Source organism: Aeromonas sp. s11 (assembly GCF_040907945.1).
In the GTDB taxonomy this organism is placed as follows: domain Bacteria; phylum Pseudomonadota; class Gammaproteobacteria; order Enterobacterales; family Aeromonadaceae; genus Aeromonas; species Aeromonas veronii.
In genome coordinates, this window is the sequence record NZ_JBFOCU010000062.1 from 114171 (window position 1) to 225932 (window position 111762).

The 111762-nt window shown below is 56.9% G+C and carries 118 protein-coding genes and 1 pseudogene (2 of these 119 running past the window's edge); 85 read left to right on the plus strand and 34 right to left on the minus strand.

Annotation, left to right across the window (positions count from 1 at the left end; all coding sequences use genetic code 11):
• Both AB5Y84_RS19035 and AB5Y84_RS19040 read left to right on the plus strand, forming a co-directional pair.
• Positions 1-726, plus strand: the 3' portion of a protein-coding gene (locus AB5Y84_RS19035) for a transcriptional regulator (protein WP_368177567.1). Its footprint begins 66 nt before the window's first position; only the last 726 of its 792 coding nucleotides appear in the window; its start codon lies beyond the left edge, outside the window; its stop codon occupies positions 724-726.
• Between the two features lie 10 nt (positions 727-736).
• Positions 737-1255: a hypothetical protein gene (locus tag AB5Y84_RS19040; protein WP_201903920.1), complete on the plus strand. Its 519-nt coding sequence runs from the start codon at positions 737-739 to the stop codon at positions 1253-1255.
• Here the strand turns inward: AB5Y84_RS19040 and AB5Y84_RS19045 are convergent.
• A complete protein-coding gene (locus AB5Y84_RS19045; RefSeq protein WP_257725186.1) occupies positions 1245-1664 on the minus strand; it encodes a GNAT family N-acetyltransferase in 420 nt (139 codons plus the stop codon). The two genes, AB5Y84_RS19040 and AB5Y84_RS19045, sit on opposite strands and share 11 nt — an antisense overlap.
• Positions 1665-1824: 160 nt before the next feature.
• On the opposite strand from AB5Y84_RS19045, the gene AB5Y84_RS19050 reads away from it, so the two are divergent.
• Positions 1825-2325: an SRPBCC domain-containing protein gene (locus AB5Y84_RS19050; protein WP_005334766.1), complete on the plus strand. Its 501-nt coding sequence runs from the start codon at positions 1825-1827 to the stop codon at positions 2323-2325.
• A 205-nt stretch (positions 2326-2530) separates the two neighbouring features.
• Here the strand turns inward: AB5Y84_RS19050 and glk are convergent, their stop codons facing one another.
• Positions 2531-3499, minus strand: a complete 969-nt coding sequence (gene glk / locus AB5Y84_RS19055) for a glucokinase (protein ID WP_257725185.1) — start codon at positions 3497-3499, stop codon at positions 2531-2533.
• A gap of 350 nt (positions 3500-3849) precedes the next feature.
• Between glk and AB5Y84_RS19060 the strand changes: the two genes are divergently transcribed.
• The 3 genes from AB5Y84_RS19060 to AB5Y84_RS19070 all read left to right on the plus strand — a co-directional run bounded on the left by AB5Y84_RS19060 (position 3850) and on the right by AB5Y84_RS19070 (position 7305).
• Positions 3850-4704, plus strand: a complete 855-nt coding sequence (locus AB5Y84_RS19060) for a MurR/RpiR family transcriptional regulator (RefSeq protein ID WP_005334759.1) — start codon at positions 3850-3852, stop codon at positions 4702-4704.
• A 163-nt stretch (positions 4705-4867) separates the two neighbouring features.
• Complete coding sequence (gene pyk / locus AB5Y84_RS19065) at positions 4868-6307, plus strand: pyruvate kinase (protein ID WP_005362071.1); 1440 nt, start codon at positions 4868-4870, stop codon at positions 6305-6307.
• A 212-nt stretch (positions 6308-6519) separates the two neighbouring features.
• Complete coding sequence (locus AB5Y84_RS19070) at positions 6520-7305, plus strand: hypothetical protein (protein WP_021229875.1); 786 nt, start codon at positions 6520-6522, stop codon at positions 7303-7305.
• A gap of 91 nt (positions 7306-7396) precedes the next feature.
• Here the strand turns inward: AB5Y84_RS19070 and AB5Y84_RS19075 are convergent, their stop codons facing one another.
• Both AB5Y84_RS19075 and AB5Y84_RS19080 read right to left on the minus strand, forming a co-directional pair.
• On the minus strand, positions 7397-9148 hold the full coding sequence (locus tag AB5Y84_RS19075) for an amidohydrolase (RefSeq protein ID WP_368177568.1): 1752 nt from the start codon (positions 9146-9148) through the stop codon (positions 7397-7399).
• Between the two features lie 66 nt (positions 9149-9214).
• Positions 9215-10126, minus strand: coding sequence for a GyrI-like domain-containing protein (locus AB5Y84_RS19080; protein WP_368177569.1), 912 nt, complete (start codon positions 10124-10126; stop codon positions 9215-9217).
• A gap of 154 nt (positions 10127-10280) precedes the next feature.
• On the opposite strand from AB5Y84_RS19080, the gene fliE reads away from it, so the two are divergent.
• The 39 genes from fliE (at position 10281) to AB5Y84_RS19275 (ending at position 46103) form a co-directional block, all read left to right on the plus strand.
• Complete coding sequence (gene fliE / locus AB5Y84_RS19085; protein WP_005362062.1) at positions 10281-10598, plus strand: flagellar hook-basal body complex protein FliE; 318 nt, start codon at positions 10281-10283, stop codon at positions 10596-10598.
• Between the two features lie 62 nt (positions 10599-10660).
• Entirely contained in the window at positions 10661-12370 is a 1710-nt protein-coding gene (gene fliF / locus AB5Y84_RS19090) for a flagellar basal-body MS-ring/collar protein FliF (protein ID WP_368177570.1), read from the plus strand.
• Positions 12363-13424 (plus strand): flagellar motor switch protein FliG, encoded by a 1062-nt coding sequence (fliG, locus tag AB5Y84_RS19095; RefSeq protein WP_005334749.1) that lies wholly within the window; start codon positions 12363-12365, stop codon positions 13422-13424. The genes fliF and fliG overlap by 8 nt, the downstream gene beginning before the upstream one ends.
• Positions 13425-13492: 68 nt before the next feature.
• Positions 13493-14317, plus strand: coding sequence for a flagellar assembly protein FliH (fliH, locus tag AB5Y84_RS19100; RefSeq protein WP_047439663.1), 825 nt, complete (start codon positions 13493-13495; stop codon positions 14315-14317).
• 52 nt (positions 14318-14369) lie between these two features.
• Complete coding sequence (fliI, locus tag AB5Y84_RS19105) at positions 14370-15701, plus strand: flagellar protein export ATPase FliI (RefSeq protein WP_005334747.1); 1332 nt, start codon at positions 14370-14372, stop codon at positions 15699-15701.
• Between the two features lie 27 nt (positions 15702-15728).
• Positions 15729-16169 (plus strand): flagellar export protein FliJ, encoded by a 441-nt coding sequence (gene fliJ / locus AB5Y84_RS19110; protein ID WP_005334746.1) that lies wholly within the window; start codon positions 15729-15731, stop codon positions 16167-16169.
• Between the two features lie 67 nt (positions 16170-16236).
• Complete coding sequence (locus tag AB5Y84_RS19115; RefSeq protein WP_368177571.1) at positions 16237-18165, plus strand: flagellar hook-length control protein FliK; 1929 nt, start codon at positions 16237-16239, stop codon at positions 18163-18165.
• Positions 18166-18222: 57 nt separating this feature from the next.
• Positions 18223-18738 carry a flagellar basal body-associated protein FliL gene (gene fliL / locus AB5Y84_RS19120; RefSeq protein ID WP_005334744.1) on the plus strand — a complete coding sequence of 172 codons (516 nt, stop codon included), beginning with the start codon at positions 18223-18225 and terminating at the stop codon, positions 18736-18738.
• Between the two features lie 7 nt (positions 18739-18745).
• Positions 18746-19816, plus strand: coding sequence for a flagellar motor switch protein FliM (gene fliM, locus AB5Y84_RS19125; RefSeq protein WP_005334736.1), 1071 nt, complete (start codon positions 18746-18748; stop codon positions 19814-19816).
• 49 nt (positions 19817-19865) lie between these two features.
• Positions 19866-20258, plus strand: a complete 393-nt coding sequence (gene fliN, locus AB5Y84_RS19130) for a flagellar motor switch protein FliN (RefSeq protein ID WP_005298791.1) — start codon at positions 19866-19868, stop codon at positions 20256-20258.
• Positions 20255-20635, plus strand: coding sequence for a flagellar biosynthetic protein FliO (gene fliO / locus AB5Y84_RS19135; protein WP_005362049.1), 381 nt, complete (start codon positions 20255-20257; stop codon positions 20633-20635). The genes fliN and fliO overlap by 4 nt, the downstream gene beginning before the upstream one ends.
• A complete protein-coding gene (gene fliP / locus AB5Y84_RS19140; protein ID WP_005334729.1) occupies positions 20622-21395 on the plus strand; it encodes a flagellar type III secretion system pore protein FliP in 774 nt (257 codons plus the stop codon). Before fliO ends, fliP begins: the two co-directional genes overlap by 14 nt.
• Positions 21396-21420: 25 nt before the next feature.
• The gene (gene fliQ, locus AB5Y84_RS19145; protein WP_042082491.1) at positions 21421-21690 is read left to right on the plus strand and encodes a flagellar biosynthesis protein FliQ; all 270 of its coding nucleotides are present in this window, start codon (positions 21421-21423) and stop codon (positions 21688-21690) included.
• Positions 21687-22484 carry a flagellar biosynthetic protein FliR gene (fliR, locus tag AB5Y84_RS19150; RefSeq protein ID WP_257725181.1) on the plus strand — a complete coding sequence of 266 codons (798 nt, stop codon included), beginning with the start codon at positions 21687-21689 and terminating at the stop codon, positions 22482-22484. Before fliQ ends, fliR begins: the two co-directional genes overlap by 4 nt.
• The gene (flhB, locus tag AB5Y84_RS19155; RefSeq protein WP_019444721.1) at positions 22477-23607 is read left to right on the plus strand and encodes a flagellar biosynthesis protein FlhB; all 1131 of its coding nucleotides are present in this window, start codon (positions 22477-22479) and stop codon (positions 23605-23607) included. Before fliR ends, flhB begins: the two co-directional genes overlap by 8 nt.
• A gap of 107 nt (positions 23608-23714) precedes the next feature.
• Positions 23715-25817, plus strand: coding sequence for a flagellar biosynthesis protein FlhA (gene flhA, locus AB5Y84_RS19160; protein ID WP_202002075.1), 2103 nt, complete (start codon positions 23715-23717; stop codon positions 25815-25817).
• A 16-nt stretch (positions 25818-25833) separates the two neighbouring features.
• On the plus strand, positions 25834-27258 hold the full coding sequence (gene flhF / locus AB5Y84_RS19165; protein WP_257725180.1) for a flagellar biosynthesis protein FlhF: 1425 nt from the start codon (positions 25834-25836) through the stop codon (positions 27256-27258).
• 1 nt (position 27259) lies between these two features.
• Positions 27260-28135 (plus strand): MinD/ParA family protein, encoded by an 876-nt coding sequence (locus tag AB5Y84_RS19170; RefSeq protein WP_013723550.1) that lies wholly within the window; start codon positions 27260-27262, stop codon positions 28133-28135.
• On the plus strand, positions 28128-28847 hold the full coding sequence (locus tag AB5Y84_RS19175) for an RNA polymerase sigma factor FliA (RefSeq protein WP_019444723.1): 720 nt from the start codon (positions 28128-28130) through the stop codon (positions 28845-28847). Before AB5Y84_RS19170 ends, AB5Y84_RS19175 begins: the two co-directional genes overlap by 8 nt.
• A gap of 111 nt (positions 28848-28958) precedes the next feature.
• Positions 28959-29342 (plus strand): chemotaxis response regulator CheY, encoded by a 384-nt coding sequence (cheY, locus tag AB5Y84_RS19180; RefSeq protein ID WP_013723552.1) that lies wholly within the window; start codon positions 28959-28961, stop codon positions 29340-29342.
• A 12-nt stretch (positions 29343-29354) separates the two neighbouring features.
• Positions 29355-30095 (plus strand): protein phosphatase CheZ, encoded by a 741-nt coding sequence (locus AB5Y84_RS19185; protein ID WP_005353668.1) that lies wholly within the window; start codon positions 29355-29357, stop codon positions 30093-30095.
• 11 nt (positions 30096-30106) lie between these two features.
• Positions 30107-32317: a chemotaxis protein CheA gene (locus AB5Y84_RS19190; protein ID WP_368177572.1), complete on the plus strand. Its 2211-nt coding sequence runs from the start codon at positions 30107-30109 to the stop codon at positions 32315-32317.
• Positions 32318-32349: 32 nt separating this feature from the next.
• Positions 32350-33465 (plus strand): chemotaxis response regulator protein-glutamate methylesterase, encoded by a 1116-nt coding sequence (locus AB5Y84_RS19195; protein ID WP_019444725.1) that lies wholly within the window; start codon positions 32350-32352, stop codon positions 33463-33465.
• A 2-nt stretch (positions 33466-33467) separates the two neighbouring features.
• Positions 33468-34205 (plus strand): flagellar motor protein, encoded by a 738-nt coding sequence (locus AB5Y84_RS19200; protein ID WP_005334700.1) that lies wholly within the window; start codon positions 33468-33470, stop codon positions 34203-34205.
• 2 nt (positions 34206-34207) lie between these two features.
• Positions 34208-35128, plus strand: a complete 921-nt coding sequence (locus AB5Y84_RS19205) for a flagellar motor protein MotB (RefSeq protein ID WP_257725178.1) — start codon at positions 34208-34210, stop codon at positions 35126-35128.
• Positions 35129-35132: 4 nt separating this feature from the next.
• A complete protein-coding gene (locus AB5Y84_RS19210) occupies positions 35133-35927 on the plus strand; it encodes a ParA family protein (RefSeq protein WP_005353663.1) in 795 nt (264 codons plus the stop codon).
• Complete coding sequence (locus AB5Y84_RS19215; protein ID WP_236396794.1) at positions 35924-36796, plus strand: chemotaxis protein CheW; 873 nt, start codon at positions 35924-35926, stop codon at positions 36794-36796. The genes AB5Y84_RS19210 and AB5Y84_RS19215 overlap by 4 nt, the downstream gene beginning before the upstream one ends.
• Before the next feature lie 69 nt (positions 36797-36865).
• The gene (locus tag AB5Y84_RS19220) at positions 36866-37354 is read left to right on the plus strand and encodes a chemotaxis protein CheW (protein WP_005298836.1); all 489 of its coding nucleotides are present in this window, start codon (positions 36866-36868) and stop codon (positions 37352-37354) included.
• 28 nt (positions 37355-37382) lie between these two features.
• Complete coding sequence (locus AB5Y84_RS19225) at positions 37383-37760, plus strand: DUF2802 domain-containing protein (protein WP_043821339.1); 378 nt, start codon at positions 37383-37385, stop codon at positions 37758-37760.
• Positions 37761-37958: 198 nt separating this feature from the next.
• Positions 37959-38603 (plus strand): cytochrome c biogenesis heme-transporting ATPase CcmA, encoded by a 645-nt coding sequence (gene ccmA, locus AB5Y84_RS19230; protein ID WP_005353659.1) that lies wholly within the window; start codon positions 37959-37961, stop codon positions 38601-38603.
• 4 nt (positions 38604-38607) lie between these two features.
• Positions 38608-39276, plus strand: a complete 669-nt coding sequence (gene ccmB / locus AB5Y84_RS19235; protein ID WP_005353658.1) for a heme exporter protein CcmB — start codon at positions 38608-38610, stop codon at positions 39274-39276.
• A 170-nt stretch (positions 39277-39446) separates the two neighbouring features.
• Entirely contained in the window at positions 39447-40187 is a 741-nt protein-coding gene (locus AB5Y84_RS19240; protein ID WP_368177573.1) for a heme ABC transporter permease, read from the plus strand.
• 2 nt (positions 40188-40189) lie between these two features.
• Complete coding sequence (gene ccmD, locus AB5Y84_RS19245; protein WP_257725177.1) at positions 40190-40396, plus strand: heme exporter protein CcmD; 207 nt, start codon at positions 40190-40192, stop codon at positions 40394-40396.
• Positions 40393-40884, plus strand: a complete 492-nt coding sequence (ccmE, locus tag AB5Y84_RS19250) for a cytochrome c maturation protein CcmE (protein ID WP_040065319.1) — start codon at positions 40393-40395, stop codon at positions 40882-40884. Before ccmD ends, ccmE begins: the two co-directional genes overlap by 4 nt.
• 82 nt (positions 40885-40966) lie before the next feature.
• A complete protein-coding gene (locus AB5Y84_RS19255; protein WP_257725176.1) occupies positions 40967-42922 on the plus strand; it encodes a heme lyase CcmF/NrfE family subunit in 1956 nt (651 codons plus the stop codon).
• Positions 42919-43449: a DsbE family thiol:disulfide interchange protein gene (locus tag AB5Y84_RS19260; RefSeq protein ID WP_005353655.1), complete on the plus strand. Its 531-nt coding sequence runs from the start codon at positions 42919-42921 to the stop codon at positions 43447-43449. The genes AB5Y84_RS19255 and AB5Y84_RS19260 overlap by 4 nt, the downstream gene beginning before the upstream one ends.
• Positions 43450-43460: 11 nt before the next feature.
• On the plus strand, positions 43461-43940 hold the full coding sequence (locus tag AB5Y84_RS19265; protein WP_017788562.1) for a cytochrome c-type biogenesis protein: 480 nt from the start codon (positions 43461-43463) through the stop codon (positions 43938-43940).
• Positions 43937-45205, plus strand: a complete 1269-nt coding sequence (gene ccmI / locus AB5Y84_RS19270) for a c-type cytochrome biogenesis protein CcmI (protein ID WP_368177574.1) — start codon at positions 43937-43939, stop codon at positions 45203-45205. Before AB5Y84_RS19265 ends, ccmI begins: the two co-directional genes overlap by 4 nt.
• Before the next feature lie 85 nt (positions 45206-45290).
• A complete protein-coding gene (locus AB5Y84_RS19275; protein WP_257725174.1) occupies positions 45291-46103 on the plus strand; it encodes a VacJ family lipoprotein in 813 nt (270 codons plus the stop codon).
• A gap of 112 nt (positions 46104-46215) precedes the next feature.
• On the opposite strand, the gene sodB is transcribed toward AB5Y84_RS19275, so the two are convergent.
• On the minus strand, positions 46216-46800 hold the full coding sequence (gene sodB, locus AB5Y84_RS19280; RefSeq protein WP_005334664.1) for a superoxide dismutase [Fe]: 585 nt from the start codon (positions 46798-46800) through the stop codon (positions 46216-46218).
• 288 nt (positions 46801-47088) lie between these two features.
• Here sodB and AB5Y84_RS19285 point away from each other — a divergent pair, with 288 nt between their 5' ends.
• The 6 genes from AB5Y84_RS19285 (at position 47089) to AB5Y84_RS19310 (ending at position 54348) form a co-directional block, all read left to right on the plus strand.
• On the plus strand, positions 47089-47433 hold the full coding sequence (locus AB5Y84_RS19285; protein WP_005353650.1) for a Grx4 family monothiol glutaredoxin: 345 nt from the start codon (positions 47089-47091) through the stop codon (positions 47431-47433).
• Positions 47434-47792: 359 nt separating this feature from the next.
• Positions 47793-48797 carry a bifunctional threonine ammonia-lyase/L-serine ammonia-lyase TdcB gene (gene tdcB, locus AB5Y84_RS19290; RefSeq protein ID WP_005334660.1) on the plus strand — a complete coding sequence of 335 codons (1005 nt, stop codon included), beginning with the start codon at positions 47793-47795 and terminating at the stop codon, positions 48795-48797.
• Between the two features lie 11 nt (positions 48798-48808).
• A complete protein-coding gene (tdcC, locus tag AB5Y84_RS19295) occupies positions 48809-50140 on the plus strand; it encodes a threonine/serine transporter TdcC (RefSeq protein ID WP_257725173.1) in 1332 nt (443 codons plus the stop codon).
• A gap of 201 nt (positions 50141-50341) precedes the next feature.
• A complete protein-coding gene (gene tdcD, locus AB5Y84_RS19300; RefSeq protein WP_368177575.1) occupies positions 50342-51550 on the plus strand; it encodes a propionate kinase in 1209 nt (402 codons plus the stop codon).
• A 44-nt stretch (positions 51551-51594) separates the two neighbouring features.
• On the plus strand, positions 51595-53889 hold the full coding sequence (gene pflB, locus AB5Y84_RS19305; RefSeq protein WP_368177576.1) for a formate C-acetyltransferase: 2295 nt from the start codon (positions 51595-51597) through the stop codon (positions 53887-53889).
• A 69-nt stretch (positions 53890-53958) separates the two neighbouring features.
• Complete coding sequence (locus AB5Y84_RS19310) at positions 53959-54348, plus strand: RidA family protein (protein WP_257725171.1); 390 nt, start codon at positions 53959-53961, stop codon at positions 54346-54348.
• A gap of 107 nt (positions 54349-54455) precedes the next feature.
• Here AB5Y84_RS19310 and AB5Y84_RS19315 read toward each other — a convergent pair whose 3' ends face one another.
• On the minus strand, positions 54456-55667 hold the full coding sequence (locus AB5Y84_RS19315; RefSeq protein ID WP_257725170.1) for an RsmB/NOP family class I SAM-dependent RNA methyltransferase: 1212 nt from the start codon (positions 55665-55667) through the stop codon (positions 54456-54458).
• A gap of 215 nt (positions 55668-55882) precedes the next feature.
• Here AB5Y84_RS19315 and AB5Y84_RS19320 point away from each other — a divergent pair, with 215 nt between their 5' ends.
• The 9 genes from AB5Y84_RS19320 to AB5Y84_RS19360 all read left to right on the plus strand — a co-directional run bounded on the left by AB5Y84_RS19320 (position 55883) and on the right by AB5Y84_RS19360 (position 66897).
• On the plus strand, positions 55883-57901 hold the full coding sequence (locus AB5Y84_RS19320) for a reprolysin-like metallopeptidase (RefSeq protein ID WP_257725169.1): 2019 nt from the start codon (positions 55883-55885) through the stop codon (positions 57899-57901).
• Positions 57898-58227, plus strand: a complete 330-nt coding sequence (locus AB5Y84_RS19325) for a hypothetical protein (RefSeq protein WP_005334647.1) — start codon at positions 57898-57900, stop codon at positions 58225-58227. Before AB5Y84_RS19320 ends, AB5Y84_RS19325 begins: the two co-directional genes overlap by 4 nt.
• Positions 58228-58475: 248 nt before the next feature.
• Positions 58476-60437 carry a reprolysin-like metallopeptidase gene (locus tag AB5Y84_RS19330; RefSeq protein WP_368177577.1) on the plus strand — a complete coding sequence of 654 codons (1962 nt, stop codon included), beginning with the start codon at positions 58476-58478 and terminating at the stop codon, positions 60435-60437.
• A complete protein-coding gene (locus AB5Y84_RS19335; RefSeq protein WP_080768659.1) occupies positions 60416-60754 on the plus strand; it encodes a hypothetical protein in 339 nt (112 codons plus the stop codon). The genes AB5Y84_RS19330 and AB5Y84_RS19335 overlap by 22 nt, the downstream gene beginning before the upstream one ends.
• Positions 60755-61058: 304 nt before the next feature.
• Positions 61059-63245 (plus strand): reprolysin-like metallopeptidase, encoded by a 2187-nt coding sequence (locus AB5Y84_RS19340; protein WP_257725167.1) that lies wholly within the window; start codon positions 61059-61061, stop codon positions 63243-63245.
• A 176-nt stretch (positions 63246-63421) separates the two neighbouring features.
• The gene (gene pdxH, locus AB5Y84_RS19345; protein WP_019444749.1) at positions 63422-64060 is read left to right on the plus strand and encodes a pyridoxamine 5'-phosphate oxidase; all 639 of its coding nucleotides are present in this window, start codon (positions 63422-63424) and stop codon (positions 64058-64060) included.
• A gap of 36 nt (positions 64061-64096) precedes the next feature.
• Positions 64097-64711: a glutathione S-transferase family protein gene (locus AB5Y84_RS19350; RefSeq protein WP_257725166.1), complete on the plus strand. Its 615-nt coding sequence runs from the start codon at positions 64097-64099 to the stop codon at positions 64709-64711.
• The gene (locus AB5Y84_RS19355; RefSeq protein WP_257725165.1) at positions 64711-66351 is read left to right on the plus strand and encodes a GNAT family N-acetyltransferase; all 1641 of its coding nucleotides are present in this window, start codon (positions 64711-64713) and stop codon (positions 66349-66351) included. Before AB5Y84_RS19350 ends, AB5Y84_RS19355 begins: the two co-directional genes overlap by 1 nt.
• 6 nt (positions 66352-66357) lie before the next feature.
• The gene (locus tag AB5Y84_RS19360; protein WP_005334630.1) at positions 66358-66897 is read left to right on the plus strand and encodes a GNAT family N-acetyltransferase; all 540 of its coding nucleotides are present in this window, start codon (positions 66358-66360) and stop codon (positions 66895-66897) included.
• 96 nt (positions 66898-66993) lie between these two features.
• Here the strand turns inward: AB5Y84_RS19360 and AB5Y84_RS19365 are convergent, their stop codons facing one another.
• The 11 genes from AB5Y84_RS19365 to AB5Y84_RS19415 all read right to left on the minus strand — a co-directional run bounded on the left by AB5Y84_RS19365 (position 66994) and on the right by AB5Y84_RS19415 (position 78967).
• Complete coding sequence (locus AB5Y84_RS19365) at positions 66994-67407, minus strand: hypothetical protein (protein ID WP_257725164.1); 414 nt, start codon at positions 67405-67407, stop codon at positions 66994-66996.
• A 183-nt stretch (positions 67408-67590) separates the two neighbouring features.
• Positions 67591-68721 carry a cupin domain-containing protein gene (locus AB5Y84_RS19370; protein ID WP_257725163.1) on the minus strand — a complete coding sequence of 377 codons (1131 nt, stop codon included), beginning with the start codon at positions 68719-68721 and terminating at the stop codon, positions 67591-67593.
• Positions 68722-68860: 139 nt separating this feature from the next.
• Positions 68861-70231, minus strand: coding sequence for an adenylosuccinate lyase (gene purB / locus AB5Y84_RS19375; protein ID WP_118853530.1), 1371 nt, complete (start codon positions 70229-70231; stop codon positions 68861-68863).
• Positions 70232-70361: 130 nt separating this feature from the next.
• Positions 70362-70976 carry a high frequency lysogenization protein HflD gene (gene hflD, locus AB5Y84_RS19380; protein ID WP_005334622.1) on the minus strand — a complete coding sequence of 205 codons (615 nt, stop codon included), beginning with the start codon at positions 70974-70976 and terminating at the stop codon, positions 70362-70364.
• A gap of 23 nt (positions 70977-70999) precedes the next feature.
• Entirely contained in the window at positions 71000-72106 is a 1107-nt protein-coding gene (mnmA, locus tag AB5Y84_RS19385; RefSeq protein WP_368177578.1) for a tRNA 2-thiouridine(34) synthase MnmA, read from the minus strand.
• A 157-nt stretch (positions 72107-72263) separates the two neighbouring features.
• Positions 72264-72755 carry an NUDIX hydrolase gene (locus AB5Y84_RS19390; protein ID WP_042082454.1) on the minus strand — a complete coding sequence of 164 codons (492 nt, stop codon included), beginning with the start codon at positions 72753-72755 and terminating at the stop codon, positions 72264-72266.
• Positions 72755-73678, minus strand: a complete 924-nt coding sequence (rluE, locus tag AB5Y84_RS19395) for a 23S rRNA pseudouridine(2457) synthase RluE (RefSeq protein ID WP_368177579.1) — start codon at positions 73676-73678, stop codon at positions 72755-72757. Before rluE ends, AB5Y84_RS19390 begins: the two co-directional genes overlap by 1 nt.
• A gap of 104 nt (positions 73679-73782) precedes the next feature.
• Positions 73783-74550, minus strand: coding sequence for a PTS sugar transporter subunit IIA (locus AB5Y84_RS19400; RefSeq protein WP_368173623.1), 768 nt, complete (start codon positions 74548-74550; stop codon positions 73783-73785).
• Positions 74550-74855 (minus strand): PTS fructose transporter subunit IIB, encoded by a 306-nt coding sequence (locus AB5Y84_RS19405; protein ID WP_005334611.1) that lies wholly within the window; start codon positions 74853-74855, stop codon positions 74550-74552. Before AB5Y84_RS19405 ends, AB5Y84_RS19400 begins: the two co-directional genes overlap by 1 nt.
• 219 nt (positions 74856-75074) lie before the next feature.
• Positions 75075-76481: a hexose-6-phosphate:phosphate antiporter gene (uhpT, locus tag AB5Y84_RS19410; RefSeq protein WP_005334609.1), complete on the minus strand. Its 1407-nt coding sequence runs from the start codon at positions 76479-76481 to the stop codon at positions 75075-75077.
• 578 nt (positions 76482-77059) lie between these two features.
• Positions 77060-78967 carry a fructose-specific PTS transporter subunit EIIC gene (locus AB5Y84_RS19415; RefSeq protein ID WP_236367435.1) on the minus strand — a complete coding sequence of 636 codons (1908 nt, stop codon included), beginning with the start codon at positions 78965-78967 and terminating at the stop codon, positions 77060-77062.
• Positions 78968-79726: 759 nt separating this feature from the next.
• On the opposite strand from AB5Y84_RS19415, the gene AB5Y84_RS19420 reads away from it, so the two are divergent.
• The 5 genes from AB5Y84_RS19420 to AB5Y84_RS19440 are packed head-to-tail and all read left to right on the plus strand — an operon-like array spanning position 79727 to position 82581.
• Positions 79727-80230, plus strand: a complete 504-nt coding sequence (locus tag AB5Y84_RS19420; RefSeq protein WP_368177580.1) for a NifB/NifX family molybdenum-iron cluster-binding protein — start codon at positions 79727-79729, stop codon at positions 80228-80230.
• Positions 80231-80265: 35 nt separating this feature from the next.
• Positions 80266-81252 carry an SLAC1 anion channel family protein gene (locus tag AB5Y84_RS19425; RefSeq protein ID WP_368177581.1) on the plus strand — a complete coding sequence of 329 codons (987 nt, stop codon included), beginning with the start codon at positions 80266-80268 and terminating at the stop codon, positions 81250-81252.
• 4 nt (positions 81253-81256) lie between these two features.
• Positions 81257-81598: a carboxymuconolactone decarboxylase family protein gene (locus AB5Y84_RS19430; protein WP_005353600.1), complete on the plus strand. Its 342-nt coding sequence runs from the start codon at positions 81257-81259 to the stop codon at positions 81596-81598.
• A 49-nt stretch (positions 81599-81647) separates the two neighbouring features.
• The gene (locus tag AB5Y84_RS19435; RefSeq protein WP_258721808.1) at positions 81648-82085 is read left to right on the plus strand and encodes a PaaI family thioesterase; all 438 of its coding nucleotides are present in this window, start codon (positions 81648-81650) and stop codon (positions 82083-82085) included.
• A gap of 4 nt (positions 82086-82089) precedes the next feature.
• Complete coding sequence (locus AB5Y84_RS19440; RefSeq protein ID WP_005334596.1) at positions 82090-82581, plus strand: Dps family protein; 492 nt, start codon at positions 82090-82092, stop codon at positions 82579-82581.
• Positions 82582-82621: 40 nt separating this feature from the next.
• Here AB5Y84_RS19440 and AB5Y84_RS19445 read toward each other — a convergent pair whose 3' ends face one another.
• The 17 genes and pseudogenes from AB5Y84_RS19445 to ascN form a co-directional block, all read right to left on the minus strand.
• A complete protein-coding gene (locus AB5Y84_RS19445; protein WP_236379837.1) occupies positions 82622-82888 on the minus strand; it encodes a hypothetical protein in 267 nt (88 codons plus the stop codon).
• 11 nt (positions 82889-82899) lie between these two features.
• Positions 82900-83415 carry an AAA family ATPase gene (locus tag AB5Y84_RS19450; RefSeq protein WP_368177582.1) on the minus strand — a complete coding sequence of 172 codons (516 nt, stop codon included), beginning with the start codon at positions 83413-83415 and terminating at the stop codon, positions 82900-82902.
• A 124-nt stretch (positions 83416-83539) separates the two neighbouring features.
• Positions 83540-84190 carry a hypothetical protein gene (locus tag AB5Y84_RS19455; protein ID WP_257725153.1) on the minus strand — a complete coding sequence of 217 codons (651 nt, stop codon included), beginning with the start codon at positions 84188-84190 and terminating at the stop codon, positions 83540-83542.
• Positions 84163-85767: a restriction endonuclease gene (locus AB5Y84_RS19460; RefSeq protein WP_257725152.1), complete on the minus strand. Its 1605-nt coding sequence runs from the start codon at positions 85765-85767 to the stop codon at positions 84163-84165. The genes AB5Y84_RS19455 and AB5Y84_RS19460 overlap by 28 nt, the downstream gene beginning before the upstream one ends.
• Positions 85768-86251: 484 nt before the next feature.
• Positions 86252-86515, minus strand: coding sequence for a hypothetical protein (locus AB5Y84_RS19465; RefSeq protein ID WP_199427286.1), 264 nt, complete (start codon positions 86513-86515; stop codon positions 86252-86254).
• Positions 86516-86681: 166 nt separating this feature from the next.
• Complete coding sequence (locus AB5Y84_RS19470; RefSeq protein WP_100653308.1) at positions 86682-87593, minus strand: BRCT domain-containing protein; 912 nt, start codon at positions 87591-87593, stop codon at positions 86682-86684.
• A 236-nt stretch (positions 87594-87829) separates the two neighbouring features.
• Positions 87830-87982 (minus strand): annotated as a pseudogene (locus tag AB5Y84_RS19475) (substrate-binding domain-containing protein); the annotation flags it as partial.
• An 89-nt stretch (positions 87983-88071) separates the two neighbouring features.
• Positions 88072-88494 carry a hypothetical protein gene (locus AB5Y84_RS19480; protein WP_368177583.1) on the minus strand — a complete coding sequence of 141 codons (423 nt, stop codon included), beginning with the start codon at positions 88492-88494 and terminating at the stop codon, positions 88072-88074.
• A complete protein-coding gene (locus tag AB5Y84_RS19485; RefSeq protein ID WP_088869530.1) occupies positions 88494-89444 on the minus strand; it encodes a hypothetical protein in 951 nt (316 codons plus the stop codon). Before AB5Y84_RS19485 ends, AB5Y84_RS19480 begins: the two co-directional genes overlap by 1 nt.
• A 137-nt stretch (positions 89445-89581) precedes the next feature.
• Complete coding sequence (ascU, locus tag AB5Y84_RS19490) at positions 89582-90640, minus strand: SctU family type III secretion system export apparatus subunit AscU (RefSeq protein WP_368177584.1); 1059 nt, start codon at positions 90638-90640, stop codon at positions 89582-89584.
• A complete protein-coding gene (gene ascT, locus AB5Y84_RS19495; protein ID WP_100645403.1) occupies positions 90637-91425 on the minus strand; it encodes a SctT family type III secretion system export apparatus subunit AscT in 789 nt (262 codons plus the stop codon). The genes ascU and ascT overlap by 4 nt, the downstream gene beginning before the upstream one ends.
• Positions 91422-91688, minus strand: coding sequence for a SctS family type III secretion system export apparatus subunit AscS (gene ascS, locus AB5Y84_RS19500; RefSeq protein ID WP_005334586.1), 267 nt, complete (start codon positions 91686-91688; stop codon positions 91422-91424). The genes ascT and ascS overlap by 4 nt, the downstream gene beginning before the upstream one ends.
• Position 91689: 1 nt before the next feature.
• Positions 91690-92343 (minus strand): SctR family type III secretion system export apparatus subunit AscR, encoded by a 654-nt coding sequence (ascR, locus tag AB5Y84_RS19505; RefSeq protein WP_368177585.1) that lies wholly within the window; start codon positions 92341-92343, stop codon positions 91690-91692.
• Positions 92340-93266, minus strand: a complete 927-nt coding sequence (gene ascQ, locus AB5Y84_RS19510; protein WP_368177586.1) for a SctQ family type III secretion system cytoplasmic ring protein AscQ — start codon at positions 93264-93266, stop codon at positions 92340-92342. The genes ascR and ascQ overlap by 4 nt, the downstream gene beginning before the upstream one ends.
• Positions 93263-93904, minus strand: a complete 642-nt coding sequence (locus AB5Y84_RS19515; RefSeq protein ID WP_368177587.1) for a type III secretion system needle length determinant — start codon at positions 93902-93904, stop codon at positions 93263-93265. The genes ascQ and AB5Y84_RS19515 overlap by 4 nt, the downstream gene beginning before the upstream one ends.
• 558 nt (positions 93905-94462) lie before the next feature.
• Positions 94463-94924, minus strand: a complete 462-nt coding sequence (ascO, locus tag AB5Y84_RS19520) for a type III secretion system central stalk protein AscO (RefSeq protein WP_058055778.1) — start codon at positions 94922-94924, stop codon at positions 94463-94465.
• On the minus strand, positions 94921-96243 hold the full coding sequence (gene ascN, locus AB5Y84_RS19525; RefSeq protein WP_368177640.1) for a SctN family type III secretion system ATPase AscN: 1323 nt from the start codon (positions 96241-96243) through the stop codon (positions 94921-94923). The genes ascO and ascN overlap by 4 nt, the downstream gene beginning before the upstream one ends.
• A 190-nt stretch (positions 96244-96433) precedes the next feature.
• Here ascN and aopN point away from each other — a divergent pair, with 190 nt between their 5' ends.
• From aopN to ascD, 20 genes are all read left to right on the plus strand, one after another.
• Positions 96434-97312 (plus strand): SctW family type III secretion system gatekeeper subunit AopN, encoded by an 879-nt coding sequence (gene aopN, locus AB5Y84_RS19530; protein WP_368177588.1) that lies wholly within the window; start codon positions 96434-96436, stop codon positions 97310-97312.
• The gene (gene acr1, locus AB5Y84_RS19535) at positions 97293-97574 is read left to right on the plus strand and encodes a type III secretion system gatekeeper subunit Acr1 (RefSeq protein ID WP_167570972.1); all 282 of its coding nucleotides are present in this window, start codon (positions 97293-97295) and stop codon (positions 97572-97574) included. Before aopN ends, acr1 begins: the two co-directional genes overlap by 20 nt.
• Positions 97571-97942, plus strand: a complete 372-nt coding sequence (acr2, locus tag AB5Y84_RS19540; RefSeq protein WP_021229940.1) for a SycN family type III secretion system chaperone Acr2 — start codon at positions 97571-97573, stop codon at positions 97940-97942. Before acr1 ends, acr2 begins: the two co-directional genes overlap by 4 nt.
• Positions 97939-98304 carry a type III secretion system protein AscX gene (ascX, locus tag AB5Y84_RS19545; RefSeq protein ID WP_368177589.1) on the plus strand — a complete coding sequence of 122 codons (366 nt, stop codon included), beginning with the start codon at positions 97939-97941 and terminating at the stop codon, positions 98302-98304. Before acr2 ends, ascX begins: the two co-directional genes overlap by 4 nt.
• Positions 98301-98651: a type III secretion system chaperone AscY gene (gene ascY / locus AB5Y84_RS19550; protein ID WP_020379598.1), complete on the plus strand. Its 351-nt coding sequence runs from the start codon at positions 98301-98303 to the stop codon at positions 98649-98651. The genes ascX and ascY overlap by 4 nt, the downstream gene beginning before the upstream one ends.
• Entirely contained in the window at positions 98584-100749 is a 2166-nt protein-coding gene (gene ascV, locus AB5Y84_RS19555; RefSeq protein WP_269719424.1) for a SctV family type III secretion system export apparatus subunit AscV, read from the plus strand. The genes ascY and ascV overlap by 68 nt, the downstream gene beginning before the upstream one ends.
• On the plus strand, positions 100746-101201 hold the full coding sequence (locus AB5Y84_RS19560) for an LcrR family type III secretion system chaperone (RefSeq protein ID WP_069528259.1): 456 nt from the start codon (positions 100746-100748) through the stop codon (positions 101199-101201). Before ascV ends, AB5Y84_RS19560 begins: the two co-directional genes overlap by 4 nt.
• A 39-nt stretch (positions 101202-101240) precedes the next feature.
• Entirely contained in the window at positions 101241-101525 is a 285-nt protein-coding gene (gene acrG, locus AB5Y84_RS19565; RefSeq protein WP_005334559.1) for an LcrG family type III secretion system chaperone AcrG, read from the plus strand.
• Positions 101526-101534: 9 nt separating this feature from the next.
• The gene (locus AB5Y84_RS19570) at positions 101535-102659 is read left to right on the plus strand and encodes a virulence-associated V antigen (RefSeq protein ID WP_368177590.1); all 1125 of its coding nucleotides are present in this window, start codon (positions 101535-101537) and stop codon (positions 102657-102659) included.
• Between the two features lie 9 nt (positions 102660-102668).
• A complete protein-coding gene (gene acrH / locus AB5Y84_RS19575; protein ID WP_017411833.1) occupies positions 102669-103172 on the plus strand; it encodes a SycD/LcrH family type III secretion system chaperone AcrH in 504 nt (167 codons plus the stop codon).
• Complete coding sequence (aopB, locus tag AB5Y84_RS19580; protein WP_227096090.1) at positions 103153-104325, plus strand: type III secretion system translocon subunit AopB; 1173 nt, start codon at positions 103153-103155, stop codon at positions 104323-104325. The genes acrH and aopB overlap by 20 nt, the downstream gene beginning before the upstream one ends.
• A gap of 12 nt (positions 104326-104337) precedes the next feature.
• A complete protein-coding gene (aopD, locus tag AB5Y84_RS19585; RefSeq protein ID WP_338711311.1) occupies positions 104338-105234 on the plus strand; it encodes a type III secretion system translocon subunit AopD in 897 nt (298 codons plus the stop codon).
• A gap of 134 nt (positions 105235-105368) precedes the next feature.
• Positions 105369-105812 carry a type III secretion system chaperone gene (locus AB5Y84_RS19590; RefSeq protein ID WP_021229946.1) on the plus strand — a complete coding sequence of 148 codons (444 nt, stop codon included), beginning with the start codon at positions 105369-105371 and terminating at the stop codon, positions 105810-105812.
• Between the two features lie 2 nt (positions 105813-105814).
• Positions 105815-106048: a T3SS regulon translocated regulator ExsE family protein gene (locus tag AB5Y84_RS19595; protein ID WP_064335845.1), complete on the plus strand. Its 234-nt coding sequence runs from the start codon at positions 105815-105817 to the stop codon at positions 106046-106048.
• Positions 106045-106446, plus strand: coding sequence for a YscW family type III secretion system pilotin (locus tag AB5Y84_RS19600; RefSeq protein ID WP_111900818.1), 402 nt, complete (start codon positions 106045-106047; stop codon positions 106444-106446). The genes AB5Y84_RS19595 and AB5Y84_RS19600 overlap by 4 nt, the downstream gene beginning before the upstream one ends.
• Positions 106447-106790: 344 nt before the next feature.
• Positions 106791-107606 carry an AraC family transcriptional regulator gene (locus tag AB5Y84_RS19605; protein ID WP_019446814.1) on the plus strand — a complete coding sequence of 272 codons (816 nt, stop codon included), beginning with the start codon at positions 106791-106793 and terminating at the stop codon, positions 107604-107606.
• Between the two features lie 119 nt (positions 107607-107725).
• Entirely contained in the window at positions 107726-108541 is an 816-nt protein-coding gene (exsD, locus tag AB5Y84_RS19610; RefSeq protein ID WP_005334544.1) for a type III secretion system negative regulator ExsD, read from the plus strand.
• Positions 108542-108556: 15 nt separating this feature from the next.
• Entirely contained in the window at positions 108557-108982 is a 426-nt protein-coding gene (gene ascB / locus AB5Y84_RS19615) for a YscB family type III secretion system chaperone AscB (RefSeq protein ID WP_017411838.1), read from the plus strand.
• Positions 108955-110808 carry a SctC family type III secretion system outer membrane ring subunit AscC gene (gene ascC / locus AB5Y84_RS19620; protein WP_368177591.1) on the plus strand — a complete coding sequence of 618 codons (1854 nt, stop codon included), beginning with the start codon at positions 108955-108957 and terminating at the stop codon, positions 110806-110808. Before ascB ends, ascC begins: the two co-directional genes overlap by 28 nt.
• Positions 110805-111762 carry the 5' portion of a SctD family type III secretion system inner membrane ring subunit AscD gene (gene ascD / locus AB5Y84_RS19625; RefSeq protein ID WP_040065230.1) on the plus strand. The gene runs 347 nt beyond the window's last position, so only the first 958 of its 1305 coding nucleotides appear in the window; it begins with the start codon at positions 110805-110807; its stop codon lies off the right edge, out of view. Before ascC ends, ascD begins: the two co-directional genes overlap by 4 nt.

A 111762-nucleotide genomic window follows, 5' to 3' on the forward strand; every position in this document is an offset into this window, starting at 1 on the left:
AAAAGGCGAGAGCTGATCTTCTGTGCCGACAAGGACAACTTGCAAAGCGCCCGGGTGGTGCGCTTGTCATCCGCAGAGAGCCTCATTTTCAGCTATCTGCTCGATCACCATGACGAGGTGTGCGACAAGGATTTGTTGCTCGATATCGGCTGGTTGGGTCGCCCCATCAGCCCCAACTCACTGAACGTGGCCATCGCCAATATTCGTCGCCACTTCACTTCATCCCCCCAGACGCTGGATATCAGAAGTACCCCGAAAAAAGGGTACTCCCTGCATCTGAACTGCAAGATGAAGAGCTATTACGGCAAGGCATTGCCAACAGAGAGTGAGCCCTTGCCCGAGCCGATGAGCGAGCCCATGCCTGCAGCGGCTGCGCAGCCACCATCGCCATCACCAAGCTCCGACCACGAGGTCATCATAGAGTCTGCTGCTCCCCGTTCTTTTGGTGAGCGCGCCAAACTTGCCTTTCTCAGCGGTATCGGGCGGCCAATGCTGGCAAGGGGCCTGATATACGTCAATCTGCTACTGGTTGTGCTGGTGGCGTTTGTCGCCAGCTATCTCCATTTCGAGTGGCTCCATGTGCACTGCACCGACTCGCCGACCGGCGTTGTTTGCCAGATGGAGGCACGGAGCGATGTGCCACCAGTCAAACCAGCATCGCTGGTGCTGGTCTCCGGCCACCAGGTTCGCGTGCTCTCCTATAAAGAGCTCGAAAAAACGCTGTAAGGGATCTCTGATGAAACGAACACTGAAAAATACCTTGCTGCTGTTGCCACTGTTTGTCGTGCTGTTGTTTGTGGTCGGGATGTTTATCAACAGTCTGGGCTGCCATTACGACCTGAAAATGTCGGCCAATGGAGTCAACTATCACGGGGTGTGCCGCTGGGGCAAAATCACCGTAATCGAAGAGGAGGAGGCGACCAGGGAGAAGTGGCGGGTGACCGGTTTTCAACTGACCTTCTTCAACCAGCTTGTTTACCTCATCGACAGTCGTACCCAACTGCATGAGTCGGGTAACGATGACTCCTATCTCAATGAGTACAACCTGATCCAGTCGCAATATGCGCTGGTCAACTATGCCTGGGTGCCGCTGACCGAAAACAAGGTGGCAATTTTCCAGCGCGATCCGGTGCATGAGGTCGTGATTGCCCAGCGAGATGGCTGGTTCGATCTCTATCGCTGGTTCTTCCCCCCGGCACCGCTGGTGCCTGTTCAGCCGCAAAGCGCAGGTGCCGGGCGTCCCGCTAGTTTCTAAATAACTTGCACCAGGGGCCGGTGACCTCGCAGTGGCCTGTCTCATCACTGTTTTGCCAGTCCAGCCGATGGTAGAAGGCTACTGCCGCCGTGTTGCGGGTCGCAACCTTGAGCGAGCCGTGCGGTGAATCAGCAAGGCCCCGCTCCAGCAGGGCGCGCCCTATCCCCTGACCGTGCCAGTCGCTTGACACATAGAGGTGATGGACGAAGTGGTCGGGCTGCCAGATGGCGATAAAGCCGCAGATATTGCCCCCCTGCTCGGCGACCCACACCTGTTCACCTTTGGTCTGCACCTCGAAATCCTCGAGTTGGAAACGGGCGGGATCAACCCAGTGAAAGGTGTTGCGGCGGCTCTTTAAAAACAGCCGGGCCAGTTGGGGAATGTCGTGTTCTTCCATGAGCCGGATCATGATGCCCTCCCGGATCAAGCCAATGTTCATTGAGGCAGCTGCACAGCGGCAGGTTAATCGATGCAAATGACAAGGGTGTGATTAAGCACTGTCCATTGTATTTGCCATGGGGCTATACTGCCGGAGTCCCTTGTATGGATGGCTTGAGGATCGCTGATTTATGGACAATAAACTGATTGAAGGCAACATTTTTGTTCCGGCGCACATAGACGATGTCTGGCACGCCTGGACTACCGAAAGCGGTCTGCGCAGTTTTCTGGCTCCCGAATGTTTGATGGTGGCCGAACCGAATGGTCCTTTCGAGATCTACTTCAGGCCTGATGCCCCATTGGGTGAACGTGGCAGTGAAGGGTGCCGGGTCATGGCCGTCATGCCCTATGACCTGCTCAGTTTCAGCTGGAATTTCCCGCCCAGCCTACCCCATATCCGCCAGCAAAAGACCCAGGTTTGCCTGCGCTTTGTGCCGGAAGGGCAGGGCACTCGCCTCTACTTCCTCCAGAGCGGTTGGGCCAATGATCCGGATTGGGATCAGGGTTATGCCTATTTTCGGGAAGAGTGGCTGGAGACCAGCCTGCCACGGTTGCAGTACCGTTTTACCCACGGTCCCATCGACTGGAACAATCCGCCAGACAAGGCGCAGTTGAAGGCGCTGGCCCAGTAATCCCGGATATCAGACGTAAAAAAAACCGGCCAAAAGGCCGGTTGAAACAGTTCAGGCTTGTCAGGTGACAAACGTATCCAGCGGATGAGAGTCGCTTTCCACTCCTTGTGAAGCACAACACTCTTGGTTACGTGCGGCTACTTTATGCCATTCACACTGAATCGAGGCTGAACCATGGATGATCCCGCCTCGTTCCCCTCTTCAATCAGATAGTGATCCCCATCGACTGGCGCAAGTAAGCGCCCGCACCGAGCAGCCCCGGCCCTTCATGGGTGATCAGAAACACCGGGATCTCCTTGAGGTAGGACTTGAAGCGCCCCTTGTCTTCAAAGGCGACCCGGAAACCGGAACCGGTAAAGAACTCCTGGAAGCGCGGCACTATGCCACCTGCGATATAGACGCCGCCAAAGGTACCCATATTGAGGGCCAGATTGCCGGCAAAGCGGCCCATCAGCACGCAGAACAGGCTCAAGGTGCGACGGCAATCGAGGCACTCCCCGGCCAGTGCGCGCTCGGTAATGTCTTTGGGGGCAAACGGCTCTGGCTCACGGCCATCGGATTTCACCAGCCCGCGATAGAGATTGACCAGACCCGGGCCGGAGAGGAAACGCTCTGCCGAGACATGGCCCAATTCGCCTCGCATTACTTGCAGTACCGCATCTTCCTCTTCGGTGTTGGCAGCAAAATCCACATGACCACCTTCACCCGGCAGGCTCAGCCACTGCTCACCCGCCTTGACCAGATGGGCGACCCCAAGGCCGGTGCCCGCACCATAGATGGCGATGGACTTGCCCGCTACCGGCGCGGCGCCGCCCAGCTGGATGCGATCCGATTCAGCCAATACCGGCACCGCCATCGAGACGGCGGTAAAGTCGTTGATCACTTGCAGGCGTGCCAGCCCGAGATTGCTCTGCATCTCGCTGATGGAGAACTCCCAGCTGTGGTTGGTCATAGCGACCCAGTCACCGTTGATGGGGCAGGCGATGGCGATGCAGGCTTCAGCCACCTGAACCTTGTGTTCCTCCAGATAGAGGCGTACCACGGCTTCAAGGCTGGGATGGGCCAGACCTGAGTAGGTCTTTGCCTGAGAGATAGTACCGGTGGCCAGCTCACACAGGGCCAGACGCGCATTGGTGCCGCCGACATCGCCGACCAGAGCATGGGTATGCTGCATAACAACTCCTTCGTTACAGGATGGGGACGACTCTGGTGTCCCTAGATTATTGTTGGATTATGACGGCCCATTCTATCCGAGCTCGTGCTCACTCACCCGCCGGATCGATACAAACGTGCGCCTGCTCACAGTGTTGTTGCTTTGCAACATTTGTAAGCGCTTTCATGGCAAGGTGACGTTTTGTAACGAAAAGTACGAAATAATTAGAGATGAGTCATACTTTGTATGGCAGGCGTTAGTTGCGATAACCGCTTGTCTTGTATAGTCCTTAGCTTGAATGGAAACTTGCTTAGCCGTAGATTGAGTGCAAAGACACTGAAGCTAAATTACAAAAACGCCTGGTGGTGATGATGAATACCCTTGATAAAATTACGAACAACTTGGAAAGTTTCAGTAAATCAGAACGCAAGGTTGCCGAGGTGATCCTGGCGTCTCCCCAGACCGCCATCCACTCCAGCATCGCCGCTCTGGCCAAGATGGCCGACGTCAGTGAACCGACCGTCAACCGCTTTTGCCGCCGTCTCGATACCAAGGGCTTTCCTGATTTCAAACTCCATCTGGCCCAGAGCCTGGCCAATGGCACCCCTTACGTAAATCGTCATGTAGAAGCGGAAGATGGGCCGGATACCTATACCGCCAAGATCTTCGAATCCACCATGGCCTGTCTGGATGCCGCCAAAAACAGCCTGGATATCTCTGCCATCAACCGCTGCGTCGATATCCTGACCCAGTCCAAGAAGATCAGCTTCTTCGGCCTTGGCGCCTCCTCCGCCGTTGCCCGCGATGCCCAGAACAAATTCTTTCGCTTCAACATTCCGGTAGTGAGCTTTGACGATATCGTCATGATGCGCATGAGCTGCATCAACAGCAGCGAAGGGGATGTTGTGGTGCTGATCTCCCACACCGGTCGCACCAAGGCGCTGGTCGAAATCGCCGCGCTGGCTCGCGAGAACGACGCCACCGTGATCGGCATGACCGCCAAGGACTCCCCTCTGGCCCGCGAGTGCAATCTGGTGCTATCCATGGATGTGCCGGAAGATACCGATGTCTATATGCCGATGGCATCCCGCATCGCCCAGCTGGCGCTGGTGGATGTGCTGGCGACCGGTTTTACCCTGCGCCGGGGGATGAAATTTCGCGAAAATCTGAAGAAAGTAAAAGAGGGATTGCGCGAATCCCGCTTCGAAACCCCGCACTCTTCCTGAACCGTTGGGGGCTCCGGCCCCCGACTGTCTATGCCACCCGCCTTGGTGTAGTATTGTAATTTAATAACAAAAACCACCCAGATGGTTTGCAAACGGGTGCATCGAGCCATGGGCTTGATGGGGCAGAATCTCAAGTCATATCAACTTCATATTGGAGTCTTTCATGCCTAGACGTACAAAGATTGTAACCACACTCGGTCCGGCTACCGACCGCGAAGGGATCCTCGAAGGGATCATCCGCGCCGGGGCCGACATGGTGCGGATGAACTTCTCTCACGGCACTGCTGAAGACCATATCCTGCGCGCCAATCAGGTGCGTGACATTGCTGCCAAGCTCGGTCGTCACGTCGCCATCATGGGTGATCTGCAAGGCCCGAAAATTCGTGTTTCCACTTTCAAGGATGGCAAAATCTATCTGGCCATCGGTGACAAGTTCATTCTCGACGCGGCACTCGGCAAGGGTGAAGGTTGCCAGGAGCAGGTTGGCATCGATTACAAGAGCCTGCCAGACGATGTGGTTCAGGGCGACATCCTGCTGCTGGACGATGGCCGTGTGCAGCTGAAGGTCGAGCAGGTTGAAGGCACTCGCATTCACACCACGGTGACCGTGGCCGGGCCGCTCTCCAATAACAAGGGCATCAACAAGAAAGGGGGCGGTCTCTCCGCTCCGGCCCTGACCGAGAAAGACAAAGAAGACATCAAGACTGCTGCCCGTATGAACGTGGACTATCTGGCGGTCTCCTTCCCCCGTTGTGGCGATGATCTGCGCTACGCCCGCGAGCTGGCCCGCGAAGCCGGTTCCAATGCCAAGATCGTGGCCAAGGTTGAGCGCGCCGAAACCGTCGCCACCGATGAGGCGATGGAAGACATCATCCTCGGTTCCGATGCCGTGATGGTCGCCCGTGGCGATCTGGGAGTCGAGATCGGTGACCCCGAGCTGGTTGGCGTACAGAAGAAGCTGATCCGCCATTCCCGTCGTCTCAACCGTGTGGTGATCACCGCGACCCAGATGATGGAATCGATGATCAATGCGCCGCTGCCGACTCGTGCAGAGGTCATGGACGTGGCCAACGCCGTGCTGGATGGTACCGATGCGGTGATGCTCTCCGCCGAGACTGCCGCCGGTCAGTTTCCCATCGAGACAGTGACCTCCATGGCGAGCGTCTGTGTCGGTGCCGAGAAGCATCCGAGCCTGAACGTCTCCAACCACCGCATGAGCTACACCTTCACTTCCGTTGAAGAAGCTGTAGCCATGTCCACCATGTATGCAGCCAACCACCTGGAAGGGGTGAAGGCGATCGTGGCACTGACCGAGTCCGGCACCACTCCGCTGCTGATGTCCCGTATCAGCTCCGGTCTGCCGATCTTTGCCATGTCTCCCCACAACAAGACCCTGGCCTGGACCAATCTCTACCGTGGCGTCACCCCGGTGATGTTTGACGGTGACGAGACCAAACCGGTCTACGAAGTGTGCCGCGATGCGCTGGCCGTGCTCAAGGAGAAGGGGCTGCTGCAGAGCGGCGACATGGTGCTGCTGACTCACGGTGACAAGATGGAAACCGTGGGTAGTACCAACACCTGCAAGGTGATGATGGTCGAATAAGCCCGTCCGGTTTTACTGTGCTTAACAAGGCTGCTCCTCTTTGATGAGCAGCCTTTTTGTTAACCGCTGTCGGGCTGTGGCGGTATAAACAGGACTCAATGATTGCTTAACCGGATTCCCTTCCGATAATGCGGGAGTGATTTTCAGCGGGTAGCCTGTTGTAGTTGATCGCCCCAGGTAACCCAGACACTCGACAATACGGGAGTGAAAAAATGAACAAGCGTAACTGGTTGCTGGCCTTGTCACTGAGTCTGGCCTTCTCACCCTGTTATGCCGACTGGGCCAAGCTCAAGGCCGCAGCGTCCGATCTCGGAGCGGCAGTGAGCGAGACCAGCAAGGAGGTGTGGCAGGATGTCAGCGATTTCTCCAAGAAGAGCTGGGCTTCCATCTCTGCATGGGGTGAAGAGGCGTTCAATACCGCCGGGGTCTGGACCGACAAGAGCATCGCGACCGGCAAGGAGTGGCTGAAGGCAGCCGACAAGGAGCTCAACGAGATGCTCAACCCCAAGACGGCGAAAGAGGCGAGGATCGCGATCAATACCATGGCCGACACTGCGCTGATCCGGTTGTTCAACGAGCAGCCATCAGCCAAGTTGTTGTTTGACAAGGCTTATGGTTATGCGGTGTTCGATTCGCGCAAGTTCTCCCTGATGCTGCATACCAATCAGGGGGCCGGGGTGGCAGTCAATCGCAAAACCGGCAAGCACACCTATATGAAGATGTTTGGTGCGGGTCTGGCGGCAGGGATTGGTGGCAAGTTCTATCAGCAGGTGATCCTGTTTGAAGACAAGGCCAGATTCGATGCCTTCGTGACCCAGGGGTGGGAGGCCACTTCCGAAGTGGGCGTGGTGGCCGGCAAGGAGAGCGCCGAGCTTACCGCCAAATACAATGGCGGCATGGCCATCTACCAGATTGGTGAGAAGGGCCTGCTGCTCGATGCCAATATCTCCGGCTCCAAGTACTGGATTGACAAGGACCTGACTGAAACGAGCCGCTAATCACGCTGTTATCGGTTGCTCACTGCACACCATGCGTTTGTCGTGATCTTGCCAACAGGCCCGCAATGCGGGCCTGTTTGTTCTCTCGGTGTCAGTGGGCTGAATAGACCTGCTTGCCCTTGAACATGGTCCAGAGCACCTTGGTCTCCTTGAGCTCTTCGCTTGCTACCTGTTCCAGATTGCGATCCAGCAAGATCAGGTCAGCACTCTTGCCCGCGCTGATGGAGCCAATCTCTTTCTCCCGTCCAATTACCTTGGCGGCGCTGAGGGTATAGGCTTGCAAGATGGCCTGACGGCTGATCTGCTCGCTGGCGGGGGGCAGCAAGCCAAGCTCCCCTTGACGAGTGATCGCGGTATACATGGCGAGGAAAGGGTTGGGGCTGGAGACCGGCCAGTCACTGGCACCGGCGATAATGGCGCCGCTTTGCAGCAAGCTGCCTGCCGGATAGAGGCGGGCCAGCAGTGCCGGGGGCACTTTTCCTTCAAGCAGCAGGGTGGTCGCCACGTTTTTACCGGCCCACAAGAGTTGCATCGATGCGGCCACATTGAGCGGTTTGAAACGGGCAATGCTGGCCGGGCTCACCACCTCCAGATGGGTGATGCTGTGCAGCAGGCGGTGATCCCGATTGTGGGCCCGGGCATAGGCGATGGCATCAAGGGATTCACGGACGGCCCGATCGCCGATGGCATGAAAGTGAGCGATAAGTTGATGGGCATCCGCGCTGCGGATCAGCTCGTTGAAACGCTGCTTGTCCAGATCGTCCTTGCCGCTGTAACCGGGACGGTTGAGGTAGGGCTCGCTCAACTTGGCGGTCTGGGATGGATACTCGATGACACCATCTTGCAGGATCTTTATCCCCACCAGTTTCACGTCCGGGGCATCTTGAAACTGCTGTCGCAGCGCCAATATATCATCAATGATGGCGGGTGATGCATGTATCCCCACCAGTGCCAGTGCGGATACATGTCCGGTCAGCTTGCCTTCCCGGGAGAGCATGCTGTACGCCGGCAGCAGGCCGGTATCGCGGCGATCCGGCTCGGCGTTGAAGATGGGCGCAAGGGGGCGAATGTTGCTGATAGGGTCCATCCAGGCGGTAATGCCCACCTGATTGAGTTGTTTGGCGGCGGTCATGATGGCACTGGCAATCGTCTCGTCGCTGACGGGGGGCAGCGCCTTGAGAATGGCATCCCAGCCGCCTTCCGAGGCAAAGCCATTGAGCTTGCCGGATGGGGTGAGGCCAAAATTGCCTTTCAGCGAAGCATAACGACCGTCAAGGGTGTCGGCATCAATGCCAGCCTTGCGCAGCATGGCCTGATTGGCCCAACCGGTGTGGGCATCCGAACCGGCAAGCACTACCGGGATCTGCCGGTATTGCGGGCCATTGAACACCTGATCGAGCAGGGGAAGCTGATGCCAGTAGTCGAGGGATACATTGCTGTATAGCTCTACATCGCCCAGTGTCAGGCGGGGATCATCCTTGCTGCGGGTCAGAAATTGCTGCACCTGCTCAACCTCACTCATGGCGTCAGGAAAGTTAACCGTCATCCCCTGAAAACCGGCAAATGCCGCATGAACATGGCTGTCGATGAGCCCCGGCATCAGGTACTTTCCTTTCAGATCAAGACGCTTGGCATGGTTGCCGAGGCGGGCGCTGACCTCCTGATAGCTGCCGACTGCCACTATCTTTTTACCTTCAATGCCGACCGCTTCCGGGTGAGGGTTCGCCGGATCACCACTGTAGATGGTGCCGCCAAAGATCAGCGTCTGGCTCTGTGACTGGGCATTGGCGGCAGCGGGAAGCGTCACCAGCAGGCTGGCGAGAAACAGCGTTTTGATATTCATGGGCATGACTCCGTCGCTTCGGTGCCCGAAGGCACCGAAGTGGGTAAATGGAAATGAGGTATCGGCTTATCGGTTGATCAGCGGGATACAGATATCAAACACGTAATGATCCCGGTCGGGGTCCGTGCCTGCGTGGTATTGCTCGTAACACGGGCGATCGTCGCAGTTCAGCCCTTGGCCCACTACCCAGCGAAACGCCGTCTCCCAGCAAGCGACCAGTTGATCGCCGCGAGCGATAAACTGACAAACCGCATAGGGTCCCGCGGCGATGGTCTGGGTGGTTAACTGGCGCCCAGCGGGGATCTCTGGCCCCAGCTCGATGCAGACGTCAGTACGGCAACGGGTCTCATCGGTGATATCGGGGATATCCCAATAGAGACTCAGGGTACCCGCCGGTGTCATCGCCTCGTCTGAGGCGAACAGCGCGAGCAAATCCCGATGAGCTTGCTCGCAGGTCTCTTTGCCATAGGGGCCCAGGCGGCGCATGTACGCCACACGCCGGGTGGGCATCTGCCTGACGCTTGCCCCCTGCAACAGACCCGGGTGTTCGGTGACCGGGTGCATGACCAGGCCATCATAGGTGTCAAAGGGAAGGGGATCGTTTCCAATCTTGCTTTTCCAGTTTCCCCCCTGCTGCTGGCGGTATTCCGAGGGGCTCATGGCGAAGTGCAGGCGAAAGGCCTTGGCGAAATTCTGCGAGCTGGAGAACCCGGCGGCCAGTGCGAGGGTGGTGATATCGCTCTGGGGGGAGGCGAGCAAGCGACGGGCAGCACGTTCCATACGCAGGCGCCGGGTAAATCCGGCAATGGTTTCGCCGACCATCGTCTTGAAAATACGGTGGAAGTGGAAGGTGGAGATGGCCGCCGCCGCTGCGACCTCATCCAGGCTCGGATTGTCATCCAGATGGTGGCTGATGTAGTCCATCGCCTTGAACACGGGTTTGCGATAATCCAGAGCGGACTCCTTGCCAGCCAGCAAAAGTGGGCGTCAGAGTCGGATTTAATCAGAGCCACCTGCCGTTGTCGAACCCGTCCGGCCTGGTCTGGCCACTCATCCGCATCGCGCTTTTAACGCATTGGCACTCTAATTGCTTGTTGCATGCCAGCGTCAATGATTTGTCTGGGGATGGAAAATGGAAATTAGTGCAAGCAGCCTGATGCAAGAGATGCAGGCGCTCAAGATCGAAGCAGGCGCAACGCCGCTGGCACAACCCGGTCGTCAGGTAACCTCCGACTTTGGTCAGCTGCTGCAACAGGCGCTTGGCAACGTCAACGAGCTGCAAGGGGCCGCCAATGACCTGCGTACCCGTTTCGACATGGGCGACAAGTCGGTGGATCTGGCTGAAGTGATGATCGCGGGCCAAAAATCGTCCATCGCCTTTGAAGCCACGGTACAGGTGCGCAACAAGATGGTCGATGCCTACAAGACCATCATGAACATGCCGGTATAAGCGACGCCAATAAACCATGACGACTGAACATCATGAACATGTCAGCAATAAGGACATAAATCGTGGCTACTGACCAAAACGGCGATCTGCTGATAAACGATGAGGGCACTGCCGCCCTCGATGAAAATGAGCAGAAGAGTTCGGCGCTGGGCTTCCTGTCCAACACCGATGTGCTGCGGCAAATCACCCTGATCCTGGGGCTTGCCATCTGTCTGGCCATTGCGGTGTTTATCCTGCTGTGGGGCAAGGAGCCGGATATGCGCCCTCTTGGCACCTATACCACTCAGGAGCTGGTCAAGACCCTCGACTTCCTCGATCAGCAGAAGATCCCCTATGAGGTCGATGGCAAGAGCGTGCTGGTCAGTGCCGAGAACTTTGCCAGTATCCGGTTGGCACTGACCCGGGCCGGCCTCACCAATGCGGCCGATGTAGCCAATGGTGGAGAGGATATTCTGCTCAAGGACTCCAGTTTCGGTGTCAGCCAGCGGATGGAGGCCGAGCGCCTCAAGTTGAGTCGCGAGCGCCAGTTGGCGAGCGCCATTGAACAGTTCCAGAATGTGGCCAAGGCCCAGGTGCTGCTGGCCATCCCCAAAGATAACGTCTTTGCCCGCAACGAACGCAAACCCAGTGCCACCGTGGTGCTCAACCTGAAAGGGGCGGCGCTGGGGCAGGGGGAGGTGGACTCCATCGTCGATATGGTTGCCTCTGCGGTACACGGCCTTGAGCCGACCCGCGTCACCGTCACCGACCAGAATGGCCGCCTGCTCAACTCCGGCTCGCAAGACCCGATCTCGGCCCAGACTCGCAAAGAGTTTGCCATGCAGCAGAAGCAGGAGCTGGAGTACAAACAAAAAATTGACGCCATCCTGATCCCGGTGCTGGGGGCCGACAACTATACGGCGGAAGTGGATCTCTCCCTCGACTTCTCCCAGCAGGAGCAGACCCGCAAGACTTACAACCCTGACTTGCCTGCAGTGCGCTCCGAAATGACCATGGAAGAGAACAGCGCCAGCGGCAGCAACGGTGGTGTGCCCGGCGCCCTCTCCAACCAGCCCCCTGCCGCCTCCAATATTCCCGAGGAGGCGACCGGTGGTGATGGTGCCGGCGCTGCCGCTTCGGGCCGTTCCCGCAAAGAGGCAACCCGCAACTTCGAACTGGATACCACCGTCAGCCATACCCGTCGCCAGATGGGTGGCATTCGCCGCATGACCGTTTCGGTTGCCGTGGATTACAAAGCGGTACCCGGTGCCGACGGGGCCGTGACCCGTGAGGCGCGCACCCAGGCAGAACTCGATACATTGCGCCGTTTGCTGAGCGGTGGCCTTGGCTTTGATGTGACCCGTGGTGATACCCTTGAGGTGGTCGCGATTCCGTTCAATCGCCCAGAGCTGGATACCGTGGCCGAAGTGCCGCTCTACGATCAGCCCTGGTTCTGGCGTGCGGTGCGGATTGCCGCCTCGGTACTGGTGATCATCGTCTTGATCGTCACCGTGGTTCGCCCCATGCTCAAGCGACTGCTCTACCCGGATGCCAAACCGGAAGGGGAAGTGGATTTCGACAACCACACCGTACTGGGTGGCGACGACGAGTTGAGTCTGCTGTCAGCACAAGTCGAGAACGATCAGGTATTTGGTGTCCGTGATGGCCAGCTGAAACTGCCGGATCTGCACCGTGACGAAGACTTGCTCAAGGCGGTACGTGCGCTGGTGGCGAACGAGCCTGATCTGGCCGCTCAGGTCATTAAAGAATGGGTAACGAACAAAGATGCCTGAAGAAAAGAAGAGTCAAGTCACCGGCAATGACATTACCGACAGTCAGCGCCAGATCCTCGACCAGATGTCGGGGATGGAGATGGCTGCGGTGTTGATGCTCAGCCTCAATGAGGAGGATGCCGCCCAGATCTTCCGTCATCTCGAGCCCAAGCAGGTGCAGCGGCTCGGTATGTCGATGGCCTCCATGTCTGACTTCAGTCACGATCGGGTGGCGGCGGTGCACCGTCAATTCATCGACGATATCCAGAAGTACACCAACATCGGTATCGGCAGCGAAGACTTCGTGCGCAAGGCGTTGGTGGCGGCCCTTGGCGAGGACAAGGCGAGCAACCTGGTGGACCAGATCATTCTCGGTTCCGGCGCCCGCGGCCTCGATTCGCTCAAGTGGATGGATGCCCGTCAGGTGGCCAGCATCATCCAGAACGAACACCCGCAGATCCAGACTATCGTGCTCTCCTATCTGGAGCCGGAGCAGTCCGCCGAGATCCTGAGCCAGTTCCCGGAGCAGGTGCGCCTCGATCTGGTGATGCGTATCGCCAACCTCGAAGAGGTACAACCGGCGGCACTGCAAGAGCTGAACGACATCATGGAGAAACAGTTCGCCGGTGCGGCCGGTGCCCAGGCAGCCAAGATGGGCGGCCTGAAGGCTGCCGCCAACATCATGAACTATCTGGATACCAATATCGAAGGCCAGTTGATGGACTCCATCCGCGAGTCGGACGAAGAGATGAGCCAGCAGATCCAGGATTTGATGTTCGTGTTCGAAAACCTCATCGATGTGGACGATCGCGGCATCCAGACCATGCTGCGGGAAGTGCCTGGGGATCTGCTGCAACGTGCCCTCAAGGGCTCCGACGATCAGATGCGCGAGAAGATCTTCAAGAACATGTCCAAACGGGCGGCCGAAATGCTGGCGGACGATCTGGAGGCCATGGGGCCGATCCGGGTCTCCGAAGTGGAAGCGGCCCAGAAAGAGATCCTCTCCATCGCCCGTCGTCTGGCGGATGCTGGCGAAATCATGCTGGGTGCCGGTGGCGGCGAGGAGTTCCTCTAAGCCATGGCCCATAAACCGAATTGCGATGCCAAACCCGCATCAGGCAGTGGTGAGGAGCCGCGCAAAGCATGAACAACAAACTGCGTGGTTATGTGCGCCCCGAGGGCGATGATGCCCGGGTTGAGACCTGGGGCTGGCCCGAGATGGAGGTCGAGGTAGAGGCGGGAGCGCCTACCAATGCCCTCGGCTTGGCCCCTGACTGGTATCAGCAGGAAGAGGAGGTGGTGGAGCCGGAGCCCGAACAGGAGCCGACCCCCAGCATCACCGCCGAAGAGCTTGAAGCGATCCGTCAGGCCGCCTGGGAAGAGGGAATGGCTGAGGGGCGCGAGTCCGGTTATGCCAAGGGAATGGAAGAGGGCAAGCTGGAAGGATTGCAACAGGGCCACTCTGCCGGTCTCGAACAGGGGCGCGAGGAGGGGCTGGCTATGGGCCGCGAGCTGGTGGAGCAGGAGATCGCCCACTGGCAGGGGCTCGCCGCCCGCCTTGCCAATCCGCTTAACGAGCTGGATCAGGCGGTGGAGCAGCAACTGGTCTCGCTGGTGATGCAACTGGCCCGCGCGCTTATTCGTCACGAAGCCGAGACCTCCCCCCGCATTCTGCTGGAGGCGCTTAAAGAGGGGCTGGCCTTGCTGCCTGCCGCCGAACAGGGGGTGACTCTGATGTTGCATCCCGACGATATCGCGCGAATCGAACAGGCATTTGGCGCCGAAGAGTGCGCCAAGCGCCACTGGCGATTGCAGAGCGATCCCACCCTCTCCCCCGGTGATCTGCAACTGGCTACCGAGCTCTCCAGCATCGATCTGACCCTCTCCGGGCGCATCGATCAGTTGCTGCGCAATTTCTTGCGGGACAATGCGTCCCAGAAACCGGCTTCGCCGGACTCACGCCCATAACCGATGCCGGACGTTGCCGTCCGGCTGCACTTTTTAGCTCTCAGGAGGCCAGATGAGCGGCTCGCTACTGAACCGGTTGCAAGGGTACAAGGTACGCGACAGCGCCCCCAAACCGCCTGTCGCCGGCAAATTGACCCGGGTGGTGGGGCTGACCCTCGAAGCCATCGGCTGCCGTGCCGCCATCGGTGCCCTCTGCCGCATCGATACCCTTGATGGGACGCTGGAGGCTGAAGTGGTCGGTTTTTCTGGCGATCGTCTCTATCTGATGCCGAGCGAGCAGCTCAAGGGGGTGATCCCCGGTGCCCGGGTGGTGCCCATCACCGAAGAGCACGGCATTCCGGTCGGCATGAACCTGCTAGGTCGAGTCATCGACGGCATCGGCCAGCCACTCGATGGGCTCGGCCCCATTCTCTCCTCCCAGACCGTGCAGTTTGCCCAGCACCGTATCAACCCGCTCTCTCGCCGCCCGATCCATCAGCCGATGGACGTGGGGGTACGCGCCATCAATGCCGTGCTGACGGTGGGGCAGGGCCAGCGGATGGGGCTGTTTGCCGGTTCCGGTGTCGGTAAATCGGTGCTGCTGGGCATGATGACTCGCGGCTCGGTGGCGGATGTGGTGGTGGTCGGCCTCATCGGTGAACGGGGCCGGGAAGTGAAAGAGTTTATCGAAGACATTCTGGGAGAGGAGGGGCGTGCCCGCTCCGTGGTGGTGGCGGCTCCTGCCGACGCCTCGCCGCTGATGCGGCTCAAGGGGTGTGAAACGGCGCTGGCCATTGCAGAATATTTTCGCGATCAGGGGCTCAACGTGTTGCTCTTGATGGACTCTCTTACCCGTTATGCCCAGGCCCAGCGTGAGATCGCGCTGGCGGTGGGCGAGCCGCCGGCGACCAAGGGCTATCCACCGTCGGTATTTGCCAAATTACCGGCGCTGGTGGAGCGGGCGGGCAACGGCAGTGACGGCCAGGGCTCCATCACCGCCTTCTTCACCGTCCTGACCGAGGGGGATGACCTGCAAGATCCCATTGCCGATGCGGCGCGGGCGATCCTCGATGGCCACATAGTTCTGTCGCGTGAGCTGGCCGATGCGGGCCACTATCCGGCTATCGATATCGAGAAGTCCATCAGCCGGGTCATGCCCATGGTCACTTCGCCGGAACATATGGATCTGGCGCGCACCCTCAAGCAGTTCTACTCCCTCTATCAGCAGAACCGGGATCTCATCACCATCGGTGCCTACAGTCAGGGTTCCGATCCGCGCATTGATCGCGCCATCATTCAAAAACCCTATCTGGATCAGTTCTTGCAGCAGGGGATGCGCGAGGTCATTCACTACGATGATGGCCTGCAAGCCTTGCAGATGGTGGCGATGCCATTGATGCGCTGATGATGGTCGGTAACAGAGAGGTCGACGATGAGTAAAGGGTTGGTATTGTTGGCCGACCGGCTGGTGGAGGCGGAGCAGCAGTGTGCGCTGGCGCTGGTGAAGGCACAGCAGGATCTCAAGCTGTTCATGGATCAGCAAAATGCCCTCAACCAGTACCGCCAGATCTATCACCAGCAGTGGACCGATCGCGGCCTGCAGGGGATTTCGCCTCAACAAAATACCCAGTATCACGCCTTTATCAACAAGCTCGAACAGGCAGCGACCCAGCAGTACGAAGGGGTGTTGCAGGTGCGTCAGGCGCTGGAACAGCGCCGTGAAGAGTGGCTAGCGGCCCAGCAGAGGCGCAAGGCGGTAGAGCTGTTACTGGAGAAGCAAGCGAGCCGCGAGCAGCAGAAAGCCCAGCGTCAGGAGCAGAAGATGCTGGATGAGTACGCCATGTTGCGACGCTTTCATCAATCTGGCCTGTAACTTGCTTTGATATGGACATTGTCGGCGGCCATCTCTTTGGGGGCCACCAGAATTCAGGGATCCCATCATGATGCAGACACTGTTGACACAAACGCCTTCGGCTCCGGCCAACGGGTTGGACAAAGCGCCTCTGAGCGGTTCCGTCGAGAGCAAAAGTATCGATGGGGGAACCGACAGCGACAGCAAGGGGGATTTCGCCACCCTGATTGCCAAGGCCCGGAACAGCGAGCAGGGCACCCCCGAAGCCACTCAGGGCGGTAACCATGTCCGATCAGCCAAATCTTTGGCGACCGAGAGCGCCTCTCCCAAAGAGGAGACCGGCAAGGAGCAGGATCCTGACGCCGACAACAAGGTGGAGGAGGTCCCTGCCACCGACTTTCTGCTGCGCCTGCAAGACTCCCTCAAGCTCGATACCTCGCTAGTGACTCCCCAGCTGGCGGTGGCGGCCCAACAGACCGCCACTGCGGTAGACGGCAATCCTTTGCCGCAAGAGGGTGAGCTGGAGGGGATTGCGCTTGATGAAAGCGAGCAGACCACAGCCGCAGCCAGGATTGCCCAACAGCTTGCTGGTCAGACCGGGGCGCAGTCGCCGCTGGCGACGACCGCCAACTCGACTTCAGAAACCACCGTATCCTCCTCAGCGGCGCGAGTGGTGGCGAAGGGCGATGCCTCTGCTGCCGCTCTCTCCTCTGAAGGTGAAGATGCAGCCACTACTGCGGATGGGCAGGCCGGGGAGAAAGCCTCTGCCAAGGGCGAAACCCTCGGGGCTGATGGCAAGCACACCAAGCCCCTCACGGGGGCCGAGCGAATGGCCCAGCTGGCCAAGGCGCTGCCGGTCGATGAGTCGGCAAGCACTGCCAAATCCGCTGAGTCTCTCGCTGCAAAAGAGGCTGGCGACAGCAAATCCGATCTCGCCGCCAGCAATGCTTTGACTAACAAGGGGCAGGCGACGCAAGCCGTGACTCAGGGGGCTGCGCTCAAGGCCTTCAGCGAGGGGCTCAAGCAGCCTGAGGCGGGCGCTGCAACCACTTCAGCAACTGCGGATGGAAGTGGGGTAGCTGGCAAGGGGGCAGAAAAGGGGGCCGCCGAGGGTAGCCAGCAGCAAGCCACCGCCGCTAATCAAGGTTCGGCGCCCGTGAGGACGGCGCAGAGTGCCGCAGAAAGTGCCGCAGCCCAGAGCAGCGTAACGACAAATGCGACGGCTCAGAGCGATAGTGCTGCCGCCCCCGTGATGGTGGCGCCGCAGCAGGTGTTGGCACAGGCTGAATCTCAGGGGCCGCAAGCGCCGCTGTCGACTATTTCAGCCGGCATCAAGCAGATGGAAGTGACCGGCACCGACGAGGTGCGTAAAGCGGTTGCGCTTGAGGTAAAACCGAAGGCCGATGAGGCGGAGAAGAGCCTGGTTGCGACGACATCTAGCAGTGAGAGCAGCCCGAGCCAGACCGTTCAGCATGGCCAGAACAGCCAGACTCAGCCACAGGTAGCCGATAGCCGGGCACCTGCCGCTGAGACGACGCTGCGCCGTGAGCCGCAGAATTTACCCCATTTGAAACTGGCCAGTCAGGAAGCGCCTGCCGAATTGCACCAGAAGGTCAATGTAATGCTGGCCGAAAAACTGCAACAGGCGGAAATTCAGCTCGACCCCCTCGGCCTTGGCAAGATGAAGATCCAGATCCAGATGGGAGCCGACAGCCAGGCCAACGTCCATTTTGTGGTACAACATGGACAGACCCGCGAGATGCTGGAGCAGGCGATGCCCCGGCTGCGTGACATGCTGGCAGGGCAGGGGATCCAGCTTGGTCAGACGCAGGTGCAGCAGCAGTCGCAACAACAGCAGCAACAGGGCCAGCCCACTTTTAACGGGCAGGGTCAGCAGGGGCAGAGTAGTGGTCAGCCGCGGTCCGGTAACGGGCTGGTTGAAGGGGAACTCACCACTTCCAACCCCAGTTTGCTGGTGGAATCGACAAACGGTTCCGGAATTGATTTCTATGCTTGATGCAATCCCGAGTAAGTTTATGATATCGAACAAGTTTGAGACTAGGGTGGACAAGGGATGGCTGACGATAACGAGTTGACGCTAAAAGACCCGGCTGCGGGCAAGAAAAAGAAGCTGATCATTATCATTGCCCTGGCGGTAATTTTGCTGGGCGGTGGTGGTGCTGGCGCCTTCCTGATGCTCTCCGGCTCCGATAAACCGCCTGCTGAAGCGGCGGAAGGTGCCGAGGCCGCACCCAAGGAGGAAGCGCCTAAACCTTCCCTCTATGTCGGTATGCCGCGCCCCTTTGTCTTCAACGTCGCAGGTGCCCAGCGAGATCGACTGGTGCAGATCAAGATCCAGCTGATGGTGCGCGGTACCGCCGACGAGACGCTGGCCAAACAGAATATCCCCCTGATTGAAGGCACCTTGCTACGGGTATTCAGCGCAGCCAGTGCCGAACAGCTGATGACCTTTGAAGGCAAGGAGAAGCTGCGCAAGGATTCACTGGAAGAGTGCCGTCGGGTGCTCAAGGACCTGGTCTCTTCCCCCGTTATCGAACAAGTGCTGTTTACCGGCTTTGTAATGCAGTAGGTGAAGCGTGAGCGATCTGTTAAGTCAGGACGAAATTGATGCCCTCTTGCACGGTGTCGATGATGTCGAAGAGGAAGAGATAGGCGGCGCTGGAGACCCCGGCGTAGCCCAGTTTGACTTCTCCTCCCAGGACCGCATCGTCCGTGGTCGCATGCCGACGCTGGAGCTGGTGAATGAGCGTTTCGCCCGCCATATGCGGATCAGTCTGTTCAACATGATGCGTCGTACCGCCGAGGTCTCCATCAACGGCGTGCAGATGCTCAAGTTTGGCGAGTATGTTCATACCCTGTTTGTGCCGACCAGTCTCAACATGGTGCGCTTCCGCCCGCTCAAGGGGACGGCGCTCATCACCATGGAGGCCCGACTGGTCTTCATTCTGGTGGAGAACTTCTTCGGTGGCGATGGTCGTTATCACGCCAAGATTGAAGGGCGCGAGTTCACGCCGACCGAACGGCGCATTATCCAGATGCTGCTCAAACTGGTGTTTGAGGATTACAAGGATGCCTGGGCGCCGGTGATGGACGTGGGGTTCGAGTATCTCGACTCCGAAGTGAACCCTGCGATGGCCAACATCGTCAGCCCGACCGAGGTGATCGTGGTCAGCTCGTTCCACATCGAGCTCGATGGTGGCGGCGGCGACTTCCACGTGGCGATGCCCTACTCCATGCTGGAGCCGATCCGCGAGCTGCTGGATGCCGGTGTGCAGAGTGACAAGGGGGATACCGACGTACGTTGGAGCAAGGCGCTGCGTGACGAGATCATGGACGTCAAGGTGGAGCTGCGAGCCAAGCTGCTGGAGACAGAACTCACCCTGCGTGAACTGATGGAGCTGCGACCCGGCGATATCATTCCGGTCGATATGCCGGAAAATCTGCTGGTTTTTGTCGAGGACTTGCCCACTTTCCACGCCAAGATGGGCCGCACCAAGGATAATGTGGCGCTCAAGATCACCGACAAGCTCAAACGTCCGGAAGGGGTCAAGACGGAGATGCATCTGGTGACCCGGGGCGGGGTACGAATTGATGGCGAGGCCGAGCTGGAAGAGCTCGAGCGCAGTATCGAAGATCAACAGCGATAATTGACGGTTTATTACGGTAAACGGTCACGAAGTAGCATAAGGAAACAAGATGAGCGGAACTGAGGAAGAGGATCTGATGGCTGATGCCTGGGCTGCGGCTCTGGAGGAGCAGGTGACGGCGGAAGCCAAGCCAGCCCCGCTGGAAGAGTTGAAAGATGATGCCCCCATCAGTGCCGAGGAGCGTCGCAAGCTCGACACCATTCTCGATATTCCGGTCACTATCGCCATGGAGGTGGGCCGCAGCCAGATCAGCATCCGCAACCTGTTGCAGCTGAACCAGGGCTCGGTGGTGGAGCTGGATCGTGTTGCAGGCGAGCCGCTGGATGTATTGGTCAACGGTACCCTGATCGCTCACGGCGAGGTGGTGGTGGTGAACGACAAGTTTGGTATTCGCCTGACCGACGTCATCAGCCAGATTGAACGGATCAAGAAGCTCAAATGATGCGCCTCCTGTTGTTATTGCTGCCTGTTCCGGCCTTTGCCGAGACAGCGGCATCTGCCAACGTGCCTAGTCTGAGCTCCTGGTTGCTCTCCAGTCTGATGGTGATTGGTCTCATTCTGGTGCTGGGCTTTCTGCTCAAGAAGAGCAAGCTGGCAACCGCCATGGGGGGCGGCCAGATGCGGGTCATCGCCTCGTTGCCGGTGGGTTACAAAGAGAAGCTGCTGGTGGTCAAGGTGGGCGAACAGCAACTGCTGGTCGGCGTAACACCGCAGCAGGTCAACTTTCTCTACCGGCTGGAGGAGCCGCTGGATGAAAACCAGCCGCAGGCGTTTTCCCAGCAGCTTGGCAAATTGATGGGCAAGCATGAAAAAAGCTAACGGCTTATGGCTGAAAACGGGGCTGCTGGTCAGCCTGCTGATACCACTGTTTTGCTCCTGGCCTGCACTGGCACAGGACGCCATGTCGGCGGTGACCGTCAAGACCATGGGGGATGGCTCTCAGGAGTACAGCCTGACCCTGCAAGTGCTGGCGCTGATGACCGCGCTCTCCTTCTTGCCGGCCATGGTGATCATGATGACCTCGTTTACCCGCATCATTGTGGTGTTGGGTATCTTGCGCCAGGCGATCGGTCTGCAACAGAGTCCTTCCAACCAGGTGTTGATCGGCATAGCCCTGTTCATGTCCTTCTTCATCATGTCACCGGTGCTGGATCGCATCAATGATGAGGCGTTGCAGCCCTATCTGGCCGAGACCATTCAGGCAAAGGAGGCGCTGGAGCGGGCCGAGTTGCCCATCCACCAGTTCATGCTGGCCCAGACCCGGATCAAGGATCTCAATACCTTTATGGAGATCGCCAACGTGCAGGTGGAGAAACCTGCCGATGTGCCGCTACGGGTGCTGATCCCGGCGTTTGTCACCAGCGAGCTGAAAACCGCTTTCCAGATTGGTTTTATGCTGTTCCTGCCGTTCCTGGTCATCGATCTGGTGGTCGCCAGTATCCTGATGGCGATGGGGATGATGATGCTCTCGCCGATGATTGTCTCGCTGCCTTTCAAGCTGATGCTGTTCGTGATGGTGGATGGCTGGAACCTCATTCTGGGGTCACTGGCCAACAGTTTCGGACTGGGTGCCGGTTAGCCGGTCGAGCGCAAGGAGCCCGAACATGAGTCCTGAAACCTTTGTCGACGTCTTTCGCGAGGCGCTCTGGCTGGTGACCATCATGGTGTGTGCCGTGATCCTGCCCAGCCTCGCTATCGGGCTGGTGGTAGCCATTTTTCAGGCGGCCACCTCCATCAACGAACAGACCCTGAGCTTTCTGCCCCGTCTTATCGTGACCCTGCTAGCCTTGGGAATTGGTGCTCACTGGGGAATGCAGAGTCTGATGGACTTCTTCATACTGATGGTCAATCAAATCCCCGAGGTGGTGGGATGACCTACACAACCGCTCTGATCATGGAGTGGTTGTCTTCGATCCTCTGGCCGCTGGCGCGGGTGAGCAGCCTGCTGATGGTGATGGCGGTGTTCGGCAGCCGCCTCGCTCCTGCGCGGGTACGGATGGGGCTGGCGCTTGCTATCACCTTTCTGATTGCCCCGCTGCTTCCGAAAATGCCCCCTATCGAGCTCTTCTCTGCCGGCAGTTTTCTGGTATTGGGCCAGCAACTGCTGATCGGTATTGCCCTCGGCCTGATGACCCAGTTTCTGATGGAGAGCTTCGTGATGGCCGGTCAGGTCATCGCCATGCAGACCAGTCTGGGTTTTGCCACCCTGGTGGACCCGATGAATGGCCAGTCGGCCCCCGTGGTCGGTCAGTTTTATCTGATGCTGGCGACCCTGGTGTTTCTGGCGCTGGATGGTCATCTGGTGATGCTGCGGCTGGTCATTCTTAGTTTCGAGACACTGCCTGTCTCCGAGCATGGCCTCTCGGTTTCATCCATGAAAACCCTGAGTGCGTTTCTGGGTGTGATGTATCAGGCTGCTTTGGTGATGTCGCTCTCAGCCATCGTCGCCCTGCTGCTGATCAACTTCGCCTTTGGTGTCATGACCCGGGCTGCGCCGCAGCTCAACATTTTCAGTATCGGTTTTGCGGTCAGCATGATGTCGGGTCTGCTCATTCTCTGGCTCACTATCGGCGGGTTCCTCGGTCACTTCGACATCATGTGGGAGCAGGTGCAGGAGGTCAGCTGCGAGCTGATCAACACCCAGTGTTTCGGGGGCGCTCATGGCTGATACCGACCAGGAACGTACCGAACAACCCACGGGCAAACGACTGCAACAGGCCCGTGAAAAAGGGCAGATTGCACGTTCAAAAGAGCTGGGGACCGCCAGCGTTCTGCTCTCGGCGGTCTTTGGCCTGTTGATGCTCAAGGGCTCGCTGGCGACTGCCATGGTCAAGGTTGTCACCATGGGCTTTACCCTGGACAGGGAGCAGGCCTTCGATCCCAATGCCATGATCGCCATGGTGCCGGCGCTGCTGGGGGAACTGGTGCTTCCGCTGGGACTCTTGTTTGCGCTGGTGGCGATTGCCGCTTTTATTGGCAACACCCTGATGGGGGGGATGAACTTCTCCACCGAAGCCATGATGCCCAAGATGAGCAAGTTGAGTCCGCTCAGTGGCCTCAAGCGGATGTTCGGGGTGCAGTCGCTGATCGAGCTGGTCAAGTCCATCGCCAAGGTGGTGTTCATCACCCTGTTTGCCTGGTGGATGTTATCCAGCCAGTTCAATCACCTGCTCAACCTCTCCATGGAGGGATTTCCCGGCGGTATTATCGATGCGTTGGAGCTGTTTCTCTGGATGTTGATCATCCTCTGCTGCGCCCTGCTTCCCATCGTTGCCATCGACGTGCCGTTCCAGCAGTGGAACCACATGCGTCAGCTCAAGATGACCAAGCAGGAGGTCAAGGACGAGTTCAAGGACAGCGAAGGCAAGCCCGAGGTAAAGGGCAAGATCCGCCAGTTGCAGATGCAGATGGCGATGCGCCGGATGATGGGGGATGTACCCAAGGCCGACGTGGTGATCACCAACCCGACCCACTACTCGGTAGCGCTCAAGTATGATGCGGGCAAACCCGGTGCCGCGCCCAAGGTCGTGGCCAAGGGCACTGATGAAATTGCAATGAAGATCAGGGAGATCGCCAGAGAGTACGAGATCCCCATCATGCCGTCACCGGCTTTGACCCGGGCTATTTACCACTCAACCGAGCTGGGCCACGAGATCCCGGAAGGGCTGTTTGCGGCGGTTGCCCAGGTGCTCGCCTATGTCTTCCAGCTCAAGAAATTCCGTCGTGGTCAGGGGCGCCGTCCCCAACCGCTGGCTAAAGATCTGCCCATTCCGACCGAATATCGAAAATGACAAAGTTCTGACGTAGTCAAAATAAATCCATTGCATTTCAATGTCTTGTATTGTTGGCTTGATGTTTGCTTTAATCTGGCACCAGCAGGTTGAAATTGAGAAGCGCGATGGAATTCAAGGCAGTATTGGGCCAGTTCAAAGAGTACCGGGGAGTATTGGGCAAAGGCCTTGGCACCCCTCTGCTGGTATTGGCCGCGCTCGGCATGGTGGTGTTGCCCATCCCGCCGCTGATGCTGGATGTGCTCTTCTCCTTCAACATTGCGCTCTCCATCGTGGTGCTGCTGGTATCCGTCTATACCCGCCGCCCCCTCGAATTTGCTGCCTTCCCGACCGTACTGCTGCTCGCTACCTTGCTGCGGTTGGCGTTGAACGTCGCCTCGACCCGGGTGGTGTTGCTGGAAGGTCATAATGGCAGTGCGGCGGCCGGTCATGTGATCGAGGCGTTCGGTAACGTGGTGATCGGCGGCAACTATGCGGTCGGCATCATCGTTTTCACCATCCTGATGATCATCAACTTTGTGGTCATTACCAAGGGTGCCGGGCGGATCGCGGAAGTGAGTGCCCGTTTTACCCTTGATGCGATGCCGGGCAAACAGATGGCCATCGATGCCGATTTGAACGCCGGTCTCATCAATCAGGAAGAGGCGAAGAAGCGTCGCCAGGATGTGACCCAGGAAGCTGACTTCTACGGCTCCATGGATGGTGCCTCCAAGTTTGTCAAAGGGGATGCCATTGCGGGCATCATGATCCTCTTTATCAACATCATCGGCGGCTTCATCATCGGGATGATGCAGCACCAGCTGACCTTCAGCGAATCGGCCGAGATCTATACCCTGTTGGCCATCGGTGACGGTCTGGTGGCGCAGATCCCCTCCCTGCTGCTCTCCATCGCCGCCGCTATCATAGTGACCCGTCAGAATACCGATCAAGACATGGGAACCGCGGTGCTGGGTCAGCTGTTTGACAATCCCAAGGCGCTGATCATCTCTGCCGGGATTCTGCTGATGATGGGACTGGTGCCGGGGATGCCGCATTTCGCCTTCCTGAGTCTGGGGGCTCTCTCGGCCGCTGGAGCCTGGTGGTTGCTGCGCCGCGAGAAACTGGCGGCCGCCAAAGCGGCCAAGGGCGAGCTGCTGCCTGCCACTGCCGAACAACCCCATGAGCAGAAAGAGCTGAGCTGGGACGATGTGATGCCGGTGGACATCATCGGGCTGGAAGTGGGTTATCAGCTGATCCCGCTGGTGGATCGCAATCAGGGTGGCGAACTGCTCAACCGGATCAAAGGGGTGCGCAAGAAGCTCTCGCAAGAGCTGGGCTTTCTGGTCCCGGCCGTCCACATTCGAGACAACCTGGATCTGGCGCCAAACCAATACCGCATCACCTTGATGGGGGTCAGTACCGGCGAGGCCAATGTCTACCATGATAAGGAGATGGCCATCAATCCGGGGCAGGTGTTCGGCCAGATCCAGGGGATAGCGACCCGGGATCCCGCCTTCGGACTGGAAGCGGTCTGGGTTGCCAAGGAGATGGTCTCTCAGGCACAGACGCTGGGGTATACGGTGGTGGATACCGCGACCGTGGTGGCTACCCATCTGAGCCAGATCCTGACCAACCATGCGGCTCTGCTGCTGGGCCATGACGAGGTACAACAACTGCTCGACATGATTGGTAAACATCAGAGCAAGCTGGTCGAAGGGTTGGTGCCGGAAGTGATCAGCATGGGTAACCTTGTGAAGGTATTGCAGAATTTGCTCAATGAAGGCGTGCCAATCCGCGATATGCGCACTATCCTGCAGACCCTGGTTGAATACGCGCCGCGCAGTCCGGATCCGGAAGTGCTCACGGCCGCTTGCCGGATTGCCCTGCGTCGCCTGATTGTGCAAGAGATTGCAGGCCCCGATCCCGAGCTGCCGGTGATTACCTTGGCGCCGGAATTGGAACGTATATTGCATCAATCCCTGCAGGCTGGTGGCGGTGATGGTGCCGGTATTGAACCGGGTCTGGCTGAGCGGATGCAGCGTTCGCTGGTGGAAGCCACTCAACGACAAGAATTGGAAGGCCAACCGGCCGTGCTTCTGACATCGGGGATCTTGCGCAATACCCTGGCGAAATTTGTCAAGAATGCCATTCCTGGATTGCGCGTTCTGTCTTATCAGGAAGTGCCCGACGACAAGCAGATCCGCATCGTCAGTGCGGTAGGGCAGAACTAGTTAGCGGAGACGACGGGTGAAGATTAAGCGGTTTTTTGCCAAGGATATGCGAACGGCTCTGGCCGAGGTCAAGGAGACTCTCGGGCCTGACGCCGTCATCATGTCCAACAAGAAGGTCACCGGAGGGGTAGAGATAGTCGCCGCAGTCGATTATCAATCCCAGGTCCCGGGGCCCAAAGATGCGCCGGTTCGCCGTCAGCTGAACGATGAGAGCGTCAATATTTCGTCTGCTGCACGGCAGATGATCCGCCCCGAGCCGTCGCTGGCGAAGGAGCAGAACGAACATTATGCCGATACCCTGGCCGCCTTGCTGGCGCGCCAGCAGAAGCTCAAGCCGGGCAATGGGGCGCCAATGGGCAATACCCAATCGGCCGGGCTGGCCGCTGCCAATGCAGCGCCCAGAACATTGGCCGAGCAGGGGCAGTGGGGCGCCACTCCGGAACCTGTCAAGCCCAAGGCCCGGGTTGCGTCCGGCCAGCGTGCTCCTCAACCTGCCCAGCGGGATCAGGAGATGGAGGGGATGCGCAAGGAAATGGCCAGCATCCGCAAATTGCTGGAGCACCAGATCTCCGGGCTGATGTGGCAAGAGGTGGAACGCCGCGAACCGATGCGGGCCCTGCTGATCAAGGAGCTCAAGAAACTCGGCTTTGATGATGCGTTTGCCGATCAACTGGCGGGACTGATCCCCGAAGATATGTCCATCCATCAGGCGATGGCCCAGTTGGCCGAGGTGCTGACGGCCCAGCTCAAGATCAGCGAGGACGAGATCATGCGTCAGGGCGGCGCGGTGGCGCTGCTTGGTCCGACCGGGGTGGGAAAAACCACCACCATCGCCAAGCTGGCTGCCCGTTTCGCCATGAAGTATGGCGCTGAGCAGGTGGCGCTGATCACCACCGACAACTACCGGATTGGTGCCCATGAACAGCTGCAGACCTATGGCCGCATCATGGGTTGCCCGGTGCGGCAGGTGCGTGATGCAGAAGAGCTGGCCAATGCCCTTTATCAGTTCCGCCATCGTCGGTTGGTACTTATCGATACGGCCGGGGTTGGCCAGCGGGATATCCGGCTGACCGAGCAGCTCGATACCCTGGTCAAGAATGCCAAGGTGCGGATCCGCAGTTATCTGGTGATGTCGGCAACTTCCCAGCGTCGGGTGATGCAGGAGGCGGTTGACCATTTCCGGCGTATTCCATTAAGCGGCTGCATACTTACCAAATTGGATGAAAGTCTGAATCTGGGCGAAGTGATTAACGTGTGTATCCAGAATTCATTGCCCATCAGCTATATCACTGACGGACAAAGGGTTCCGGAAGATATTCAGGTTGCCAATGCGGCGCAGCTCGTCGGGGCTGCCATGGGCTCGCTGGAGCGAGAAACAGAGGAGCCCTATTTCTGGGGCGCAGGCTTTGGCGAGGCCGAAGATTCGGAGTTTTATGAGTAACATGTATATGGATCAGGCGAGTGGTCTGCGCAAAATGCGTCAAAACAATCGAGTAAAAGTAATCGCCGTTTCCGGTGGTAAAGGTGGCGTGGGCAAGACCAACGTGACCCTGAACGTGGCCGGAGCCATGGCCGCCCAAGGCAAGCGGGTGATGGTGCTGGATGCCGACCTGGGTCTGGCCAACGTCGACGTCATGCTGGGGCTGCGGGTTCATCGCAACCTCTCTCATGTCCTGGCCGGTGAATGCACCATCGACGATATCATCGTCGAAGGTCCCTACGGCATGATGATCGTGCCTGCGACCTCAGGCACCCAGTCCATGGTCGAGCTTTCTCCGGTGCAGCATGCCGAGCTTATCCGTGCCTTCAGCGAGATGAAGACCCAGGTCGACATCCTGCTGGTGGATACGGCCGCGGGGATCTCCGACATGGTGCTGAGCTTCACCCGTGCCGCTCAGGACATCATGGTGGTGGTCTGTGATGAGCCGACCTCCATCACCGATGCCTACGCCCTCATCAAGATCCTCTCCAAGGATCACGGCGTGTTTCGTTTCAAGGTGGTGGCCAATATGGTGCGCAGTCTGCGCGAAGGGCAGGAGCTCTTTGCCAAACTGACCCGGGTCACGGATCGTTTCCTCGACACCTCGCTGGAACTGGTTGCCTGTGTACCTTATGACACCAATCTGCGTGCCGCCGTGCGCAAGCAGAAGCTGATTGTCGAGGCGTTTCCCAAGTCGCCGGCCGCACTGGCGTTCCGGGCCCTTGCCAACAAGGCTGCGAGCTGGCCGGTTCCTAACCAGCCGGGCGGCCATCTGGAGTTTTTCCTGGAAAATTTGTTGCAGAAACCGGCCACAACACAGGAAGGTTCCCGTGAATAAAGCCCAAGCGTACTTGCGTCATCAGGATTCCTATGTGCTGGTGGAGCGTCATGCTCCCCTGGTCAAGCGAATTGCCCAGCATTTGTTGGCTCGCCTGCCCAGCAGTGTCTTGCTGGATGACCTGATCCAGGCAGGTATGATTGGGCTGCTTGAAGCCTCCCGCAACTTTGACGGTAGCAAGGGGGCCAGCTTCGAGACATATGCCGGGATCCGCATCCGAGGCGCCATGCTGGATGAGATCCGGCGTGGTGACTGGGTACCCCGCTCTGTGCATCGCAACAGTCGGGCTATTGCAGAGGCGATCGAGAATGTCGAGCAGACTCACGGGCGTGACGCGCGAGATACCGAGGTTGCTGCCGAGATGGGGGTCTCCATCGCTGATTACCATGCGATGCTGCAAGACGTCTCCTGCGGCAAAATTATCGGCATCGAAGATCTGGGGGTCAGCGAGGATGTGATCGGTAACCCCGATGATGCTCCTTCAGGCTCGGGATTCGATGAATTGGCTGCCGAGCGATTTCAGATTCAATTATCTGAGCAAATTGGTCGTCTACCAGAGAGAGAAGCTTTGGTTCTCTCTCTTTACTACGATGAAGAGCTGAATTTGCGTGAAATTGGCGAGGTTTTGAATGTCAGCGAGTCGCGTGTGAGCCAGATCCACAGTCAGGCAATGCACAGATTGCGTGCTCGTTTGAGAGATTGGCATCTATAAGTGTTTGTACTGGCTACACTGAGATGAAACTCTAAGGCATAATCCGCACGACACAACCCGTTTTTAGCATCATGTAAGTGAGCCACTCTGGTGGCTATTTAGGAGGGAATTTTGGACAAGAACATGAAAATCCTCATTGTTGACGATTTTTCAACGATGCGCCGGATTATCAAGAACTTGCTGCGCGACTTGGGATTCAACAATACCCATGAGGCGGATGACGGCAATACAGCGCTGCCGATGCTGAAAAATGGTGATTTTCAGTTTGTAGTTACCGACTGGAACATGCCTGGCATGCAAGGTATTGACCTGCTTAAAGCCATCCGTGTCGATGAGAAGCTCAAGCATCTGCCGGTACTGATGGTAACCGCTGAAGCCAAACGTGAGCAGATCATTGAAGCCGCCCAAGCTGGCGTCAACGGTTACATCGTCAAGCCCTTCACCGCAGCAACGCTCAAAGAAAAACTCGACAAAATTTTCGAACGAATTGGCTAAGGAGCTGCAGGGATGATGGCCAAAACGAGAGCAATGATTTCGCTCGACCAGGCAAGGATGCTTGTTGCTCATCTGGAGCAAGGCGAATTTGAGCTGGCCGATGAACTGCTTGCCGAAGTATGTGCCCCCAACGCAGCAGATCTGTTTGAAAAAGTAGGTCAGCTGACCCGACAACTGCATGATTCACTTCAAGAATTTCGCCTTGATCCCCGTATTCCAGATTTGGCTACTCATGATATTCCCGATGCTCGGGAGCGCTTGAGCTACGTTATCGATATGACCGACAAAGCGGCCAATCGCACAATGGATGCGGTGGAAGCCAGTTTGCCGATAGCGGATCGCCTGAATGACAATATCCAGCTGGTGATGCCGAACTGGAATGCCCTGATGTCTCGTGACATGAGCGTGGGGCAGTTCAAATCCTTATGTCACCAACTTGATGATTTTATTAAGGCTTCAGAGTCTGATGCCGATAAATTACGGCAACTGCTGACAGAAATCCTGATGGCACAAGATTTTCAGGATTTGACAGGTCAGATGATCCGCAAGGTCATCAAGCTTGTTCAGGAAGTTGAAACAAAATTAATAGAAATGCTGACCATGTTTGGTGAGGCTTCTGCTGAGCATTCAACTCGTAGTATTCCTGTCAACGGGATTGAAGCAGAGGGCCCTATCATGAACCCCGAGGCTCGTGCCGATGTGGTCAATGGTCAGGATGATGTGGACGATCTGCTGTCTAGCTTGGGATTCTAATGGAGTGACGCATGGCCTTCGAAGTTGATGAAGACATACTGCAAGACTTTCTGGTCGAAGCATCCGAAATATTGGAACAGTTGTCTGAACAACTGGTCGACTTGGAAAAGCGGCCCGATGACAAGAACCTGTTGAATGCCATCTTTCGCGGTTTCCATACCGTGAAAGGGGGGGCAGGTTTTCTGTCGCTCGGTGAACTGGTTGATGTATGCCACGGTGCGGAAAACGTGTTCGATATCTTGCGTAATGGCAAGCGAACCGTTACTGCGGAGCTGATGGATGTGATCCTGCAAGCGCTGGATGCCATCAATGTCATGTTCGCCCAGGTTCAAAATCGCGAAGCACCCAGCCCTGCGTCAGATGATTTGCTTCATGACCTCCATGAGTTGTGCAAGCCAGAAGGGGAAGAACAACTGCGCACTGCGACCAGTGCGGCTACGGCTGTAGAATCTGAACCTGCAGCACCGGTAGTTGTTGAAGAAGTTGATCCAGAAGTTGTTGAACCCGCAGCCATCAGCAGCGAGCCTGCTCCTGTCAATGGCGGCGGATCGATTGATGAAATTTCTGCAGACGAATTTGAACGTCTGCTGGACGAGCTCCACGGCGTGGGTGGGGCTCCGACCAAGACGGCTGCAGCAGCCCCGATAGCAGGTGGCTCTGGCGATATCACCGATGATGAGTTTGAGGCCTTGCTGGACCAGCTTCATGGTCAGGGACAGCACATGGGGGCGCCAGAGGTGAATCCTCTGAAGTCCGTGCAAAAAGAGGTGGACGAGCTTATCGATGATGATGAGTTTGAACGCCTGCTTGATGAATTGCATGGTCGTGGTCAAGGGCCTCAGAGTACTATGGCACCTGCCGCACCTGCCGCACCTGCCGCACCTGCCGCACCTGCCGCACCTGCCGCACCTGCTGCGGTGACTCCGCCCAAACCGGCCACTCCTGTAGCCAAACCTGCACCGGCTGCTCCCGCAAAACCTGCCGAAGCAGCCAAAGCACCAGCGCCTGCCGCCAAGGCGGCGCCTGCGCCAGTAGAAAACAGTGCCGTGCAAAGCGATACGACGGTGCGGGTGGATACCAAGACTCTCGATGTCATCATGAACATGGTAGGCGAGTTGGTACTGGTTCGTAATCGGCTGGTGAGCCTGGGTATTGCCAGCAATGATGAAGAGATGTCAAAGGCGGTTGCCAATCTGGATGTGGTAACGGCTGACCTGCAAGGTGCGGTGATGAAAACCCGCATGCAGCCAATCAAGAAGGTATTTGGTCGTTTCCCGCGCGTGGTACGTGATCTGGCCAGAACCCTCAAGAAAGAGATTGAGCTGGTGATGGTGGGGGAAGAGACAGATCTGGATAAAAACCTGGTGGAGGCGCTCGCCGATCCTCTGGTTCACCTCGTTCGCAATTCCTGCGATCATGGGGTCGAAATGCCGGATGTGAGGGAGAAAGCGGGCAAGCCGCGGCAAGGGACGATCACCCTTAGCGCCTCCCAGCAAGGTGACCATATTCTGCTTTGCATCGAGGATGATGGGGCAGGGATGGATCCTGAGAAACTCAAGTCCATCGCAATCAGTCGCGGTGTTCTGGATGCAGATACTGCCGCTCGCATGAGCGACAACGATGCCTATAACCTGATCTTTGCTCCGGGCTTTTCAACCAAGGCCGAGATCTCTGATATCTCTGGCCGTGGTGTCGGAATGGATGTGGTTAAAACCAGCATTGTCAGCCTCAATGGATCGGTGCACATCGATTCCACCTGGGGGAAAGGTACCCGTCTCGAAATCAAGGTTCCGTTGACGCTGGCCATTCTGCCAACTCTGATGGTGGAAGTGGGTGAGCAGACCTTCGCACTTCCCCTTGGTTGTGTGAACGAGATTTTCCATCTGGATCTGAAAAAGGCCAACATGGTTGATGGCCAGCTCACCATCATTGTGCGCGAGAAGGCGATACCGCTCTTCTATCTGCACAAGTGGTTGATTCGTGGCGCCAACAAGCGTTCACGTCAGGATACCGGACATGTGGTGATCGTGCAGATTGGCACTCAGCAAATCGGGTTTGTGGTAGACAGCTTGATTGGTCAGGAAGAGGTGGTGATCAAGCCACTCGATAACCTGCTGCAAGGTACGCCTGGCATGGCCGGGGCGACGATTACCAGTGATGGCGGAATTGCTCTTATTTTGGATGTGCCGAGTCTGCTCAAAGCATATGCGCGTAGACATTAATAGCTCAGGCCCAAGGAGTTAGAAAAACAACAATGGCAGTCAAGGTATTAGTTGTCGACGATTCGAGCTTCTTTCGCCGTCGGGTGAGCGAGATCATCAATCAGGATCCCATGCTGACGGTGATTGATACGGCCCAGAATGGACGTGAGGCGGTGGACAAGGCTATGTCGCTGCGCCCTGATGTGATCACCATGGACATAGAGATGCCCGTGATGGATGGCATCAGTGCGGTGCGGGAGATCATGGCCAAGTGCCCAACCCCCATTCTGATGTTCTCCTCCCTGACCCATGAAGGGGCCAAGGCTACGCTTGATGCGCTGGACGCCGGTGCACTCGACTTCTTGCCCAAGAAGTTTGAGGACATTGCCAGAGACAAAGATGAAGCGGTCAGACTGTTGCAACAACGGGTGAAGGAGATCTCCCGCAAGCGCTTCCTGATGACATCCACTGCTCGTCCCAAAGCACCTGAACCGGTTGCTCGTGCTCCTCTGGGCAGCATAGCGCCCAGAACTCCTGATCGTCAGCCTGACCTGCAACGCACTGTGCCAAGTGCTTCATTCAAGCGCAGTGGCAAGAGTTATCAGTTGGTGGCGATCGGTACTTCTACCGGCGGACCTGTTGCTTTGCAAAATGTGCTGACCAAGTTGCCGGGGGATTTTCCCCATCCCATCCTGCTTATCCAGCATATGCCAGCCACTTTTACTGCCGCGTTTGCTGCTCGTCTCAACGGGTTATGTCAGATTGGCGTCAAGGAAGCGGAAGATGGCGATGTGCTTAAACCAGGGCATGCCTATCTTGCTCCAGGTGGCAAACAGATGCTGCTGGAAGGTCGTGGTGCAGGGGCCCGCATTCGCATCGTGGATGGCAACGACAAGGTAAATTACAAGCCTTGTGTGGACATCACCTTTGCCTCTGCGGCCAAAACCTATGCCGACAAGGTATTGGCGATTGTGCTGACCGGTATGGGGGCTGATGGCCGTGATGGCGCCAGACTGCTGAAAGAACAGGGATCAACCATCTGGGCTCAGGATGAGGCTTCCTGCGTGGTATATGGGATGCCCCAAGCAGTAGCCAAAGCGGGAATTGCCAGCGAATCACTCCCTCTGGACAAGGTGGCCCAGCGTATTCTGGTTGAGTTGGGGCGCTAATCATGGGCTTGCTCGGTCTGCTCCTGGCATTGGGGGCTATTGCCATTGCCCAACTGTGGCATGGCGGCTCCCTGTTGACGCTGGTGGACGGCCCCGCTTTTTTGATCGTACTGGGTGGTACCGTTGGTGCCGTCACGTTGCAGACCCCAGCCAAGTACATCTTGCTGGCGTTGCGCCAGCTGTTATGGATTTTTACCCCTCCCCACCAAGATCTTGCGACGCAGGCCGAACGGTTGCAGTCATGGGCAGTCTTTGCGCGCCAGCAAGGGCTGCTTGCCCTTGAAAATCAGGCCGAGCAGGAGGAAGACAACTTTACCCGCCAAGGGCTTGGTATGATTGTCGATGGGGTCTCCACAGAGGATATCCGTATGCTGCTGGAAGCGGACATCGATATCGAGCAGGAGCGCAATGAACATGCCGCCAGGGTATTTGAAGCCATGGGGGGGTACAGTCCGACCATCGGGATCATCGGTGCCGTGCTGGGCCTGATCCAGGCCATGTTTCATCTCGAAGACCCGTCAGCGCTGGGGGCGGGTATCGCAGTGGCATTTGTGGCAACCATCTATGGAGTGGGGTTTGCCAACCTCATCTACCTGCCTATCGCCAACCGGCTACGCGCATTTCACTATCACTATGCACTCTTTCAGGAGATGACCCTGGAAGGGCTGCTGGCTATCGCCCATGGTGAAAACGGCTTGCAGGTTGAACGCCGGCTCAGGGCCTATTTGAAAGGAGAGTAGCCATGCGCAAGCGCTATCGGTTGCACTTGCAGGGTCGCGAGCATCTTGACCGCTGGCTGGTCTCCTATGCCGATTATATGACGCTGATTTTTGCTTTGTTTGTGGTGCTTTACTCTGTTGCGCTGGTGAACAAGGACAAGTATCGCGCGGTGATTGATGGTATGAGCCAGGCGTTCAGTGTCATGCAGTCTGGCGGCAATGGCTTGCTTGAAGGGCAGGGTAATTCCCTGCTGGATAACCCGGTATCTGCCTCTCCATCGTTGCTGGAAAGCCCAGCATCCCCCTCTCCTTCACTTGCTCCTATTTCTGGTGTGCCAGTGCTGCAAGATGGCGCGACACTTGCAAAACTCGATAAGCAGTTGCAACAGAGCATGGGCTCGCTGGTGGATGCCGGTATCGTCAAACTGACGCAAGATGAGAACTGGCTGACGGTTGAACTCAGTTCCGGGTTGTTGTTTGGCAGCGGTAGTGCCTTTTTGGGACCAAACGCTGCACCGGTCATTAATACTCTTTCAAGTATTCTCAAACCGGTCGATAACTATGTAAGGGTTCGGGGTTATACCGATAACCAACAGATAAATAATGAAATTTATCGTTCTAACTGGGCGCTTTCTGCTGCTCGGGCCGAAGCGGTACTCAATGGTTTGATTGCAGATGGGATCGCCCCCCAGCGTCTGGCGTTCGAGGCATATGGCGAGTTTTCCCCCTTTGCTGACAACGGCAGCGAGCAGGGCAGACTGCAGAATCGCAAGGTTGTGGTCGCTATCTCCAAGTTTGCCTGGGTGCCGCCAGCACCTGTGGTTGCAACGCCTACGGTAGTTGCTGAACCGGTTCCTGCTGTACAACAGGCGGTGGATGCAGGAGAGATAAAGGTGATCACCTTGCCCGGTGGTGGCATACGCATAACAACAAGGCAGGATTGATACAGTGATTGTTTGGACGGTTGCCAACCAGAAAGGTGGTGTGGGTAAAACCACCACAGTGGTCTCGCTTGCGGGGATCCTGGCCCAGCGTGGCCAGCGGGTGCTGTTGATTGATACCGACCCCCATGCTTCGCTGACTGCATATCTTGATTTTGATTCAGATCGCCTGGATGGAACCCTCTATGAGTTGTTTCAAGCTGTCAAACCGACAGCCGAGCTTGTCAATAAACTGACGCTCAAGACCAAGTTTGAAAATATCAACTTACTGCCAGCATCTATTACCTTGGCGACCCTTGATCGGGTGATGGGCAATCGTGAGGGGATGGGACTGGTACTGAAGCGGGCACTGCTGCGCATTCAGGAGCAATATGATTATGTGCTGATCGATTGTCCCCCAGTACTAGGGGTGATGATGGTCAACGCGCTGGCTGCCTGCGATCGCATTCTGGTGCCTGTCCAGACCGAATTTCTGGCCCTCAAGGGGTTGGAGCGGATGATGAAAACATTCGAGATCATGCAGCGTTCCAAGCGTGACAAGTTCCGTTATACCGTGATCCCGACCATGTTCGACAAGCGCACCCGTGCCTCTCTGATGACCTTGAAGTCGATTAAGGATCAATATGGAGATTCAGTGTGGAATGCGGTGATCCCTATTGATACCAAGTTTCGGGATGCCAGCTTGCTGCATATCCCCCCGTCTATCTATTCTCCCGGGAGTCGTGGAACCTATGCATATGAAACGCTGCTCAACCATCTTGATGCCCTTGAGCGGCAACGGGTTCATGAGGTGACGGCATGAGAGATACCATTCAAGTTCGGGCGATGGATGACTATTTCCACTCCCTGCTGCTCGATGAGCCACTGATGCTGGATGAGGTGGAAGAGGCTCAATCCGCCCCTGTTTTACAGTTGCAACGTCAGCTCCAAAGTGTCCCCGAGGTAGTCGCCGCACCTTACCTCGAAAGCGATCCACGGCTTGCCCAACTTGGTGAGCTATTAGCTCAGGTGGGACAAGTCCAGTTCGAAAATGATGCCTTCACCCAGGAAGCGACTCTCACCGCACCGCTGGAGATTGTGGCAGAGGAATCACTGCTGCCGGTAGAGCCTGAATGGCCTGCGGAGGTGCTGCTTCCCGAGATTGCGGAGCCCCATACTACTATCCTGACCGAGACGGCGCTGGAGGTTGCTCCGGTAGAGGCCAGTGAATCTGTTGCCTGGGAAAATATCGATACCGGCAAAGAGTTTCAGGCCCTTTTCTTTGAAGTCGCGGGTGTGACGTTTGCGGTGCCGTTGACCGAGCTGGGTGGTATTCATCAGTTGGGCGAGATCACCTCCCTGTTTGGCCAGCCTGGCTGGTACAAGGGGATCATGACCTCCCGCGAGCAGAAGATGAATGTGGTCGATACTGCCCAGTGGGTCATGCCGGGTCAGCATCTCGAGATGGATGATTACAAGTATCTGATTATGCTTGGTGAATCGCCGTGGGGATTAGCCTGCCATCATCTCAAAGGGACTGAATTGTTACACCGTGACCAGGTGAAATGGCGCCATCAGGAGGGCAAGCGCCCCTGGTTGGCTGGCATGGTCAAAGAAAAAATGTGTGCCCTGTTACACGTCCGCGAACTGCTCCTGTTGCTGGAGCGTGGGGTTAACATAGAAGGTCGCTGATAACTTCTGCAATCGAGCTGTTTTATTGCTAGTTTTAGCAGTAGACGTTTTCATAAAAGGAATAAAAACATGACAGAAAAGCGCAATATTGCACAGAATCTGGCCGAAGATGAAGTGCTGCAATGGGTAACCTTCCAACTGGAAAACGAAACCTACGGCATCAATGTGATGCAGGTTCAGGAGGTGTTGCGCTACACCGAAATTGCACCGGTGCCGGGTGCGCCTGAGTACGTACTGGGGATCATCAACCTGCGTGGCAATGTGGTGACTGTCATCGATACCCGTTCCCGTTTCGGTCTGCCTTCCGGTGATGTGAGTGAAAACTCCCGGATTGTGATCATTGAGGCCGAGAAGCAGGTGATCGGCATCATGGTCGACAGCGTGGCAGAAGTGGTTTATCTGCGTTCTTCCGAAATCGATGCGGCACCTGCGGTCGGCACTGAAGAGAGCGCCAAGTTTATTCAGGGGGTGAGCAACCGCGATGGGCAACTGCTGATCCTAGTTGACTTGAACAAGCTGCTCTCCGATGAAGAGTGGGAAGATATCGGTTCCCTCTGATAAGTAAGGTGATGTTTTGATAATCGAGATGGTTGCCTTGGGGGTGTCCCTGATTGCCTTGGCGTTTGCCTCTTATATCTGGTTCAAGAGCAAGCGCAGCAAGCAGGAGTCCGAGGACAGTGTGGCAACCCTGCAAGGTCAGTTGGAAAGCTTGCGCAAGCAGATGATGGAACTCCATACCGGCGCCATTGGCATGGGGCAGCGTCTGCAGTCGGTGGAAGGGGCGATGCAGCAGGTCAATGAGCGCCAGCAAGAACTGACCATGCAGGATCCCGAACGCAGGCTTTACAGCCGAGCGGCCAAGATGGTCGAACTGGGCGCCGATCTTGATGAAGTCATGAGTGAGTGCGAGTTGCCAAAGGCAGAGGCCGAGCTCTTGATATCGTTGCGAAAAGGTCGCTCTTGATGATTCAGGAAGGCAATTGCCTTCCTGAATTTTATGGCGTGCAGCCGCTTGTCCCCCAGCTGCGTTGAGCAGGCGGTTTCTACCATATTTTCTTTGTGATCCCGGTCGCCAGTCAGTTCAATTGTTGCATCTTTGAAAAGACGTATTCCAATACTGTGTTAAGATGCAGACCGCTTCATTTTCTCTGAAAAAATCCCCATGCTGCTTCAAGTTAACAATCTGAGCTGCGTGCGCGAAGATCGCACTCTGTTTGAACACCTCTCTTTCTCTGTTGCGCCCGGCGATCTGGTGCAAATTGAAGGGCCCAACGGGGTCGGCAAGACAAGCCTGTTGCGGTTGTTGACCGGGCTGTCGCAGCCGTTTGCCGGTGAGGTGTGCTGGAATGGGGAGAATATTCGTCACTGTCGTGATGAGTATCATGCCAATCTGCTCTATCTCGGCCATCAGCCCGGTGTCAAAGCGGCGCTGACCCCTTTTGAAAACCTGAAGTTCTACCAGCAGTTACATCACCCGCAGCAAACAGAGACTGACTTGTGGCAGATATTGGCCCGGGTAGGGCTGGCCGGGTTTGAAGAGAACCCGACCGGGCAACTCTCTGCCGGCCAGCAACGCCGGGTGGCTCTGGCCAGACTCTGGCTGTCACAGAAACCGGCACTCTGGATCCTCGATGAACCCTTTACCGCCATCGACAAGCAAGGGGTAAAGGTGCTCGAACAGCTCTTTCTGGCCCACGCCGAGCGGGGCGGCATGGTGATCCTCACCACCCATCAGGATCTGACCCTGATGCAGGGACGGCTGAAGACTATCTCGTTGACCCCCTTCGCATCGACATTGCAGGAGTAACGCCATGTTGCGCGCTGTTATGCACCTTATTCACCGTGAACTGCTGATGGCTCTGCGCCAGCGTTCCGATATTCTCAATCCGCTCTGGTTTTTCCTCATCGTCATCACCCTGTTTCCGTTAGGGATTGGCCCGGAGCCCAAACTGCTGGCCCGTATTGCCCCGGGGATTATCTGGGTGGCGGCGCTATTGGCGGCCATGCTGTCGCTGGAGCGACTGTTTCGCGACGACTTTGCCGATGGCGCGCTGGAGCAGATGATGCTGATGCCGCACCCGCTGGGCTTGCTGGCGCTGGCGAAAGTGGTTGCTCACTGGCTGCTGACCGGCTTGCCGCTGCTGCTTATCTCTCCCTTGCTGGCGATTTTGCTGTCGCTGGATATGAACACCTATCTAGCCGTCGTCGCGACGCTGGCACTGGGCACTCCTGTATTGAGCCTGCTCGGCGCGGTCGGGGTCGCGTTGACGGTGGGATTGCGCAAAGGCGGGGTGCTGCTTAGTCTGCTGATCCTGCCGCTCTATATTCCGGTACTGATTTTTGCCACCTCAGCCATCGATGCCGCGGGGATGAGCTTGCCCTATGGCGGGCAGCTTGCCATTCTGGCCGCCATGCTGGTGGGGGCTTTGACACTGACGCCGCTGGCTGTGTCGGCGGCGTTGCGGGTCAGTCTCAACTGATGGCTGTGAGTTGAACCGAATTTGGCTCCGAATGGGGTCTTTCTGCAAAAAATAATGTTGCGATGGATCAAGGAGAGTGCCGCTTATTGCTTTCGGGGTATTTGATGCTGCCCCGTGGTCGGTATGGTAGGCCTCGCCAAACGATTAATAACAAAAAGGTTTTGTGAGCTATGTGGAAATGGTTGCACCCTTATGCCAAACCGGAGCGTGCCTATCAGCTGGCAGGCACGCTGTTGCCCTGGTTTGCGATGATTAGTCTGCTCTCGTTTGTGATCGGTACTGTCTGGGGCCTCGCGTTTGCGCCAGCGGATTACCAGCAGGGAGATTCGTTCCGGATCATCTATATCCACGTGCCTTCCGCCATTCTCTCCATGGGGGCCTACTCCACCATGGCGGTGGCCGCTTTTATCGGCCTGGTGTGGCAGCTGCGGATGGCGGACATGACGGTTGCAGCCATTGCGCCGGTCGGCGCCGTATTTACCTTTATTGCCCTCTTTACCGGTGCCGCCTGGGGCAAGCCGATGTGGGGAACCTGGTGGGTGTGGGATGCGCGGCTCACCTCTGAGCTGATCCTGCTGTTTCTCTACCTCGGCGTGATAGCCCTCTACAACGCCTTCAGCGACAAGGTGGTCGCTGGCCGTGCGGCCGGCATTCTGGCACTGGTTGGGGTGATCAACCTGCCCATCATTCACTACTCGGTGGAGTGGTGGAACACCCTGCATCAGGGGGCCACCATCACCAAATTTGACAAACCCTCCATTTCACCCGAGATGCTCTGGCCGCTGCTGATCATGATCCTGGCGTTTGCCGCGTTTCTCGGGGCCCTGACCCTGATGCGTTTTCGCAATGAACTCCTGATGCGGGAGTGGCATCGCCCCTGGGTCAAAGAGATTGCAGAGCAGGAGAAGTAAGCATGCACTTTGCCTCTTTCAGTGATTTTATGGCGATGGGCGGTTACGCCTTCTATGTCTGGCTCTCATTTGGCCTGACGCTGGTGTGTCTGGTCGGCATCATCATTTCTACCCGCATGAAAACCCGCTGCCTGCTCGGTGAGTTGCGCAGCAAACAGGCGCGTGAGGCCCGTCGCAAGGCGGCCCAGCAGATGGAGAACACCCTATGAATCCGAGACGCAAAAAACGCCTCACCATCATTCTGGCCATTACCCTGGGTCTGGCGGCCGTCAGCGGGCTGGTGCTCTACGCCCTCAGTCAGAATATCGACCTCTTCTACACCCCGAGCGAGCTGGTGGAGGGGAAGGGGCCGGACAAGATCAAGCCGGAAGAGGGGCAGCGCCTGCGTATCGGTGGATTGGTCGTGCCGGGATCGGTACAGCGGGATCCCCAGAGCCTCAAGGTTGCCTTCAAGCTGGTGGATAACGGCGGTCATCTGGTGAAGGTCGAGTTTGACGGCATCCTGCCGGACCTGTTCCGTGAAGGGCAGGGGATTGTTGCCCAGGGCACCCTCAAGGATGCCACGACCGTAGAGGCGTTCGAGGTGTTGGCCAAGCACGATGAGAACTACATGCCGCCGGAAGTGGCCGATGCCACCAACGGTATGCACTTCAAGCCGGAGTATACCGAGGCGCAGTTGAAGGGAGCCAAGCAGTGATCCCTGTGGTGTTTGCCTTTTCCGCTTTGCCTGCCGTGCGTGGTGCGGCTGTTGTCACCGTTCAATTGAAAGGAATGCCTTCATGATCCCGGAATTAGGTCAGTTTGCGCTGATCCTGGCCTTTGCCACTGCCCTGCTGCTGGGGAGCTACCCACTACTAGGCGCCAGCTGGGGGCGTCTTGGCATGATGTCGGCGGCCCGTCCGCTCGCCTATGCCCAGTTTTTGTTGCTGCTGCTGTCGTTTCTCTGCCTGACCTGGGCCTTTATCGATAACGACTTCACCGTGCAGTATGTGGCCACTAACTCCAACAGCCTGCTGCCGCTCGCCTATCGCATTTCCGCCGTATGGGGCGCCCACGAAGGCTCCCTGCTGCTGTGGGTTCTGACCTTAGGGGGCTGGACTGCGGCGGTGGCCATGTTCAGCCGCCGTCTGCCGCTCGATGCGGTGGCTCGGGTACTCGGTGTGCTGGGGCTGATCTCGGTCGGCTTCACTGCTTTCGTGCTGTTCACCTCCGATCCCTTCACCCGCACCTTGCCCTATTTTCCGGTCGATGGTCGTGACCTCAATCCACTGCTGCAGGATCCGGGTCTTATCTTCCATCCGCCAATGCTCTACATGGGTTATGTGGGCTTCTCGGTGGCGTTTGCCTTTGCCATTGCTTCGCTGATGACCGGCCGTCTCGATGCGACCTGGGCTCGCTGGTCGCGCCCCTGGACCATGGCGGCCTGGGTATTCCTGACCCTCGGCATCGTGCTCGGCTCCTGGTGGGCCTACTACGAGCTCGGTTGGGGCGGCTGGTGGTTCTGGGATCCGGTAGAAAACGCCTCGTTTATGCCCTGGCTCGCGGGTACCGCTCTGCTGCACTCGCTGGCGGTGAGCGAGAAGCGCGCCACCTTCAAGGCGTGGACCGTGCTGCTGGCCCTCTCTGCCTTCTCGCTGAGCCTGCTGGGTACCTTCCTGGTACGCTCCGGCGTGCTGGTGTCGGTCCATGCGTTTGCCTCCGATCCGACCCGCGGCCTGTTTATTCTCGGATTCCTGCTGGCGGTGATCGGCTCATCCTTGCTGCTGTTTGCCTTCAAAGGCTCGCAGGTGAAGAGCCACGGTAAACACGAGCTGTGGAGCCGCGAGACCCTGCTGCTTTGCAACAACATCATGCTGGTGGCGGGTCTGCTGACCGTGCTGCTCGGTACCTTGCTGCCGCTGGTGCACAAGGAGCTGGGGCTGGGGAGCATATCTATCGGTACTCCCTTCTTCAACCACATCTACAGCTGGCTGATCATCCCGTTTGCCCTGCTGCTGGGGGTTGGCCCGCTGTTTCGCTGGCGTCGTCAGGAGCTGGTGGAACTCAAAAGCAAGGTGATCGTGGCACTGGTGCTGAGTCTGGCCGCAGCCTTGCTGTTGCCGCTGCTCTTTGCCGAAACCTTCAAGCCGTGGGCGGCGGTAGGTATTGGTCTGGGCGCCTGGATCATCGTCACCAGCGTGCAGGAGACCTGGGCGCGGGCGACCCACAAGCACAGCTTTGCAGTCGGTGTGCGCAAGCTTGGCAACAGCCACTGGGCCATGATCCTTGGCCACGTGGGGCTGGCAGTCAGCATCATTGGTATCGCCTGCACCCAGAACTACAGCATCGAGAAGGATCTGCGAATGCAGGCGGGTGATCGGGTGCACTTTGCCGATTACGAGTTCGTCTTTGCCGGGATAAAAGAGAAGAACGGCCCCAACTACGATGGCTTCAAGGGCGTGCTGGAAGTGCACCGCAATGGCAAGCAGGTCGCCCTGCTCAAGCCCGAGAAGCGGATGTACAAGGTAACCCGGATGCCGATGACCGAAGCGGCCATCGATGCCGGTATCACCCGCGATCTCTATGCGGCGCTGGGAGAACAGCTCGACAACGGTGCTTGGGCGGTGCGGATCTACTACAAGCCGTTCGTGCGCTGGATCTGGTTCGGCGGCGTCTTTATGGCTATTGGTGGCGTGCTGGCGATGCTGGACAAGCGTTACCGTTTCGGCCGTCGTGAGGAGGAGGCCAAGGCATGAACAAAAAGACCTGGTTGTTTTTAATCCCCTTTATCGTCTTTTTGCTGGGGGCTGTGTTCCTGTTCAAAGGGCTCTACTCCGATCCCACCAAGCTTGAGTCCGTGATGGTGGGTAAAGAGGTGCCGGTATTCACCCTGCAGGACATTTACGATCTGAACAAGCAGCACGATCGCAGTATCCTGACTGGTCGCCCCATGCTGCTCAACGTCTGGGCCACCTGGTGCCCGACCTGCTATGGCGAGCACACCTACCTCAAACAGTTGGCGGGGCAGGGTATTCCCATCATCGGCATGAACTACAAGGATGAGCGCGACAAGGCGATCAAATGGCTGGCTGAGCTGGGCAACCCCTATCAGGTCAACCTCTATGATCCGGACGGCATGCTGGGGCTGGATCTCGGGGTATATGGCGCGCCGGAGACCTTCTTTATCGACAGCAAGGGGATCATCCGTTATCGCCACGTGGGGGATATCAACCCCGAGAACTGGGCGTCGACCCTCAAACCCATCTTTGATGCCATGAAGTGAGGGGAGTCTTGATGAGAGTATTTATTGCTTCCCTGCTGCTGTTGCTGGGATGGGTGGTGCAAGCGCCGGCCATGGCCGCTATCGATGTCTACACCTTCGACAACGACAATCAGGAGCAGGTCTTTCGTGAACTGACCAAGGAGCTGCGCTGCCCCAAGTGTCAGAACCAGGATATCGCTGACTCCAATGCGGGGCTGGCCAAGGACTTGCGCGACAAGACCTACCAGATGGTGCGCGAGGGTAAGGATAAAGAGGAGATAGTGGATTACATGGTGGCCCGCTACGGCAACTTTATCCTCTATAACCCGCCCCTAATGGCCTCCACCCTGATCCTCTGGCTCGGCCCGCTGCTGGTGATCCTGATCGGTGGCGCCGTGGTCGTGATGCGCAGCCGCCGGCCCCCTGCGGTGAAAAAACAACTGGATAACGCCTTGAGCGAGGAGGAGCAGCGCCGACTGGCCGAGCTGCTCAAAGAGGAAGAGAAACAATGACCGCTTTTTGGATAGTTATTGCGGGCTTGCTGGTGCTGGTGAGTCTGGCGCTCGTCGTGCCGCTGTGGCGTGGTGCAGGCAAACAGAGCATCAGTCGCTCGGCGCTCAACAAACAGCTCTATCGCCAGCGGCTGCTGGAGATTGGCGAAGAGCGCGAGCAGGGTGTCCTGGCTGAGGAGTCCTACTCGCTGGTCGAGCTGCAACGAAGTCTCTTGGATGATATCCCTGATGTGGAGCAGACTGCCCGCAGTGGCAAGAGTCTGATCTGGATCCCGGGTGTGCTGGTGCTGTTGGTGGTGAGTCTGGGGCTCTACTACAAGTTGGGCTCCTGGCAAGAGGTGAGTCGCTGGCAAGATGCCAGCAGCCGTCTTGGCGAGCTGAGCAACCGCATTCTGGTGGAACGCGATGCCCAGGTGACCGAGCAGGATCTGCTGGATTTCACGCTGGCACTGCGTACCCGCCTCAAGGATGAACCGAACGACTACCGCGGCTGGCTGCTGCTGGGACGCTTGGCGCTGGATGGCAATGATCCCGAGATGGCCAGCGAGGCGCTGGAGCGGGCCTACACGCTGGCTCCCCAGAAGTCGCTGGTGGCGGTGCCTTATGCGCAGGCGCTGATGATGACGGGGGATGAGGCGCAAGCGGATGTCCTGTTGCAGGCTGCTATCGCGCAGGATCCGGACAATATCGAAGCGCGTTCCGTCTATGCCTTTATGGCGCTGCAAAAAGAGGACTTCCAGACCGCGCTGGCTCGCTGGCAGGCGATGTTGCCACTTATGGAGAAAGGTACCCCCCGTTACGTGATGGTCGAGCGCTCCATGGAGTATGCCCGCGCGCAGCTCAAGCAGCGCGGCATCGAGGTGACGAATTCAGGCGTAGCCAAAGCGGGCGCAGTTGAGGGAAAACCGCTCGCGGTGAAGGAGGGGGAATTCCCCATCCACGTCACGTTGGCGGCGGGCATTCAGATGCCGGAAGATTCCCATCTCTTCGTCTTTGCCGTGGTGCCCAACGGACCGCCCATGCCCATCGCCGTGAAGCGTATCGCCGGGCCAACCTTGCCTGTTACCCTGTCACTCGGGGATGGCGATGCCATGATGGAAGGCAGCAAACTGTCGGCCTATCCGGAGCTGCAGTTCAAGGCGCGTCTCTCGCGCGGTGGCAACGTGATGAACAAGGAAGGAGCCTTCGAAGGGGTATCCGTGCCGGTCAAGACGGCCGAGATCCCTGCTGCTCCAATTGACATCCGCATCGATCACGCCCTCTAATATGCCTTTGGATAACCCGGCTCCTGGATAGGAGCCGGGTTATCTATACTTCTGATAAATCAAAATAAAACGTCAGGACAATCATATGTATCTTCGTTCAGGGGCCATACTGGTAGCCCTCTTGCTGGCTGGCTGTGCCGGTGGTCCACCCAAGCCTGGCCCAGAGAGTCTGGATCTCAATCCCGGCATGAATAATCCGGGTGCCACCAGTACGGCGGCCGATCCGCGCGATCCCTTCCAGGGGGCCAACCGGGCCATGTGGGCGGTCAACTATGATGTGCTGGAACCCTATGTGGCACGTCCTGTGGTACATGCCTATGCCCGCTACATTCCGGTCGGGGTGAAGGATGGCATTGCCAACTTTGTTGCCAACTTTGATGAACCGAGCAGCATGGTGAACCATCTGATCACCGGTGATTTGAAGGGGGCGGGCACCAACCTGGGACGCTTTACCCTCAACACCACGGTCGGTCTGCTGGGTATCTTCGATGTGGCCAAACATGCTGGCCTTGAGCGTAACAAGCTGGAAATGGACACAGTGCTGGGCAGGGCCGATATCGGTAATGGCGCCTACATCATGGTGCCTGTCTACGGCCCGACTACCACCCGGGAGCTGGTTGGTGACACCATTGATACCATCTATTTCCCCTATGCCTTGTTGACAATCCCGCTGAGGGTTACCCATTGGGTGCTAGATGGCTTGGGTAATCGCGCCAAGCTGATCGATCAGGAGCGGATCATCGACAACTCCCTCGACCCCTATGCGCTGACCAAGGACTTCTACCTGCAATATAATCAGGGCAAGGTGACGGGCAAGCAGACTGAGCTGAAAGCGTCTCAGCAAGAGCAGGCCGACGATGCCAATCTGGATGAATATATGGACGAGTTGGACCAGTAAACGGGTTATCTCGATATGTAAAAGGCGCCTGCGGGCGCCTTATTCATTCTCGCAGCCACATAGAGATAAAAAAACGCCCCGCAGAGCGGGGCGTTTTGGCAAGCGAGGTTGATTAGGCAGCCAGATTCTTGGCCACAAATTCCCAGTTAACCAGAGCCCAGAAGGTTTCCATGTACTTCGGACGCAGGTTGCGGAAGTCGATGTAGTAGGCGTGCTCCCACAGGTCAACAGTCAGCAGCGGGGTGGTACCGGCTTCAGTCAGCGGGCAACCGGCGTTGGAGGTGTTGACGATAGCCAGAGAGCCGTCAGCTTTCTTCACCAGCCAAGTCCAGCTGGAACCGAAGTTGCCGATGGCAGACTTGGTGAAGGCATCTTTGAACTCGGCGAAGGAGCCGAATGCCTTGTTGATTGCATCAGCCAGGGCGCCAGTCGGCTCGCCGCCGCCATTCGGGGAGAGGCAGTGCCAGTAGAAGGTGTGGTTCCAGATCTGGGCGGCGTTGTTGAAGATGCCGCCGTTGGAGGTCTTGATGATCTCTTCCAGAGACTTGCCTTCAAACTCGGTACCCGGCACCAGATTGTTCAGGTTGACCACGTAGGTGTTGTGGTGCTTGCCGTGGTGATATTCCAGAGTTTCCTGGGAGATGTGCGGTTCCAGAGCGTTGATTGCATAGGGCAGAGCGGGAAGTTCGAATGCCATTTTCTACTCTCCATTGGCTGGACCGTGCGAAGGCGACGGTTGCAAGACATTGCGTACTCTTTTCTATATGTGAAAAGAGTTGTTTTTAAAATGATGGGGCTGGGTAGCCCAAAGCCAAGGGATTGTAGCAGTATCAAAGATGGCCTAACAACTCTTGATTGGCGCCATGATCGCGATCAATCCTGTGTGGGTTCTTTGCACAATTCGAGCCGGGTCACCCCTTTGTCAGTTTGTGCTCGGGCAAGATTGCAGTAGAATGGCCGCCGAAATCGCTCTAGTGAGGCACCTATGGAAACTATTGAAAAGATTAAGCAGCAGCTGGCTGACAACCCCATCATCATCTACATGAAGGGCTCCCCCAAGCTACCCAGCTGTGGCTTCTCTGCCCAGGCCTCCCAGGCTCTGATGTCCTGCGGCGAGCCGTTTGCCTACGTTGATATCCTGCAAAATCCGGATATCCGCGCCGAATTGCCAAAATTCGCCAACTGGCCGACCTTCCCCCAGCTGTGGGTTGAGGGTGAGCTGATCGGCGGCTGTGACATCATGATCGAGATGTTCCAGGCTGGCGAGTTGCAGGCTCTGATCAAAGAGACTGCTGCCAAGTACAAGAAAGATGATGCTGCAGCCGAGTAATCGGTTCTGCGTTGTCGAGAGGGAGCCTTATAGGCTCCCTTTTTTATTGTCCCGGTTCTGGCAGGCAAGCAACTGATTGCCGGTTGCAAAAAGCAACGCAATTGCCCTGAAAAATCTAATCTTTACGGCTTTGTTTTGGAGTTGTTGATTATATTATTTGCCAATATATGATTACTTTTTTTAATCCATTTGGATTCAAGTGTTGCTGCCATCACATTTTTTGATAATTTCACCGTAACGCAGTCTCTTTGTAGATTTTTTTGTGTTTATGCTCACATTAATTGCAAGTGATAGAACCTAGTATCGCTTCGCCCTGTGAAATAAAACCCTACAAATTAATAAATAAAAAGAGATTTGCGATGAAGATGTATAGCAATCTGCCCATTGGTCTTCATGATATTACTGAAGCCAAAAAAAGACTGACCAATCATATATACAAGACCGCGCAACTACCCTCTAACTACATCAGCGAACGTTGCCATGGCGAGGTTTACCTCAAGCTTGAAAACATGCAACGTACAGGCTCTTTTAAAATTCGTGGTGCCTTCAACAAACTCAGTTCATTAAGTCTGGAAGACCGACAAAAAGGTGTTGTCGCCTGCTCGGCGGGCAATCATGCCCAAGGTGTATCACTCTCCAGTGCTATGTTGGGAATTGATGCCAAGGTGGTCATGCCTTGCTGTGCCCCCAAATCAAAAATTGCTGCAACCAGTGACTATTCAGCCAAAGTGATCCTCCATGGAAATAGCTTCAATGACACCATTGCCAAAGTCAGCGAAATCGTGGAGATGGAAGGTCGCGTATTTATCCCCCCCTTCGACGATGCAAAAGTGATTGCCGGCCAGGGCACCATTGGCCTGGAAATTATCGAAGATTTGTATGATGTCGATAACATCATAGTGCCGATCGGTGGCGGTGGTTTGATTGCCGGTGTTGCCATGGCTATCAAATCTATTAATCCGACCATCAAGGTGATTGGTGTGCAATCCGAGAATGTGCACGGTATGGCGGCCTCTTTCTATGCCGGTACCATGACCAATCACAGAACCAGCAGCACGCTGGCCGATGGCTGTGATGTGGCAAGACCCGGTTCACTGACCTTCGAAATCGTCAAACAATTGGTGGATGATATTGTACTGGTCACCGAGGATGATATTCGTCATAGCATGGTTGACCTTATTCAGCGCAACAAGGTGATTACCGAAGGGGCGGGAGCTCTGGCCTCGGCAGCGCTGCTCAGTGGCAAGCTGAAACATTATGTCGAAGGTAAAAAGACCGTCAGCATTATTTCGGGTGGCAATATTGATCTGACCCGGATCGCCGAAATTATCGAACAGAACAATATTCGTCAATTTAGCCTGTAAGGAATGCAGTCATGATATTAGACAGTGTTGTCACCGGCAGTAAAGAGAATACACGTGTATGGCGTAAATCGGATACCACATGGGGATTAGGTCTGTTCGGTACTGCTATCGGGGCGGGGGTCTTGTTCTTTCCAATTCGGGCCGGATATGGTGGCCTGATCCCAATATTAATCATGCTGGTGCTGGCTTACCCCATTGCATTTTATTGCCACAGGGCGTTGGCCAGATTATGTCTTTCCGGCAGCAATCCTTCAGCCAATATCACCGAAACTGTCGAAGAGCATTTTGGAAAAATGGGTGGAGTGGTAATTACCTTCCTCTATTTCTTTGCCATCTGCCCACTGCTGTGGATATATGGTGTGACGATCACCAATACCTTTATGGCATTTTGGGAGCATCAACTACAGTTGGTTCCGCTTAATCGAGGTGTGGTTGCACTGGCATTGTTGATGTTGATGGCATTCGTGATCTACTTCGGTAAAGATCTGATGGTCAAGGTGATGAGCTATCTGGTCTTTCCCTTTATTGCCAGTCTGATCGTTATCTCTCTCTCCCTTGTCCCGTACTGGAACAGTGCCGTCTTTGATCAGGTCAATCTGAGCGAGATATCGATGTTTGGTCACGATGGTATTCTGGTTACCGTCTGGCTGGGGATCTCGATCATGGTCTTCTCCTTCAACTTCTCGCCGATTGTCTCCTCTTTCATCGTCTCCAAACGGGAAGAGTATGAGCAGGAGTTCGGGCGTGATTTTACCGAGAAACGCTGCTCGAAGATTATCTCCGGTGCCAGCATGCTGATGGTGGCCGTGGTGATGTTCTTTGCCTTCAGCTGCCTCTTTACCCTGTCACCGCAAAACATGGCGGAAGCCAAAGCCCAGAATATTCCGGTGCTCTCCTATCTGGCTAACCACTTCTCCTCAATGACGGGCAGCAAGTCTGCGTTTGCCACCACCCTGGAGTATGCGGCGTCCATTATCGCGCTGGTTGCTATCTTCAAATCCTTCTTCGGTCACTATCTGGGGACGTTGGAAGGGTTGAATGGCCTTATCCTCCGCTTTGGCTACCAGGGCGACAAGAGCAAGGTTTCCAGTAAAAAACTCAATATGGTCAGTATGTTGTTCATCATGGGATCCACCTGGCTGGTCGCTTATGTGAACCCCAACATCCTCGACCTGATTGAGGCAATGGGGGCGCCAATCATCGCTTCCCTGCTCTGTCTGCTGCCGATGTATGCGGTGAGCAAGACACCGGCACTTGCAAAATATAAAGGTCAGGCCAGCAACCTGTTTGTCACCATCATCGGTGTGCTGACCATCCTGAATATAGTTTCCAAGCTGTTCTGAAAACCTTTTCTGCAAGTCATCAGCCATTCAGGCCCCCCTGGTGGGGTCTGCATGGCGCAGTCAGAAGTGCGCAATAACCTGTTCTTGGTTGGCCCAATTATTTGGGCCTAGGGTAAGGCTATCCGTGATTTGGCCACCAAACACAGTGGCAAAGATGCTCTGACTGCAGTGACTCGACATCATAAATATCGAGGCGATGTAATGAAGTTTGATTCGTTGGTTCTGGTTATCAATTGCGGCTCTTCGTCGGTCAAATTCTCGGTACTGGATAATAAAACCTGCGAGGTGGTGATCTACGGTATAGCGGATGGTATTGAGACAGCCCATCCACAATTGCAAGTGGGTAAAGAGCCCGCAATGTCATTAGCTGAAAATAACCACACCTGTGCATTGGCTGCCATCGCGGCGGAATTGAAAAAACGGGATCTGCTGGATGCCATTGCACTGGTGGGTCATCGAATTGCGCATGGTGGTAGTGAATTTAGCGAAGCGGCCATCATTGATGAACATGTATTGGCCAAAATAAAGCAGGTGTCACCCTTGGCTCCCCTGCACAATCACGCCAATTTATGCGGTGTGATGGCGGCTCGTCAGCTATTTCCCACACAACCCCAAATTGCGGTATTTGATACCGGTTTTCACCAGACCCTGAAGCCGGAAGCCTATATCTATGGGCTGCCTTACCAATATTTGCAGGATTACGGCGTGCGCCGCTATGGCTTCCACGGCACCTCCCATCGCTATGTGGCCGAGCAGGCTTGCGTATTTATGGGGCTGGATGAGCAGCATGCCGGTCTGGTCATCGCCCATCTGGGCAATGGCGCCTCTATTTGTGCGGTACAGGATGGCAAGAGCGTCGATACCTCGATGGGGATGACGCCGCTGGAGGGGTTGATCATGGGCAGCCGCAGCGGCGATATCGATTTTGGCGCGCTGGCCTATATCGCCAGCAAGACAGGACAATCCATCGAGGATATCGAGCGGGTATTGAACAAGCAGTCCGGCCTGCTGGGTATTTCGGGGCTCTCCTCCGATATGCGGGTATTGGAAGCTGCCTATCACGAAGGACATCCCGGGGCAAAATTGGCCATTCACGCTTTTGTCCATCGTATTGCCCGCCATATCGGCGGCCATGCCACCTCATTGCGCCGACTGGATGCCGTTATTTTCACCGGCGGGATCGGCGAGAACTCGGCCTTTATCAGAAAGCTGGTATGCGAACGACTTCAGGTATTTGGCGTAGCGATCAGCGAGCCGTTTAACCAGCGTCCCAATAGCGAGGGCTGCCGGGTGATTTCGGCGGCAGAGTCCATGGTACTGGCGGCGGTTATTCCCACCAATGAAGAGAAAATGATCGCGCTGGATGCCATTCGTCTGGGGCAGCAGGTTCGTCAGGCCGAGTGCGTCTGACATCTTCCACTGTAGTGTCATGAGTAGTGAATGAGGTTTATTTGATGAAAGTTGATATGCAATTGGATCAGGATAAATTCCGTCAGGCATGGCAAGGGTTTGCCGGTGAAAACTGGAAGCACGAGATCAACGTCCGTGATTTTATCCAGCAGAACTACACCCCCTATGAAGGCGATGAACAGTTTCTGGCTGATGCCACCGAGGCGACCACCACCTTGTGGAATAAGGTGATGGAGGGGATCTGCATTGAGAATGCCACCCACGCACCGGTCGATTTTGATACCAATATTGCCACGACCATTACTGCCCACGGGCCGGGTTATATCGAGCAGGGGCTGGAAAAGATTGTTGGCCAGCAAACCGACAAGCCCCTTAAAAGAGCGCTGCACCCGTTTGGCGGCATAAATATGATCCGCAGCTCTTTTGAAGCATATGGCCGGGAGATGGATCCCGAATTTGAATATACCTTCAGCGAATTGCGCAAAACCCATAACCAGGGAGTATTCGACGTCTACTCTCCCGAGATGTTGCGCTGCCGAAAGTCAGGAGTATTGACCGGATTGCCGGATGGTTACGGCCGTGGTCGCATTATCGGAGATTATCGTCGGGTCGCGCTCTATGGCATAGATTATCTAATCCGTGAGCGGGAGTTGCAGTTTGCCGATCTGCAACCGGCGCTCGAGCGGGGAGAGCAGCTGGAGAAGGTGATCCGCCAGCGCGAGGAGCTGGCCGAGCACAAGCGGGCATTGGTGCAGATCAAGCAGATGGCGGCCAGCTATGGCTTTGACATCTCCGGGCCGGCGCGCACGGCGCAGCAGGCAGTGCAGTGGCTCTACTTTGCCTATCTGGCGGCGGTGAAGTCGCAAAATGGCGGGGCCATGTCCCTCGGTCGTACCGCCACCTTCCTCGACATCTATATCGAGCGGGATCTGAAGGCGGGGCTCATCAGCGAGCAGGATGCCCAGGAGCTGGTCGATCACTTCATCATGAAGATCCGCATGGTGCGTTTCCTGCGTACCCCCGAGTTTGACTCCCTCTTCTCCGGCGATCCCATCTGGGCGACCGAGGTGATCGGTGGCATGGGGCTGGATGGCCGTACTCTGGTGACCAAGAACTCCTTCCGCTACCTCCACACCCTCAAGACCATGGGGCCGGCGCCCGAGCCCAACCTCACCATCCTTTGGGCGGAAGGATTGCCGCGGGCCTTCAAGACCTATGCGGCCCGCGTCTCCATCGATACCTCATCCCTGCAGTATGAAAACGATGACCTGATGCGCACTGACTTCGAGAGCGATGACTACGCCATTGCCTGCTGCGTGAGCCCCATGGTGATCGGCAAGCAGATGCAGTTCTTCGGTGCCCGCGCCAACCTCGCCAAGACCCTGCTCTATTGCATCAACGGTGGGGTGGACGAGAAGCTTAAGATCCAGGTTGGCCCGAAAGTGGCGCCCATCATGGACGAGGTGCTGGATTACGACACTGTCATGGCCAGCCTCGACAGCTTTATGGATTGGCTGGCGGTGCAGTACATCAGCGCGCTCAACCTTATTCACTACATGCACGACAAGTACAGCTACGAGGCTTCGTTGATGGCGCTGCACGATCGCGACGTCTATCGCACCATGGCCTGCGGCATTGCCGGTCTGTCGGTGGCGGTCGATTCGCTGGCGGCCATCAAGTACGCCAAGGTCAAGCCGGTGCGCGATGCTGACGGGCTGGCGGTCGATTTCGTGATTGAGGGGGCGTATCCCCAGTACGGCAACAACGACGAGCGGGCCGACTCCATCGCCTGCGATCTGGTCGAGCGCTTCATGAAGAAGATCCAGGCGCTGCCGACCTACCGCAATGCGGTGCCGACCCAGTCGATCCTGACCATCACTTCCAACGTGGTCTATGGCCAGAAGACCGGCAACACCCCGGATGGCCGCCGTGCCGGTGCGCCGTTTGCACCGGGGGCCAACCCGATGCTCGGTCGGGATCGCAAGGGAGCGGTCGCTTCGCTGGCCTCGGTGGCCAAGCTGCCGTTCAAATACGCCAAGGACGGGATCTCCTACACCTTCTCCATCGTGCCGGGGGCGCTCGGCAAGGAGCCGGCCAATCGCGAGAACAATCTGGTGGGGCTGATGGATGGCTACTTCCATCACGAGCGGGATGTGGAAGGGGGTCAGCACCTCAACGTCAACGTGATGAACCGCGAGATGCTGCTGGATGCCATCGACAATCCGGACAAGTACCCCAGCCTGACCATCCGGGTCTCCGGTTATGCGGTGCGCTTCAACGCTCTGACCCGCGAGCAGCAGCAGGACGTCATCTCCAGAACCTTCACCAACATGATGTAACTCTCATGCCCGGGGTGAGCAGGCTTGCTCCGGGCCTACTTTTTGTTTGTCAGCACGAGGAAGTAACAGATGCGACAGGTTATCACTACCAAGGCGGCGCCGGGCGCCATCGGCCCCTATGTGCAGGCCACCCGGATTGGCAACATCCTCTACACCTCCGGTCAGATCCCGCTGGACCCGGTGAGCGACGATATTGCGGAGGGGATAGAAGCGCAGACCCTGCGCTCCCTGCAAAACGTCAAGGCGATTGTCGAGGCGGCAGGCGGCGAGGTGCGCAATATCTTCAAGACCACGGTGTTTGTCTCGGATCTGAACGACTTTGCTGCGGTTAACCGGGTCTACAACGACTTCTTCACCGAGCACGATGCCATGTATCCGGCGCGATCCTGCGTGGAAGTTGCTCGGTTACCGAAGGATGTGAAGATCGAGATAGAGGCGATTGCTGCGCTGGAGTCCTGACGCGGCGCTCCTTATCAATAAAAAAAGAGCGACAGCCCGAGGGCTGCCGCTCTTTTTCATCGAACCTGCCGTGCGCGATAAGGGCGCAAGGCGCAGATCACGCTGGATCAGGCGATCCGTTCGATACGAGCCATGTAGAAACCGTCGAAGCCGGTCTCGGACGGGCTCACGGTGTGATCGTCACGCAGACGGAAGTGCTCGTTGGCGGCGAGGAACTTGTCCACCTGCTGACGGTTCTCCTCGGGCAGGATGGAGCAGGTTGCATAAACCAGCAGGCCGCCCACCTTCACCATCTGGCTGTAACGCTGCAGGATCTCTTCTTGCAGCGCGACCAGCACCGGCAGACGCTCGGCGGTATCACGCCACTTGGCATCCGGATTGCGCTTGAGTACGCCAAGACCGGAGCAGGGCACGTCCAGCAGTACACGGTCGGCGCTCTCTTTGAGGCGCTTGACGGTCTTGCTGCTGGTGATGACCCGGGTCTCCACGTTGTGGGCACCGGCGCGACGAGCGCGTTGCTTGAGGTTTTCCAGCTTCCACTCTTCCACATCCATTGCCAGCAGACGGCCTTTGCCCTGCATCATGGCGGCGATATGCAGAGTCTTGCCACCGGCGCCGGCGCAGGCGTCGATAACGCGCATGCCTGGGGCAACTTCCAAAGCGGCAGCAACCAGCTGGGAGCCTGCGTCCTGCTGTTCGAAGCAACCATCGGCAAAGGCCTTGGTACGGAACAGGGCGGCGTCGGAGGTGACCTGCAGGGCAGTCTCCACACCTTCAACCGGAATGGTGGTGACCTGCTCTTTGGCCAGCATGGCCTGCAGCTCATCACGGGTGCACTTGAGGGTGTTGACCCGCAGGTAACGCTTGGGCATCCAGGCCAGGGCTGCACGCTCGGCAGGCCAGGCTTCACCCAGCTGCTCGCTACCCAGTTTCTCCAGCCAGCTCGGGCAACCATCCATCAATACCGGGTTCTTCTTCGCCTCGGTCAGACGGCGGCGGAATGCGTCTTCATTGAAGCGATCCAGGGTCGGGTGGTTGGGCTGGGCAATTTTGTGGAATGCGTGCCAGCTGTGCAGCAGCGGCCAGACATTCTTTTCGGCCTGACGCACCTGAATACCGGTGAGGAAACAATAGAGGCTGAGACGGCGCAGCAGGTCGCCGGTGACCAGGGCAATCCTTGCCTGTTCTTGCGGTTTGAGTTCGATGCCTGAGAAGTGACGGGCATAGGCGCGGTCGAGGGTAAGACCCTGACCGAGCACATCGTCAACAATGGCAACGACCAGATCCCCGAAACGGGGCAACAGTGGGGATTTGAGCATGAGATTAACCTTGGCCAGATAAAGATGAACCGCACCTTTGTGAAGAGGAGCAGTTCTAAAATTGACAAATCCGCGCAATGATAGGGGTTAGACGGGGTTGGCGCAACACTCCCCATGGGTGAGTGGCTGAAACAGTGGCGCCGGGCTTTTTGATTCGGCGGGATAATGATGCCGGTAATGGTTTAAAAAAGTGCATGACTACAAGGATGACAAAGATGCATGTGACCAGTAAGTGTTCGTTGGCCCTGTTGGTGGCCAGTTTGTTGGGGTCAACCAGCCTGATGGCCAGCGAGTGGAGTACGGTAGCCGCCAGAGCGACTGCGGAGCAAGGTTATGAGGTGCGGGCCAATCAGTTTCGGGTGGCCAAGGTGCCGCTCGACTATTTTGCCGGGCTGCAAGCCGGGGCGAGTGAGCTGACCCTGCCGCTGCCCGATGGGGGGGAGGTCACCTTTGCTCTGGAAGCCTACGACTTGCTGCCTTCAGATCTTGCCGCCAAGTATCCACAGATCCGCACCTTCAAGGGTCACAACCCGGCGCATCCGATAGAGACGGGGCGCTTCGATCTGGGGCCGCAAGGTTTCCACGCCATGTTCAGCCATCAGGGCAGGATGGTGTTTGTCGATCCGCTGCGCAATGCCGAAGGCTACGCCGTCTATTACCAGCAGGATGCCCATAGTCGATTAGAAGAGACGGCAGATGAGGTGATAGGGCCCAAGCTCAGCAAACTGGTGCGCAAGGTGCAAGTGGATGGCAATGTTCGCAAGCGCTACGTCATTGCTATTTCGGCGACAGGAGAATTTACCCAATACCACGGTGGTTCTAGAGCGCTTACCATGGCGGCGATTGTGACCTTGCTCAACCGCGTCAATCAGGTCTATCAACGGGATGTGGGCGCCGAATTCGTGCTGGCCAGTGGCAATGACAACCTGATCTTTACCGATCCAGTCACAGATCCCTTCTACAACGGATATAACCCTAACTATGTGAACAATGTCAGCAGCATCTATGAAGCCAATGATGCCAACAAGAACGTGCTGGTGCAGGCCAACTATTTCACCAATATGCAGCTTGGCAACTTTGATATCGGCCATGTACTCAATACCGGTAGCGGTGGTCTGGCCGGTTTGGCAGTGCTTTGTACCAACGATAAATCGGGCGGGATGTCGGGTTCACCCACACCGGTAGGAGATGCCTTCTTCGTTGACTATGTGGCTCATGAAATTGGCCACCAGTTTGGTGCCGATCATACCTTCAACGGCACTACCGGGAGTTGCGGTGCAGGTACCCGGGTTGCCAATCAAGCCTATGAGCCAGGTAGTGGCAGCTCCATCATGGCCTATGCCGGTATTTGTGGTGATGAGAATATCCAGACTCACAGCGACCCCTATTTTCATAGCAAGTCCATCGAGCAGATGCGTGCGCACATGGCTACCGTATCGACTTGTGGAACCACACTCGCGTTGAGCAATAATGCCCCGCAGGCAGCTGCAGGGGGGGACTATGTGATCCCTGCCAATACGGCCTTTATGTTAAAAGGGGCTGGTGGAGATCTGGATAATGATTCTCTGCTCTACAACTGGGAGCAGATCGATCTGGGTACTGAATCGAGCAGTGCCGCCACCATGATTGATGATGGCTCCCGGCCGCTGTTTCGTTTTGTCTCTCCCACGGCATCGCCGGAGCGGACCCTGCCGAGTTTGCCATCCCTGTTCTCCGGCACGCTTGCCAAAGGAGAGGCCTGGCCGACTAACAACCGGGATCTCAATTTCAGACTGACGGTGCGTGATGGTCAGGGTGGCGTTGCCAGTGATGACATGAAAGTGCAAGTGATCAATACCGGTGCGGCATTTCGCATCACCAACCCGTTTTACGGGGTGACTCTCACTCCGGGGGCCAGTCAGGCCGTAGCATGGGATGTGGCGGGCACAACTGTGGCGCCGATCAGTTGCAGCAAGGTGGACATCTCGGTGACCCAGGATGAGGGCGTAAGCTGGACAATGCTCACCGCCGGACAACCCAATAACGGCGCAGCAACGGTAACGTTGCCTGCCGATTTCACCAGCAGCGTCAGGCTGAAAGTGGCATGCAGCGACAATATCTTCTTTGCCATCAGTCCCCTCAAATTGCCTCTGGTGCAAGGTGGCTCGACTTCAGGTGGCGGCGGTGGTGGCGGGGCGATCGGATTGTGGACGCTGGCTCTGGCGCTGCTCGGCTGGCAACGGAGGCGTACATGAAGGGAGTCCCTCTGTTACTGCTTGCAATGCTCGGCGGTTGTCAGGCCGATGCCAGCACGCTGGAACAGGAGTTGAGTGCAAACCTCGCCAAGCAGGATTACCGCCTGATAGTGATAGCCGGGCGGGGAGAGTTCGCCCCCGGTATTGCAGCCGAGCAGCAGGCAGAGGCCAAGGCGCGCTGTGGCAAGCGTTATCTGGATGGATTGGGCGATGTGATAAGGCCAGGTCAGCAAGAGATACATGCCAAGTTGAGCGCTTACGCCAGCGAGTATAACCAGCGTATGGTGATTCATTGCCCAATAGCATCGGGCGCTGGCAAGCAGTAATACACCAACGAACCAATCCAAATGGAGGGGATATTCATCCCCCTATCTATCCGTGAAGGCGCCAATGGCGCCTTCACTTTTTTCCGTTGTTGAATGGGGCCAGTCTGTATTGCTTGAGATGGGGATCGCGGGTGTAGCACGATTTTTCAGCGTTACAGAAGTTTTGTGCGAATTTTCTTTCTGTCACGCAGATCGTCAATTGACGCTGCACCATACTTGTTGTCACCAAGGTAGGGCAAGGAGACTCTATGAAGCATGGCATTGCGGTGATTATCACCAGTTTGTCTGTTCAGGTTGCAGCAGAACCACAGTGGACCTTCATGGATGAAAACTTGGAAAGGGGAGGGATCTATGATGTGCGAGCTGAAAAGGTCAGAGTGGTGGTTCCTGACAAGCCTTTTGAACCCGGGCATCTCGCCAGTGTATTGACCTTGCCATTGCCGGATGGCACTACGGTGCAGTTTGATGTTCATCCCAATGCCTTGCTCCCGGAGCCTTTGGCCCAGCGCTACCCTTCTATCAATACTTACAGTGGGAATGCTATCGATCGGGCGGCGGATACAGGCCGATTTGATGTCACCATACATGGTTTTCACGGTATGTTTACCCATCAGGGGCGTACCTTTTATGTCGATCCGCTTCAGGACGGTTTCTCTTATGCCGTTTATGAACAGCAAGATGCCTGGCGGCGACAGGATGTGGATCAGGTGATTGATCCTCATGGTATCGAGCGTGAGCGAGCTGTGCTGGTCGATGGCAATTTGCGCAAGCGCTACACCATCGCCATCTCGGCAACCGGGGAGTATACCCAGTATCACGGTGGTACCAAGGTTGCAGCACTCTCGGCCATTGCAACACTGCTTAATCGGGTCAATGAAGTCTATCGCCGTGATGTGGGGGCCGAGTTTCAGCTTGCAGCTGATACGGATAATGTGATTTTCACCGATCCTGCGACGGATCCTTTCACCAACTCGACCCAGGATATCGCAATCAACCAGACCCAACAGGGGGTGTTGCTCAATCCTTCTTTTGATCTGGGCCATCTGCTGGCGACATCAGGCGGCGGGGTGGCGACCCTGAGATCTTTATGCAACCCTTTCAGCCGTTCACGGGGCATGACCGGAGGCTCACAGCCTATCGGTGATGCGTTCTTTATTGATTATGTGGCTCACGAATTGGGGCACCAGCTGGGGGCCGAGCACTCCTTCAATGGCATGGCCGACAGTTGTGCAACGGGTCGCAAGGCTAGCTCAGCCTGGGAACCGGGCAGTGGCTCGACCATCATGGCCTATGCCGGGATCTGTGGTGAGGAGAATCTGCAGGTTAACAGCACACCTTTTTTTCACAGCAAGTCGATCGAGCAGATGCGGGCTCTGATGGCCTCTCTGCCCTCCTGCGGCACCGACCTGGCGCTTGCCAATAACGCGCCGGTTGTGGATGCGGGTGGCGATAGGGTGATCCCCGCCAATACGCCTTTCACTCTTGTCGGTAGTGCGCTGGATCTGGATGGTCATCCCCTCAGTTACACCTGGGAGCAGGTTGATCTTGGCAATGCATCCTACAGCGTGGCAACCATGGTGGATGATGGAACCCGCCCGCTGTTTCGCTTTGTTTCACCAACATCGGATCCCCGCAGAACATTGCCTGCCATGAGCTCTCTGATATCGGGTGTCTTGGCCAAAGGAGAGGCGTGGCCTGCGACCAATCGCAATCTCCAGTTCCGCCTTACCGTACGTGATGGTCAGGGGGCGGTGAGCAGTGATGAAATGGTGGTTCAGGTGATCAATACCGGCGCGGCATTTGCCATCACAGCTCCGCAGATCGGCGCCATGGTGGCGGGTAGCACTCAGCTAGTGACATGGAATGTTGCCGGTACCGATCAGCCTCCTATCAATTGTCCCAGCGTGGATTTGGCACTGACACAGAATGGTGGTTCTACTTGGACTACGCTGGCAAGCGGGCTTGCCAATAACGGTTCGGCCAGTGTGGTGTTGCCTGCACCGTTGACCAGCACGGCCAGGCTGAAGCTGGCATGCAGCAATAATATTTTTTTCTCTATCAATGGGATAAGAGGTAATGCGTCTGCCACTACGGAAAGTGCAACTGTCATTACCGACAACAATGCGGGTGGCGGCGGTGGTGGTGCAGTGAATCTTATCGTGATCCTCCTGATGGGAGGTGCAGCCGGATGGCGCAGGTATTACGGTTAGCCGTCAGTTTGCTGTTTCTATATATCTGCGCAGCGCCTGTTGTGGCCGCATCACTGACCGAGGCAATAGATGAAAGTCTTGCTGCTCAGGATTATCGGCTCATCGTGCGTGGCGGGCGCGGCGGTATGGCTCCGGGGGTTGTGGAGTCATTGCAAGCAGAAGCGAGAACCCGGTGCGGAGTCCGTTATCTGAAAGGGTTCGGTGATGTGATTGAGATGGGTAAGGAGTCGGAGTTTGAGCAGCGGATTGACTATGCCACCCGATATAACCGACAGATGCTGGAAAGGTGCATGCCGGAGGCGATTTCAAGGCCGTAGTGGCTGTTCAACAACGGCGCGTAAATCGGCATGATTGGAGTTATAACTCTAATATTCCAAACATAGTGATTGCCTCATGGGAATGATTCGATGACTCACATATGAGCCTCCATATATTTTTTTTGGAGTTTTAACTCTATTAAAAGAACTGCTGAGAATGCTAACAAAATGAGCTGTTTATAAACTATAACTCACAAACTTTATGATTCTAAATGAAATTAAATTCATTTAATTTTTATTGAAAAAGTTGAATTGTGATTTGCGTCACGTTATTCTCGCCGGCTGTTCAGTCAGGTGATTAATAATGATGAAGTTCACAATAAATGCAATCTCAGTTGTCATCGCAATGTCAGCCAATATCGCGCTGGCATCCCCATGGCATATGGTCGAAGCACACAATAGGCAGGCGGCTGATACAGTCACAACTAGTGCCTATACCAGCTTTAAGGTCGATGAAGAGTTTATTCAAAATCTGCGTGCTGGCGATACGCTGATTACTTTGCCATTACCAAATGGTGGAATGGTGCAATTTGAAGTGCAGCCCTCGTCGGTGTTGCCACCTGCATTGGCCGCCAAGTATCCGGATATCATGACCTTTAAAGGCCATGAAGTGGGCAATGAAAGTAATACCGGCAGTTTTGATATTTCCCCACGTGGTTTTAATGGCATGTTTATGCACCAAGGGGAGCAGGTGTTTATTGATGTTCAACGTAGTGGTCTTTATTCTGTTTATTACAAGAAAAATGTAAAACCGCGGAAAAATGGGCATCATGAAGAGCTGATGCAGAATAATACAAGTGAGCATGAAAGTGAAAAAAAGCGCTCATTGTTAGATAGTGCAACTAAGCAAGCAGCACAAAAATATAACTTTCCAGAAATAAAAACATATCGGATTGCGATATCTACCACTGGAGAGTACACCACCTCATTTCATGGTAAAATAGGCGCGTTGTCATCTATTGTAACATTGCTGGTTCGAGTCAATGAGATATATGAGCGTGATCTCGGTATAAAATTTATCTTGGCTGATGGCAATGATAATATTATTTTTGACGATCCGGACACAGATCTGTTTTTTAATGGAACTAATAAAGACCGCACATTTACCACGCCTACAATAGACCGTGATGATGCACATCGAAATGAGCTTGTTCAACTGTTGGCTCAAAGAGAAACCAATCCTGCGAAAAAGTTAGGTGAGTTTGATATTGGCCACGTGCTGATGACGACCAATTATTCTGGCTTGGCATGGGGGACGCTGTGCGCAGCTCCAAATCTGGATTATTTCGGGAATAAGTCCCTTGGTCGAAACTTGCGATCTAATGCAATGAGTGGAGCCGGTAATGGCAGCTCAGGAGCGGGAATCGCTGAGATCGATGCGATGTTTGTCGATACCTTTGCCCATGAAGTGGGTCATCAGCTCGGTGCAGAGCATATCTTTAATGTCGACCAAGGCGGACGTGTAGCTAATTCCGCTTGGGAGGTTGGTAGCGGTGCGACCATCATGGGTTATCCGGGCAGAGTTGGCATGGGGTCACAAAATCTGCAATCCAAAACGACTGGTTATTTTCATAGCAAGTCCATTGAGCAGATGCTTGCTGTGCTAGCCAGCCGTCCAGATAATTGTGGCGCTGATGAGCCTATGATCAAGCAAGATATTGATGTGAATATCTCGCCAGCATCGCAATCAAAAGTTATTCCTGTTAGAACTGCATTTTCACTCACAGGGATTGGTTCCGGTGAAGATGGAATGACCTTTACCTGGGAACAGGTTGATCTTGGTCGGGCGACAGAGGGTGCATCTGATATATACTATGGGAAATTGAGCGATGGACCCTTATATCGTTTTGTTGCGCCTACAACGTCTCCTGAACGTCACTTTCCTTCTTTGGCTACTCAGCTAAGGGGATATGAACGATTTATGTTGCAACAGCCTGAGCTAATAAAAGATGAAGAGAAGGGCGATCCATGGGTCAATGTACCGCGTACTCTGAATTTCCGTTTGGTGGCCCGTGATGGAAAAGGCGGTGGTGCCTATGATGAGACCTCGGTCGAGGTGGTCGATACAGGTTCACAAACCTTCAAGATATTACCAGCCCCTGACCAGCGTATTCTGGTTGGCAGCCCGACCACAGTGAATTGGCAAGTAGCTGGAACCGACGGTGGCCGCATCAACTGTCAGCGGGTCGATATCAGTTATAGCAACGATGAAGGCAAGAGCTGGCAGCCGCTGGTCAATGGCGTGAACAACAATGGCGCCCATGAGGTGACCATTCCGGCCAATGCTGGCAGCGCTGTTCGCCTCAAGCTGGCCTGTAGCGACAATATCTTCTATGCCATTACGCCAAAACTGGCGACCAAGAGCAGTGATACACCGGCTCCCCAGCCTGAAAGCAATGGCGGCGGCGGTGGCGGCGGTTCGACCGGTCTGTTCGCGCTGCTGGGCCTTGGTATCGCTGCGCTGCGTCGTCGTGAGATCATGAGCTACTAAACCAGATAACCCAAGGGTGAGATTACCCATCTTTGGTAAATTGATGAACCAAGCGAAGAGGCGTTAGCCTCTTCGCTTTTTTTGTATGGTTTACAAGGTCGCTTTATCGAGCGCACAATGCCTGCGTCACTCTCTTGATGGTCGTGGAACCATTATTTATTTGAAGGAAAATCAAGATGATGGATGTTGCTGATCTGCGCCGTGAGTATACCCGTGGCGGGCTGCACCGTGCCGATCTGCCGGCCGAGCCGCTGGCGCTGTTCGAGAAGTGGTTGGCGCAGGCTTGTGAGGCCAAACTGACCGATCCTACCGCCATGGTGGTGGCGACGGTGGATGCCGATGGTCAGCCCTGGCAGCGCACCGTGCTGCTCAAGCACTACGACGCCCAGGGGATGGTTTTTTACACCAACATGGGCAGCCGCAAGGCGCAGCAGCTGGAAGGCAATCCCCGTATCAGCCTGCTCTTTCCCTGGCACACGCTGGACAGACAGGTTCACGTGACCGGCCGAGTGGAGAAGATGAGCACTTTCGAGGTGATGAAGTATTTCCACAGCCGTCCCAAGGATAGCCAGATCGCTGCCTGGGTCTCCAAGCAGTCGACCCGCATCTCGGCCCGCGGCGTGCTGGAGGCCAAGTTCCTCGAGCTCAAGCAGAAGTTTGCCAATGGCGAAGTGCCGCTGCCGAGCTTCTGGGGCGGATTCAGAGTTGTGATCGAGACGGTGGAGTTCTGGCAGGGGGGCGAGCACCGGCTGCACGACCGCTTCTACTACACCCGCGACGGGGATGGCTGGCATATCGAGCGTCTGGCACCCTGAGCGCGCTGTTCAATTCTGTTTTCACAAGGAGTGTGTATGCGTCTGTATGGTGATCTGCATTCCGGCAACTGTTACAAGGTCTGGCTGCTGGCCCGCTGGCTGAAGCTGCCCCTTGAGTGGGTTGAGGTGGATATTCAGGCGGGGGATACCCGTACCCCCGCATTTCTGGCCAAGAACCCCAACGGCAAGATCCCGGTGCTGGAGATTGGCCAGGGCGATACGCTGGCGGAATCCAATGCCATCCTCTTCTATCTGGCGCAGGGCTCGTCTTTGTGGCCAACCGATCCGCGCCAGCAGGCCGAGGTGCTCAAATGGATGTTCTTTGAGCAGTACAGCCATGAGCCCTACATCGCGGTGGCCCGCTTTATCGTTCACTATCTCGGCCGCCCCGAGTCCCAGGAGGCGCGTCTCGACGGGCTGAAAGCCGGTGGCGAGAAGGCGCTGGCGGTAATGGAGCAGCAGCTGAAACAGAGCCCCTATCTGTGCGGTGATGCGCCTACCATCGCCGATATCGCCCTTTATGCCTACACCCACGTGGCAGAGGAGGGGATCTTCTCCCTGCAGGGGTGGCCAGCTATCCGTAGCTGGATCGCCCGTATCGAAGCCCATCCCCGTCACCTGACGCTGCCAGCGGCCTGTCAGGCCAGCTGATGGAACTGCTGATCGAGGCCAGTCTGTGGCAACCGCAGTGGGCTGCGCTGTTGCTGCACTGGCAGCAGCAAGGTCATCGCTGGCAGCTGCTGCTGGGCAAAGAGGCGGCGGCCGCCCTCGATCAAACCGATGCACCCTGGGCGAGCAGCCCTCCAGACGGGGTGCTCTGCCCGGGAGCCCTGCTGGCGGCCTGGCTCGATGGGGATCTGCTGGCGGATTTTCATGTTGATCCCAGTCGCCAAGTCCTGATCAGCGCCTCTACCTCCCTATTGACCCTCGCCAGGGAGCAGGGACTGCTCACCCTTGGCCCTGTGGGGGCCGATCTGCCGCTCACCCCCGAGGCCGATTTGGGCGCCGTGCTCAATCGCCTGCTGGCGCGCCGCGTGACGGTGCCGACCCTGGCTGAGGGGCATTCGCTATCAGGTGTCGTATTGCGACAACTGCAGGCCGACGATGAGCGCGAGATAGTGCGCTACTGCAGCGACGAGGCGCTGGCGCGCTACACCCTCAATATTCCTCACCCCTATCCGCCGGAGGGGGCCCGCGACTGGCTGGCGCTCAGCTGGCGCAAGGCGGCGCTTGGCCTTGGCTGGAGTTGGGCCATCACCTTGCCAGAGGAGCAAGGTGCGGCGTTGCTTGGGGTGATCTCCCAGCACTGGAATGGCGAGCTCGCCTGGTGGGTGGGCGTGCCCTGGCAGAATCGCGGTCTGGCGACTCGGGCCGCTGGCTTGGTCAAGGGGTTCGCCTTTGCCCAACTGCAACTGCCTGCGCTGACGGCTCGCCATATGCCAGACAATTTAGCCTCCGGCCGGGTGATGGCAAAAGTGGGCATGCACTATCGTGGGCGGCGCCATATCAGCGGTCGCCAGCCGTGTGAGGTGAGTTACTGGCGACTGGATCGCGCTCCCTCCTTACCCAATCCCTTGGCCGAGGAGATTGCCTGCTGGCTTGCTGATGAGCGGATCGCTGTGGTGATCCTGTGGGATCCTGTAACGTTGGATCGGCAGAGCGCCAACGGTAAGCTGGCTATCTCGCTCTTTGTGGATGAGAGGGGCGCGGGGGAGAAGCCCTGTTTTCTGCGCTGCCCACCGCATCTTGAGAGGTTGCTGGCGCTGCACTGTTATCCCGTCGATCTGCTGGATCAGGCCGAACCGGAGCAGTTGTCCCATCTTGGCGGCGTCTTGCTGAAAGACAGGGATGAACAGGGGTTGGCGTGGTTGCTGCAACTGGCCGCGCTGCAGCGTCAGGGGCCCGAGCTGCTTAGCCGCGAGGAGCGCGTATCACGGCTCCACTGGTTCAACCAATTGATGGCGCAGGCGCTGGGCGGCAACGGTGACTCTTCGCAGATACGCTATCAGCAGTTACGGCTGCTGGTGGAGCTGCCGGAGCTGGTCGACGAGCTGGATGGCTGTTGGCATCAAACGCCCGAACTGACTTTTGAGCGGTTGGCGCGGGAGGCTCCCGCCCTCTGGCTTGCCTACCGCGAGGCGATGAACAGGGCTACCCCGGCTACGCTAACCGCTTTGCAGCAACAGTTTGCAGCTCGTTTTCCTGAGTGCACCCTCCCATTTTTGGACAAAGGTACTCAGAATGACCAGCCGTTGTGTGGAATAATGCCCGCTCTGCTGTACGAGGAGTAATACCTGATGTTGAGAACCGAGCGCCCCGGTGACATGCTGCCGGTTTATGAGCTGCTGAGTGCCGCCTTCGGTCGTTCTGATGAGGCCGAACTGGTCAACCGCCTGCGCGAATGTGGTGCTGCCGTAGTGACCATGGTCGAAGAGGAAGAGTACGAGTTCATGGGGCACCTGATGCTAAGCCCGATCACCATTAACGGCATGGAAGGGCCCTGGCTTGGTCTGGCGCCGGTCGCGGTTCATCCCGACTGGCAAGGCCAGGGGATTGGCTCTGATCTTATCCGTGAAGGGCTTGATACGGCGCTCGAGATGGACTGGAAAGGGGTGGTTGTACTCGGGGATCCGGCCTATTACAGCCGTTTCGGTTTCCGCCCGGCCAGCGAGTTTGGCCTCCACTGCATCTATGAGGTGCCTGCCGACTGCTTTATGGCGATGGAGCTGCAGGAGCGCGGTTTTGCGGGTGTGCAGGGTGAGGTGCTCTATCACCCCCTGTTTGATGAACTCCCCGACGAGCTGCCGGACGCGCAGGCAGAAGAGCCCCATTTCTAGCGAGAAGTTGCAGCGACAAGCTATAACGAAAAAGCCCTCATCGAGGGCTTTTTCAGTTTATATCAGTCCCTGCCGGGCTTATTCGAGCAAATAGGCTCAGGCAATGATATCGAGCTGGGTGCCCTTGCGATTATCTTCGCCCACCATGTCACCCATCTGCTGGGCGAGCGGGCTCTGCTGGAATTGCATGTAGTCGCTCAGATTCTGCTGGCGCTGGTTGCGATTGGCCGCCTGATAGAGTTCAGCCGTGCTCGGGCCCGACTTGCTGTCGCTTTCCTGACCGCTGGCCTCCAGGTAGCGCTCCACCACGGCTTTCTCCTGCTGGTTAGCCGTATAAGAGACCGCCATGGTTCTGCGAGCCGTTGCTTTCTCTTCGCTCTGTGCCTGCAAGTCATCCTTCTTGGCCAGTGCTTCGTTACGGGCCTGACTGACCTGCTCGGGTGTGACAGCGGGAGAGGAGGGATATTTGCCGTAATCGGGCAGCGGCATGGGCCGGGAGGTGATTTGCATGGTGGCGCTTCTCTTGTGAACAGGGACGGACGCATGATACCCATCCATGTTAGCTCAATAAATCACCACTTGTCGGTTCATCAAGAGTGGGTTCAGTTTCGCGCATCGATTGTTAATTGAACCGCCTCTGAGTGAAAAAAAAGGCGCCATAAGGCGCCTTTTTATCCTTCGCTTACCGCCGGATCAGTTGAAGAACCAGTAACCGCGGTTGACCAGACGGGTCAGCAGTTGCAGGAAACCGGCCTGATCGGCCAGCTCCACCATGTCGGCCTGAGTGATGATGTCTTTGTCACACAAGAGCGAAATTGCTGCCGCGTCTTCGCTCTGCAGCGTCCAGGCTTCGCCGTCGATGAAGCACTGCTGGCTCTCGCCGCTAAACCAGACGCTGCGCAGACCCGGTACCTTGATGGCTGGCTCGCCCTGGGTCAGCAGGTCGGCTACCTCCTCGGCGCTGTAGTCCGGCTCGACCGGATTGACGTCGAGATCGTGCTTGGCCTCGGAGATCATGGTGCCGAACCACTCCTTGAACAGGGTCTCGTCATCGAGGGCCTGCTGCATCAGCTCGCGCAGACGGTGCAGCTCGTGGGGCTGGATCTCGCCGTGACGGGCGCGGGGCTTGAGATCGGCATCGCCGTAACGCTCGGTACGCACCTCGTTGTCGATCAGGTGATCGGCAAAGGAGGAGATAAGTGCTTTGGCATCCGGCGCGCGGAAGCCCACCGAGAAGTTCATGGAGGGCTCGATGGCGTAGCCTTCGTGGGGGAATCCGGGCGGAATGTAGAGGATGTCGCCCGGCTCCATGATGACGTCGATGATCGCCTCGAACGGCTCGCAGTGCAGCAGGGCGGCATGGGCGGCGAACTCGTTGAGCGGCTTGGCATCGCCAACCCGCCAGTGGCGTTTGCCCAGACCCTGGGTGATAAACACATCGTAATTGTCGATGTGGGGGCCGACACCCGCATGGGGGGTGGAGAAGCTCACCATCACATCGTCAAAGCGCCAGCCCGGGATGAACTGGAACGGTACCGCAAGCTCGTTTACTTCGGGAGCCCAGTGGTTGCAAGCCTGTACCAGAATGGTCCAGTTCTCTTCGCCCAGATTGTCGTAGGATTCGAAGGGGCCGTGGGCAGCATCCCACTTGCCGTCGAAACGGGTGACGAGGCGGGACTCTACCACCTCTTCCATGGCCAGACCCGCCAGCTCGTCCGGGCTGATGGGATCCTGAAAGTCCTTGAAGCCACCCTTGATAAGGAGCGGGCGCTTCTGCCAGTAGTGCTCAAGGAAGTGAGCGATATCCAGATTGAGTTCGTACATGCTGTTTCTCGTGTCTCGCAAAGAGGTTTTGCCCAAGGCAGGCTTGGGAAAAGCCACTCGGGATCCTGCCGTGGCAGGGAAAATAACAGGGGCCCTGTGGCATATCGTGCACAGGGCCCCTTCGTCACTGCCGGTTGGCTTACTTCAGCAGATCGACCAGACGCTGGGCGTCGCCGATATAGTTGGCCGGGGTCAGCTTCTTCAGCTCAACCTTGACCGCTTCCGGCAGCTCCAGGGTGTCGATAAAGGTACGCATCCCTTCGGCATCGACGCGGCGACCACGGGTCAGCTCCTTGAGCTTCTCGTAAGGCTTCTCGATACCGTAGCGGCGCATCACGGTCTGGATCGGCTCGGCCAGCACTTCCCAGTTGGCATCCAGATCGGCGGCCATGGCGGCGTCGTTGGCTTCCAGCTTGGAGATGCCCTTGAGGGTCGCCTGATAGGCAATCAGGGAGTAACCCACCGCCACACCCAGGTTACGCAGTACGGTAGAGTCGGTCAGATCACGCTGCCAGCGGGAGATGGGCAGCTTGCTCGCCAGATGCTGGAACACGGCGTTGGCCAGACCCAGATTGCCTTCGGAGTTCTCGAAGTCGATGGGGTTGACCTTGTGCGGCATGGTGGAGGAGCCGATTTCCCCCGCGATGGTGCGCTGCTTGAAGTGGCCCAGGGAGATGTAACCCCACACATCGCGGTCGAAGTCGATCAGGATGGTGTTGAAGCGGGCCATGGCGTCGAACAGCTCGGCGATGTAGTCGTGCGGCTCGATCTGGGTGGTGTAGGGGTTCCAGGTCAGGCCCAAGGAGGTCACAAACTCCTCGGAGAACTGGTGCCAGTCCACATCCGGGTAGGCGCTGATGTGGGCGTTGTAGTTGCCGACAGCACCGTTGATCTTGCCGAGGATCTCCACCGCCATGATCTGCTTGAACTGGCGCTCCAGACGGTAGGCGACGTTGGCCATCTCCTTGCCCATGGTGCTCGGGGTGGCCGGCTGACCGTGGGTGCGGGAGAGCAGCGGCATGTCACGGTATTCGTGGGCCAGACGCTTGAGTTCGGAAATCAGCTTCTCGCAATAAGGCTTGATGACCTCTTCGCGGGCGGTTTTCAGCATCAGACCGTGGGAGTTGTTGTTGATGTCTTCCGAGGTGCAGGCGAAGTGGATGAACTCGCTGACAGCCGCCAGCTCCGGGTTCACTTCGACTTTCTCTTTGAGGAAGTACTCCACCGCTTTCACATCATGGTTGGTGGTGCGCTCGATCTGTTTGATACGGGCGGCGTCACTCTCGTTGAAGTTGCTGACGATGCCATCGAGCAGGGCGTTGGCGGCCGCGCTCAGGGCAGGGACTTCCGGGATCCCGGCGTGGCTGGCCAGTTTTTGCAACCAGCGCACCTCGACTTCGACGCGAAAACGCAGCAGGCCGAATTCGGAGAAGATAGGGCGCAGGGCATCGGCCTTGTCGCCATAACGACCGTCAATCGGGGAAACAGCAGTCAGCGCGGACAGCTCCATGGGGTGAACTCCTGATGATTTGTGTGGGGGATCCGTATCCACTCGCGTGTGGGCCGGAGTCGTTATCAAGGCGGATGTGCGGCTGTTCACCCTGATGTCGACCTCGGCTGGCCCGCGCGCGAGCCGATGATTAGTAACGTTTGGCCAGCTCCACCATCTTCTTGCGAGCGAAGATGATCTGGGTGCGGCTGCCACCGAGCTGACGCCACAGCACGCAGGCACGAATGCCTGCCAACAGCAGGGCGCGCACCTTGTGCTGCACCAGCGGCTGCTGCAGGAACAGCGGGGTACCCGCCACCTGGATGCGCGGCCCGATGGGGCTGATAAGATCGCTGTAGATGCTCGCCATGTTGGCCAAAATCTGCTCGTCGAGCAGATCGAAGTGCTGTTGCTGGCGGCCAATCTGGCTGATCCGCTCACCCAGCATATTGAGAATGTCCTTGCGCTTGGCCAGCTTGCGCTCCAGTGCAATCAGGCTTACCACGTAGCGGGTCAGCTCGGCATTCTTCTGGCTGCCGTCGGCACCCAGCTGCTCGACCAGCGCACGGTAGCCGTCGCGAATAGCCAGATGGGTGTTGTTGAACACCTCGAGCGGCTGGCTCGGGTTGGTCACCAGAATGCTGGAGAGGCTCTCGCGCAGGGCGGCCTCGTCACAGCTGCCGTCTCGGGCCACCTTCTGCACCAGATACGCGGCCTGGCAGATGCCGGCAAAGGCCATTGTTCTGTCTTGGAATTTATCGCTCACGTCTGCTGCCTTCTGTTAAGGATTCAAACCGGATGGCTGAAACGTTGTTCGATGATGCCGCCGCCCAGACACACTTCCCCGTCGTAGAAGACGGCGGATTGGCCCGGGGTGACCGCAGCCTGTTTCTCGTCGAAGATGACCCGGATGGTCTCGTTGTCGATGGGCTGGATCAGGCAGGGGATATCCTGCTGGCGGTAGCGGGTCTTGACGGTGCAGCGACGCGGCTCGCGGATCGGAGTGCGATCCACCCAGTGCAACTGGCTGGCAATCAAACCATCGGAGTAGAGACGGGGATGCTCGCCCTGCGCCACCACCAGCACGTTGCGCTCGACCTCTTTGTCGACCACGTACCAGGCCTCTTCGGTGGCATCTTTACGACCACCGATGCCGAGCCCCTTGCGTTGGCCCAGGGTGTGATACATCAGACCCTGATGCTCGCCGATCACCTTGCCATCCACGGTCTCGATTTTACCTGGCTGGGCGGGCAGAAACTTGGCCAGGAAGTCCTTGAACTTGCGCTCGCCGATAAAGCAGATACCGGTGGAGTCTTTCTTCTTGGCGGTGATGAGATCCAGCTGCTCGGCGATGCGGCGCACCTCGGGCTTCTCCAGATCGCCAACCGGGAACAGGCTCTGACCCACTTGCTTCTCGCTCAGGGTATAGAGGAAGTAGCTCTGATCCTTGTTGGTATCGAGACCGCGCAGCAGGCGCGGGCGGCCGGTGCTGTCGTCACGGCGCACATAGTGGCCGGTGGCGATGTAGGTGGCACCCAGCTCTTCGGCGGCAAATTCGAGGAACGCCTTGAACTTGATCTCCTTGTTGCAAAGGATATCGGGGTTTGGTGTGCGGCCAGCCTTGTACTCTTCGAGGAAGTGCTCGAACACATTGTCCCAGTACTCGGCCGCGAAGTTGATAGTGTGGAGTTTCATCCCCAGCTTGTCGCAGACGGCCTTGGCATCAGCCAAATCCTGGGCGGCAGAGCAGTACTCGTCCGTGTCGTCTTCTTCCCAGTTCTTCATGAACAAGCCTTCGACCTGATAGCCCTGCTGCTGGAGCAGGTAGGCCGAGACGGAAGAATCCACGCCGCCGGACATGCCGACGATCACCTTGATTTGGCTGTTGTCTGTCATTAGTCGAAGTTACCAGTTCGTTTAAACGGGGCGTATTCTACCAGAGTTTTGCGCCCCCGGTCACATATCCATGCCGCAGTTCCCATCAGGAGCCTGATAGCAGGAAATCGTTTTTCTGTTGTTGGCCTTTGTCACCGAAAAAGAGTGTCAAATGGCCTCAGATAAAGGCCTTGAGGGCCGAGAGCGGCAGCCGTGTACCCGCCAGATAATCCTGAATACACTGCCACACCAGGGGGCTGCGCAGGGCCGGTTTGCATTCCGCTATTTCTTCCAGAGTGAGCCAGTGGCAAGCCAGCACATCACCGTCAGGATCCTCTGGATGGTGTTGACCCGGCGCTTTTTCAAGGTCGAAGATGATGGCGGTGCGCACATAGGTGGCCTCGCTGTCGGCCGGTTTGAACAGATAGGTACCAAGCCAGGCGGTCGGCGTGGCGGTCAGACCCGTCTCCTCTTTCAGCTCACGACAGGCCGCTTCAAGCAGGTTTTCCCCCGGCTCCACATGGCCGGCGGGTTGGTTGAAGCGGCGCTGGCCTTTTATCTCCTCTTCCACCACCAGAAAGCGCCCCTGCCACTGCACCAGGGCGGCGACCGTCAGGCGCGCCTCCATGCGGGCGTGACTGGTGGTCGATTGCTCTGCCTGATTGCTCATCATGACTCCTTGTCGCTGCTATTTGGATTGCCCGCACGGGCGGGTCTGCGTGCCGTTCCTCGCCCGCTGCTGCGGGGTTTGCCGCCGGTCGGGTTTGAAGTTGAACGCTCGGTTGGGTGAGTGGTGCGGGGGCGCTCGTCCCGTCTCGGCTGGCTGGCTCGCCGTGGTGCCTCCCCTGCCGGTTTGGCCGGTTTGGCGGTATGAGCGCCTGAACGGGATGAGGAGGGACGCGGGCGGCTGCTGGAGCTCGGCGCCAGCTCGGGGGCGGGCAGGCAGCGGCTCTCGCCGGGGGCCAGACCATCTAGCGTCCAGTCACCGATGGCGTAGCGAATAAGGCGCAAGGTGGGGTGGCCGATATGGGCGGTCATTCGCCGCACCTGGCGGTTGCGCCCCTCGATGATCTTGATCTCCAGCCAGCTGGTGGGGATCTCCTTGCGCTCGCGGATCGGCGGATTGCGCGGCCACACCGCAGGTTCATCCATGATGCGCGCCCCGGCGGGCAGGGTCATGCCGTCATTGAGCTCCACACCGGCGCGCAGGGCGGCCAGTTGCTCCTCGCTCGGAATGCCTTCCACCTGCACCCAGTAGGTCTTGGGGGTCTTCTCCCCCGGCTGGGTGAGGCGCGCCTGCAGCTTGCCATCGTTGGTGAGCAGCAGCAGCCCCTCGCTGTCGCGATCGAGCCGCCCTGCGGCGTAGATGCCGGGCTCTTTGATGTAATCCTTGAGGGTCTCCCGGCCCGCCTCGTCGGTGAACTGGCAGAGCACCATATAGGGCTTGTTCAGCAGGAGCAATTTGCGATCCTCTGGGGCCAGCTCCGGTTTGCGGGGGGAAACATGGCGGGGTGCGGCTGGTTTGGTAGTCGTGCGCGGGGCGTTATCGCGCGGCGCGCGGCTGACAGAGAGACGGGAGCGGGGAGATTTCATCGGATACACACTTCAGACAGACGATGGCAGCGAGTGTACCACAGGGTGCTGAGGGCTGGATGAATGGCTGGTGTTTCAACAAGCAGCGCCCGGAGCCAATTTGCCTAGCTCAGCAGGCTCTCGATCACGATAGCCTGACGGGCGGGGGCCGAGCCCGCCAACAGCAGGGCGTGGCTGACCACATCGTCGATCATCGCCTGCGCCAGTCGGGTGAGGGGGCGCAGGGTCTCCCGTCCGCTACCAACCGGCACCGCCAGCAGAATAATGGTCTGCACCGGTCCGATTTGAGAGCCCCACTCGATGGGCTCCTTGCAATTGAGCAGGGTCAGCGCTGGCTGGCTGATCCCTTCGCTCAATACATGAGGCATGGCAAGGCCGGGGCGGATGATGGTGGCCGAGACCTGCTCGCGCCGTTCCACCGCGGCGGTCAGTGTGGCGCGGTCGGTGAGCAGCTCGGCGGGCAGCAGATCGATCAGATGCTCGAGGGCCTCGGCCTTGGTCACCGGTTCGGTGCTGTGGGCCAGCTGGCGCAGGGCAAAATGGTAGTCGGGCAGGGCGTTGGCCAGTCGCAACTCCGCCAGCGCGGCGGTGCGCGGGCGCACCAGTGGTTGACCCAGTTCCCCGCACCAGCAGGTGAAGGCCATGTGGGCCAGCTCGGCATCGCACCCTTCAATCTGCAACTGGCAGAGATCGCCGGGTTGGGTGGCGAGGGTCAACAGGGAGAGCTGGTTGCTGGCGGCAACGGTCTGACGCCGGGTGAGGTTGGCGCAGCGGATGGTGGATTTGAACATCCCCGCCAGCCGGTTCAACTGCTTGGCCTGGGTGATGCTCAACCCCTGCTGGCAGTAGAAGGTGATTTCGCGGGTCAGCATCAGGCCGGGATCGGCAGGGCCTTGAGTACGGCGTTGGCATCCAGCAGCACGGTTTCCAGTCTCACCTGATGGATGGTGCAGCCGAGGAAGCGCTCCTTCTGCTCAATCTCGATATCGGAGGCAATCAGCACCAGGTCGGCGCTGGCAATATCGCGGGCGGTCAGCATGTTTTCCATGCCCATGGCGCCCTGAGTCTCGACCTTGATCTTGAGTCCCAGCCCAGTGGCGGCTTTTTGCAGGGCATCGGCAGCCATATAGGTATGGGCAATACCGGTCGGGCAAGCGGTGACGGCGACGATCTTCATCTGCTCTCTGTGATGCTGACAAGGGGGAGCAACAAGATAGCGCCAGCGGGGGGCTTTTACCAAAAGTCCATATGAAAAGTGGGATCTTGATGGGGATATGCCCGTCCCTTGAACGGCTGTGCAGGCTCATGCCGGGCCAGTCGGGTGTCTGGTTGCTCTAAACAACAAGGCCCCCCCCTGTGGGTGGCCCTGAACAATCTGCCTCTGTTGTTATGGCTATCAGGCGGTCTGGGCGGCCAGTTCGGCGGCTTTCAGTTCGCGCTTGATGCGGCGGATCTTGCGCTCCTCGGCGACCGCGACACAACCCATCAGCACCAGACAGGCGGCGGCTGCGATATCGAGAGCGGCGAAGGTGCCGGTCCAGCCGGTCAGACCGAAGATGGGGGTGCCATCGGCAATCATGCCCAGACCCAGCTTGGCGAAGCTGTCACCGATGAGGTAGGCAAAGGTGCCCTTGACGCCATCGGCTACGCTGATGCCCTGCTTGGGGACGAAGCCCACGGCCGCGACGCCGATCAGCAGTTGCGGACCAAACACCAGGAAGCCCAGGGTGAACAGGGAACCCAGGAACATAAACTGGGTTGTCGCATGCTGGTAGAGACCCAGGGTGGCGATGATCAGCGCCAGCGCCACACAGGCAACCAGACCACGACGGCCATTGGCCAGATCGGAGAGGTAACCCCACATCAGGGTGCCGACCAGAGCGCCCACTTCGAAGAAAGTAAAGCCCTGAATAGCCACGTCTTTGGAGAAGCCCAGCTCCTGGTGGGCATAGACGGTGGACCACTGGTCGATACCGATACGCACCACGTAGAGGAAGATGTTGGCAAAGCAGAGCAGCCAGATCACCTTGTTGAGCAGCACATACTTCACGAAGATCTGCCACTTGGTCAGCTTCTGCTCTTCGGTAGCGATATCCTCTTCGCTCGCCACTTCGTCAAACAGCTCTTCCACCTTGCCAAGGCCATAGGCTTCCGGTGAATCGCTACCAAAACGCAGGCCGATAAAGCCGACAATCAGCGCGATGATGGAGGGGAAGATAAACATGCCGAGCACGTTGCCATCAAACAGGTAGTTGGCACCGAACAGCGCCACACCGGCCGCACCGGCACCGCCCACGTTATGGGAGAGGTTCCACATGCCCAGATAGGTGCCGCGCTTGTTGCGAGGGGTCCACTTGGTGATGGTGGAGTAGCTGCACGAACCGCCACAGCTCTGGAAGAAACCGCTCAGCGCATAGAAGAAGATCATGAAGTAGAGGCTGAAACCGGTGCCGCCCATGCTGGCACTGAAGCCCAGCATGCAGAGCGCGGAGAGGATCAGCATCAGCGGCAGGAACTGCTTGGTGTTCTTGCCATCGGCGTAGTAGGAGACGATGGTCTTGCCCACCCCGTAGGTGATGGAGAAGCCAAGGCCGATCATGCCAAGCTCGGTCATGGAGAGACCGTACTCCTGGATCATGTCATTTTGCGCAATGTTGAAGTTCTTGCGGATCAGATACATGGTCAAATAGCCAATAAATACAACCAGATAAGATTGCATAAACGGCTTGAACCAGAGCTTGCGCCGGGCTTCGACCGGCAGGTCGAGGGTGGGGACCCGGACCTGTTGGAGCAATTTCAACATCTTCGTTCATCCTCTGCGAGATAGACGGTATTTCCGCCGCGCCCCTCATTTGTAGATAGGTTGTTCGAGGTCACGCCACGGAAGGGGGAACGGAACGTCGGGGCTGTCAGCCGTTGCTGCGCTCGACGTTCCATCCATATAAACCCGGGCCCGGCACGGGATGACGGGGCGCATTGCCCGTCGCGGTGCGGGTCACGACATCAGGTGGGGTGACTCTAATAAGAGGGGCAAGAAATGGCTTGAGAGCCATCCCTAGTGGGGCTAGGAAATTTTCCTAGTTTTTGCGCTTTCGCGGACAAAGCGTGAGAAACATCACACCGCTGACGCCAGATTGCTGCCATTTCAGCCAGTTTGGCGCTCTGTGTGAGTGCTGGGCTGAGGAGAGGAGAGGCCAGAAGGGAGCAAGGGAAAGGCAAGGAGAGAGGTGAAGGGAGAGACGAGGAAGAGTGCTTATCGACCACTATTTCTCGGGGGGCGATTTTGGGAAATACGGCTCGCCAGCCATCCCAAAAAACAAGAGGCCACCCCGTGGGGTGGCCTCTTTTTATGCTCTACGAGCCGACATGGCGATGGAGGTCTCAGGCCGCCTTGGCCAGAGTTACCTCATCACTCTTTTTGACCCGCAGTTTTTTCAGGGCAACCGCCACCACGCCGGTGACGATGGCACCGCAGATCATGCAGAGCAGGGCAAGCAGCGGCTTGTTGACCGCACCCAGCAGGGCCACGATGGGGCCACCGTGGGCGACGCTGTTGGTGATGCCAAACAGGAAGGCCATCACGGCGGCGGTCATGCTGCCCAGAATGTTGGCCGGGATAACGGCCAGCGGATCACGGGCGGCGAACGGAATCGCCCCTTCGGAGATACCCACCAGACCCATGGCGCCGGCAGCTTTGCCCGCTTCGATTTCAGAGGCATCGAAGATACCCAGCTTGCGACCGAGCACGGTCGCAAGCGACATGCCAAGGGGCGCGGCCGGGATGGCGCAGGCCATGGCACCCATAAACTGGGTCTGACCGGAGGCGATCATGCCGACGGAGAAGAGGAAGGCCACCTTGTTGACCGGGCCACCCATATCAAAGCCCGCCATACCACCCAGCACGATACCCAGCAGCACCAGACTGCCACCGCTCATGGAGAGCAGCATGGCGTTGAGGCCAGTCATCATGTCGGCAATGGGGGCGCCGATGATGAAGATGAATACCGCAGCGATAAACAGGGAACCGACGATGGGGGCGATCAGGATCGGCACCAGCGGTTGCACCATCTTGTGGTACTGACGGGTGGCAATCCAGCGCACCAGATAACCGACCAGGAGGCCCGCAATGATGGCACCGATAAAGCCGGTACCGGCATCAGCGCCGTAGAAGCTGCCGTTATTGGCGATCCAGCCACCGATAAAGCCCGGTGCCAGCGCCGGACGATCACCGATGGCGTAGGCGATATAGCCCGCCAGAATGGGGATCATCAGGGTGAAGGCGGCCACGCCCACGTTGAGGATCTGGTTCCACATGCTCCCTTCCGGGATCTGCATGCCGCTCGGAGTCGGGTTGCCGCCGATGGCCAGTGCCAGCGCGATAAGCAGACCGCCGGTCACCACGAACGGGATCATGTGCGACACACCGTTCATCAGGTAGCGATAGAGATCGGAACTGCCGCCCGCGCTCTTCTCTTCACCTTTTTTATCTTCTTTGCCAGCCACATAGGCGGGGGCCTTCAGCGCTTGTTCGATCAGACCCTTGCCATCCTTGATGGGGGCCTTGACGCCGGTCTTGATGAGCGGCTTGCCAGCGAAGCGGGCCATGTCCACCTGCTTGTCACAGGCGACCACGATGGCGGTGGCGCGGGCGATCTCGTCCGCAGTCGGGCTGTTCTTGACGCCGATGGAGCCGTTGGTCTCCACCTTCACCTCATAACCGAGCTCCTTGGCTGCGCGCTCCAGCGACTCGGCCGCCAGATAGGTGTGGGCGATTCCAGCCGGGCAGCCGGTGACACCGATGATAAAGCCCTTGCTGGTGGTCGGGGCCGCGCTCTGCTCCTCTTTCTTGGCCAGCAGCAGCGCCAGCGCATCGGCCGGGGTGTTGGCCGCCAGCAGTTTGGCGATAAAGCCCTCTTCGATCAGCTTGCCGGAGAGCTCGGCCAGCACCTCGATATGGTGGTTGGCGCCGCCATCGGGGGAGGCGATCATAAAGAAAATATGGGATGGCTTGCCATCTTCGGCGCCGTACTCGATGCCGTTGCGGCTGATGCCGATGGCGACCGCCGGGTTGCATACCGCTGCACTCTTGGCGTGGGGCAGGGCCACGCCCTCTTCAAAGCCGGTGTTGCCCAGCTCTTCGCGGGCCCACAGATCCTTGATAAAGGCCTGCTCGTCGCTGACCTTGCCTTGCGACGCCAGCAGGCGGGCCATCTCGGTGAAGACCTCTTCCTTACGCGTCGCTTTCAAATCGAGGTTGATCAGATGTTCATTGATCAAGGTGGTGATCATGGCGCTCTCCCCGCTTCCGGTGACGGAAGCTATGCGTGAGTACGTATCGACGTACTGGATAAAAATGACCTGACCATTATCGCGGCTCGCCCGCACCCTCCCTATCGGACAAATGTGCTAATCACTGGATTTTTGTGTGCAGTAAAACGCGATGTGATGAAGATCCCGTTTTCAGGCGGGACTCGCCATTTTCAGCCGATCATCCATTTTTTCTTTAAAAACAGATAAATGTATTGATGTCAGGCTCGCCGTCAGGTTTGTGATGCGCCATATCAATAAATTAATCATCAGTGGGGGTCTGGATTTATATGTGGTTAAACGGTGCCATCAGATGTGACCCTTCTCACAAAAAGTCGCCATTTCGCCGGGCGGATTAGGATTTTTATGCGCCATTTCTCCCCCTGCCTTTTGCCCTCGCTGATAGCGGGTTGGCGCGCCCTGGAATGATGCCAGGGCGGGCTTTAACGAGTCCCTAAACCTCTTCGTTGGAAAAAATAGTTTGTTGCATATGCCATAAACTGAGCGTATACATGGCATATGCCAATTACGGCGGCATCATGATCAGACGCTTATCGAGCCGAATGATGCGTGACTAAACCAGTAAAAGTTGATGCGTACGGCTCTTCATCTGGTTGCTGCAAGAGGCTGGGAACATGGCCATGCCAACCGGCAAGCCTGCGGGAAGATCCTGAACAAGGGGACGAATGCAGAGTGGTAAGGGGCAGGGCCGGAAAATCAACAGTGATAGCAGGAGGTCAAATGACCATCATCACAGCCATTCCGATGAATGACGAGCATATCGCAGGACATTTTGCCAAGGCAGAGCGCTTTGTATTCGTAGATGAACAGGGGATCACCTTGGCAGAAATCGCCAATCCGGTGGCTGGCAACGAGTGCAAAAGTGCGTTGGCGGAGCTGCTTCAGGCGCAGGGATCCCGTCGTATCGTGTTGAAAAATATAGGTAGCAAGATGCTTGGCAAGCTGCTGGGCAGTGGGCTTGCTGTCTATCAGGCCAGTCAGGGGCGTCTCGCCATGGCCGACATGCTGAGCAATGAGTCGGGCAATCTGACCGAGCTGACATCCGCTGAACAGGGTAGTGCATCGCGCTGCGCCGAGGGGGCTGGCCATCACGGCAAGGGAAGCCGTCAATGCGCTCCCCGTGGCCGCCTTGGCAAAGGGGGTTGCTGCAAGTCAGCCTCCGGACAACAGCAGGGCTGTCAGGGCAACCGTCAGCGCAACCACAAGAAATGTTGTGAAGAGTAAGCACAACCGCTAGGCCGAACTGGAGGGGAACGTTGATGGAAAACCTGAATCAAGAGGGTAAGCAAATCCCCTCCATAACCAAGATTGCACATATGCCTGTCACACTGTTTTCAATCATCATGGGGCTGACGGGGGCGGCGATTGCCTGTCGCAAGGCATTTCCGGATCTGCTGCTGTTGCAGTCGGCAGGGTTCCTGTTCGGGGTCTTGTCATCCCTGCTACTTGTGACGTTTCTGGTGATGTATGGCTGGAAAATTCTCAGACACAATGACGAGTTCCTGCATGAGCTGAAACACCCGGTCAGGATCAACTTCTTCCCGACCATCTCAATCAGCTTGCTGCTGCAATCCGCCTACTGGGCCAGCTGGCATGATGCAGCGCTGGCCCTTTGGTCGGTGGGCGCCAGCTTGCAGCTGCTCTTCACCCTCTACATCATGAGCAACTGGATCCATCGCGACCATTTCACAATCACCCACACCAACCCGGCATGGTTTATACCGATTGTCGGCAATATTGTGGTGCCCCTGGGTGGCATGCCGCTTGGCTTTCACGAGATCAGCCTGTTCTTCTTCAGCATTGGCCTTATTTTCTGGTTCTCTCTGCTGACCATAGTGCTCTATCGGCTGTTCTTTCATGAGAGCCTGCCCGAGAAGCTGATGCCCACCATGTTTATTCTGCTGGCACCGCCTTCCATCGGATTTATCTCGTATAGCGAAATAGCCAGTTCCAGCGACCTGTTTGCCCATGTCATTTATTATTTTGCGCTGTTTGTATTTATCTTGCTGATGTACAACACCCTCACTTTTTTGAAACTGAAATTTTTTCTCTCTTCGTGGGCGTACTCATTTCCACTGGCGGCATTTTCCGCAGCCTCGGCCATGTTTGCCGACGCAACCGGGAATATCATTCCATATTATCTGGCCAAAATAGTGGTGTGTGCCCTGATTGTATTGATCATCTGGTTAATCAGCATGACAGTGCAGTCATTCTATAAAGGTGAGATTTTCACACCGGAGAAATAACGTGATGAAAAATTATCGAGAGATCAATAAAGAACAACACCAGCTTGGCTCTGCTTATCGCAAGAGCAGCCCGGATACCATGAATGCGTTTATTGCGCTGCACAAAGCCGTTATGAAAGAGGACGAGGCGCTGGCGTTGAAATATCGGGAAATGATCGCCCTCGGTATTGGTATCGCTTCCCGCTGCGATGGCTGCATTGCCGCCCATGTTGCCGGAGCCGTGAAGGCCGGTGCTTCGCGAGCGGAACTGATTGCCACCGTGGATGTCGCGGTATTGATGGGAGGCGGCCCCTCCATCATCTATGGCACCCAGGCACATGCCGCCATCGAAGAGCTGCTCTCCTAGCACTCTGTTCTCAACATGCGAGTGGCCAAATAGCGAGTGAACAGATCAAGTGGATGAATATCAATCAGAGAACTATCAACAGACCATGATGTCCCACGCCCGTTGCATGGTGTGTGGCACTCATAACCCGGATTCACTGGGAATTCGCTTTTATCAGGGGGAGGAAGGGACGACGGAAGGGCTGTTTATTGCCAACCAGCGCCATCAGGGTTACAGCGATATTTTGCATGGCGGCATGACCAGCACCCTGCTCGATGCGGTGATGACACATGCGTTGCTGCAACGGGGAATAAGAGGATTAACAGCGGAGCTGACCGTTCGTTTTATTGCTCCCATCGATATCGGCAGCAAAGTAGCGCTGTCGGCTAGAATAGTCGACCAGCGTCACGGTATCTATCGCCTGAATGCCGTAGCGTCGGTCGGCGGGATGATTGTTGCAAAAGCATCGGCCAAATTTATCAAGCCGAAAGCCAATGACAGGAGTTAGCGTGATGAAAAAAGAGAGTGTGGTTTTACCAGAAATGGATATCGGTATTTCAGCCGCCGATCGCAAGAAAATTGCAGATGGATTGTCGGCACTGCTTGCCGATAGTTACACCCTTTATTTGATGACCCACAATTTTCACTGGAACGTAACCGGCCCGCAGTTCAACAGCCTGCACAATATGTTTATGGATCAATACACCGAGCAGTGGAATGCGCTGGATGTTATCGCCGAGCGGATCCGCGCATTGGGCTTTCCCGCTCCCGGCACATACAAGGAGTTTGTCCGTCTCTCCTCCATTGAGGAGGTAGAAGGGGTGCCCTGTGCCAGTGAAATGCTCAAACATCTGGTGTTGGCGCAAGAAGCCACGGCGAGAACCGCCAGAAAACTGTTCGATCTGGTCGATGCCGTCAATGACCAGCCCACCGCCGATGTGCTGACCCAGCGCATCGATATTCATGAAAAAACCGCCTGGATGCTAAGAAGCATGCTCTCCTGATGGCACGGGGCTGCCATATCTTCGGCAGCCCGATCTTCCCTTACCTGTTTGGTCCAACCGGGTCCTTTGGCTGCTGTCGTTTGGTTCGATAGCGATGCACGAGCCAGTCAACTCCCGCCATTGCCGCCGCGACGCCAATCATGATCAGAGTGAGGCGGCCGCCCTCCTGCCATGAGAGCAAATCCAGATGAAAGTCCTGCCGAATAAATTCCGGGATCAGGCCGATAGGCAAGGTAATAGCCAGATAGGATATAAATTTTCTGAAAAACATATGGTCAGGTTTTGGAGTCTGTTTGTATTGGTCCATCCAGTTTCCTGTTAGCTGTTAACGGTCAGTTGAGTGAGATAGCTATTTACCGCTTCACGAGTCGTGAAATGGTGCTTGTTGTTTGGGAATCGATCAAACAGCTCGCGATGGAAGTGGCGGGAGCTTTTGCCGGCTCGCTGCCCATATTCCGATGCCCACACCAGCAGTTGTTGAAAGTTCTTTTCCGCTGCCACTGCATCCCGTTGCCTGACGCTTTGTGATCCGCGCGATAGCAGTGAATCCCGGCATACAGACCAGTCGAGATCCAGAGATAGCAAGGTATCGGCGGCATCAAGCAGTTGCTCGACCAGGGCGCCAAATACCCCTTCGACCACCCATGATGGCTCTTGAGCAAAGGTTTGAATGGCATAGTCAATCTCATGCTGGGGCCGTTTTTTGTTAAACCCGCCCGGTTGCCAGACAATGGTGTCCAGATTGACCTCGCGGATAGTTAACTGCTCAGCCAATCGAGCCGCCAACCAGCTCTTGCCCGATCCAGAGTTGCCAATAATCAGAATACGTTTCATCTATGAGCGCTCTTTTCTGGAACAGATATCTGGAAGCTGGAAAGTCGATGTGGCTCCGAGCATATCCGAATACGAATCGCTAAGCTAACTTACACTCTAGCAAGTTGGATTTAAAATAAAAATATCAACTCTTGAGTTGTCGAAACATATAATCTATTTCATCTTGCTCTGTTCTTATGTGAGAGAGAATTTTAGCTGGTGATTCTTGTTCTATTTTGTCGGGTTCGTCTTCATAACTTGAGTACTCATTTATATCATCCAGAAGTTCTGAGATTGAAACATGTTCATTTATTAAATCAAAATCATCTGAAATAAGTAGTTCATAGTCGAGAGAGAGATTGTCAATTACTGATGAAGCAAATGATTCTAAGTCTACCTCGTTGTGACATTCATAAAACCCATGGGTGTTTTTAATGATGTAATTGATATCTGATTCAAGCTGTTCTCTCAACGCATTTTTAAGGTGATATTGAATTGATGGGGAAATAGCATCATCCTTAATACATTGATATATATACTCCAGCTCTCCGGCGTTGAATATACCAAGAGATATTAGACTTTTGTAAGTAGTGGTTTTTACGCCAAACTCAACTCCTGAACCTAGAATATTTGACAGTGTGTCTGACGACAGTCCTTTAGGTAATGAAATAGATGTTTCATTAAATAAGTTAATGGCGTTGGAAATGTTTATATTCTTATGTGATAAATTTCTCATGCCTAAATCAAGAGAGGTGATAAATTGTTGACTTATGTTTCCGCTGAATTTTTTAAGCATAAAGTCAATGATTTCATTAGCATCATGTTTTTTATTTTATTTGATTTTATTAAGTCCGAGTAAAATTTAACAACAAGGTTGTTATTTAGGCTGTTAATTAGTTTCTTTGCTTCAGATATGCTACTTATTTTATCTATGACATAGTCTGTTACAGATGGGTTGAAGTGAGTGTAATATATTAAATCATTGCTTGCGTGACGTAATAGAATTGAGCCACATACTAATCTTGATGTATGAAAAAAGTCTTTAGGTTGGTTTGTTGTCGATGTGAAGTTATATTCAGTAAGGCCTTGCTCATATGCCACTTCAAGTTCTTGTTCTGATATTTTCCCTCCAGCTGCAATGCAGATTTTTACTAAAATTCTAGCCTGTTCATCAAGTTGAACTGTATAACAATGATCCCAAATTTGATCTGGATGTTCAAGATTATCGTACACAAACTGAGAAAGTGATTTTTCATTTTTGTTTTCTAAGTTCATGGTAAATGCGATCAGTCTAGGATTGAAGTTTCTATGATTTATAATCTTATTGTAAAATCCATCATTTATTATATCTTCTTTCCACTCTAATGGAAGGGGACTATGCCATAGATGGTTATAAAGAATTTTTGCTTTTGTTAGTTTAGAGTGACTGTTGATATTTACGATATATTGACGCGAGGTAAGTTTAAATGAACGATAAGACTGGCTCATAACTTCCGCTTTGTGAATTATATTTGTCCTCGAAGTTAGAATTAGTCTCTTGTTGGGTTCGTTTTTTAAATGCTCTATTATTTTTACAATATTGTTATCTTGGCTTCCTGAAATGACACTGAAGTAATTAGAACCAAGGAAATCATCAAAGTAATAGATGGTTTTTTCTTCTGGATTGCTAAAGTTGAAAGGATGGTTAGTAACATCCCCTTCGATTACTTCAACGGTATAGCCTCTTTTCATATGTACTTGACATAAATATTCAGCTAGCGTGGTTTTTCCTACACCAGGCTCACCAGAAAGAACGACAACATGTTCGCTATTTAATGATGACAGTGCAGGATGAATATCTTCTGTCATAACAAAAGTTTTATTTATTTTATTCAGTCGCGACAACAGTATAATTTCACGAGATTTAATTGCTGGGTGAAGAAAAAGTTGTAAAACATTTGAGCTCTCAGACCATAGTTTATACCATCGAATTAGTACATCTTGGTTATGTCGTAATAGCGAGTTAAGGTCATCATTTCCAATGATGTCTGAGACATCAAGATTCACTCCCGAAAATGCACTTTTAATTTTATCTTTGTTATTTGGGCTAAGATTCAATGATGTAACGAAAACATATCTTTCTGGGTTGAGCTCTTTTACTTTTTGGACTTCGTTAAGAGCTATTTCTCTGAGTAGCTTATCGACACCTGATTTACGATAATGCTTTGATTGAATAATTATAGTTCCATTTATTGTACTTGAACGGCCATCAATTCCAAAATCACGGCCAGGTTTAAATGATTCAATTTCCCAACCATAAGCACATGAAAGTAGATCATTGACAAAGTCTTCAAATTCAATGTCGGTAAGTTCTTCGAATGTATATTTTTTCATGGTTTGAGCATTTTTTTAAATGGTTGAGTCTATTTTTGAATGGAAATGTATAAATTTTATTCGAGAAGATTAGTTTATTTGATTTTTTTAAAAAGAAAGTTATTTATTGCCCGCCTTTAGTTAGAAACCCTAAACATTAATTATTTCAAGCCATAGGTTCTATTAGTTAAGCGTGATCAGGCGAGCGCGAGGGATTTATCACTAGATCAATTTATTGCAGACACGCTACCGCCCGTGGATTACAGCCTCCAGCCTGCTATGGTTATCCGGCGATGTGGGGGGATGGCGAAACGGCTGCACAGGGTTATCTCTGCAAGAGTGGTTGCCAAGTGAGGCATATTAATCGAGTGAGGGGTAGGGTGAAACCGCAGTCGGGCAAAAACCTGCCAAGGATCAATAAATTACTTATTAAGTGGCTGCTATCTGTTCGCTTGGCACAGCAACCGCAGGCAGAGCTTCATCTCTTGCCGGATACAACCGCCACTCAATACTCCAGAAACTTCTCGCCGCAGCGTTCGCAGATCAGATGTTTTACATGGGTGGCCTGATAGGCGAGGGTCTGGCCGAATACCGCATTGGTCAGGCTGCTGGAGCGAAAGGCTTGCCAGAAGGTTTTGCGTGGATCCTTGGGCATGATGTCCTGGCTGTGATCGCGGGCGACCAGCACCACGATATGGCGGGTATGCTCGCCGCATTTGTCACAGCGATGGATTTCACTCGGCGGATTCTGGTCGTGCGGGTTGCTCATAAATGGGCTCGTGAAGTGAGGCTGGCGCCCATCATATTCCTCTTCACTTGGCTCTCAATCTCTCCTTGCCGGCGCAGTGAGCAGCCTCACGTTTTGGCGTGCTGTTGGCTAGCAGAAGGAGTGAATTATCAAGGCGCGGGCGTGAGCCCCCGCCGTGATATAAGGTTCAAGCCGACTCGTGCAGAGTGTTGGCATGGGCAAGCCAGGCTTCTTCGGTGACGATACGTACCGAGTGTCCTTTCTCCTGCAACAACATGGCCTTTTCGATTTTTCTGCCGTATGAGGAGAAGCGCCAATCCCGCGAACTGAGCTCACCGATGATGAGGTAATCAAGTTTCTGGGTGACAGAGTCTTGGGGAGTTGCACCCAATAGCAAGGCTGTTTCCTCACACTGTCGGCGTGTACCGGAAAGAAACATGCCGGTGAAGCAAACAGTACAGTCATATAGGGTATCTATTTCGAAGTCACTGATGGCCAACTTGGTTGCCATACCCGTGACAGCCCCATGCTCGAAGGGATTGCCGATAAACAACATCAATTGTTGCTGCAACTCCTCTCTCTCTTCGGCAGTAATAATGCCATCCAACAGGATACGTTCCACCGTCTGATACAGCTGTTTTCCGGGATAGTGGGCCCTCAGCATGCTGTTTTGTTTCATCCACCAACTCAGGTAATGGATCTCGTCATCGGACAGCTGTTGATCTCCCATCAACCCCTGACAGAGCCCCTCGAGTAATAGCTTGTCAGATTCCTCTGAATAGAAGTCGACACCCGGTAGATGACGATATGTTTCCATCAGACGGGGAAGCGCACTCATAAGGTGGATTTTTTCTTCTTCACACAACTTACCGTCTTGCAGCACATTAGCGACCATTTCTCGTAGCTCACGAAAGATCCAGCTGTTAAGGCTGGCACTCTCTTTGAGCCAAGTATCAAGATACAGGATCTCCTGCTCATCGATGACACTGTCTGCGATTATGCCGTCCAAGATCCCCATCAGATTATTCAACTGCTTGTCGCGGTTGCGTGCTGCATTGTAGTTAGCGACTGGCTGGCCATGACGATTCAATTCACCCATTGCATGATCCCTTGCTGGTTACAAAGAGAGTGAGAACTACCCGTAGATATGGATCGCTGCGGGTGTACCTAATGACTTCATCATATAAAAGTTGGCTTCAATCAGGCCAGAAGACTTGCCTGCCATTAGTCACGCATGTGAGCTTTGTCGAATAATGGTTTCCTGGGGGATTGGAGAGATGCCCTTGCTTGCCGATTGGCGGGTCAGTTCCTGTTCATCTACTAAGTTGCGGGAACTCAAGCCGACTCCCGCTTTTGTAGGCTGGGGGTGATGATATGGCGGTTGGGGGCGAGCTCGGGTTGCTGCATCCGGGTCAGCAGTCGTTTTGCCGCCTGACGGCCGATTTCGCGGGCCGGTGAGCTGACAAAGGTGAGGGCGGGTGTAAGGTCAACTTGATGCGGATTTGAAAACAAAACGGGGCCATCAGTGATGGCCCCGTTATGGTTGCGCTGTTTTCCCTTATGAGCAGACGCCGATATCAGGCGCGAATGGTCGTCGGGATAGTGCAATTCTGGCGTGACATGGCTGGTTCGATTGCGGGCTCGCTGAGCTCGGTAGCTGCTAGAGCTGTGTCTTGGGTCAGGGCCTCGGCCTGATGCAGCATGTGGCTGATAAGCTCAATCAGAAGTTCCACATCCAGCTTGTCCAGCCACTCGCGACACCAGAGCAGGGTGCTCTGCTCGCTGTCTCTACTGAGTTGCAGCACAGGCCAGTCGGCCATGGCGGCGAGGGAGGGGGTCTGGATATCCCCCAGCGGGATAAACAGGGTCACCAGTTGATCCCGCTCGCGAATATGGAGGCTGAAGGGGCCCGCCTGCAGATCCAGCCCCTCTTCGTGCAGGCACTCCTGCGGCAGGGATAGCTGGCGAACGAGGGTTGATAGCATGGCATGGAACATCATTAATCCTCCCGATGGGTGTTATCAAAGACCGACTCTGTGGGCGGCCACAGGTTGGCGATAGGGGGGCGGGCTGGGGTACCGACCAGTGGCGCCCCTATGGTCGCGGCCCAGGGGTCGACCACTTTGGCGTGTGGTCCCCAACTTTCCGGCTTGGTGAGTTCACTCCCCTCGGCGCGGCCAATCACCACAAAGCAGTGGGTCTGGGCGTGACCTTGTGCACCACGATGGGCCAGCACTTCGATCCGCTGGTCACTGTTGTGGCGCAGCAGTTCGGCCGCCGCCGAATAGGCCAGGGTCGAGCAGCAACCGGCCTTGGCGTCATCCACCGCCTTGGCGATGTTTTCCATGGTACGTAACGAGAGTGGCTGCTTGTTTCTGGTTATCTGGATGGCGGCCATATTGGCGCTGTTGTTGGCGCGCTGGTTGGCTGCCAGGCGCTGGGGATCCTGCCCGAAGGCATTGAGTTTGCCGATGATCTTCTGATAGCTCGGGTTGTTGGGCTGGACAAAGGTCTGGGCGTCGGTGCAGGCGTAGCTGCCCAGTTTTTCCAGTCCGGCCATGCTCTTTTGCAGCAGGGCCTGGGTGCCACCCGCCATCACTTTCGGTTCATGTCGCGGGGCGGCTCTGGTGATGGCTCCCTGTTCGGCCAGCGCTTGTTTCAGTTCAGTCAGACGAGCGCCGCGTGCAGCCACCTCTTTGGGGTGGTGCTGCTCCCAGTGCTGGATCGCATCCTGCACCCGCTGCGCTTTGCCGCTATCGGGGGCGCTTTGCAACTGGCGCAGGGCGCTGATGACTTGCTTGAGATCGCTGCTCTGGAAGTGGCCGATGCCGCGCTTGACGGATTGTTCGAACAGCTTGTTACCCTTGGCCAGCAGCGGGCTGGCCTCTGTCTGTAGGGGGGATGCTGGGCGGTTGAGGTGAATGTGTCCACCGATTGCTGGTAAGGCCATGATGTGATTCCCGACAGGGTTGACGATAAGGGGATGATACCGAGCCGTGACGGCGCGCTATATCAGGGAGCGGTCGGGGATTTGTCAGTTTTTCGCGTGTTGCGCAGTTTGTTTGGCCAGGCGGGCAGCGTACTGCCCTACCACTGTGGCCCTTCGCTCTGGCGCCACTGCTCCAGCCAGCGCAGAACCTCGGCAGTCGCCTCGATCTGGTCGGCGGGAATGTAGTTGTTGAGTTGGGCATCCCGATAGAGGGCACGGGCCAGTGGAATGCGTTGCAGCACCGGTATCCCCTCCTCTTCGGCAATCTTGCGTACCTGCAGCGCCTGGGCATCGGTGAACTTGAGGGTCACCACCGGCAGCGGCGTTTCTCCCCGCTCGTAGCGGATACCGATAGCGATATGGGTCGGGTTGGCGACGATGACCGAGGAGCGCTTGACGTCGGCGCGCATGTTGCTCGACTGCAATTCCTGATGGAACTGGCGGCGCTTGCTCTTGATCTCGGGGCTCCCCTCCATCTCCTTGTACTCCCGCTTCACCTCGTCCTTGCTCATCTTGAGCTGCTTGATGTGCTGGTAGTGTTCGAAGGCGTAGTCAGCGATGGCGATCACCACAAAGCCCATGGCGCAAACCGCCATCAGCTGGCCCAACATGCCTCCCAGCACCGGAGTGATGCAGCTCATGCCACAACCGGGCAACTGGAGCATCGCCTGCAGATTGCCCTTTATGGTGACCCATACCAAGAGGCTCAGGAGACTCACCTTGAGCAGGGATTTGACGAACTCCATCAGGCTCTTGATGGAGAAGATCTTCTTGGCCCCTTCCACCGGATTGATCTTTTTGATATCGGGCTTGATGGACTCGCCACTCAGCAGAAAACCGTACTGGGCGAAGTGGGAGACGAGCACCACCAGCGCCGACACCGCGAGGAGCGGGATGCAGAGATAGGCCATCTCCTGCATCAGGTTCTCCACCACATGGTTGAGCGCCTGGGTAAAGGGGAGGTTGATGTGGGATTCCGGGATCATCATCAGCTTGCCCAGATGTTCGAGGTAGTAGTCGGACATCGCCATCAGCATGCCTACCAGACTGAGGATGATGGCGGTGGAGACCACCTCCTTGCTCTTGACCACCTGCCCCTTCTGGCGTGCATCCCGCAACTTTTTGGGGGTGGGTTGTTCGGTTTTCTCGCCGCTCATCGCGCCTCCAGAATGGGGATCAGCAGTTGCAGCGGATCCATCACCGTCAGCACCTGTTGATAGGCGTGATCCATCATCAGTTTGATGTAGATAACCAGTAACAGGCTGGCGACGGCGCTTTTTATCGGCATCGCCAGCACGAAGACGTTGAGGGAGGGGGCGAAGCGGCTGATCAGCGCCAGCCCGAACTCGGCCAGAAACATGGCGATCAAGAGCGGCGCCGCCAGCAAAGCGCAGAGCAGCAACATATGGCTGAACTGGCTGTAGAAAAAGTTGACCCACTGCTCGTCGATGGTGGGGAAAAAGTGCGCCACCGGCCAGCTGATATAGCTCTGGAACAGGGCAGCCAGCAGGGCGAGAAAGGCGCCGCTGGCAAAGAAGAGGGTGATCAGGGTCTGGGTCAGCAGCAGGCCGGTGGGACTGGTCTGGCTGCCGAGACTCGGGTTGAACAGGGACCCCATGGCGGCGCCGCGCTGGTTGTCGATCAGAAAACCGCTCGCCTCGATAGCCCAGAAGGGGATGGCGGCGACAAAGCCGATCAGCAGGCCGAGCAGCACCTCCTTGGCGATCAGCATGGCCAGCGCCATGCCGTCGAGCTGATCCGGCAAGGTGTCGGCGACCGTGGGGTAGGCGTAGAGCGCCAGCGAGCAGACCACGCCGTTGCGGATCATCGCCCCTCCCAGCATCTGTTTGCTCAGCACCGGCAGCATCACGAAGCAACTGATAAAGCGCGGCAGCAGCAGGGTATAGGCCAGCATCTGGGCCTGCAGGCTCTCCAGTGTCATTGGATCTGCGGCACCTTGAACAACACCATATCGGCAAAGCTGTAGAGCTCGTTACCCAGCCAGGCGGTGGTGGCAAACAGGGTGATCACCACGGCGATCAGCTTGGCGACAAAGCCCAGGGTCTGCTCCTGGATCTGGGTCAACGCCTGGAGCAAAGAGACAAGGGTGCCCACCAGCGCCGCCACCAGTACCGGTGGCATCGAGAGGATCAGTACCAGCCAGAGCGCCTGGCTGGTGAAGTGAAGGATATCGGCGTGACTCATGCTAGCCTCCGTAACTGATGACCAGCCCGTGGGTCAGGCGGGCCCAGCCATCGAGCAGCACAAACAGCAGCAGCTTGAAGGGCAGCGAGATGGTCATGGGGGAGACCATCATCATCCCCATCGCCAGCAAGATGTTGGAGATGATGAGGTCGATGGCGATAAAGGGCAGGTAGATCAGAAAGCCGATTTCGAAGGCGCGGCTCAGCTCGCTCACGGTAAAGGCGGGCAGCAGGATCAGCAGGCTGTCTGGCTCCAGCCGGTCGGCATATTTGCTGGGCCAGAGTTGCTTGGTGCTGTCGATAAAGAAGGCGTGTTCCCGCGGTTTGATCTGCTGTTTCAAAAAGTCGCGGTAGGGGGCAATCCCCTCATCGAGGAACTTCTCCACCGATTCGGCTTTCGCCAGCGACACCTCGTTCTGGCGCAGGTAATCCTGGGTGGCAAAGCCAACCGGCGCCATCACATAAATGCTGAGAATGATCGCCAGCCCGTACATCGCCATGTTGGGGGGGATCTGCTGCACCCCGAGGGCGTTGCGCAGCAGCGAGAAGACTACCGCCAGCTTGACGAAGGAGGTGGCCATCACGGCGATAAAGGGGAGCAGGGCCAGCAGCGCCAGCCCGACGATAAGGTTTAGCTCGTCCGGCAACTGGATCATGACTGTGACTCGTTGTCGAGGCGTTCGACCCTTACCCCCAGGCGCCCCTGGATCTCCACCAGTCGGCCCACTCCCAGCGAATGGCCGTTGCTGATGATGCGCACTTCGCCATCGAGGGGGGTGTCAAGATCGATCAGGGCGCCCGGTTGCAGGCTGGTGAGGGTATGCCAGTCCAGGGTCTGGCGGCCCACTTCGAAGCTCACCGGGATCGGCAGTTGATCCAGTTCGGTCGGGCCGAAGGGTTCAGCGGAGGCAGCATTATGCATGGCAGTCAGTTCCAGATGTTGTTGATGGGGTTGGCAGTAGGCAAAGGGGCGACCCTCTACGCAGATCAGCAGTTGCTGGCCGAGCTGCGGATCGGGTGACGGCAGCAACACATCGCCGATAGCGAGGGTAGCGAGCTCATCCATGGTCAGCCCCATCTCGCCCCACTGCAGGGAGAGGGTGAGGGGCAATGGCAACCGCTGCTGCCGTGGCCGTGGTGGCAACTTGCTCAGCAAGGGCTCGGGCTGCGGCAGCCAGAGAGCGAGACTGGCCCCCTCCCGTTGCAACAGCAGTTGCAAGGCTGGCTCATCGGTCTGAACGTTACTCTCCGGTCGGGTCAGCGCCGAGCAGCTGAGTCCACCGAGGGGTTGTCCCAGCCGTTCGATCAGTGCCAGTTGCAGCGGCTCGGGCAGGCTGAACAGCGCCGCCTGTTGTAGATCCGGCGCGAGCCAGTGAGCCAGCTCTGCGCCGTGGCACAACAGCGGCAGAGAGAGCCCCTGCCACTGCAGTTGCAGCCGGGTATCGAGTGTCGCAGGCGGCAAACCGATGGCGAGGAGAAGCTCGCCGCCACTCCAGCCAAAGTGCTGGCGGTATTGGCTCAGGGTCTGCTGTAAAGTCAACTCCGCCAGCGAGGCGGAGGTGAGGGCAATCGGTGTCATGCGTCGGCATCCCACTCTTCGTAGATGGATCGTTTATGGCGCGAGCCCTGTTCACTGTCGGGCTGGCCGAAGAGATCGAGGGCGACCCGCTCGCCGGGATAGAGCCGTTGCAGGCGGTCGACCAGATCGCTGCGCCCCTGATTGAGCAGCAGCTCACCTTGCGCCGTGGCGAGGATCTCGATCTGCAGCTCGCCATGGTGGTGAGCGATGCGAATGGAGAGATCGCCCAGCTGTGGCAACGTCAGGCGCAGCAGTGGCGGACGCTCCGGGCGGCCCAGCTCCTGATAGATATCCACCGCCAGTCGCTCCAGCAGCTGACCCAGCTCCCGATTATTCTCGGCAGGTGCCAACCGGGCGAGCTGCAGATCCCCGGGGGTTTTCACCTGTGGGGGGATCGGTTGACCGCTAGCTTCGGGTATTTCGTCGTTCAGAGTGAGCGCATTGATGTCAGTGTCGCTGTTGGAGACCTTTTGTTCGGCGAATTCGAAGACTTGGGCAAGAGAGGCTTCACCTTGTTGAAGGGTGGCTTGATCTGAGCTCAGCGGCAGCTCCATACCGGCTGCGATCCCGATTGTTTGTAGATCATGTTGTCGCGAGCCACTCTCTTTTTGCTCGGTGTGGTGCAATGGCTCTTTCATCAAAGATGGTATCGCTGACAGAGCGCTCTCTGGTGCCCAATCTCCAGCTCCCTCGAGGAGGGGGCGAGGGGCCGGTGTATTCAACATTGATGAAGGCACTGAACAGGCGTTTTCCGGGGCGGGTAGCGCCACATCTCTGGTTCCGCCCTCGTGCACGTTGTCTTGTGCATCCCGCACTTGCTGCGATCTTTTGCTCTCGATTTCCTTCTGGTCACGTTCGGTCACCTCCGGGAAGGTGGATAAACCGGATGCCTTTCTTGTGATGAGCTGTTGTGTCTGTAAATGCTTTGGCTGGCTGTGAGAAGCAGCAATATCAGACTGCCGGACAGTATCGGCTGCCTGTTTTTTTTGCTGCTGCGTCTGTAATAGTTGCTGAGGCCGAGGCTCCTGGGTCTTGCTCTGGCCATTCGCCCTGTACTTGTCGGGTGCCTTTTGTTCCGCTTCAAGCCTCATCGCCTGCTCGAAACGCTGCTGTTGCGACCGATTGGCTTCAGCCATCTGGGTATCACCCCGGGCTGTCACTGTGCCCTGTATCGGGAGGATTCGGTTCATGACTCGTTACATCCTGATCTGCTGGCGGAACTCTTCCTGTTCCTGCTCTTCGTTGTAGTCACGCAGGGCTTGCTGTGAGGCCTGCTCCTGACGGTGTAGTTCGGCAAATTTCTGTTGCTGCTGGCGGGCTCGGTGTACCGCCTGTTGGCGCTCCTGCAAGCGGATGCGCTCTTCGGCGACCCGCTCGGCCTGCTCGGCGGCAGTTTGTTCAAGCTGGGCCTCTTTCTCCCGCAGCAGCGCCACTTGCTGTTGCCACGCCTTGAGCCCCTTGCGATCGAGTTGCTCCGCCTGACAGATGGCAAATAGCCGCTCTTCTTCGGCAAGGCGCCACTGGCGATAGTCGAGACTCTCCTGTTCCGCTTCGCGTTGGCGAACGCGGGCGAGTTGCACCCGAGCCTGCTGGGCGGCGAGTTGCTGCTCGGCCCGATCCAGCCGCAGGTCTTTTATTCGTTGCAGGCGGCCAATCATCGGGTCAGCGCCTCCAGAGTCGAGAGGGCTTCCGGCAGTGAGCTGGGTTCATGGGTGCCTTGCCTGAGCCACTGGCGAATAGTCTCGATGCGGGCGATCGCCTCGTCGGCCACCTTGTCCTGCCCTTTCTGGTATTCGCCTATCTGCAGCAACAGCTCCACCTCTTCATATTTCGCCAGCCAGCTGCGCAGTTGGCCGGCCTGAGCCTGATGCTCGGGCTCGATGATCTGGTTCATCACCCGGCTGGCGGAGCGCAGCACGTCGATGGCCGGGTAGTGGTTGGCCGCCGCCAGTTTGCGCGACAGTATGATGTGGCCATCGAGGATGGAGCGGGTCTCGTCAGCGACCGGCTCTGTCATGTCATCCCCCTCTACCAGCACGGTATAGAGGGCAGTGATGGAGCCCTTGTCTGACTGACCGGCCCGCTCCATCAGGCGGGGCAGGGCGGCAAACACCGACGGCGGATAGCCCCGTCGGGTTGGTGGTTCGCCAGCGGCCAGACCAATCTCCCGCTGTGCACGGGCAAAGCGGGTGACGGAGTCCATCAGCAGCAGTACCCGCTTGCCCTGATCGCGGAAATACTCGGCGATGGAGGTGGCGACAAAGCCTGCCTTGGCCCGCTCCATGGCGGGGCGATCCGAGGTAGCTACCACCAGTACCGCCTTCTTGAGCCCCTCTTCCCCCAGATCCGCTTCGATAAATTCGCGCACCTCACGGCCCCGCTCACCGATCAGCGCCAGCACGGTGACATCCACCTCGGCGCTGCGAATAAGCGACGCCAGCAGGGTGCTCTTGCCACCACCGGCGGCGGCGAAGATCCCCATCCGTTGCCCCTCACCGCAGGTGAGCAGGCCGTCGATGGCGCGAATACCGAGCGAAATGGGCTCGGCGATGCGCTTGCGGCTCATGGGAGCGGGCGCATCCCGATAGACCGGATACCAGGCCTCGGGCTCTGGCAGATGGCCACCGCCAAAGGGGTTGCCGAGGCCATCGAGCACTTGGCCGAGCAGATGCTCGCCGACCCCGACCTGATGCATGGCACCGGTCGGGCTTACCTCGGTGTTGGAGGAGATGCCGAACATCTCGCCAAGGGGGGTAAGCAGCGCCTGATGCTGGGCAAAGCCGATCACCTCTGCCTGCAGGGAGAGGGTGTTGTCCGGGTTGCGCAGATGACAGAGCTCACCGATCCGCACCCCGGGGACGACTGCCTTGAGCAGGGTGCCGGTCACCTGGGTGACCCGGCCACGGATCTGGATCAGGCGGCACTCGTCGATGGCGTGACGAAGCTGGTCGGGGATGTGGTCGAGGGAGAGGGTCATAACAATCTGCGCCATTGAAACTGGTGGCCACTATAGGGGATGGGGGGGCTACGGGGATTTCAGCGCGAGTCGGGACTTTTTAGAAAACCGTTGGGGGCGGGCTAAAAATTCACGGCCGATTTTGGCATAGGGACGCGAGGGCGATTTTTATAATGCCATCCTCGTCAATCCATTCGTCACGGGAGTTTCCATGGCCATTATCCAGAGCAACCCCTATGCCTCTGCCGCCCAGCCCGAGCTGCGCGGAGCAGAGATCGCATCCCGTCAGACTCCCCTGCAGGGAGGACAGTTTCAGGGGGAGCGAGTCGTGCTGGCCAGTGCCGCCCAGTCGCTGGCCGATGCCGCCGAAGAGCTCACCTTTGTCTTTTCCGAGCGCGCTGAGCTTTCGCTCGCCAAGCGCAAGCTGAGTGACAGCCATGCCCGCATCAGCGAGATCGAGGCGCTGGTGGGGGACTACCTCGACAAGGTGCCGGAGCTCGAACGCCAGCAGAAGATCAAGGAGATGGTGAGCCACCTCGGCAGCGGTCGGCTGGCCAATCTCTCCCAGCTGCTGGCCTACCTCGAGAGCTATTCGGGGGAGGTGAGCGAGCAGTTCGAGGCGCTCTGTCAGGCGCGCAAGGCCCTCGCCGGACGACCGGAGATGCAGGGCACCCTGGCGCTGGTGGAGCAGGCGCTGGCCAAGCTGGCGGACGAGCAGGGCAGTGCCATCGTGCTGGGGGCGCGCATTACCGGCCCCGCGGCCGAAGCGGCCAAAGCGGGCGTGGGAGCCGAGCAGGATCTACGGGATCTCTATCGCGATGCGGTGCAGGACTACCGTGCCCTCTCTGCCGCCTGGCGCGATATTCACAGCCGCTTTGGCAACGGTGCGCTGGAGAAGGTGACCGGCTTCATGATGAAGGCCCTGAGCGCCGATCTCGACAGCCAGCAGCGCTGGCTCGACCCGGTCAAGTTGGAGCGGGTGATGAGCGACATGCACAAGCTGCGGCTGCTCAACACTCTCTCGGCGCAAGTGGACGAGCTGTGGCAACGGGTGAAGGAGGGCTCGGCCCATGGCATACGGGCCTTCTGATCTGATGGGCGATCTGATCGCCCTGGTGGAGAAACGCTGGGCCAGCGTGCGTGATGTGGAGCAGGTCGGTGTGGCTCTTGAGTTGTCAGATTGTCGCCAGCAGGTGTTGCTTTATCAGGAGCTCAAGCGGCTGCTCCGCCTGCTGCCGGTGGAGCTGTTCAGTGAGGAGGAGCAGCGCCAGAACCTGTTGCAGTGCTGTCAGGGGGCGCTCGATAACGCCATCGAGCGGGAAGAGGATGAGTTGTCTGGAGAGTCGTCATGAACTGGATTGAACCCCTGCTGGTGCAGTTTTGCCAGGATCTGGGCATCACCATAGGGGATAACCCCCATTCGCTGATCCAGCTTGAACTGGAGCAGAGCGGCACTCTGCAACTGGAGCGCCATCAGGGGCAACTGACCCTCTGGTTGGCCCGCGCTGTGCCCTGGCATCAAAGTGGCGAGGCGATCCGCCGCGCCATGACCTTGACCGCCGCGGCGCAAGGCCCGGCACTGCCGGTGCGCAGCGGCTGGTTGGGGGAGGATCAGCTGATCCTCTTCGTCACCCTGGATGAGCGGGCCGTGACTCTGCCCCAGCTCCATCAGGCAGTGACCACCCTGACCCGGCTGCAGCGAGAGGTGCTGGCGTCATGAGCCGGATCACTGCCGCGCATATCGGGATCGAGCAGCTTAGCGCCATCTCCCTCGACGATCAGGAGCGCAGCCTGCCGGGGCGTTATGCCCTGTTACCCGATGGCCAGTCCATCGAACCCCATATCAGCCGCCTCTACCCCGAGCGGCAGGCGGATCGGGTGCTGCTCGATTTCGCCACCCCGGATCGCGGCTTTCATGACTTGCTGCGACCGGTCGATTTCAATCAGGCGATGCAGGGGCTGCGCAGTGTGCTGGCAGAGGGGCAGAGCCCCGAGTTGCGAGCGGCCGCTGCGCTGCTCGAACAGATGCACGCCGATGAACAACTGATGCAGATGACCCTTCATCTGCTGCACAAGGTATGACCATGGTGCTTACGTCACAGCAGCAGGATGCGTTGCTGCTCACCGGCTGGTTGCAACTGCAATATGGCCACCCTGACAAGGCGAGCGTGCTGTTGGCCGCCCTGCTGCAGATCCACCCCGACCATCAGGGAGGGCGACGGACCCTGCTGGTGGCCCTGCTCAAACAGGGGGAGGGGGAGGCTGCGCTGGCCCATGTCGATCAGCTGATGCAGCAAGGGGAGGCCGACGGCCCGCTCTGGCTCTGCCGCAGCCGGGCCTGCCAGTTGGCAGGGCGGCTGGATGAAGCCCGTTTTGCCTATCAACAATACCTCGAACTGGAAGAGCAGAATGAATCAACGCTCCCTTGAGTTGCTGCGCCGGATAGGCGAGCGCAAGGACATCATGCTGGCGATCCTGCTGCTGGCCATCGTCTTTATGATGGTCTTGCCGCTGCCGCCGGTGGCCCTCGATATTCTGATTGCCATCAACATGACCATCTCGGTGGTGCTTTTGATGATGGCGGTTTATATCAATTCGCCACTGCAGTTCTCCGCCTTTCCGGCGGTGCTGCTGATCACCACCCTGTTCCGGCTTGCCTTGTCGGTGAGTACCACCCGGATGATCCTGCTGCAGGCCGATGCGGGGCAGATCGTCTACACCTTCGGCAACTTCGTGGTGGGGGGCAATCTGGTGGTGGGGATCGTCATCTTCCTCATCATCACCATCGTCCAGTTTCTGGTGATCACCAAGGGCTCGGAACGGGTCGCCGAGGTGAGTGCCCGCTTCTCCCTCGATGCCATGCCCGGCAAGCAGATGAGTATTGACGGTGACATGCGCGCCGGGGTGATCGACGTGCACGAGGCGCGGGATCGCCGCGGGGTCATCGAGAAGGAGAGCCAGATGTTCGGCTCCATGGATGGCGCCATGAAGTTTGTGAAAGGGGACGCCATAGCGGGCCTCATCATCATCTTCGTCAACATCCTCGGCGGCGTCACCATCGGGGTGACCCAGAAGGGGTTATCCGCCGCCGATGCGCTGCAGCTCTACTCCATCCTGACGGTGGGTGATGGCATGGTCTCCCAAGTGCCGGCGCTGCTGATCGCCATCACCGCGGGGATCATCGTTACCCGGGTCTCCTCTGAAGAGTCTTCCGATCTGGGTACCGATATCGGCGCCCAGGTGGTGGCCCAGCCCAAGGCGCTGCTGATCGGCGGTCTGTTGCTGGTGCTGTTTGGGTTGATCCCGGGCTTCCCGATGATCACCTTCTTTGCGCTGGCGGCCATCGTCACGGCAGGCGGTTATTTTATCGGCTTGCGTCAGCGCAAGGCGCAGAGCAGCAACAGTCAGGATCTTCCTGCCGTGCTGGCGCAGGGGGCGGGAGCCCCCGCAGCCCGCAGCAAGCCAAAACCGGGCAGCAAGCCGCGGGGCAAGCTGGGGGAGAAGGAGGAGTTCGCCATGACGGTGCCGCTCCTGATCGATGTGGATGCTGCTTTGCAGGCCGAGCTGGAGGCGATTGCCCTCAACGACGAACTGGTGCGGGTGCGCCGTGCCCTCTATCTCGATCTCGGGGTTCCCTTCCCGGGTATTCACCTGCGTTTCAACGAGGGGATGGGACCCGGTGAATACCTGATCCAGCTGCAGGAGGTGCCGGTCGCCCGCGGTCTGCTACGCCCGGGCCATCAGCTGGTGCAGGAGAGCGCCTCCCAGCTCGATCTGCTGGGGATCCCCTACGAAGAGGGGGCGCCGTTGCTGCCGGGACAACCGACCTTGTGGGTCGCTAATGAACATCAGGAGCGGCTGGAGAAGTCACGGCTGGCCAGCCTCACCACCGATCAGGTGGTGACCTGGCATCTATCCCATGTGCTGCGGGAATATGCCGAGGACTTTATCGGCATTCAGGAGACCCGCTACCTACTGGAGCAGATGGAGGGGAGCTATGGCGAGTTGGTCAAGGAGGCGCAACGCATCATCCCGCTGCAGCGAATGACCGAAATTTTGCAGCGGCTGGTGGGGGAGGATATCTCCATCCGCAACATGCGCGCCATCCTCGAGGCGATGGTGGAGTGGGGCCAGAAGGAGAAGGATGTGGTGCAGCTCACCGAGTACATCCGTAGCAGCCTCAAGCGCTACATCTGCTACAAGTACGCCAACGGCAACAACATCTTGCCTGCCTATCTGCTCGATCAGCAGGTGGAGGAGCAGATCCGCGGCGGCATTCGCCAGACCAGCGCCGGCAGCTATCTGGCGCTCGATCCCACTATTACCCAGAGCTTCCTCGATCAGGTGCGCCATACCGTCGGTGATCTGGCCCAGATGCAGAACAAGCCGGTGCTCATCGTCTCCATGGATATCCGCCGCTATGTGCGCAAGCTCATCGAGGGGGATTACCACGCCCTGCCGGTGCTCTCCTATCAGGAGCTGACCCAGCAGATCAATATCCAGCCCCTCGGGAGGGTCTGCCTGTGAGCGGGGACCCGTTAACCTCTGACCCCCTGATCCCCTGGCTGCAAGCCAGGGGTGTGGCGGTGGCCCCTCACCATCTGGGGGCGACTCCCATCCAGATCGGCCACGGTTTTTGCTATCGCCAAATTTATCTCGCCTGGCGCTTTGATCCTGCGACCCGACGGGTCTGGATCCTGCTGGTGCGCCGAGGGGGGGAGCGGGCCGGACTGGCCAATCCCTTTGCCGCCCTCTATCTGCTGGCCGAAGCCACTCTGACAGTGCTCGGGCCGGGCCATTACCTCTACGGCAACGTCGATGTCTTTCGTGGCAGTAGCCTGAGTAGTGAGCGGCTCGGGCGCTTTTACCTGTGCTGGACGGGAGCCAGTGAACCCGAGCCCGGCTGGTTCATGCTGGCTGCCGAGCAGGTCTGTTCCCTGCGAGATATGCGAAAACGACAAAAGCACGGCCTTGCGTGACAGGCATGTCCAAAAGGGCCTCATAGAATAGGAGCCAAGATGAAACAACCGCGTTTTGCCGACCATAGCGAGACCATCTCGCAGGCAGAGCAGGCCATTGCCGACAGCGATCACCGCAACGCTCTGTTGCAAGAGATGCTGGCTGGCCTAGCCCTCTCGGATCAGACCTGTCAGCTGCTATTCGATGCGCCGACCGAGCAAGTGGCCGTGGCCGAGCAGGAGTTGCTGGCTGAGATCCAGCGCAGACAGGCGTTACTGCCGGCACAGCCGGGAGAGGGCCGCAAGAGTCGCCGTCCCACCATGATGCGCGGACTGATGATTTAAGGAGTCGTGATGAGCACTATCCCTGACTACAACACCAACCCAGGCGCATTCGTCGGCTGGCTTGATGGGCAAGCGCTGGACGCATTGCCGGGCCATAAAAACCCCAAGTTGACCGAACTGGTCGAGCTGCTCAAGGGCAAGATCACCATCAGTGCTGACTCATCGACTGCGCTGAGCAAGGAGCAGCTGGAGAAGTTGCTGGCTGCCTATCTGACGGATCCCGCCTCGATCAACGGGGGTTGGGCGATGGGCCAGTTCCAGGGGGGGCAAGATGCGGCCATTGCCGTCATCAAGGGGATGATCGAGCGGGGAGAAAAACAAACCCCGCCAGTCACCCACTGGACCGTCCCTGAATTTATGCTGCTCTCCCTCAGTGCGCTGACCATGGATCGCATCGATGACGATCTCATCACGACCTTTACCGGGGTGATGGCGTTTCAGGACAACCAGCGTAAAGGGTTGCGGGAGGAGCTGGCAGAGATGACTGCTGAGCTGAAGATCTACGGGGTGATCCAGTCCGAGATCAACAAGGTGCTCTCTGCGGCATCCAGCCAGACCTTCAAGACCGATTTCAATCTGATGGATTACAAGCTCTATGGCTATCAGTCTCAGGCCAAATTTATGGAAGGGGCCGAGTACAAACTGTTGTCAAAAATGTTTACTAATGAGCAAGTGAAAAAAGCACAACAAGATTTCAGCGAGGCTGAAAGTAATCTGAACGAGATAATCAAGAATCAGCAACGCCATAATGCGGGTATATCGACAGGTATCGACATAAACTTCGAGTCATATCGTTCTGAACTGCAGGCTGTGTACGACAGTAAAAAAGCCATTCTGGAGCAGGTCGTAGCCAAGCAGCGTATCACCGTTAAAGAGTTCCTAGAAAGTGACCAGAAGAAGAGCGGCGCGATGACAAATATCGAAGCCAGCTACAGCTATGACAAGGACAACAACAAGCTTGGTAACTTCTCCACCAGTGTGAGCGACCGTTCTCGCCCGCTCAACGATCAGGTCAGTGAAAAGACCACCCGCCTCAACGACGTCAGCTCGCGCTATAACGCCGCCATCGAGGCACTCAACCGTTTTATCCAGAAATACGACAGCATCATGCGCGACATTCTTGGCGCAATTTGAGGAGAGATCATGCAGACCGATACCACCCTGACCCCGGAATATGAAGCAGAGCTGGAAGCCTTTATGGCTGACGGTGGCACCCTGGCCATGCTGCAGGATATCTCGGGCGACACCCTGGAGCAGCTCTATGCCCTGGCCTTTGGCCAGTATCAGGCCGGCAAGTGGGAGGATGCTCACAAGATCTTCCAGGCCCTCTGCATGCTGGATCACTACGAGCCGCGTTATTTCCTCGGGCTGGGTGCCTGCCGTCAGGCGATGGGGGAATTTGAAACGGCGGTTCAAAGCTACAGCTTTGGCGCCATGCTCGACCTGAAAGATCCCCGTTTCCCGTTTCATGCTGCCGAGTGCCGGCTGCAACAAGGTGATTTGAACGGGGCCGAGAGTGGCTTCCACTCGGCCCGACTGCTGGCAGACACAGATCCCCAGCAGGCAGACCTGGCGGCAAGCGCCAAGGTTATGTTGGAAGCCATCGCAATCAGAAGGGATCTGCAAGATGAACCCGATCAGCAATGAAAGACAGGTTTCCCCGCTGGGAAACACAGGTGATGTTGCGGGCCTGGTGCCCGTAACCCAACCTCGCAGTGAAACACGGCTCGATGCCGCCACGGTGCAAGTCGCCGGTCAGGCCCGCAAGTCAGGGGTCTCGCTAAACGCACCACTGGCGGTAAGCAATAGCCAGGTCAGTGCGCAGCAACTTGGTGAAATCGGCAAGTTGGTGGCTTCGGTGAAAGAGAACACCCGCTTGATTCTGCCGTACACCACCGGGTTGGTGACAGCAGCCTTTACCTCGCCCGAAGCGTTCGAGATTGAGCTGGGCAAGCTCACCAGCGATCTGGAGAAGACCCAGACCAAGCTGAAGCTTGATGATATCCGACAAGCTCGCACGCTGAACGAGAAGAAGATCGGCGAGAACCAGGCGAAGATCAAAGAGGCAGAAGAGAGTGCTCAGGAGGCCAAGAAGGCCGGTATCTTTGGCAAAATTTTTGGCTGGATCAGTGCCATCGCTTCGCTGGTGATCGGTGCCATCATGGTGGCAACCGGGATTGGTGCTGCCGCCGGTGCCCTGATGATCGCAGCTGGCGTCGTTGGCGTGGTCAACATGGCTGTGCAGCAGGCTGCCGCTGATGGCCTTATCTCCAAGGAGGTGATGGAGAAGCTGGGGCCAGCCCTGATGGGGATAGAGATTGCATTGGCAGTGATTTCGGCCGCAGTCAGTTTCGGCGCGACCATTGGCGGTGCGATTGCCAAACTGGGCGCCAAGATTGGTGGCAAGGTTGCGGATGTTACCGCCAAAATCGTTGCCAAGGCGGGTGAAGTGGCCGCCAAATTTGGTGCCAAAGCAACCGCTGAAGCGGTGAAAGTGACCAGTCAGGTGGCGAAAGTGGCCAAGATGGCCACCCAGGGTGCCGATATCCTCATTGATGTGAGCAGTGGCGTGGCCAAAACGGTCCAGTCGGCGAAAGAGTCCGAGTCGCTCGATGCTCAGGCTGATCTTGCCTTGAGCAAGAGCGAGATGACCGAGTTGCAAGGGGTCATCGACAAGCTCAAGGAGGCGATAGCCCAGATGATCGAGGCGTTCCAGCAGACCATGGAGATGATCTTCCAGATGATCAATGCCAAGGGCGACATGATGAACAACCTGGCCCGCAGACCTGCCGCTATCTAAGGAGTACCGACCATGATTAACAGTGATTATGCAAATAGTGTGACCCGTACCGCCCCGCTGACCGAGGTGCAGGCCGGTGAGCCGCAGCAGGTTCGCAGTGCGACCACTACCCATGAGGCCGCCGCTTCGACCCGTTCGCAAGGGGCAGAGAACAAGAGCGTTCCTACTCTGCCACGCCCCTCCATCCCCTTCGATACCAAAGGGGTGACCCAGATGGTTGCGCAGCTGGACAGTGCGATGGATATGATGTCCTTGCTGTTCAAGCTGGCCCGTCAGGCCCGTGAGGAGGGGTTGCAGGTTCGGGATATCGAGAACAAGCTGGTCATCAGCAACCAGCAGGCACAGGTTGACGAGATGCGCCACGGCGCCAAGCTGATGATCGCCATGGCGGTGGTCTCCGGCGTGATGGCGGGGTTCTCTGCCATTATGGGCGGGATCAGCCTGGGCAAGGGCGCCAAGACTATCAAGCAGCAACAATCCCTTGATGGTAAGATTGCCGGTCGCGAGGCCTTGATTGACGCCAAGGTTGATAGCTTGAGCAAGCAGGGCCAGCAGGTTGACCGTGCTGATGTGGGCAAAGTCTGGAAACAGGATCAAGTTGCAGACAGTAATGCGAGCCGATTGTTGGACAAGAAATTTGCTCGCACTTCCGAACGGGGCCAGGTGTTCAACACCGTAACCCAGTCTGTGGGGCAAATGAGCAACTCTGCGGTGCAGGTGGCGCAGGGTGACAGCCAGGCCAATGCGAAAGAAGACGAGGTCGAGGCGACCATCAGTCAGAGCGAGAAGCAGAAGGCCGAGGACAATATGTCCTTCAATGCCAACTTTATGAAAGATCTGCTGCAACTGATGCAGCAGTATTCCCAGAGCCAGAATCAGGCCTGGAAAGCGGCATTCGGCGTTGCATAAACGCCATGGCAATCAAGGCGCCCACTGGGGCGCCTTTTTGTTTTCCGGCCATTTTTCTTAAAAGTGCCGCCCTTGAGTGACAGCCTGCATGGCGGTGGCAGGCTAACATCTCTTCCTCTCTGCTGGAGGAAATCATGGATGTAACTGTCATCATCAATCGACTGCTCGCTGAATTTGCCACCAAATATGGTTTGCCATCCCTGGCTCTGAATCAGGAGGGGGTTGCGGCGCTCTGCTTTGACGAGCAGTTGCAACTCAGCCTGATCCTGGTGCCGGAGCGGGATCAGCTGGTGTTGCAGGCCGACGTGGCCGAGCTGCATCAGGTGGGCGAGGGGATTTTTCGTCAGTTGGCCAGCTTCAATCGTCACTGGTATCAATTCAATCTTCACTTCGGTTTCGATGAAGAGAGTCTGACGGTGCAACTCTATCGCCAGATGGCGGCAAGCCGGTTGACCCTGGCGTACCTTGAAGAGAGTCTCGCCAGCATGCTGGAGCATGCCGAGTTCTGGCAGGAGTTGCTGCAACCCGGTACTCGGGAGGCAGGTAGCAGTGATCAGGTGATGGGAGTGCGGGTATAACCATGAAGATTCAGGAATCACAAGGTGCGCTGGCCCTGCATGGGGTAGAGGCGGGCAAGGTAGGGGCATTTGCAGGCAGAACCGTGAGTGCCCGGTCAGCCAATGCGAGCCAGGTTCCCCTGTCGGCACTGCTGCGACGCTCAATTACCCTCAATCAGGTCCAGGAGCTGGCGTTGCAGCGACTGCAGCAGGGCGAGCACACCCCGCTGAGTGAACGGCGGATCCGGGTGCTATGAGAGGTCTGCTGGCACTGATGCTGTTGGCCATGCTGGCCGGTTGTGTCACCACCCCGGAGCTGAAGCCATCGCAACAGCAACTCAAGGGCGAGGTGCATTTCCCGCAAGCCTTGCCACGTCCGGCGACGGTGGAGGTGGCGGTGCTCAGCGTGATCGGGGGGCGTCCGTTGCAAGTGGCAGCCACCCGTTATGAGGTGACCATGCTGCCATTGCTGTTTGATCTGCGTTTGACCCCTCTGCAACTGGCGGAAGGGGAGATCTATCTGCGGGCCCGCTTGCGATTTATGGATGGCACCGCGGTACAGGCTATGAGTCAGCAGAAAGTTTTTAAGATTTTTAATGACAAAAAAATGGTTATTCAATTGCAGCCAAAAGCTTGTTATCCACAATGTCAGTAATGATTGTGTTTAAATAAAAAGCCTCAAATCAATCATTTATTAATTTGTCAGTTAAGATTGAAGGTTTCTTTTTGTAACGAAGTATCTTTTGCTGTAAGCACACCATTAAGTATGAGTCGTTGCACTGGATAAATAGTGTGTTAGCTCTAATTTTAGGCTGGTTTTTCTGCTTGTGACTGTTGTAGGATCCGCCCTCATTTCAATGGTGATTAATTTTTGAATTCACCAGCGAATGACTTGATTACAAAATAATAAATAAAAATAACAGCAATAATAAAGCACCCGAGAGCGACCCGCTTCCGGAGGTGTTACTGGTACTACACGCAGATTCAGGAAAATAAAACATGAAGGGCATTACTACCACAGAGAAGGGCGATATGGCCCTGCTCCAGTGGTGCATGTCTGCTTTTAACGTTATCGAACATCCGCAAGAGGGAATTTATATTCTCCTGGAAGGATCGATGAAGTGGCAGGACTGTACCGATACCTATGAATTATCCCCCAACGAACTTCTGTTCGTGCGCCGTGGCAACTACGCGGTCTGTACCGGTGACGGCCCCTGCCGCCTGCTTTGGCTACCTCTGTCAAACTCCTTTTTGCAAGGCTTCTTGCAACGTTTTGGTTCACTATTGAGTGAAGTCCCCCGGCTGGAGGGGATGGCCCCCACGCTGTTGCCGTTTCACTCATCCCCCTTGCTGACCCAATGTATTCAGGGGCTGCGCGGGTTGACCGAACATGAACATCCCCCCGCACTTGCCCAATTACGCACCGAAGAGTTGTTGTTTCTGCTCGCGTTTGGCGAACAGGGGCCTCAACTGATGTCTATTTTGCGCCAGCTGAGCAATCGCCAGGTCGAGCGGTTGCAACAGTTTATGGAAAAGCACTATCTGATGGAGTGGAAGCTCAGCGAATTCGCCAAAGAGTTCGGTATGGGATTGACCACTTTCAAGGAGCTGTTTGGCTCGATATATGGTGTTTCTCCACGCGCCTGGATCAGTGAAAGGCGGATCCTTTTCGCTCATCAGTTATTACTCAATAGTGAAATGAGCATCGTCGATATTGCGATGGAGGCCGGTTTCTCCAGCCAATCCTATTTTACCCAGAGTTATCGTCGTCGTTTTGGCTGTACGCCAAGCCGTGCCCGACACGGCACAGATTAACGCCGGACTAAAATAATCTGACGTTTTTTATAAGCCGCGGAGCGAGGCAATGGATAGAATAGCCAGCATATCGAAACATCATTCCATTATTGCCCGCAGCAAGATGAGCAAGGCATAGCATGAGTCAGCAAGATCACCATTCACCTAACCAGGGCCTGTTTGCAGGTCGTCGGGTTACCGTTGTCCAGCCAGATACCCTGAGTCGGGATCGTCTGGTAGGCCAGCTGTCCGTGCTCCGTTATCAGGATGCCGGCGTGATCACTTCGCAGCAGATGGCCCTGTTGCAACGACTGTTGCCAAGAACCCGACTGGAGAGTCTGTTGGGCTCCATCTGGTTTCAGCGCCGTCTCGATGCCGCGCTGGCCGTCTCGCGTGAGGAGCTGCAACAGATCTTGCGGCTGGCAGGCAGTGAGCGTTGTGACTGGATGCAGCAGCTGGGGGATCGCATCAATCTGGCGGATCGTCCCTTGCTGTGGCACTGGGTGCTCTATCCCTTGCACCGCTGGTGGGTTCAGCGTCTTGAACCACTTTACGGCGCCTGGCTTAACGAACTGGAGCAGTTGCAGGTGATGCGCCGCCAGCTCAATGCCCAGGCTGTGTTCTGGCAGACCGTGGTCGATGTACCGGCGGATCTGGAGAGCCGGATCGCCGATCAGCTTGAGCAGTTGAACCAGCGCGAGCAGGAGCTCACCCGACTGCAGACTGATTGTGAGACACGTCTCCAGCTGGCCTGGCCTGCCTGGTATGCGCAAACGAGCAAGGAGGGGGACCCGGTTCACCTGATGCCGGTACCGCTTGAGCTCGGCACATTCTGGCATGCCCTGCAGGCTCTGCCCCATCAGGACGAGGCAGCCCTAACCCTGCATGAGTGGCTGGCCGGCCGGGGCATTGCCCTGGGTCAGGATCACTTCTACTGGCAGCCTCCTGCGCCCTAGATAGCCCGAGGAACTATGCAAACGCTACTGAATCGATTGGCCGCAAACCTTGGCCAAGGGCCTTTTATTGCCGACGCACAGGGAAAGTACCATCTGCGGATCGATGGTTATCCCCTCTTTCTGACCCCCAGAAACGGTGAGTTGCTGCTGAGTACCCCGCTTGCAAGCAGCCAGAGGAATGACGCTGAGGCCCATGATCCGGCGCTGCTAAAGCGTCTGTTGCAACAGGTGGTGGCCTGGGGCCGTCATGCCCCCCATGCCCTGGTGCTGGACGATCTTGGCAATTTGCAGCTGGAGGCGCGGCTCGCACTGGAGTGGCTCGATGAGGCGCTGCTGGCGGAGCGCCTGAGCCAGCACATCGCCCTGCTGGAGCGCTTGGAACCCCAATTGACCGAGGCCGCCTTGGCCCCCCAATGGAGACAGATGATATGGCACCCTTGAGTGTGCAACCCCTGCTGCGTCCCCTGTTGTGGATCTGCCTCGCCGTGATGGCGTGGCAGCGTCCCGCCATGGCACAGGAGCTGGACTGGGTGCCCATGCCTTACAGCTATGTGGCAGAAGGGGAGAGTCTGCGCGACGTGCTGGTCAACTTCGGTGCCAACTACGAGGTCTCCGTGGTGGTCAGCGACAAGGTCAACGATCAGGTCAACGGTCAGTTTGAACATGACGAGCCGCTCGCCTTTTTGCAGCAGCTCTCATCCCTCTACAACCTGGTCTGGTACTACGACGGTAATGTGCTCTACGTCTTCAAGAACAGCGAAGTGCAGTCCCGTCTCATCAATCTGGAGCAGACTGGCGCAGCAGAACTCAAACAGGCGCTGCAACGAGCCGGGATTTGGGAGCCCCGTTTTGGCTGGCGCCCCGATGCGGATAACCGGCTGGTCTATGTCTCCGGCCCGCCCCGTTACCTTGAACTGATCGAGCAGACCGCGCTGGCACTGGAGCAACAATCCCAGCTGCGCAGCGAGAAGACCGGGCCGCTGGCCATCGAGATCTTTCCCCTCAAGTATGCCTCGGCGACCGATCGCTCCATCCAGTACCGCGATACCGATGTGGCGGCGCCCGGTGTGGCAACCATTCTGGCCAAACTGCTGAGCGATGCTGGCGTGCAGATGGTCAACGGCGAGGGCAATAAAGGCGCCGCAGCCGCCTCCGGTCAGGCCATCGTGCAGGCCGATCCTTCCCTCAATGCGGTGATCGTGCGCGATGCTCCGGAGCGGATGGCGATGTACGGCAAGCTGATCGCCGCGCTCGACAAACCGGCGGCCCGCATTGAAGTAGCGCTCTCCATTATCGATATCAATGCCGAGGATCTCTCCCAGCTGGGGGTGGATTGGCGAGTGGGGATCCGCACCGGTTCCAACCAGCAGGTGATTATCAAGACCACCGGCGATCGCAAAGGAATTGAAGGGGGCGCCGCGCTCGGCAGTCTGGTGGATTCCAAAGGGCTCGACTATCTGCTGGCCCGGGTCAACTTGCTGGAAAACGAAGGTAATGCCCAGGTGGTCTCCCGCCCGACCCTGCTGACCCAGGAAAACACCCAGGCGGTGATCGACCACAGCGAAACCTATTACGTGAAGATCAGCGGCGAGCGGGTGGCCGAGCTGCAGGGGATCACTTACGGCACCATGTTGCGGATGACGCCCCGGGTGATCCAGATGGGTGACAGACCCGAGATCAGCCTGAGCCTCCACATCGAGGATGGCAACCAGAAACCCAACAGTGCGGGGGCCGATGGCATTCCCACCATCAGTCGCACCGTGGTCGATACCATCGCCCGGGTCGGCCATGGCCAGAGTCTGCTGATAGGCGGTATCTACCGCGACGAGATGAGCGAGAACCTGAGCAAGGTGCCCTTCCTTGGTGACATCCCCTATCTGGGGGCGCTGTTCCGTAGCAAGGACACCCAGACTCGTCGTTCGGTGCGGCTATTTATCATCGAGCCTCGTCTGATTGATGACGGTATTGCCCACTATCTGGCCCTCGGCAATGGTCAGGATTTGCGAGCCGGGGTGCTCGGGGCTGATGAGATCTCCAATCAGAGTCTCTCCCTTGGCAAGGTGCTGGGGGGCGCGCAATGCCAGCCGCTGGCTGCAGCCCGTGATGTGCAGCAACTGCTGCGTCAGGGGGGCAAGAGCTCGTCTCTCACCCAGTGCCGGATGGGCAATGAGCTGGGGTGGCGTCTGGTCGAAATGAACAAGGATCAAAAATGTACACCGGCCGCCAGCTGGTGTGTGCAGGCGGGCAATGAGGGCGCTACCCGATGAGCTGGAAGTGCCGCGTATATCGCGGGCTCAACCGCGGGGTAGAAGTTCCTCTGCCGGAGGGGCGTCTGGTCATCGGTTCCGATCCCCTCAAGGCTGATCTGGTGCTGGTGGATGAGGGGATGGCCCCCGAGCATCTGGTACTGCTGGTGAATGGGGAAGGGATCACTCTGCAAGCCTGGGCGGACGGTATTACCCCGACTCAGGACGGTGTCGCCCTGACCGCGGGAGAGACGCTCAGGGCGGGGACGCGCCTGGAGGCAGGCCCGCTGCTCTGGAGCTTCTGTGACAACAGTCGTTCGCTACCCGAACAGCTGGAGGTACTGGCGGCGGTGGTTGCTCCTTCTCGTGCGCCGCGGCGGCGGGCAGCGGGCGCCGATGTCTGGATGGGGGTCCTCTGCCTGAGTCTGGTGGTCGCCGTGGTCTTGCTGCTCGGAACGGGCTGGTGGCATGGCGCCGACGAGAACGAATCCGCTCGTAGTGAGCAGGCATTGAAGCGCTTTCTGGCCGCACCAAACTACCGTCAGGTGGTGCTGAACAGCAGTGATCCGGAGCTGTGGCAACTCTCGGGTTACGTCGATGAGAACAGCGCGCGTCTTGCCTTGCAGCAGTATCTCGATAGCAAGGGTTTCAACTACCGGCTGGAGCTGCGCACCATGGAAGATCTGCGGCAGGGGGCCGGCTTTATCTTGCAGAAGCTGGGTTATGAACAGCTGCAGATCCGCAATGGCAAGGAGCCTGGCTGGCTCAAGCTCAGCGGTGAAATTCAGGGGCAGGATGGCAAATGGAGCACCATTGAATCTCTGCTCAAGCAGGAGGTACCCGGCCTGCTGGGGGTTGAGAATCAGGTACAGATTGCCGGGGCTTATCGCAAGCGCCTCGATGCCTTGCTGCAGGAGCAGGGGCTGGCTGGTGCATTACGGGTGCGTGAGGCGGGTGGGCGACTCGAACTCTCCG

Coding starts and splice junctions, on each gene's coding strand:
- AB5Y84_RS19040 (WP_201903920.1), top strand. CDS start 737: ATGAAACGAACACTGAAAAATACCTTGCTGCTGTTGCCACTGTTTGTC.
- AB5Y84_RS19045 (WP_257725186.1), bottom strand. CDS start 1,664: ATGATCCGGCTCATGGAAGAACACGACATTCCCCAACTGGCCCGGCTG.
- AB5Y84_RS19050 (WP_005334766.1), top strand. CDS start 1,825: ATGGACAATAAACTGATTGAAGGCAACATTTTTGTTCCGGCGCACATA.
- glk (WP_257725185.1), bottom strand. CDS start 3,499: ATGCAGCATACCCATGCTCTGGTCGGCGATGTCGGCGGCACCAATGCG.
- AB5Y84_RS19060 (WP_005334759.1), top strand. CDS start 3,850: ATGAATACCCTTGATAAAATTACGAACAACTTGGAAAGTTTCAGTAAA.
- pyk (WP_005362071.1), top strand. CDS start 4,868: ATGCCTAGACGTACAAAGATTGTAACCACACTCGGTCCGGCTACCGAC.
- AB5Y84_RS19070 (WP_021229875.1), top strand. CDS start 6,520: ATGAACAAGCGTAACTGGTTGCTGGCCTTGTCACTGAGTCTGGCCTTC.
- AB5Y84_RS19075 (WP_368177568.1), bottom strand. CDS start 9,148: ATGAATATCAAAACGCTGTTTCTCGCCAGCCTGCTGGTGACGCTTCCC.
- fliE (WP_005362062.1), top strand. CDS start 10,281: ATGGAAATTAGTGCAAGCAGCCTGATGCAAGAGATGCAGGCGCTCAAG.
- fliG (WP_005334749.1), top strand. CDS start 12,363: ATGCCTGAAGAAAAGAAGAGTCAAGTCACCGGCAATGACATTACCGAC.
- fliH (WP_047439663.1), top strand. CDS start 13,493: ATGAACAACAAACTGCGTGGTTATGTGCGCCCCGAGGGCGATGATGCC.
- fliI (WP_005334747.1), top strand. CDS start 14,370: ATGAGCGGCTCGCTACTGAACCGGTTGCAAGGGTACAAGGTACGCGAC.
- fliJ (WP_005334746.1), top strand. CDS start 15,729: ATGAGTAAAGGGTTGGTATTGTTGGCCGACCGGCTGGTGGAGGCGGAG.
- AB5Y84_RS19115 (WP_368177571.1), top strand. CDS start 16,237: ATGATGCAGACACTGTTGACACAAACGCCTTCGGCTCCGGCCAACGGG.
- fliL (WP_005334744.1), top strand. CDS start 18,223: ATGGCTGACGATAACGAGTTGACGCTAAAAGACCCGGCTGCGGGCAAG.
- fliN (WP_005298791.1), top strand. CDS start 19,866: ATGAGCGGAACTGAGGAAGAGGATCTGATGGCTGATGCCTGGGCTGCG.
- fliO (WP_005362049.1), top strand. CDS start 20,255: ATGATGCGCCTCCTGTTGTTATTGCTGCCTGTTCCGGCCTTTGCCGAG.
- fliP (WP_005334729.1), top strand. CDS start 20,622: ATGAAAAAAGCTAACGGCTTATGGCTGAAAACGGGGCTGCTGGTCAGC.
- fliQ (WP_042082491.1), top strand. CDS start 21,421: ATGAGTCCTGAAACCTTTGTCGACGTCTTTCGCGAGGCGCTCTGGCTG.
- fliR (WP_257725181.1), top strand. CDS start 21,687: ATGACCTACACAACCGCTCTGATCATGGAGTGGTTGTCTTCGATCCTC.
- flhB (WP_019444721.1), top strand. CDS start 22,477: ATGGCTGATACCGACCAGGAACGTACCGAACAACCCACGGGCAAACGA.
- flhA (WP_202002075.1), top strand. CDS start 23,715: ATGGAATTCAAGGCAGTATTGGGCCAGTTCAAAGAGTACCGGGGAGTA.
- AB5Y84_RS19170 (WP_013723550.1), top strand. CDS start 27,260: ATGTATATGGATCAGGCGAGTGGTCTGCGCAAAATGCGTCAAAACAAT.
- AB5Y84_RS19185 (WP_005353668.1), top strand. CDS start 29,355: ATGATGGCCAAAACGAGAGCAATGATTTCGCTCGACCAGGCAAGGATG.
- AB5Y84_RS19190 (WP_368177572.1), top strand. CDS start 30,107: ATGGCCTTCGAAGTTGATGAAGACATACTGCAAGACTTTCTGGTCGAA.
- AB5Y84_RS19195 (WP_019444725.1), top strand. CDS start 32,350: ATGGCAGTCAAGGTATTAGTTGTCGACGATTCGAGCTTCTTTCGCCGT.
- AB5Y84_RS19200 (WP_005334700.1), top strand. CDS start 33,468: ATGGGCTTGCTCGGTCTGCTCCTGGCATTGGGGGCTATTGCCATTGCC.
- AB5Y84_RS19205 (WP_257725178.1), top strand. CDS start 34,208: ATGCGCAAGCGCTATCGGTTGCACTTGCAGGGTCGCGAGCATCTTGAC.
- AB5Y84_RS19215 (WP_236396794.1), top strand. CDS start 35,924: ATGAGAGATACCATTCAAGTTCGGGCGATGGATGACTATTTCCACTCC.
- AB5Y84_RS19220 (WP_005298836.1), top strand. CDS start 36,866: ATGACAGAAAAGCGCAATATTGCACAGAATCTGGCCGAAGATGAAGTG.
- AB5Y84_RS19225 (WP_043821339.1), top strand. CDS start 37,383: ATGGTTGCCTTGGGGGTGTCCCTGATTGCCTTGGCGTTTGCCTCTTAT.
- ccmA (WP_005353659.1), top strand. CDS start 37,959: ATGCTGCTTCAAGTTAACAATCTGAGCTGCGTGCGCGAAGATCGCACT.
- ccmB (WP_005353658.1), top strand. CDS start 38,608: ATGTTGCGCGCTGTTATGCACCTTATTCACCGTGAACTGCTGATGGCT.
- AB5Y84_RS19240 (WP_368177573.1), top strand. CDS start 39,447: ATGTGGAAATGGTTGCACCCTTATGCCAAACCGGAGCGTGCCTATCAG.
- ccmD (WP_257725177.1), top strand. CDS start 40,190: ATGCACTTTGCCTCTTTCAGTGATTTTATGGCGATGGGCGGTTACGCC.
- ccmE (WP_040065319.1), top strand. CDS start 40,393: ATGAATCCGAGACGCAAAAAACGCCTCACCATCATTCTGGCCATTACC.
- AB5Y84_RS19255 (WP_257725176.1), top strand. CDS start 40,967: ATGATCCCGGAATTAGGTCAGTTTGCGCTGATCCTGGCCTTTGCCACT.
- AB5Y84_RS19260 (WP_005353655.1), top strand. CDS start 42,919: ATGAACAAAAAGACCTGGTTGTTTTTAATCCCCTTTATCGTCTTTTTG.
- AB5Y84_RS19265 (WP_017788562.1), top strand. CDS start 43,461: ATGAGAGTATTTATTGCTTCCCTGCTGCTGTTGCTGGGATGGGTGGTG.
- ccmI (WP_368177574.1), top strand. CDS start 43,937: ATGACCGCTTTTTGGATAGTTATTGCGGGCTTGCTGGTGCTGGTGAGT.
- AB5Y84_RS19275 (WP_257725174.1), top strand. CDS start 45,291: ATGTATCTTCGTTCAGGGGCCATACTGGTAGCCCTCTTGCTGGCTGGC.
- sodB (WP_005334664.1), bottom strand. CDS start 46,800: ATGGCATTCGAACTTCCCGCTCTGCCCTATGCAATCAACGCTCTGGAA.
- AB5Y84_RS19285 (WP_005353650.1), top strand. CDS start 47,089: ATGGAAACTATTGAAAAGATTAAGCAGCAGCTGGCTGACAACCCCATC.
- tdcB (WP_005334660.1), top strand. CDS start 47,793: ATGAAGATGTATAGCAATCTGCCCATTGGTCTTCATGATATTACTGAA.
- tdcC (WP_257725173.1), top strand. CDS start 48,809: ATGATATTAGACAGTGTTGTCACCGGCAGTAAAGAGAATACACGTGTA.
- tdcD (WP_368177575.1), top strand. CDS start 50,342: ATGAAGTTTGATTCGTTGGTTCTGGTTATCAATTGCGGCTCTTCGTCG.
- pflB (WP_368177576.1), top strand. CDS start 51,595: ATGAAAGTTGATATGCAATTGGATCAGGATAAATTCCGTCAGGCATGG.
- AB5Y84_RS19310 (WP_257725171.1), top strand. CDS start 53,959: ATGCGACAGGTTATCACTACCAAGGCGGCGCCGGGCGCCATCGGCCCC.
- AB5Y84_RS19315 (WP_257725170.1), bottom strand. CDS start 55,667: ATGCTCAAATCCCCACTGTTGCCCCGTTTCGGGGATCTGGTCGTTGCC.
- AB5Y84_RS19320 (WP_257725169.1), top strand. CDS start 55,883: ATGCATGTGACCAGTAAGTGTTCGTTGGCCCTGTTGGTGGCCAGTTTG.
- AB5Y84_RS19325 (WP_005334647.1), top strand. CDS start 57,898: ATGAAGGGAGTCCCTCTGTTACTGCTTGCAATGCTCGGCGGTTGTCAG.
- AB5Y84_RS19330 (WP_368177577.1), top strand. CDS start 58,476: ATGAAGCATGGCATTGCGGTGATTATCACCAGTTTGTCTGTTCAGGTT.
- AB5Y84_RS19335 (WP_080768659.1), top strand. CDS start 60,416: ATGGCGCAGGTATTACGGTTAGCCGTCAGTTTGCTGTTTCTATATATC.
- AB5Y84_RS19340 (WP_257725167.1), top strand. CDS start 61,059: ATGATGAAGTTCACAATAAATGCAATCTCAGTTGTCATCGCAATGTCA.
- pdxH (WP_019444749.1), top strand. CDS start 63,422: ATGATGGATGTTGCTGATCTGCGCCGTGAGTATACCCGTGGCGGGCTG.
- AB5Y84_RS19350 (WP_257725166.1), top strand. CDS start 64,097: ATGCGTCTGTATGGTGATCTGCATTCCGGCAACTGTTACAAGGTCTGG.
- AB5Y84_RS19355 (WP_257725165.1), top strand. CDS start 64,711: ATGGAACTGCTGATCGAGGCCAGTCTGTGGCAACCGCAGTGGGCTGCG.
- AB5Y84_RS19360 (WP_005334630.1), top strand. CDS start 66,358: ATGTTGAGAACCGAGCGCCCCGGTGACATGCTGCCGGTTTATGAGCTG.
- AB5Y84_RS19365 (WP_257725164.1), bottom strand. CDS start 67,407: ATGCAAATCACCTCCCGGCCCATGCCGCTGCCCGATTACGGCAAATAT.
- AB5Y84_RS19370 (WP_257725163.1), bottom strand. CDS start 68,721: ATGTACGAACTCAATCTGGATATCGCTCACTTCCTTGAGCACTACTGG.
- purB (WP_118853530.1), bottom strand. CDS start 70,231: ATGGAGCTGTCCGCGCTGACTGCTGTTTCCCCGATTGACGGTCGTTAT.
- mnmA (WP_368177578.1), bottom strand. CDS start 72,106: ATGACAGACAACAGCCAAATCAAGGTGATCGTCGGCATGTCCGGCGGC.
- AB5Y84_RS19390 (WP_042082454.1), bottom strand. CDS start 72,755: ATGAGCAATCAGGCAGAGCAATCGACCACCAGTCACGCCCGCATGGAG.
- rluE (WP_368177579.1), bottom strand. CDS start 73,678: ATGAAATCTCCCCGCTCCCGTCTCTCTGTCAGCCGCGCGCCGCGCGAT.
- AB5Y84_RS19400 (WP_368173623.1), bottom strand. CDS start 74,550: ATGCTGACCCGCGAAATCACCTTCTACTGCCAGCAGGGGTTGAGCATC.
- AB5Y84_RS19405 (WP_005334611.1), bottom strand. CDS start 74,855: ATGAAGATCGTCGCCGTCACCGCTTGCCCGACCGGTATTGCCCATACC.
- uhpT (WP_005334609.1), bottom strand. CDS start 76,481: ATGTTGAAATTGCTCCAACAGGTCCGGGTCCCCACCCTCGACCTGCCG.
- AB5Y84_RS19415 (WP_236367435.1), bottom strand. CDS start 78,967: ATGATCACCACCTTGATCAATGAACATCTGATCAACCTCGATTTGAAA.
- AB5Y84_RS19420 (WP_368177580.1), top strand. CDS start 79,727: ATGACCATCATCACAGCCATTCCGATGAATGACGAGCATATCGCAGGA.
- AB5Y84_RS19425 (WP_368177581.1), top strand. CDS start 80,266: ATGGAAAACCTGAATCAAGAGGGTAAGCAAATCCCCTCCATAACCAAG.
- AB5Y84_RS19430 (WP_005353600.1), top strand. CDS start 81,257: ATGAAAAATTATCGAGAGATCAATAAAGAACAACACCAGCTTGGCTCT.
- AB5Y84_RS19440 (WP_005334596.1), top strand. CDS start 82,090: ATGAAAAAAGAGAGTGTGGTTTTACCAGAAATGGATATCGGTATTTCA.
- AB5Y84_RS19445 (WP_236379837.1), bottom strand. CDS start 82,888: ATGGACCAATACAAACAGACTCCAAAACCTGACCATATGTTTTTCAGA.
- AB5Y84_RS19450 (WP_368177582.1), bottom strand. CDS start 83,415: ATGAAACGTATTCTGATTATTGGCAACTCTGGATCGGGCAAGAGCTGG.
- AB5Y84_RS19455 (WP_257725153.1), bottom strand. CDS start 84,190: ATGCTTAAAAAATTCAGCGGAAACATAAGTCAACAATTTATCACCTCT.
- AB5Y84_RS19460 (WP_257725152.1), bottom strand. CDS start 85,767: ATGAAAAAATATACATTCGAAGAACTTACCGACATTGAATTTGAAGAC.
- AB5Y84_RS19465 (WP_199427286.1), bottom strand. CDS start 86,515: ATGAGCAACCCGCACGACCAGAATCCGCCGAGTGAAATCCATCGCTGT.
- AB5Y84_RS19470 (WP_100653308.1), bottom strand. CDS start 87,593: ATGGGTGAATTGAATCGTCATGGCCAGCCAGTCGCTAACTACAATGCA.
- AB5Y84_RS19480 (WP_368177583.1), bottom strand. CDS start 88,494: ATGATGTTCCATGCCATGCTATCAACCCTCGTTCGCCAGCTATCCCTG.
- AB5Y84_RS19485 (WP_088869530.1), bottom strand. CDS start 89,444: ATGGCCTTACCAGCAATCGGTGGACACATTCACCTCAACCGCCCAGCA.
- ascU (WP_368177584.1), bottom strand. CDS start 90,640: ATGAGCGGCGAGAAAACCGAACAACCCACCCCCAAAAAGTTGCGGGAT.
- ascT (WP_100645403.1), bottom strand. CDS start 91,425: ATGACACTGGAGAGCCTGCAGGCCCAGATGCTGGCCTATACCCTGCTG.
- ascS (WP_005334586.1), bottom strand. CDS start 91,688: ATGAGTCACGCCGATATCCTTCACTTCACCAGCCAGGCGCTCTGGCTG.
- ascR (WP_368177585.1), bottom strand. CDS start 92,343: ATGATCCAGTTGCCGGACGAGCTAAACCTTATCGTCGGGCTGGCGCTG.
- ascQ (WP_368177586.1), bottom strand. CDS start 93,266: ATGACACCGATTGCCCTCACCTCCGCCTCGCTGGCGGAGTTGACTTTA.
- AB5Y84_RS19515 (WP_368177587.1), bottom strand. CDS start 93,904: ATGAAAGAGCCATTGCACCACACCGAGCAAAAAGAGAGTGGCTCGCGA.
- ascO (WP_058055778.1), bottom strand. CDS start 94,924: ATGATTGGCCGCCTGCAACGAATAAAAGACCTGCGGCTGGATCGGGCC.
- ascN (WP_368177640.1), bottom strand. CDS start 96,243: ATGACCCTCTCCCTCGACCACATCCCCGACCAGCTTCGTCACGCCATC.
- aopN (WP_368177588.1), top strand. CDS start 96,434: ATGGCCATTATCCAGAGCAACCCCTATGCCTCTGCCGCCCAGCCCGAG.
- acr1 (WP_167570972.1), top strand. CDS start 97,293: ATGGCATACGGGCCTTCTGATCTGATGGGCGATCTGATCGCCCTGGTG.
- acr2 (WP_021229940.1), top strand. CDS start 97,571: ATGAACTGGATTGAACCCCTGCTGGTGCAGTTTTGCCAGGATCTGGGC.
- ascX (WP_368177589.1), top strand. CDS start 97,939: ATGAGCCGGATCACTGCCGCGCATATCGGGATCGAGCAGCTTAGCGCC.
- ascY (WP_020379598.1), top strand. CDS start 98,301: ATGACCATGGTGCTTACGTCACAGCAGCAGGATGCGTTGCTGCTCACC.
- ascV (WP_269719424.1), top strand. CDS start 98,584: ATGAAGCCCGTTTTGCCTATCAACAATACCTCGAACTGGAAGAGCAGA.
- acrG (WP_005334559.1), top strand. CDS start 101,241: ATGAAACAACCGCGTTTTGCCGACCATAGCGAGACCATCTCGCAGGCA.
- AB5Y84_RS19570 (WP_368177590.1), top strand. CDS start 101,535: ATGAGCACTATCCCTGACTACAACACCAACCCAGGCGCATTCGTCGGC.
- acrH (WP_017411833.1), top strand. CDS start 102,669: ATGCAGACCGATACCACCCTGACCCCGGAATATGAAGCAGAGCTGGAA.
- aopB (WP_227096090.1), top strand. CDS start 103,153: ATGAACCCGATCAGCAATGAAAGACAGGTTTCCCCGCTGGGAAACACA.
- aopD (WP_338711311.1), top strand. CDS start 104,338: ATGATTAACAGTGATTATGCAAATAGTGTGACCCGTACCGCCCCGCTG.
- AB5Y84_RS19590 (WP_021229946.1), top strand. CDS start 105,369: ATGGATGTAACTGTCATCATCAATCGACTGCTCGCTGAATTTGCCACC.
- AB5Y84_RS19595 (WP_064335845.1), top strand. CDS start 105,815: ATGAAGATTCAGGAATCACAAGGTGCGCTGGCCCTGCATGGGGTAGAG.
- AB5Y84_RS19600 (WP_111900818.1), top strand. CDS start 106,045: ATGAGAGGTCTGCTGGCACTGATGCTGTTGGCCATGCTGGCCGGTTGT.
- AB5Y84_RS19605 (WP_019446814.1), top strand. CDS start 106,791: ATGAAGGGCATTACTACCACAGAGAAGGGCGATATGGCCCTGCTCCAG.
- exsD (WP_005334544.1), top strand. CDS start 107,726: ATGAGTCAGCAAGATCACCATTCACCTAACCAGGGCCTGTTTGCAGGT.
- ascB (WP_017411838.1), top strand. CDS start 108,557: ATGCAAACGCTACTGAATCGATTGGCCGCAAACCTTGGCCAAGGGCCT.
- ascC (WP_368177591.1), top strand. CDS start 108,955: ATGGAGACAGATGATATGGCACCCTTGAGTGTGCAACCCCTGCTGCGT.